The organism is Burkholderia sp. BCC0097 (genome assembly GCF_902832985.1).
GTDB classification, from domain to species: domain Bacteria; phylum Pseudomonadota; class Gammaproteobacteria; order Burkholderiales; family Burkholderiaceae; genus Burkholderia; species Burkholderia orbicola.
The window spans coordinates 841,884-957,226 of sequence record NZ_CADFDM010000001.1; the positions used below are offsets into that span (position 1 = coordinate 841,884).

99 protein-coding genes (1 of these 99 only partly in view) are annotated in these 115,343 nt (G+C 65.8%); 42 read left to right on the top strand and 57 right to left on the bottom strand.

Annotated features, from left to right (window positions below):
- Positions 1–309: 309 nt before the first annotated feature.
- Complete coding sequence (locus HWX07_RS03735; protein ID WP_175875472.1) at positions 310–744, bottom strand: universal stress protein; 435 nt, start codon at positions 742–744, stop codon at positions 310–312.
- A gap of 364 nt (positions 745–1,108) precedes the next feature.
- Here HWX07_RS03735 and HWX07_RS03740 point away from each other — a divergent pair, with 364 nt between their 5' ends.
- The 6 genes from HWX07_RS03740 (at position 1,109) to HWX07_RS03765 (ending at position 6,066) form a co-directional block, all read left to right on the top strand.
- On the top strand, positions 1,109–2,593 hold the full coding sequence (locus HWX07_RS03740; protein ID WP_175875220.1) for an amidase: 1,485 nt from the start codon (positions 1,109–1,111) through the stop codon (positions 2,591–2,593).
- A 332-nt stretch (positions 2,594–2,925) separates the two neighbouring features.
- The gene (locus tag HWX07_RS03745) at positions 2,926–3,612 is read left to right on the top strand and encodes a hypothetical protein (protein ID WP_175875221.1); all 687 of its coding nucleotides are present in this window, start codon (positions 2,926–2,928) and stop codon (positions 3,610–3,612) included.
- 130 nt (positions 3,613–3,742) lie between these two features.
- Positions 3,743–4,573 carry an arylamine N-acetyltransferase gene (locus HWX07_RS03750; protein WP_175875222.1) on the top strand — a complete coding sequence of 277 codons (831 nt, stop codon included), beginning with the start codon at positions 3,743–3,745 and terminating at the stop codon, positions 4,571–4,573.
- A gap of 91 nt (positions 4,574–4,664) precedes the next feature.
- A complete protein-coding gene (locus HWX07_RS03755; protein WP_175875223.1) occupies positions 4,665–4,841 on the top strand; it encodes a CopG family transcriptional regulator in 177 nt (58 codons plus the stop codon).
- 2 nt (positions 4,842–4,843) lie between these two features.
- Entirely contained in the window at positions 4,844–5,194 is a 351-nt protein-coding gene (locus HWX07_RS03760) for a VOC family protein (RefSeq protein WP_175875224.1), read from the top strand.
- 8 nt (positions 5,195–5,202) lie between these two features.
- A complete protein-coding gene (locus HWX07_RS03765) occupies positions 5,203–6,066 on the top strand; it encodes a class I SAM-dependent methyltransferase (RefSeq protein ID WP_175875225.1) in 864 nt (287 codons plus the stop codon).
- A 22-nt stretch (positions 6,067–6,088) separates the two neighbouring features.
- Here the strand turns inward: HWX07_RS03765 and HWX07_RS03770 are convergent, their stop codons facing one another.
- The 6 genes from HWX07_RS03770 to HWX07_RS03795 form a co-directional block, all read right to left on the bottom strand.
- Positions 6,089–10,930 carry an NAD-glutamate dehydrogenase gene (locus HWX07_RS03770; RefSeq protein WP_175875226.1) on the bottom strand — a complete coding sequence of 1,614 codons (4,842 nt, stop codon included), beginning with the start codon at positions 10,928–10,930 and terminating at the stop codon, positions 6,089–6,091.
- A gap of 146 nt (positions 10,931–11,076) precedes the next feature.
- Positions 11,077–11,298, bottom strand: a complete 222-nt coding sequence (locus tag HWX07_RS03775) for a hypothetical protein (RefSeq protein ID WP_175875227.1) — start codon at positions 11,296–11,298, stop codon at positions 11,077–11,079.
- Between the two features lie 13 nt (positions 11,299–11,311).
- Positions 11,312–12,232 (bottom strand): hypothetical protein, encoded by a 921-nt coding sequence (locus HWX07_RS03780; protein ID WP_175875228.1) that lies wholly within the window; start codon positions 12,230–12,232, stop codon positions 11,312–11,314.
- A 266-nt stretch (positions 12,233–12,498) separates the two neighbouring features.
- Entirely contained in the window at positions 12,499–12,687 is a 189-nt protein-coding gene (locus HWX07_RS03785) for a 4-oxalocrotonate tautomerase (protein ID WP_059783078.1), read from the bottom strand.
- 70 nt (positions 12,688–12,757) lie between these two features.
- Positions 12,758–13,531: a class II aldolase/adducin family protein gene (locus tag HWX07_RS03790; RefSeq protein WP_175875229.1), complete on the bottom strand. Its 774-nt coding sequence runs from the start codon at positions 13,529–13,531 to the stop codon at positions 12,758–12,760.
- Positions 13,509–14,399 carry an urea transporter gene (locus HWX07_RS03795; protein ID WP_175875230.1) on the bottom strand — a complete coding sequence of 297 codons (891 nt, stop codon included), beginning with the start codon at positions 14,397–14,399 and terminating at the stop codon, positions 13,509–13,511. The genes HWX07_RS03790 and HWX07_RS03795 overlap by 23 nt, the downstream gene beginning before the upstream one ends.
- 124 nt (positions 14,400–14,523) lie before the next feature.
- On the opposite strand from HWX07_RS03795, the gene HWX07_RS03800 reads away from it, so the two are divergent.
- Positions 14,524–15,078: a putative glycolipid-binding domain-containing protein gene (locus HWX07_RS03800; protein WP_175875231.1), complete on the top strand. Its 555-nt coding sequence runs from the start codon at positions 14,524–14,526 to the stop codon at positions 15,076–15,078.
- On the opposite strand, the gene HWX07_RS03805 is transcribed toward HWX07_RS03800, so the two are convergent.
- The 5 genes from HWX07_RS03805 to HWX07_RS03825 all read right to left on the bottom strand — a co-directional run bounded on the left by HWX07_RS03805 (position 15,039) and on the right by HWX07_RS03825 (position 20,332).
- Positions 15,039–15,977, bottom strand: coding sequence for an alpha/beta fold hydrolase (locus HWX07_RS03805; protein ID WP_175875232.1), 939 nt, complete (start codon positions 15,975–15,977; stop codon positions 15,039–15,041). The two genes, HWX07_RS03800 and HWX07_RS03805, sit on opposite strands and share 40 nt — an antisense overlap.
- 4 nt (positions 15,978–15,981) lie before the next feature.
- The gene (locus tag HWX07_RS03810; protein ID WP_175875233.1) at positions 15,982–16,887 is read right to left on the bottom strand and encodes a metal-dependent hydrolase; all 906 of its coding nucleotides are present in this window, start codon (positions 16,885–16,887) and stop codon (positions 15,982–15,984) included.
- Positions 16,884–17,813: an SDR family oxidoreductase gene (locus HWX07_RS03815; RefSeq protein WP_011694774.1), complete on the bottom strand. Its 930-nt coding sequence runs from the start codon at positions 17,811–17,813 to the stop codon at positions 16,884–16,886. The genes HWX07_RS03810 and HWX07_RS03815 overlap by 4 nt, the downstream gene beginning before the upstream one ends.
- Positions 17,814–17,833: 20 nt before the next feature.
- Positions 17,834–19,414 carry an NAD(P)/FAD-dependent oxidoreductase gene (locus HWX07_RS03820; RefSeq protein ID WP_175875234.1) on the bottom strand — a complete coding sequence of 527 codons (1,581 nt, stop codon included), beginning with the start codon at positions 19,412–19,414 and terminating at the stop codon, positions 17,834–17,836.
- 246 nt (positions 19,415–19,660) lie between these two features.
- On the bottom strand, positions 19,661–20,332 hold the full coding sequence (locus HWX07_RS03825; RefSeq protein ID WP_006478756.1) for a lysoplasmalogenase: 672 nt from the start codon (positions 20,330–20,332) through the stop codon (positions 19,661–19,663).
- A 351-nt stretch (positions 20,333–20,683) separates the two neighbouring features.
- Between HWX07_RS03825 and speB the strand changes: the two genes are divergently transcribed.
- Entirely contained in the window at positions 20,684–21,652 is a 969-nt protein-coding gene (gene speB, locus HWX07_RS03830) for an agmatinase (RefSeq protein ID WP_175875235.1), read from the top strand.
- A 79-nt stretch (positions 21,653–21,731) separates the two neighbouring features.
- On the opposite strand, the gene HWX07_RS03835 is transcribed toward speB, so the two are convergent.
- The 4 genes from HWX07_RS03835 to HWX07_RS03850 form a co-directional block, all read right to left on the bottom strand.
- Positions 21,732–22,712, bottom strand: coding sequence for a sulfonate ABC transporter substrate-binding protein (locus HWX07_RS03835; protein WP_175875236.1), 981 nt, complete (start codon positions 22,710–22,712; stop codon positions 21,732–21,734).
- Between the two features lie 123 nt (positions 22,713–22,835).
- Positions 22,836–23,684: a MerR family transcriptional regulator gene (locus HWX07_RS03840; RefSeq protein WP_175875237.1), complete on the bottom strand. Its 849-nt coding sequence runs from the start codon at positions 23,682–23,684 to the stop codon at positions 22,836–22,838.
- A gap of 9 nt (positions 23,685–23,693) precedes the next feature.
- Entirely contained in the window at positions 23,694–24,254 is a 561-nt protein-coding gene (locus tag HWX07_RS03845; RefSeq protein WP_175875238.1) for a GNAT family N-acetyltransferase, read from the bottom strand.
- Between the two features lie 89 nt (positions 24,255–24,343).
- Complete coding sequence (locus HWX07_RS03850; RefSeq protein WP_175875239.1) at positions 24,344–25,216, bottom strand: LysR family transcriptional regulator; 873 nt, start codon at positions 25,214–25,216, stop codon at positions 24,344–24,346.
- A 131-nt stretch (positions 25,217–25,347) separates the two neighbouring features.
- Between HWX07_RS03850 and HWX07_RS03855 the strand changes: the two genes are divergently transcribed.
- A complete protein-coding gene (locus HWX07_RS03855) occupies positions 25,348–26,346 on the top strand; it encodes a quinone oxidoreductase (protein WP_175875240.1) in 999 nt (332 codons plus the stop codon).
- A gap of 59 nt (positions 26,347–26,405) precedes the next feature.
- Here HWX07_RS03855 and HWX07_RS03860 read toward each other — a convergent pair whose 3' ends face one another.
- Positions 26,406–27,920 carry an MDR family MFS transporter gene (locus tag HWX07_RS03860; protein WP_175875241.1) on the bottom strand — a complete coding sequence of 505 codons (1,515 nt, stop codon included), beginning with the start codon at positions 27,918–27,920 and terminating at the stop codon, positions 26,406–26,408.
- A gap of 230 nt (positions 27,921–28,150) precedes the next feature.
- On the opposite strand from HWX07_RS03860, the gene HWX07_RS03865 reads away from it, so the two are divergent.
- Complete coding sequence (locus HWX07_RS03865; RefSeq protein WP_124460564.1) at positions 28,151–29,710, top strand: methyl-accepting chemotaxis protein; 1,560 nt, start codon at positions 28,151–28,153, stop codon at positions 29,708–29,710.
- 557 nt (positions 29,711–30,267) lie between these two features.
- Here the strand turns inward: HWX07_RS03865 and HWX07_RS03870 are convergent.
- From HWX07_RS03870 to HWX07_RS03880, 3 genes are all read right to left on the bottom strand, one after another.
- Positions 30,268–31,485 carry a DUF6402 family protein gene (locus HWX07_RS03870; protein ID WP_175875242.1) on the bottom strand — a complete coding sequence of 406 codons (1,218 nt, stop codon included), beginning with the start codon at positions 31,483–31,485 and terminating at the stop codon, positions 30,268–30,270.
- Between the two features lie 191 nt (positions 31,486–31,676).
- Positions 31,677–33,344, bottom strand: coding sequence for an ATP-binding domain-containing protein (locus HWX07_RS03875; RefSeq protein ID WP_175875243.1), 1,668 nt, complete (start codon positions 33,342–33,344; stop codon positions 31,677–31,679).
- A 127-nt stretch (positions 33,345–33,471) separates the two neighbouring features.
- On the bottom strand, positions 33,472–34,326 hold the full coding sequence (locus HWX07_RS03880) for a helix-turn-helix domain-containing protein (RefSeq protein WP_175875244.1): 855 nt from the start codon (positions 34,324–34,326) through the stop codon (positions 33,472–33,474).
- A 475-nt stretch (positions 34,327–34,801) separates the two neighbouring features.
- On the opposite strand from HWX07_RS03880, the gene HWX07_RS03885 reads away from it, so the two are divergent.
- The 5 genes from HWX07_RS03885 (at position 34,802) to HWX07_RS03905 (ending at position 38,234) form a co-directional block, all read left to right on the top strand.
- Positions 34,802–35,011: a hypothetical protein gene (locus tag HWX07_RS03885; protein ID WP_175875473.1), complete on the top strand. Its 210-nt coding sequence runs from the start codon at positions 34,802–34,804 to the stop codon at positions 35,009–35,011.
- Between the two features lie 176 nt (positions 35,012–35,187).
- Complete coding sequence (locus tag HWX07_RS03890; RefSeq protein ID WP_175875245.1) at positions 35,188–35,463, top strand: hypothetical protein; 276 nt, start codon at positions 35,188–35,190, stop codon at positions 35,461–35,463.
- A 75-nt stretch (positions 35,464–35,538) separates the two neighbouring features.
- Positions 35,539–35,748: a hypothetical protein gene (locus HWX07_RS03895; RefSeq protein ID WP_175875246.1), complete on the top strand. Its 210-nt coding sequence runs from the start codon at positions 35,539–35,541 to the stop codon at positions 35,746–35,748.
- Positions 35,745–37,079 (top strand): FAD-binding oxidoreductase, encoded by a 1,335-nt coding sequence (locus tag HWX07_RS03900; protein ID WP_175875247.1) that lies wholly within the window; start codon positions 35,745–35,747, stop codon positions 37,077–37,079. Before HWX07_RS03895 ends, HWX07_RS03900 begins: the two co-directional genes overlap by 4 nt.
- A 60-nt stretch (positions 37,080–37,139) precedes the next feature.
- Positions 37,140–38,234 (top strand): potassium channel family protein, encoded by a 1,095-nt coding sequence (locus HWX07_RS03905; RefSeq protein WP_175875248.1) that lies wholly within the window; start codon positions 37,140–37,142, stop codon positions 38,232–38,234.
- Between the two features lie 110 nt (positions 38,235–38,344).
- Here HWX07_RS03905 and HWX07_RS03910 read toward each other — a convergent pair whose 3' ends face one another.
- Positions 38,345–38,728 (bottom strand): AraC family transcriptional regulator, encoded by a 384-nt coding sequence (locus tag HWX07_RS03910; protein ID WP_244129914.1) that lies wholly within the window; start codon positions 38,726–38,728, stop codon positions 38,345–38,347.
- A 49-nt stretch (positions 38,729–38,777) separates the two neighbouring features.
- Here HWX07_RS03910 and HWX07_RS03915 point away from each other — a divergent pair, with 49 nt between their 5' ends.
- Positions 38,778–38,972 carry a hypothetical protein gene (locus HWX07_RS03915; protein ID WP_175875249.1) on the top strand — a complete coding sequence of 65 codons (195 nt, stop codon included), beginning with the start codon at positions 38,778–38,780 and terminating at the stop codon, positions 38,970–38,972.
- Positions 38,973–39,233: 261 nt separating this feature from the next.
- On the opposite strand, the gene asnB is transcribed toward HWX07_RS03915, so the two are convergent.
- From asnB to HWX07_RS03930, 3 genes are all read right to left on the bottom strand, one after another.
- Positions 39,234–41,006 (bottom strand): asparagine synthase (glutamine-hydrolyzing), encoded by a 1,773-nt coding sequence (gene asnB / locus HWX07_RS03920; RefSeq protein WP_175875250.1) that lies wholly within the window; start codon positions 41,004–41,006, stop codon positions 39,234–39,236.
- A 420-nt stretch (positions 41,007–41,426) separates the two neighbouring features.
- Entirely contained in the window at positions 41,427–42,614 is a 1,188-nt protein-coding gene (locus tag HWX07_RS03925) for a GGDEF domain-containing protein (RefSeq protein ID WP_175875251.1), read from the bottom strand.
- Between the two features lie 173 nt (positions 42,615–42,787).
- Positions 42,788–43,696: a LysR family transcriptional regulator gene (locus tag HWX07_RS03930; RefSeq protein WP_023475881.1), complete on the bottom strand. Its 909-nt coding sequence runs from the start codon at positions 43,694–43,696 to the stop codon at positions 42,788–42,790.
- Between the two features lie 128 nt (positions 43,697–43,824).
- Here HWX07_RS03930 and HWX07_RS03935 point away from each other — a divergent pair, with 128 nt between their 5' ends.
- The 4 genes from HWX07_RS03935 to HWX07_RS03950 all read left to right on the top strand — a co-directional run bounded on the left by HWX07_RS03935 (position 43,825) and on the right by HWX07_RS03950 (position 48,947).
- Positions 43,825–44,712, top strand: coding sequence for an NAD(P)-dependent oxidoreductase (locus HWX07_RS03935; RefSeq protein WP_226209843.1), 888 nt, complete (start codon positions 43,825–43,827; stop codon positions 44,710–44,712).
- A gap of 53 nt (positions 44,713–44,765) precedes the next feature.
- Complete coding sequence (locus HWX07_RS03940) at positions 44,766–46,283, top strand: aldehyde dehydrogenase family protein (protein ID WP_175875252.1); 1,518 nt, start codon at positions 44,766–44,768, stop codon at positions 46,281–46,283.
- 48 nt (positions 46,284–46,331) lie between these two features.
- A complete protein-coding gene (locus HWX07_RS03945) occupies positions 46,332–47,666 on the top strand; it encodes a DUF3100 domain-containing protein (RefSeq protein WP_011547471.1) in 1,335 nt (444 codons plus the stop codon).
- Positions 47,667–47,750: 84 nt separating this feature from the next.
- A complete protein-coding gene (locus HWX07_RS03950) occupies positions 47,751–48,947 on the top strand; it encodes a M20 aminoacylase family protein (protein ID WP_175875253.1) in 1,197 nt (398 codons plus the stop codon).
- 54 nt (positions 48,948–49,001) lie between these two features.
- Here the strand turns inward: HWX07_RS03950 and HWX07_RS03955 are convergent, their stop codons facing one another.
- From HWX07_RS03955 to HWX07_RS04000, 10 genes are all read right to left on the bottom strand, one after another.
- A complete protein-coding gene (locus HWX07_RS03955) occupies positions 49,002–50,315 on the bottom strand; it encodes a Xaa-Pro peptidase family protein (RefSeq protein WP_175875254.1) in 1,314 nt (437 codons plus the stop codon).
- Between the two features lie 244 nt (positions 50,316–50,559).
- Complete coding sequence (locus HWX07_RS03960) at positions 50,560–51,471, bottom strand: LysR substrate-binding domain-containing protein (protein WP_175875255.1); 912 nt, start codon at positions 51,469–51,471, stop codon at positions 50,560–50,562.
- Between the two features lie 26 nt (positions 51,472–51,497).
- Entirely contained in the window at positions 51,498–52,595 is a 1,098-nt protein-coding gene (locus HWX07_RS03965) for a GlxA family transcriptional regulator (RefSeq protein WP_175875256.1), read from the bottom strand.
- A gap of 12 nt (positions 52,596–52,607) precedes the next feature.
- The gene (locus tag HWX07_RS03970) at positions 52,608–54,026 is read right to left on the bottom strand and encodes an aldehyde dehydrogenase family protein (RefSeq protein ID WP_175875257.1); all 1,419 of its coding nucleotides are present in this window, start codon (positions 54,024–54,026) and stop codon (positions 52,608–52,610) included.
- A gap of 47 nt (positions 54,027–54,073) precedes the next feature.
- Positions 54,074–55,162, bottom strand: coding sequence for an ATP-binding cassette domain-containing protein (locus HWX07_RS03975; protein ID WP_244129915.1), 1,089 nt, complete (start codon positions 55,160–55,162; stop codon positions 54,074–54,076).
- Complete coding sequence (locus tag HWX07_RS03980; protein ID WP_124699582.1) at positions 55,159–56,202, bottom strand: ABC transporter permease subunit; 1,044 nt, start codon at positions 56,200–56,202, stop codon at positions 55,159–55,161. Before HWX07_RS03980 ends, HWX07_RS03975 begins: the two co-directional genes overlap by 4 nt.
- A 119-nt stretch (positions 56,203–56,321) precedes the next feature.
- Complete coding sequence (locus HWX07_RS03985) at positions 56,322–57,293, bottom strand: glycine betaine ABC transporter substrate-binding protein (RefSeq protein WP_175875258.1); 972 nt, start codon at positions 57,291–57,293, stop codon at positions 56,322–56,324.
- A gap of 63 nt (positions 57,294–57,356) precedes the next feature.
- Positions 57,357–58,979: a GMC family oxidoreductase N-terminal domain-containing protein gene (locus HWX07_RS03990; RefSeq protein WP_175875259.1), complete on the bottom strand. Its 1,623-nt coding sequence runs from the start codon at positions 58,977–58,979 to the stop codon at positions 57,357–57,359.
- Positions 58,980–59,095: 116 nt separating this feature from the next.
- Positions 59,096–60,100, bottom strand: coding sequence for a flavin reductase (locus tag HWX07_RS03995; protein ID WP_244129916.1), 1,005 nt, complete (start codon positions 60,098–60,100; stop codon positions 59,096–59,098).
- Between the two features lie 53 nt (positions 60,101–60,153).
- Complete coding sequence (locus tag HWX07_RS04000) at positions 60,154–61,482, bottom strand: LLM class flavin-dependent oxidoreductase (RefSeq protein WP_175875260.1); 1,329 nt, start codon at positions 61,480–61,482, stop codon at positions 60,154–60,156.
- Between the two features lie 1,048 nt (positions 61,483–62,530).
- Between HWX07_RS04000 and ribB the strand changes: the two genes are divergently transcribed.
- The 3 genes from ribB to HWX07_RS04020 all read left to right on the top strand — a co-directional run bounded on the left by ribB (position 62,531) and on the right by HWX07_RS04020 (position 66,235).
- Positions 62,531–63,199 carry a 3,4-dihydroxy-2-butanone-4-phosphate synthase gene (gene ribB, locus HWX07_RS04005; RefSeq protein WP_175875261.1) on the top strand — a complete coding sequence of 223 codons (669 nt, stop codon included), beginning with the start codon at positions 62,531–62,533 and terminating at the stop codon, positions 63,197–63,199.
- Positions 63,200–63,307: 108 nt separating this feature from the next.
- Positions 63,308–64,450: a porin gene (locus HWX07_RS04010; protein WP_175875262.1), complete on the top strand. Its 1,143-nt coding sequence runs from the start codon at positions 63,308–63,310 to the stop codon at positions 64,448–64,450.
- A 582-nt stretch (positions 64,451–65,032) separates the two neighbouring features.
- The gene (locus HWX07_RS04020; protein WP_175875263.1) at positions 65,033–66,235 is read left to right on the top strand and encodes an MFS transporter; all 1,203 of its coding nucleotides are present in this window, start codon (positions 65,033–65,035) and stop codon (positions 66,233–66,235) included.
- Between the two features lie 42 nt (positions 66,236–66,277).
- Here HWX07_RS04020 and HWX07_RS04025 read toward each other — a convergent pair whose 3' ends face one another.
- The 5 genes from HWX07_RS04025 to HWX07_RS04045 all read right to left on the bottom strand — a co-directional run bounded on the left by HWX07_RS04025 (position 66,278) and on the right by HWX07_RS04045 (position 71,727).
- Positions 66,278–67,009, bottom strand: coding sequence for an ABC transporter substrate-binding protein (locus HWX07_RS04025; protein WP_175875264.1), 732 nt, complete (start codon positions 67,007–67,009; stop codon positions 66,278–66,280).
- A 43-nt stretch (positions 67,010–67,052) separates the two neighbouring features.
- A complete protein-coding gene (locus tag HWX07_RS04030; RefSeq protein WP_175875477.1) occupies positions 67,053–68,333 on the bottom strand; it encodes an MFS transporter in 1,281 nt (426 codons plus the stop codon).
- 140 nt (positions 68,334–68,473) lie between these two features.
- A complete protein-coding gene (locus HWX07_RS04035; protein ID WP_175875265.1) occupies positions 68,474–69,523 on the bottom strand; it encodes an Ldh family oxidoreductase in 1,050 nt (349 codons plus the stop codon).
- 215 nt (positions 69,524–69,738) lie between these two features.
- On the bottom strand, positions 69,739–70,656 hold the full coding sequence (locus HWX07_RS04040) for a LysR family transcriptional regulator (protein WP_175875266.1): 918 nt from the start codon (positions 70,654–70,656) through the stop codon (positions 69,739–69,741).
- A 171-nt stretch (positions 70,657–70,827) separates the two neighbouring features.
- Positions 70,828–71,727: an AraC family transcriptional regulator gene (locus tag HWX07_RS04045; RefSeq protein WP_175875267.1), complete on the bottom strand. Its 900-nt coding sequence runs from the start codon at positions 71,725–71,727 to the stop codon at positions 70,828–70,830.
- 170 nt (positions 71,728–71,897) lie between these two features.
- Here HWX07_RS04045 and HWX07_RS04050 point away from each other — a divergent pair, with 170 nt between their 5' ends.
- Both HWX07_RS04050 and HWX07_RS04055 read left to right on the top strand, forming a co-directional pair.
- On the top strand, positions 71,898–72,857 hold the full coding sequence (locus tag HWX07_RS04050) for an aldo/keto reductase (protein WP_175875268.1): 960 nt from the start codon (positions 71,898–71,900) through the stop codon (positions 72,855–72,857).
- Positions 72,858–73,164: 307 nt separating this feature from the next.
- Positions 73,165–74,313 (top strand): porin, encoded by a 1,149-nt coding sequence (locus HWX07_RS04055; RefSeq protein WP_175875269.1) that lies wholly within the window; start codon positions 73,165–73,167, stop codon positions 74,311–74,313.
- A gap of 204 nt (positions 74,314–74,517) precedes the next feature.
- Here the strand turns inward: HWX07_RS04055 and HWX07_RS04060 are convergent, their stop codons facing one another.
- Positions 74,518–74,976, bottom strand: a complete 459-nt coding sequence (locus tag HWX07_RS04060; protein ID WP_027806114.1) for an Lrp/AsnC family transcriptional regulator — start codon at positions 74,974–74,976, stop codon at positions 74,518–74,520.
- Between the two features lie 182 nt (positions 74,977–75,158).
- Between HWX07_RS04060 and HWX07_RS04065 the strand changes: the two genes are divergently transcribed.
- The gene (locus tag HWX07_RS04065) at positions 75,159–76,256 is read left to right on the top strand and encodes a branched-chain amino acid aminotransferase (RefSeq protein ID WP_175875270.1); all 1,098 of its coding nucleotides are present in this window, start codon (positions 75,159–75,161) and stop codon (positions 76,254–76,256) included.
- A 101-nt stretch (positions 76,257–76,357) separates the two neighbouring features.
- Positions 76,358–78,310 carry an FUSC family protein gene (locus HWX07_RS04070; protein WP_244129918.1) on the top strand — a complete coding sequence of 651 codons (1,953 nt, stop codon included), beginning with the start codon at positions 76,358–76,360 and terminating at the stop codon, positions 78,308–78,310.
- Here the strand turns inward: HWX07_RS04070 and HWX07_RS04075 are convergent.
- The 5 genes from HWX07_RS04075 to HWX07_RS04095 all read right to left on the bottom strand — a co-directional run bounded on the left by HWX07_RS04075 (position 78,299) and on the right by HWX07_RS04095 (position 87,144).
- Positions 78,299–79,828 carry a mannitol dehydrogenase family protein gene (locus HWX07_RS04075; protein ID WP_175875272.1) on the bottom strand — a complete coding sequence of 510 codons (1,530 nt, stop codon included), beginning with the start codon at positions 79,826–79,828 and terminating at the stop codon, positions 78,299–78,301. The two genes, HWX07_RS04070 and HWX07_RS04075, sit on opposite strands and share 12 nt — an antisense overlap.
- A gap of 30 nt (positions 79,829–79,858) precedes the next feature.
- Complete coding sequence (locus HWX07_RS04080; protein WP_175875273.1) at positions 79,859–80,587, bottom strand: HAD-IA family hydrolase; 729 nt, start codon at positions 80,585–80,587, stop codon at positions 79,859–79,861.
- 55 nt (positions 80,588–80,642) lie between these two features.
- On the bottom strand, positions 80,643–82,151 hold the full coding sequence (locus HWX07_RS04085) for a sugar porter family MFS transporter (RefSeq protein ID WP_244129919.1): 1,509 nt from the start codon (positions 82,149–82,151) through the stop codon (positions 80,643–80,645).
- Between the two features lie 564 nt (positions 82,152–82,715).
- Positions 82,716–83,654 (bottom strand): response regulator transcription factor, encoded by a 939-nt coding sequence (locus HWX07_RS04090; protein ID WP_175875479.1) that lies wholly within the window; start codon positions 83,652–83,654, stop codon positions 82,716–82,718.
- A 67-nt stretch (positions 83,655–83,721) separates the two neighbouring features.
- Complete coding sequence (locus HWX07_RS04095; protein WP_175875274.1) at positions 83,722–87,144, bottom strand: ATP-binding protein; 3,423 nt, start codon at positions 87,142–87,144, stop codon at positions 83,722–83,724.
- Positions 87,145–87,368: 224 nt separating this feature from the next.
- On the opposite strand from HWX07_RS04095, the gene urtA reads away from it, so the two are divergent.
- The 8 genes from urtA (at position 87,369) to HWX07_RS04135 (ending at position 95,095) form a co-directional block, all read left to right on the top strand.
- Positions 87,369–88,643, top strand: coding sequence for an urea ABC transporter substrate-binding protein (gene urtA / locus HWX07_RS04100; RefSeq protein WP_011875581.1), 1,275 nt, complete (start codon positions 87,369–87,371; stop codon positions 88,641–88,643).
- Between the two features lie 55 nt (positions 88,644–88,698).
- Entirely contained in the window at positions 88,699–89,616 is a 918-nt protein-coding gene (urtB, locus tag HWX07_RS04105; protein ID WP_011547490.1) for an urea ABC transporter permease subunit UrtB, read from the top strand.
- A 55-nt stretch (positions 89,617–89,671) separates the two neighbouring features.
- Positions 89,672–90,841, top strand: coding sequence for an urea ABC transporter permease subunit UrtC (gene urtC / locus HWX07_RS04110; RefSeq protein ID WP_175875275.1), 1,170 nt, complete (start codon positions 89,672–89,674; stop codon positions 90,839–90,841).
- 3 nt (positions 90,842–90,844) lie between these two features.
- Complete coding sequence (gene urtD, locus HWX07_RS04115; protein WP_027806124.1) at positions 90,845–91,588, top strand: urea ABC transporter ATP-binding protein UrtD; 744 nt, start codon at positions 90,845–90,847, stop codon at positions 91,586–91,588.
- Between the two features lie 34 nt (positions 91,589–91,622).
- Positions 91,623–92,312 carry an urea ABC transporter ATP-binding subunit UrtE gene (gene urtE, locus HWX07_RS04120; RefSeq protein WP_012339826.1) on the top strand — a complete coding sequence of 230 codons (690 nt, stop codon included), beginning with the start codon at positions 91,623–91,625 and terminating at the stop codon, positions 92,310–92,312.
- A gap of 61 nt (positions 92,313–92,373) precedes the next feature.
- Entirely contained in the window at positions 92,374–93,612 is a 1,239-nt protein-coding gene (gene fmdA, locus HWX07_RS04125) for a formamidase (protein ID WP_124460632.1), read from the top strand.
- A gap of 37 nt (positions 93,613–93,649) precedes the next feature.
- The gene (locus HWX07_RS04130; RefSeq protein ID WP_069231277.1) at positions 93,650–93,985 is read left to right on the top strand and encodes a zinc ribbon domain-containing protein; all 336 of its coding nucleotides are present in this window, start codon (positions 93,650–93,652) and stop codon (positions 93,983–93,985) included.
- A gap of 84 nt (positions 93,986–94,069) precedes the next feature.
- Entirely contained in the window at positions 94,070–95,095 is a 1,026-nt protein-coding gene (locus tag HWX07_RS04135) for an aliphatic amidase (protein WP_175875276.1), read from the top strand.
- Between the two features lie 121 nt (positions 95,096–95,216).
- On the opposite strand, the gene HWX07_RS04140 is transcribed toward HWX07_RS04135, so the two are convergent.
- Both HWX07_RS04140 and HWX07_RS04145 read right to left on the bottom strand, forming a co-directional pair.
- A complete protein-coding gene (locus tag HWX07_RS04140) occupies positions 95,217–96,386 on the bottom strand; it encodes a porin (RefSeq protein ID WP_175875277.1) in 1,170 nt (389 codons plus the stop codon).
- Positions 96,387–96,764: 378 nt separating this feature from the next.
- Complete coding sequence (locus tag HWX07_RS04145) at positions 96,765–97,070, bottom strand: DUF4148 domain-containing protein (RefSeq protein ID WP_077178366.1); 306 nt, start codon at positions 97,068–97,070, stop codon at positions 96,765–96,767.
- Positions 97,071–97,347: 277 nt separating this feature from the next.
- Between HWX07_RS04145 and HWX07_RS04150 the strand changes: the two genes are divergently transcribed.
- From HWX07_RS04150 to HWX07_RS04165, 4 genes are all read left to right on the top strand, one after another.
- Positions 97,348–97,557, top strand: coding sequence for a hypothetical protein (locus tag HWX07_RS04150; protein ID WP_175875278.1), 210 nt, complete (start codon positions 97,348–97,350; stop codon positions 97,555–97,557).
- 292 nt (positions 97,558–97,849) lie between these two features.
- A complete protein-coding gene (locus HWX07_RS04155; RefSeq protein ID WP_244129920.1) occupies positions 97,850–98,596 on the top strand; it encodes a response regulator transcription factor in 747 nt (248 codons plus the stop codon).
- Between the two features lie 79 nt (positions 98,597–98,675).
- Complete coding sequence (locus HWX07_RS04160) at positions 98,676–100,007, top strand: HAMP domain-containing sensor histidine kinase (RefSeq protein WP_244129930.1); 1,332 nt, start codon at positions 98,676–98,678, stop codon at positions 100,005–100,007.
- A 58-nt stretch (positions 100,008–100,065) separates the two neighbouring features.
- On the top strand, positions 100,066–100,749 hold the full coding sequence (locus tag HWX07_RS04165) for a response regulator transcription factor (RefSeq protein WP_175875280.1): 684 nt from the start codon (positions 100,066–100,068) through the stop codon (positions 100,747–100,749).
- A gap of 78 nt (positions 100,750–100,827) precedes the next feature.
- Here HWX07_RS04165 and HWX07_RS04170 read toward each other — a convergent pair whose 3' ends face one another.
- Positions 100,828–101,100 carry a DUF4148 domain-containing protein gene (locus tag HWX07_RS04170; protein ID WP_175875281.1) on the bottom strand — a complete coding sequence of 91 codons (273 nt, stop codon included), beginning with the start codon at positions 101,098–101,100 and terminating at the stop codon, positions 100,828–100,830.
- Positions 101,101–101,429: 329 nt separating this feature from the next.
- On the opposite strand from HWX07_RS04170, the gene HWX07_RS04175 reads away from it, so the two are divergent.
- Positions 101,430–102,605 (top strand): porin, encoded by a 1,176-nt coding sequence (locus HWX07_RS04175; protein ID WP_175875282.1) that lies wholly within the window; start codon positions 101,430–101,432, stop codon positions 102,603–102,605.
- 84 nt (positions 102,606–102,689) lie between these two features.
- Here HWX07_RS04175 and HWX07_RS04180 read toward each other — a convergent pair whose 3' ends face one another.
- The 5 genes from HWX07_RS04180 to HWX07_RS04200 form a co-directional block, all read right to left on the bottom strand.
- Positions 102,690–104,156 carry an efflux transporter outer membrane subunit gene (locus tag HWX07_RS04180; protein ID WP_175875283.1) on the bottom strand — a complete coding sequence of 489 codons (1,467 nt, stop codon included), beginning with the start codon at positions 104,154–104,156 and terminating at the stop codon, positions 102,690–102,692.
- The gene (locus HWX07_RS04185) at positions 104,149–105,354 is read right to left on the bottom strand and encodes an efflux RND transporter periplasmic adaptor subunit (protein ID WP_175875284.1); all 1,206 of its coding nucleotides are present in this window, start codon (positions 105,352–105,354) and stop codon (positions 104,149–104,151) included. The genes HWX07_RS04180 and HWX07_RS04185 overlap by 8 nt, the downstream gene beginning before the upstream one ends.
- Entirely contained in the window at positions 105,344–108,598 is a 3,255-nt protein-coding gene (locus HWX07_RS04190) for an efflux RND transporter permease subunit (protein WP_175875285.1), read from the bottom strand. Before HWX07_RS04190 ends, HWX07_RS04185 begins: the two co-directional genes overlap by 11 nt.
- Before the next feature lie 154 nt (positions 108,599–108,752).
- Positions 108,753–109,427 carry a response regulator transcription factor gene (locus HWX07_RS04195; protein ID WP_175875286.1) on the bottom strand — a complete coding sequence of 225 codons (675 nt, stop codon included), beginning with the start codon at positions 109,425–109,427 and terminating at the stop codon, positions 108,753–108,755.
- A gap of 21 nt (positions 109,428–109,448) precedes the next feature.
- The gene (locus HWX07_RS04200) at positions 109,449–110,372 is read right to left on the bottom strand and encodes a LysR family transcriptional regulator (RefSeq protein WP_175875287.1); all 924 of its coding nucleotides are present in this window, start codon (positions 110,370–110,372) and stop codon (positions 109,449–109,451) included.
- A gap of 317 nt (positions 110,373–110,689) precedes the next feature.
- Here HWX07_RS04200 and HWX07_RS04205 point away from each other — a divergent pair, with 317 nt between their 5' ends.
- Positions 110,690–111,064 carry a hypothetical protein gene (locus HWX07_RS04205; RefSeq protein ID WP_027806140.1) on the top strand — a complete coding sequence of 125 codons (375 nt, stop codon included), beginning with the start codon at positions 110,690–110,692 and terminating at the stop codon, positions 111,062–111,064.
- A gap of 109 nt (positions 111,065–111,173) precedes the next feature.
- Here the strand turns inward: HWX07_RS04205 and HWX07_RS04210 are convergent, their stop codons facing one another.
- The 3 genes from HWX07_RS04210 to HWX07_RS04220 form a co-directional block, all read right to left on the bottom strand.
- Positions 111,174–111,932, bottom strand: coding sequence for an SDR family oxidoreductase (locus HWX07_RS04210; RefSeq protein WP_175875288.1), 759 nt, complete (start codon positions 111,930–111,932; stop codon positions 111,174–111,176).
- A gap of 150 nt (positions 111,933–112,082) precedes the next feature.
- Positions 112,083–112,454, bottom strand: a complete 372-nt coding sequence (locus HWX07_RS04215) for a hypothetical protein (protein ID WP_175875289.1) — start codon at positions 112,452–112,454, stop codon at positions 112,083–112,085.
- 34 nt (positions 112,455–112,488) lie between these two features.
- Positions 112,489–113,433: a LysR family transcriptional regulator gene (locus tag HWX07_RS04220; protein WP_175875290.1), complete on the bottom strand. Its 945-nt coding sequence runs from the start codon at positions 113,431–113,433 to the stop codon at positions 112,489–112,491.
- Positions 113,434–113,599: 166 nt separating this feature from the next.
- Here HWX07_RS04220 and HWX07_RS04225 point away from each other — a divergent pair, with 166 nt between their 5' ends.
- The gene (locus HWX07_RS04225; RefSeq protein WP_175875291.1) at positions 113,600–114,814 is read left to right on the top strand and encodes an FAD-dependent monooxygenase; all 1,215 of its coding nucleotides are present in this window, start codon (positions 113,600–113,602) and stop codon (positions 114,812–114,814) included.
- Positions 114,815–114,905: 91 nt separating this feature from the next.
- On the opposite strand, the gene HWX07_RS04230 is transcribed toward HWX07_RS04225, so the two are convergent.
- A protein-coding gene (locus HWX07_RS04230; RefSeq protein ID WP_175875292.1) for an alpha/beta hydrolase-fold protein crosses the window boundary here: on the bottom strand, positions 114,906–115,343 show its 3' end. It continues 510 nt past the right edge of the window; the window shows 438 of its 948 coding nt (coding positions 511–948); its start codon lies beyond the right edge, outside the window; its stop codon occupies positions 114,906–114,908.

Sequence of the window (115,343 nt, forward strand, 5' to 3'; positions counted from 1 at the left end):
GGGTGCGGGCGGGCGGCGGCGGCCGCGCGACCGTTCAAGGCGATAGCATGAATGCATGATTTGACGGAGCGTGATGCGGGATCAACGCATCGGGTCCGGCAAGCACGCAGGTGTTGAATATCGCTGTCTAAATAGTGAGGAATCCAAATGTTGAACGTCTCTTCCGTGCTGATCAGTCTTGCCCCGATGTGGGCCATCCTGCTGCTGGCGTCTTCGGCGGCCGCCTATTTCGTGTTCTGGCGCAAGGTCATCGACTAAGCGCCGCGCGACAGCGTGCGCACGATGCGCACGCGCGACCTGCCGCACCCGTTATTGCACCGCCGTCACCGGCACGTTCGAAATCCGCACCAGCCGGGCCATCACGCTGCGCCGGAACACCGCCATCAACGTGTGCAGCGGATCATGCCGCGGCGCGACCACCACGATTTCGTCGCACCCGGTCTCGGCTGCCACGGCCGCGATCGTGTCGGCCACCGGGCCGACCTTCATCACGACGGTGTATTTGACACCGGCCTCCTTCAGAATCCGTTCCGCCATCGCCAGATCACCGGATGCGAATTTTTCTTCGATCGCACGCAACCGCGACAGCGGGTGCCAGGCCTCGAGCCGCGTCGATTCGAGCGGCGCCTGTACGTTGATCAGTACGACCTCCGATGCGCAGCGCTCGCGATACAGAAACGTCGCATGGCGAACCGCCTGAAGCGAGCGCGGCGAATGACCGACCGGAACCAGCAGCTTGAGCATGGACGATGAACCCCGAAACGAAGTGCTTCCAGCGTAGCGGGCGGCCGCGCGAAACGATCTAAAGAGATCGGCTGGCCGCATAAAAATGTCGTCAACATGCGCGGTCCGGTGGCGCACCGATTAAAAATATAAAAAATTTAAGTTTATGCGCATAAACGATTTCATCCGTCGCTGCTGGCCTGGGCACTTCGGCCTGGGACGCCCGGATTTAGTCGGAACCTCAATGAATCGCGGCGGAAAATATCGGAGGTCGAGGACCCGGCGTCACGTAGAGTAGAGCATCGGCCGCGGCGCGGCGGCCTCCCGGCGGGCAGGGGAGCGAGCGCCAGCAAGCGGCCCGCCATTCCGACTCCAGGAGACCCGCATGCCGCACGGCGCCCCGCAGTTTCTCGCTCCCGCTTCCATTTCCGTCGATCCGATCGTGCGCCTGTCGGCCGGCGAACTCGCGTCGGCGATCCGCACCAAGGCGGTTTCGTGCGTCGAGACGATGCGTTCATATCTCGATCACATCGAGCGCGTGAACGGCGCGATCAACGCGATCGTCGCGCTGCGCGACCGCGATGCGCTGCTGGCGGAAGCCGCGGAAAAGGACGCGGAGCTGGCGCGCGGCGAGTACCGCGGCTGGCTGCACGGGATGCCGCAGGCGCCGAAGGATCTGGCGATGACCAAGGGGCTGCGCACGACCTACGGCTCGCCGATCTTCCGCGAGAACGTGCCGCAGGCCGATTCCGTCGGCGTCGCACGGATGCGCGCCGCCGGCGCGATCTTCATCGGCAAGACCAATACACCCGAGTTCGGGCTCGGTTCGCACACGTTCAACGAGGTCTACGGCGCGACGCGCAACCCGTACGACCTGACGAAGAGCGCGGGCGGCAGCAGCGGCGGCACGGCGGCGGCGCTCGCGTCGCGGATGCTGCCGGTGGCGGACGGCAGCGATTTCGGCGGGTCGCTGCGCAATCCGGCCGCGTTCTGCAACATCGTCGGCTTCCGTCCGTCGCAGGGCCGCGTGCCGCGCTGGCCGGGCGTCGACGTGTTCGTGCAGCAACTCGGCATCGAAGGGCCGATGGGCCGCACCGTCGGCGACGTCGCGCAACTGCTCGCGATCCAGGCCGGCTACGACCGCCACGATCCGCTGTCGCTTGCGGAAGATCCGGCGGTGTTCGCGCAGCCGCTCGACGCGGACCTGCGTGGCAAGCGCATCGCGTGGGTCGGCGACTGGAACGGCTATCTTGCGACCGAGGCCGGCGTGCTCGCGCAGTGCGAGCACGGTCTGGCGACGCTGCGCGAGACCGGCTGCGACGTCGATGCCGCGCTGCCGCCGTTCGCGCCCGACCGGATCTGGCGTTTGTGGCTCACGCACCGGCACCTGCTGTCGGGCGGCGGGCTGCTCGCGCACTATCGCGACCCGGCGCGCCGCGCGCTGCTGAAGCCCGAGGCGATCTACGAGGTCGAAGGGCTGCTCGCGCTGCAGGGCGCGGCCGTGTTCGATGCGAGCGTCGAACGGACTGCATGGCATCAGGCGGTATTGAGCTTCTTCGACCGTTACGACTTCATCGCGGCGCCGACCGCGCAGGTGTTCCCGTTCGACGTCGAGCAGCGCTGGCCGAAGGAGATCGCGGGCCGCGCGATGGACACGTACCACCGCTGGATGGAAACGGTCGTGCCGTGGACGCTGGCCGGCTGCCCGGTGATCAACGTGCCGGTCGGCTTCAACGACGCAGGGTTGCCGATGGGGATCCAACTGATCGGGCGCCCGCGCGCCGATCTCGCCGTGCTGCAGCTCGCGCACGGTTACGAGCAGGCGGCCGACTGGGTGGCGCGGCGCGTGCCGGCATGGATGGCGGCGTGATGCCGCGGCCGGCAGGCGGTTGTAACCGGTAGCCGGGTGACGGGTGACGAAACGGGCGGTGGCGAGCTGCCCGTTTCGCTCTGCATCGTTCGACCCGAGGTTCGCCGGCCAAGCCGGGCCGGCATCCATTGATGCAACCCGGGAAAGAATCGCGATCCGTGCCCGACGTCGAGCGGCAAACGTGCGCGAATCCGCGCGGCGGGGCCTGCCGCTCGACGAATTGCAAGTAGCGGCGCGACCTGATTTCGTTTCGATGTGTTTCAGTCGTTGCGGCGGCGCGCGACGCGCTTCGACAATATCGCGTCAATACAATTCGGGCACGAGGGAAACACATGAAGCACATTCGCGCGACGGGCCGGCATCTGGCCTCGGCAGGCATCGCGTTCGGCATCCTGGTGAGCGGTGCCGCGCATGCGCAGCTCGACTTGCAGTCGATCGGCGCGTCGCTGCTCGGCGGCGGGCAGCAGCAGGCGGCGCCTGCGCAGGGCGGTGTCGCGCAGTTGCTGCAGGCCTATGTCGGTGCGAACCAGCAGGTGCTGAACGGCCAGTCGTCGCTCGCGTCGGCGATGGGGCTGACCGGGGCCGCCGGGCAGGCGCAACAGGCCGCGAGCCAGTTGTCCGGCGGCGATGCGCTGTCGCCGGCCACGCTGTCGCAGATGGGCGGCGCGCAGCAATCGGTGTCGCAGGCGCTCGGTCAGGCGTTCGCGAGCGGCGGCGCCACGCACGGCCCGATCGACAAGCAGGCGTTCAGCAACGGCCTCGCGTCGCTCGGCCAGGGGCTCACGCAGTATTCGCAGCTGCAGTCCGGGCTCGGCAGTCTCGGCTCGACGAGCGCCGCGTCGCTGCTGCAATCGGGCCTGAATCCGCAGAGCATGCAGGCCGCGTCGTATATCGCGCAAAGCGCGCCGGGCCAGTTGCAGTCGCTTGCCGCGACGCTCGGCCAGGCCGTACAGTTCGCGACGAGCCAGGGCATTTCGGTGCCGCCGGTGGCGTCGTCCGCGCTGAAGCTGCTGCCGTAACGTAGTGCGGATGCCGGTGCGAGTGCGATGCGCGGCCGGCATCGCGCACGCCGGCACGAACGATAGGCCCGCACAACATGGGGATTTCGCGCGATGCTATCGTGGCGTGTTCCCTTATCGGTGCCGGTTCATGACTGACTCGTTCGACCTCTCGCGCTATTTCTCCCGCATCGGCTACGACGGCCCGGCCGAGCCGACGCTCGACGTGCTGCGCCGGCTGCATCTGCTGCACCCGCAGGCGATTCCGTTCGAAAACCTCAATCCGCTGACCGGCGCGCGCGTCGCGCTCGACCTGCCCGCGCTCGTCGACAAGGTGATCGAGCGCCGCCGTGGCGGCTACTGCTTCGAACTCAACAAGCTGTTCTACACCGCGCTCACGACGATCGGTTTTCGCGTGACGCCGCTGATCGCGCGCGTGCGCTGGATGCGGCCGCCCGAGATCGTCACCGCGCAGACGCACATGCTGCTGCGCATCGACCTCGATGGCGCGGCGTGGCTCGCGGACATCGGCTTCGGCAGCGCGACGCTGACCGCGCCGCTGCGCTTCGTGCCGGGCGAGCGGCAACTGACGCCGCACGGCGCGTTTCGCGTGATCGACGCGCCGGTGGACGGCGAATTCGACATGCAGTTCGAGATCCCCGACGGCTGGCAGACGACCTACCGCTTCTCGCTGAAGCCGGCCGAATGGATCGATTACGACGCCGCGAACTGGTTCACGTCGACGTATCCCGAATCGATCTTCGTGAACGACCTGATCGCGTGCCGCGTGCTGCCGGACGGCCGCGCGGCGCTGCTCAACACCGTGCTGACGCTGCGCGACGCGGCGGGGGCCGGGCGCACGGTCACGTTCGACAACGCAGCCGACTGGGCCGCGTGCCTGCGCGACACGATCGGCATCGATACGGCGGGATTCGATCTCGACGCGCTGTTCGAGCGGCTCGCGGCGCGCGCCGCGAAGTAACGCGGACGCACGACCTCCGACGGCGGCGCCCGCACCCATGCCGCCATCGTTCTCGATTGACTTTTGCTAGATTGCTAGCATACTAGTACCCATGACCGACGAAGAAGTGAAGCAATTCAACGTGTACCTGCCGCTCGGCCTGATCCGGCAGGTCAAGCATCGCGCCATCGAGACGGAGCAATCGCTGTCCGCGCTGGTGGCCGACGCGTTGCGCGCGTATCTGGCCGCGCCGCCGCCCGGCGCGGGACCGTCCCATCAGGAGGAGTGAGCATGTCATCCGAACGAATCGAAGCCGTGTATCTGACCACCCACAACTGGGGCAAGTCGGCGAAGTTCTTTCAGGCGCTGGGCTTCAAGCTGGAATTCGAAACCGATCACCACTCGGGCCAGTTGCGCAGCGGCGACGGTCCGTTCCTGTTCATCGCGGAAGTGCCGCCGAGCGAAACGCCCGACATGCAGGTCGTACTCAAGGTGGCCGACGAGCAGGCGGTGCAGCCCCAGCCGATCGTCGACGTCGTCACGCCGTTCGAGGGCACGCACTGGGGCACGCGCGACATGACCGTGCGCGATCCGGACGGCCGCGTGTGGCGTTTGCAGGCGCCGGGCAAGCAGGGCGCATGAGGTCGGACATGACGGAGATCCGCGAAGACGACGCGCCCGACGGTACGGCCGCGCGCGTCGCGCTGTGGCGCGCGTTGCACGTCGAGCTCGACGCACCGCCGCATGTGCTCACGGACGAAATCGGGCTGCAATTGCTCGCGCCCGAACCCGGCTGGCAGCAGCGCGGCGACATGGACCCGCAGTTTACGCGGCCGTTTCGCGCGTCGATCGTCGCGCGGGCGCGCTTCATCGAGGATCTCGTGATCGAGCAGGCCGCGCGCGGCGTGCGCCAGTACGTGATCCTGGGCGCGGGGCTCGACAGCTTCGTGCAGCGCCGGCCGGAGATGGCATCGTTCGTGACCGTGTTCGAAGTCGACCAGCCGGCGCCGCAGCGCTGGAAACAACGCCGCCTGGTCGAACTCGGCTACGGCGTGCCCGACTGGCTGCGCTTCGTGCCGGTCGATTTCGAGGCGAAGCAGTCGTGGCGCGACGCGCTCGTCGGTGCGGGCTTCGATGCCGGCCAGCCGGCGGTCGTGGTGTCCACCGGCGTCAGCATGTACCTGACACGCGAAGCGAATGCGGCCGCGCTGCGCGAAGTCGCGTCGCTCGCGCCGGGTTCGACGTTCGCGATGACGTTCCTGCTGCCGCTGGAGAACGCGGATCCGGACGTGCGCCCGGGGCTGGAAATGGCCGCGAAGGGCGCGCGGGCGAGCGGCACGCCGTTCATCAGCTTCTTCATGCCGGACCAGATCCGGGCGCTCGCTCGGGAGGCAGGTTTTGCGAAGGCCGAACACGTGTCGGCCGCCGAGCTGACGCGCCGTTATTTCGCCGATCGCACGGACGGCCTGCGGCCGCCGAACCACGCGGAAGAGCTGCTGGTCGCGACGGTCTGAGCCGTCGCGACAGTCTTGCTCGTCACGCCCGTTCGAGCACGGCCATTTCCCGCACGACCACGAGCAGCACCGCGAGGCTCGCGCCGCCGGAGGCGCGCAGATCCGCGAGCAGGTGCTCGTAGCGCGCGAGCGCGGCCTCGCGGCGCGCGCGCCATGCGCCGACGATCGTGTCCGCCGTGGTCGAATCCGGTGATTCCGCGAGCGCGCTGGTCGCGAGCGTGCGCTTGAGCCGCGCGACTTCCGCGAGTGCGGCGGCGCGCGCGAGCATGTCCCAGTGCGTCGGCGTCGGCAGGTTCGCCGCGCGTTCGCCGATCCATCCGTAATTGAGCAGCGTGCCGAGCGAGAAATACACGCCGGCGACGAGTTCGAGGCTGCGATTGCAGGTCGCCGCCACTTCGGCGATGTCGAGCAGAGCGGCTGAAATGTCGCCGCTTGCGACGCGTACCGCGAGCGCGCTGTCGACGCCGGCGTCGACCAGCACGCGCTGCCGCTCGGACAGCGCTTCCAGATCGTCGGCCGGCAGCAGCGACGGCAGTTGCGGCGCGATTCGCTGCACCGCGTCGCGGCAACGCGCGATCAATCCGGCGACGCCGCCGTCGGCCACCGCCCCCGACTGCAGATGCCGCAGGAACCACAGTGCCGCGCGCTCCAGCAGCCGCGCGACGTCGACGAACATGCGCGCCTGCACGTCGTCTGCGACGCGGTTGTCGAGCGCGTCGATGTCGCGCCACACCGCATCGAGGTCGAACACGTCGCGCGCCATGATGCAGGCGCGCACGATGTCGCCCGGCTTCGCGTCGGTTTCCTCCATCAGCCGGTGCACGAATGCGCAGCCGACGCGGTTCACGAGCGCGTTGGTCAGGTGCGTCGCGAGAATCTCGCGGCGCAGCGGATGGCGGCGCATCGGCTCGCTGAAGCGCTGTTGCAGCGGCTTCGGGAAGTAGTCGACGAGCATCGCGGCCACCAGCGGGTCCTCGGGCACGTCGGATTCGAGCAGCGCGTCGTAGAGCCACATCTTGCTGTACGCGAGCAGCACCGCGCGCTCCGGCGACGTGAGGCCGAGCTTCGCGGCCTGCCGCTCGGCGACTTCGTCGTCGGTCGGCAGGAATTCGATCACGCGGTTCAGGCGGCCCGCGCGTTCGAGCCAGCGCATCAGCCGCGCCTCGGCGTCGAGCAGCTCGACCGCGTAGCGGCCCGCGATCGACAGCGCCTGCGTCTGGTAGTAGTTGTCGCGCAGCACGAGCAGGCCGACTTCGTCGGTCATTTCCGCGAGCAGCGCGTTGCGCTGCTTCTCGGTCATTTCGCCGTCGGACACGACGAGCCCGAGCAGGATCTTGATGTTGACTTCGTGATCCGAACAATCGACGCCGGCCGAATTGTCGATCGCATCGGTGTTGATGCGGCCGCCGCGCTGCGCGAACTCTATGCGGCCGAACTGCGTGCAGCCGAGATTGCCGCCTTCACCGACGACCTTGCAGCGCAGGTCCGCGCCATTCACGCGCACCGCGTCGTTCGCGCGGTCGCCGACCTGCGCGTGGGTTTCGCGCGCCGCCTTCACGTAGGTGCCGATGCCGCCGTTGTACAGCAGGTCGACCGGCGCCTGCAGGATCGCGCGGATCAGCTCGGTCGGCGGCAGCGCGTGCGCGTCGATGCCGAGCGCGGCCTGCACCGCCGGCGACAGCGGGATCGTCTTCGCGGTGCGCGGATACACGCCGCCGCCCGGTGAAATCACCGACGTATCGTAGTCGGCCCAGCTCGAGCGCTCGAGCGCGAACATACGCTGGCGCTCCGCGAAGCTCGTCGCCGGGTCGGGGTTCGGGTCGAGGAACACGTGCCGGTGATCGAACGCGGCGACGAGCCGGATATGCGGCGACAGCAGCATCCCGTTGCCGAACACGTCGCCGGACATGTCGCCGACGCCGACCACGGTGAAGTCGGTGGCCTGCGTGTCGATGCCCATCTCGCGGAAGTGCCGCTTCACCGATTCCCATGCACCGCGCGCGGTGATCGCCATCTTCTTGTGGTCGTAGCCGACCGAGCCGCCGGACGCGAACGCGTCGTCGAGCCAGAAGCCGTATTCGTGCGAGATCGCGTTCGCGTAGTCGGAGAAGGTGGCCGTGCCCTTGTCGGCGGCGACGACAAGATACGGATCGTCGGGGTCGTGGCGCACCACGTCGGGCGGCGGCACGATCGCGTTGCCGGCGAGGTTGTCAGTGAGGTCGAGCAGCCCGCGCAGGAACGTCTGGTAGCACGCGATGCCTTCGCGCATCCACGCTTCGCGATCGCTCTGCGGCGGCGGGTTCTTCACGACGAAGCCGCCTTTCGAGCCGACCGGCACGATCACGACGTTCTTCACCATCTGCGCCTTCATCAGCCCGAGCACCTCGGTGCGGAAATCCTCGCGGCGATCCGACCAGCGCAGGCCGCCGCGCGCGACGCGCCCGCCGCGCAGGTGCACGCCTTCGACGCGCGGCGAATACACCCAGATCTCGAACATCGGCTTCGGCTCGGGCAGGCCGGGCACCTTCGCCGGGTTGAACTTGAACGACAGGTACGGCTTCGATTCGCCGTTCGCGTCGGCGAGGAAGTAGTTCGTGCGCTCGGTCGCGTTGATCACGCCAAGGAACTGGCGCAGGATGCGATCCTCGTCGAGGTTCGGCACCTGGTCGAGCGCGCCTTCGATCGCCTTCAGCAGCCGTTCGGCCCGCACGTCGCGCGTGTCGCCGATGCGCGGATCGAAGCGCAACAGGAACAGCTCGACGAGTTGCCGCGCGATCGCCGGATTGCCGGTCAGCGCGCGTTCGATATATGCGTCGCTGAAGGTCGAGCCGACCTGCCGCAGATATTTCGCATACGCGCGCAGGATCGTCACTTCGCGTGCGCTCAGGTGGGCGCGCAGCACGAGGCGGTTGAAGTCGTCGTTCTCGATCCGGCCGCTCCAGATCCGGTCGAACGCATCCTCGAACAGCCCCTTCACGCGCTCGATGTCGAATTCGGTATCGTCGGCGAGCTCGAGGCCGAAATCGTGTACCCACGCATGCGCGGCATCCTGCGTCTGGATCCGGTACGGCCGCTCCTCGTCGACGCGCACGCCGAGATGTTCCAGCATCGGCAGGCTGCGCGACAGCGCGATCGGGTCGCCCGCGCGATACACCTTGAAGCGGAACGCGCGCGGCTCGGCCTCGATCGGCCGGTACAGGTTCATCGCGAGCTGGTTCGAGTCCTTCACGCGCTCGATCAGCTCGATGTCGCGCACGGCCGTGCGCGCTGGATAGTCGTCGCGATAGCCTGCCGGGAATGAATCGGCATAGCGCTGCAACAACCGGTTGCCTTGCTCTTCGCCGAATGCGTCGAGCAGCGCGTCGGCGAGATCGTCCTGCCAGCGGCGTGTGACCTGCACGAGCCGCGTTTCGAGTTCGCGCGTGTCGACGTCGGGCATCGTGCCCGGCTCCGCATGCACGACGAAGTGAATGCGCGCGAGCGCCGATTCCGACAGCAGCGGCGTGAATTCGACGTTCACGCCGTTGTACGCGTCGACCAGCAGTTTCGCGATGCGGCGTCGCAGGTCGGTGTTGTACTTGTCGCGCGGCACGAACACGAGGCACGACACGAAGCGGTCGAACCGGTCGCGTCGCACGAACAGCCGCGTGCGCTGGTGTTCCTGCAGGCGCAGGATGCCGAGTGCGATGTCGTAGAGCTGGTCTTCGTCGGCCTGGAACAGTTCGTCGCGCGGATAGGTTTCGAGCACCGTCACGAGCGACTTGCCGAGATGCCCTTTCGGCAAAAAGCCCGCGCGCCGCACGATGTTCGCGCACTTGCGGCGCACGATCGGAATCTCGGTGTACGAACCGAAATAGGCAGTCGACGTGTAGAGCCCGATGAAGCGGCGCTCGCCGCTGACCTTGCCGTCAGCGCCGACGAGTTTCACGCCGACGTAGTCGAGGTAGCCGGGCCGGTGCACCGTCGCGCGCGAATTCGCCTTGGTCACGAAGATCGGCCATTGGCCGGTGATGATGTCGGCGGCGGCCGGCGGCAGCGGCGTCACGTCGGGCGCGTCGGACGTGCGCAGCGATTCGCGCAGGATGCCGAAGCCCGAGCCCTCGATGCCGCGCAGGCCGAAGCCCGTGCCGTCCGATACGAGCGCGTAGTCGCGCTGGCCGAGGAACGTGAAGTGATCGGCGGCCATCCATTCGAGGAACGCGCGCGCCTCGATGTCTTCCGCGGTCGCTTCGCGCGCCTTCATCTCCTTGATCGTCGCGCGGGCGATGTCGACGATCCTCGGCCAGTCCTCGACCGACGCGCGTACGTCGCCGAGCACGCGCGCGATGTCCCCGCGCAGCGTGTCGAGCAATGCGGCGTCGCCGCAGCGGTCGACTTCGAAATGGATGAACGACGCGAGTTGCGACGGGCCGTCGCCTGAGGTCGCGCCGCCCGCGTCGACGCGCTCGATGCCGCCGCCGGCGCCGCGCCAGATGCGGAACACCGGATGCAGCGCCGAATGCAGCGCGAGCCCGAGACGGTTGATGGCCATCGTCACCGAGTCGACCAGGAACGGCATGTCGTCGTTGACGATCTCGATCACCGTGTGGTCGGAATGCCAGCCGTGCTGTTCGACGATCGGGTTGTACACGCGCAGGCGTTCGCTGCCGGGCACGAATTTCTGGGCGGTCTGCCAGTGCGCCATCGCGGCGCCGTACAGGTCGGCGATGCCGCGGTTCTGCAGATCGTCCGCATCGACGAAATCGTAGTAGTGACGCAGGAAGGGTTCGACGATCCGGAACGTGGCTTCGGGCAGGCGAGCGCGCGCGAATTCGACGACGTCGGAGAGCAGGTGTGCGACGACTTCCTCGTTCTTCGCTTCCATGGCGGTCTCCGTCGGGTGGCCATTGGCTGCTGCGTCTGTCCGGCATTATGCGCCGATTGCGTGACAAAGCGATGTGCGGGTGCACAAGGGCGGTGGGTGTGAGGCGGACATCTGCAGCGCCCGTAGCCGGACGCTGCAGATGTGGGTCAAGTCAACTCCGGCGGCTTCAGGTCGGGATGTCGCATGTAGAGCGGGTTCATGAAGTCGACTAGCATCGTGTTCAATAGCGAGGAAACGAAGTCGCGATAGGCGACGAATTCTGAATCCGGGCACGACGCCTTGACTGGCAGCAGAGAGCGATCGAGATCGGCCCCCATTTGTAGGATCATATCGTTCAGGGCATGCGCGACTTGCTTGTCCGTGATCATGGGATTCACCTTGTTAGCATCCGGCTAGTGCGTTGCAACTGTTGACGCAGTTCCAGAATTTGAAACCGAAGTTGCCGGTCGGTAGGGTCATTGCAGAACACTTCGCGCGGCACATCTCCCTCCATTGTGCGCAGGAGGTGTTTCTGGGCTGGGGCTTCATGCCCGGAGCGTTGTCGGTAGTCGGAGGCGCGACGAAAATGAAGTTCGTCGATTCTCGCTTCGTCGTATAGATAACGGTGAGATCTTCCGAAAACAACAGCACCGCATCAAATTCATGACCGAACCTCGGGGCACAGGATGACGTTGTTGGCGATAGCGTCAGATTCAATCCATCTTCCGGACCGCCGGATTTGATTTTCCCGGTCAGCCTGCATTGACCGATATCGACGGTTGCATCGACAAGGTTTTTTTCGATACGAAACTTGACAGGGGTGTCAGAGATTGTCGCCAGCCAGCTCCCCGCACGGACCCCGCCGCGAGTTTTGGTTTTGGAGTGGTATGGTTTGGCAACGAAGCTGGTGGTTTCGCCGCTACTGCTCAGCATGACGCCGATTGATCGACTACTCGTCTCTTGAATTCCAACCGTAACGTTGGATGAAGTCGACGTCCCCGGAACGTGGTCGACGCCATTTGATCCATCGCGTCGATCGTATACGATGTATCCAGAAATGTTCTCTTTGTTTCCGTATACAACTAGAAAGCGGTTGTCGGAGGCCTTGATGATTTTGTACGCCGTTCCATTCTCATTGGCTTCCCATGTTTCGAGAGGAGTGGTGGAGCGGTGATCTTGCTTCGTGTCGGACGTCGTGGATACGGATTTGCAGGCGCCGGGATTCGCGAAGGAAATCAACGAAAAAAGCAGGGCGGCAGAGTAACCTTGGAGTGTTCTGATTTTCACGGTGTCTACTTGCAGTAATGAGTTGAGTGTCGGCATGAATTTGCGTGCCGGAGTTCATTGCTGGCGATGACACCGATGAAGGTGAGTGGCTGGCTATTGTGATAAATGCGATTCTTCTTGGTGAACGAATTGAAAATAGTTGTTAAGTAAAATGCAGTGATGAAATTGTCTGCGTGATGATAAAAATAGTAGTTGCCGATGTTGATGTCAATGACAATATATTGGGATAACTAACAAATGTGAGCGCCTGAGAGCGAGGTGCCGCGTCCTCGTGGTGCGGACGCAGGCCTTTTACGCGGTGCTCAGCCCTCGTCGCTCCACAGCTTGCCGGCGGTCGCCCAGTTTTCCTTCTTCACGTCGGTGAGGATGATGTCGACCGAGCCGGGCGTGCAGCCGAGCGTTTCGCACGTAACGCGTGTGATTGCTTCGACGAATGCGCGCTTCTGCTCGACGGTGCGGCCTTCGAACAGCTGGATATTGAAAGTCGGCATGGGATAAGGCTCCGCTTGGAATGGATTGAACGATTGACGGTGAACGATTCGGTCGGGTGCGGAGGCAACGTCAGTCGCGATACGACGGATCGATCCGGTCGAGCCGCCGCAGCAGCGCCGGCCATTCCAGTTTGCCTTCGATCCCGCCGCCGTCGCGCAGTTGTTCCGCGGTGCGCTCGGCGATGGCCGGCTCCGGCAGCACGAGCGGCCCGCCGCCGGCTTGCGCGCGCACCTGGATGTCGCACGCCTTGATCAGCGTATCCATCAGCACGTAGGCTTCGGCGACGGTCCGGCCGACGGTCAGCGTGCCGTGGTTGCGCAGCAGCATCGCGGATTGCGCGCCGAGGTTCGCGGTCAGCCGCGCGCCCTCGGCCGGCGAGAACGCGAGCGCTTCGTAGTCGTGGTACGCGAGGTCGCCATGAAAGCGCAGCGCATGCTGCGACGCCGGCAGCAGCCCATCGCGCTGGATCGACACGGCGATGCCGGCCGTATTGTGCAGGTGCATCACGCAGACGGCGTCGGCGCGCGCGGCGTGCACGGCGGCATGCAGCGCGAAGCCGGTCACGTTGACCGCGTGCTCGCTGGCGCCGATCCGGTTGCCGGCCAGGTCGATCTTCACGAGATTCGACGCGCGAACCTCGTCGAACGTGAGGCCGAACGGGTTGATCAGGAAGTGGCCGGGTTCGCCCGGCACGGTCGCGGACAAATGCGTGTAGATCAGGTCGTCCCAGCCATTCAGCGCGACGAGCCGGTACGCGGCCGCGAGGTCGACCCGCAGCTTGCGTTCGGCGTCCGAAATCGGGCCGCCGGGCTTCACGGAATCAGGACGGTGTGCGAATGACATCGGGTTCTCCGAGGGTGAGGCGGCGCGCGACGGCTACGGTTGCCCACGACGCGAGCGCGAACGGGGCCGTGAACATGGGGATGCCCGCACACATCGCGAGCCACTGGAGCAGCGCGGCGAGGGCGGCGGCCGCGAGCGCCGCACGCGGGCCGCGCGGCATCAGCGCGAGCGCGGCGAGTGCGCCGTTGAAGCCGAGCAGGCCGTCGGCGAATGCGTCGCCGTTCGCACCGAGTGCGACCAGCAGCACGGTCGATACGAGCGCACCGCCAAGCGCGAACACGGCCGCGCGGCGCGACCCGACGGCGAGGCCGGCGACGACCAGCGTGCCGGCCCACGCGCCGTGCGCGAAGGTGGTTTGAGCGACGCCCGACAACAGCGCGGCGGCCGCGGAATCGAACGTCAGCATCGGGCCGGCGCTCGCGCCGTCCGCATGCTGCAATGCGACAAACGGCAGCCACAGCGCGGTGACGGCCAGGCACGGACTCGAATACGGGCACTGACGCCAGCGGGCGAGCGGCTTGCGCATAGCGCGTTGCACGAGCGCCGCGCCGATCGCGACCAGCGGCACCAGCGCGACGGCGGCGAGCGGATGGGGCGCGAACAGCACGGCGATCAGCGCGGCCAGCGCGCCGTTGAAGCCGTGCAGCCCCTGTTCGACGTCGCGGCGTTCGGCGCCCGTCAGCACGGCCGTCATGCTGGCGGCGGCCGAGCCGACCAGCGCCGCGCACGCGAGCCGCAGGTCGGTCAGCGCCAGCGCGACGAGCAGCAGCGCGCCGGTGAGCGCATTCGCCTGCAGCACGACCTGCCCGATGCCGCGCAGCAGGATGCGCAGGTCGATCGACGGCGAGGCGGGGCGGGCGGTAGGCATGATGGCAGCGGAACAGGATGAGCCGCGAGCATAGGACACTCCGCGATGCACCGGAATAGGGAATTCTGGATAGTCAGGATTTGTGCGACGATGCTCCGCAGTGCGAAAACCGGGAGGCGGAAAGATGCGTGAGGTGCGGTGGGCGTCGCTCGAAGGCGACGGGGTCGAACATCTGACGTTCGACCGCAGTAGCGGCGCAATCGTCGTCGAAAGCGCCGTGGTCGGCCAGCGGTATGGCCGCGCGTACGGACTCGCGTACCGGGTCGAGTGCGATCCGCAGTGGCGCGTGACCTACGCGGTGCTGAAGGTGATGGGCGGCGGCACGCTCGAACTGCACGGCGACGGGGCCGGGCACTGGCGCGACGGTTCAGGCCATGCGTTGCCGGAACTGGACGGCTGCATCGACATCGACATCGCCGCGACGCCGTTTACGAATTCGCTGCCGATCGGCCGCCTCGGGCTCGCGCGCGGCGAGCGGCGGCCGATCGACGTCGCGTACATCTCGACGCCGGATCTGACGGTCACGCCGGTCAAGCAGGCGTACGCGTGCATCGAACCGGGCCGCCGTTACCGCTACGAAGGCATCTTCCGGAATTTCACCGCGGAGATGGACATCGACGACGACGGGCTCGTGATCGACTACGAAACGCTGTTCAAGCGCCTGCCGCCGCTGCGCTGAACTGCGGCCCCCGTTTGCGCGGCTGGCGCCGCCGCCGGTACTGCCGCGACCGCGGGCCGTTCATGCGCGGACGCGAAGCGGTCGATCCGCGACGCGATCAGGTCCGGATGGCGCAGCACGATCCAGTGCGTGCCGTCGATTTCCTCGCGCACGTGCTCGCCGAGCCAGCGGTCGAGGTCGACCGACATTTCGGGCGTCACGTAGCGGTCGCGCACCGGAACGAGGATCTGCACCGGCGCCTGCGCGTACCGCTCACGCGGCTTGCGAGCCCGCGCGAGAAAGTTCGCGCGGTACATCTGCATCCCGTTCAACGCATTCTTCAGTTGCACGGGATCGCGCTCGGCGCGCACGCGTTCGGTGAGCTGCAGCCAGTGCGGCCACAGCGCGGCGCCGCCGAGCCGCCACACCAGCGACGGCACGACCGGCAAATGGAAGAACCCGATGTACCACGACTTCAGGCTCTGCTTGAGCCGCAGCTTCGCGCGGAACACGTGATCGAGACACGGGCCCGAGATCGACGTGTACGACGCGATGCGGCCGCGCAACGCCGGGTCGGTCACGGCCTCCCAGCACTGGATCGAGCCCCAGTCGTGGCCGACGAGGTGAAACGGCCGGCCGCCGCAGGTCGCGTCGGCCACCGCCCGCAGGTCGCCGGCGAGCCGCTCGAGCGTGTAGTCGGCGCGGCGGCGCGGCGCATCGGATGCACCGGCGCCGCGCACGTCGTACGCGATCACGCGGTAGCGCTTCGCGAGCCGCGCGCGGATTGGCGCCCACACGGCCGCCGAGTCGGGATAGCCGTGCACGAGGATCAGCGGCGGCGCGCGGCGCGACCCACTGGCGTAGACGGCGAGTTTCACGTCGCCGGACTGGACGGTCAGCATCTCGTGAGCGCGCGCCATGGCGTCATGCCTGCGCAACCGAGTGCAGCGGCACGCGGCGCGGGGCGGCCTGCGCCGCATAGCGCGCGTTGGTCGCGTCGATGTTCTCGAGCAGCGTGTCGAGCTCCTGCAGATATTGATGGTTGTCGTGATCCCACGGGTGGAAGCCCGGGCGGAAGTAGTCGAGCCATTCGCGCGCGATGCTCGGGAACACGCCGGTCCTCGGGCTGTACAGATACTTCACGAGGCGCCACATGCCGCCGAACTTGCCGTGTTCGCGACGGTGCGCGCGCATCAGCCGCACATGGAAGTCGAACACGATCGTCCAGAAGAACACCGTCGTCGTCAGCATCGTGCCGGTACGCAGCAGGTAGCTGCCGAGGCCCGGCTTCATCACGGTGCGCCACACGTCGTACGACACCGCCTTGTGCTCGGTTTCCTCCATCGCATGCCACATCCACATCTGCTGGTAGCCCTCGACCGAGCCGTCGATCCGGTGTTCGTGGCCCGACAGCAACTGGTTCGCGAGGATCGCCGTGTAGTGCTCGAGCGCGATCGTGATCGCCAGCTGCATCGAGTGCGGCAGCACCTTCTTGAACCAGCCGAGGATCGTCCACAGGCGCTTGTCGAGCTTGTGCGCGGGCAGGCCGGACGCCTGCAGCAGGTCGTTGTACTCGATGTGCTCGCGCGTGTGCATCGCTTCCTGTCCGATGAAGCCGATCACCTGCTTCTTCAGTTCGGGGTCCTCGATCCGGTCGCGGTAGTTGCGTACCGAATCCATGAAGAAGCGCTCGCCGGCCGGGAACAGCAGCGACAGCGCATTCATGAAGTGCGTGACCGGCACACCCTGCACGTGCCAGTCCTTCGCGCGTTCGGGTGGCAGCGCGAAACGGATGTCGCGCCGCACGGGCATCATGTTCGGTGTCGTCATGATTGTTCTCCCTGATTGCCTGCATTGTTGTAGGTGGCGTGCACCGGGGCCGGCGCCGGCGTGCCGCGTGCGGCACGGCGGGCCTTCGCGGCCTCGCGGCGGGTCGCGAGCACGACGAGCGCCTGGTAGGCGGCCGGCAGGATGCGCGCCATCCAGTCCGCGCCCTTCGCGTCGCGGCCGATCAGCACGCGGCGCTTGTTCTTGCGCACGCCGGCGAGGATCGTGCGCGCGGCGTCGTCGGCGGTCGTGATGAAGAACTTCTCGAAGCTGTCCTTGCCTTGCTGTTCGCTCTCGACGATGAAGCCGACCATGTTCTTCGCGACGCGGCTCGACTGCGCGATGTTCGTGCGGATGCCGCCCGGATGCACGCAGGTGGCCGACACGCCGCACTTCATCATGTCCAGCTCCTGGCGCAGCGATTCGGTGAAGCCGCGCACCGCGAACTTGGTCGCGTTGTAGCCGCTCATGCCCGGCTGCGCGAAAATGCCGAAGATGCTCGACGTGTTGATCACGTGGCCGTCGCCCGATGCCTTCAGGTGCGGCAGGAACGCCTTCGTGCCGTGCACGACGCCCCAGAAGTTGATGTTCACGATCCACTCGAGATCGCTGTATTCCATGCCTTCGATCGTGCTCGACAGCGCGACGCCCGCATTGTTGAAGATCAGGTTGACCTTGCCGTGCTCTTTCGCGGTGTCGTCGGCCCACGCGAACATCGCGTCGCGATCGCCGACGTCGAGGACCCGCGTCGACACGCGCACGTTCGGCGCGATCGCGCGGACGATCCGTTCGGTTTCGGCGAGGCCGACGCCGTTCTTGTCGGCGAGCGACACATGGCAGCCTGCCTGCGCGAGCTGGATCGCGAGCGCGCGGCCCATGCCCGAGCCGGCACCCGTGATCGCGGCGACCTTGTTGGCGAAATCTCTCATGTCGTGGCTCCTTGTCTGGCTCAGACCGCTTCGGCGGACGTGGAAGCGGAAGCGGCCGGCGCGGCGGCGGGCCGCGCGGTCGTGTCGTGCGGTGCGCGATACGCGTGGTAATCGGCGATCGAGAAGTGCGCGGTGGCCTGGCGGAAGCGCCAGGTGAAGCCCGGCCACAGTGTCGTGTTCTTGCCGGTGCGCGGGTCGAGGTACCAGCTCTTGCAGCCGCCCGTCGACCAGATCGCCTTCTTCAGCTTGCCCTGCAGGTCGCTGTTGAACTGCGCCTCGACGAGCGGGCGCACCTCGATCGCCTCCGCGCGCTCGCGGCGCATCGCCTGCAGCGCGCCGAGGATGTATTCGATCTGCGACTCGATCATGAACACCATCGAGTTGTGGCCGAGACCCGTGTTCGGGCCGACGATCATGAAGAAGTTCGGGTAGCCGGGCAGCGTCGTGCCGAGATACGCGTGCGCGCCGTCGCGCCACGCATCGACGATGTCGAGGCCGCCGCGGCCGATGATCGCGCCGCGCGGATACGGGTCGGCCACCTGGAAGCCGGTGCCGTAGATCAGGCAGTCGACTTCATGGCGCTTGCCGTCGGTCGTCACGACCGCGTCGGCTTCGATATGGTCGATGCCGGTCGTGATCACGTCGACGTTCTTGCGCGACAGCGCCGGGTAGTAGTCGTTCGAGATCAGCACGCGCTTGCAGCCGAGCGTGTAGTTCGGCGTCACCACCTTGCGCAGCTCCGGGTCGGGAATCTGCTTGCGGATGTGGCGCAGCGCGAGCTTCTGCACGTTCTTCATCAGCGACGGATGGATCGCGAAGCCGAGCACGCGCGATTCGAGCATCCAGTAGATGCCGCTGCGCACGACCTTCTGCGTGAACGGCAGCGTGCGGAACAGCCATTTCTCGAAACCGCTCAGGTTACGGTCGGGCTTCGGCATGATCCACGGCGGCGTGCGCTGGAACAGTGTGAGTTCCTTCACGCGCGGCGCGATCTGCGGGACGAACTGGATCGCGCTCGCGCCGGTGCCGATCACCGCGACGCGCTTGCCTTCGAGCGGGTAGTCGTGATCCCACTGCTGCGAATGGAACGCACGGCCCTGGAAGTTTTCGACGCCGGGAATCGCCGGCAGCGCGGCGCGCGACAGGCCGCCCATTCCCGACACCAGCACGCGCGCGGACAGCCGCTTGCCGTTCGCGAACGTGAGGCGCCAGCGTTGCGCGGCTTCGTCGTACTCGGCGCGCTGCAGTTCGTGATTCAGCCGCAGGTGCGGGCCGACGCCGAAGCGCTGCACGCAGTCTTCGAGATACGCGCGGATCTCCGGCTGCGGCGCGAACATGCGCGTCCAGCGCGGGTTCGGCGCGAACGAGAACGAATAGACGTGCGATTGCACGTCGCATGCACACCCGGGGTAATGATTGTCGCGCCACGTGCCGCCGACCGACGCGGCCTTCTCGAGGACGACGAAGTCGGTCACGCCTGTCTGTTTCAGGCGGATCGCCATCCCGAGGCCGGCGAAGCCGGTGCCGATGATGGCGATGTCGATGGTTTCGTCCAGGCCGTCATGGCCGGGTGGACCGAAAGGCAACGTGCGAGCATTCATCCGGGTGTCTCCGATTTGGCTCATTTTTGAATGTTACATTGTTTGATGTAACGATAGTGGGTGAACCCGGAAACCGCAAGAGGGTAGAAGCGGCGCTCTAAGGGCCGGAAGCCAGACGGGAAAAGGCTGAGCGGGGTTTGGAACGGCCCGGTTTCCGCAATGCGGGATGGCCGGAGAAGGCCGTCGGCAGGGCGAGACGGGAAAGAAACGGGACCGCCGGCGTACGACGGTCCGTTTGAAACGGTATCAGGGACGGATCGAGCGGGCGGCCGTCTCATGGAAAACCCCGGCCACGATCGTGACCTGCGCGAGCGCGTAGAGGCCCCAGATCAGATAGTCGATGCCCGGAAAGCCGCCAAGGAAGCGGCCGACGCCGATCAGCGTGTCGGAGCCGACGAAGATCAGGCTGCCGACGGCGACCAGCGGGCCGCGCGTGCGGGCAGCGAGCGCAAAGCTCGCCATCACGCACAGCACGAGCATGTAGACGGCGACCGGCGCCAGCAGCTCGCCGAGGTGCGGGAAGAACGCCGCGTAGAACGCCGGCGCGGCGATCCACAGCCCGACGAGCGCGACGATGCGCCAGCCGTGCGGCCGCGCGCGCCACCGGAAGAAGATCGCGCAATAACACAGATGCGTGAGCAGGAATGCGCCGAGGCCGAGGACGAACGACAGCGGCCAGTCGGGCAGCGCGAGCAGCACGTCGCCGAGCACGGCGGTCGCGAGCGCCGCGCACAGCCACGCGCGTTCGCGCGGCGCGCCGCAGGTGCTGCCCGCCGCGAGCAGCAGGATGCCCATCGCGGCTTTCGCGGCGGCCTGGCCCGGATAGGGCGCGGCGGCGAGCGACAGTCCGTACAGCAACGCCGCGGCGATGGCGAGCGGCCAGAGCCGGCGGTAGGTAGCGGGAAGCGTGGCGATCAAGGCGGGTGTCTCCGGTTTGTTGCCGTCCGCGGTGGACGGCGCGCCGTCGAGGGCGCGGCTGCCGGCCATTATCCGGAAGAACGGATGCGCGAAAACCGGCGAATCCTTCTAGGAAACGACGGCGACGAGCCGCGATGCCGCCGCTGGTTTTTCCGTGCGTTGCCCCGGCTGAACCGGGGCAACGGCTGCGATTCGGCTTGCTATGATCGCCGCGGTATTGCCGTTGTCGATGTCCCGCCTGGCCGCGCGACCGGATGCGCGAGCCGGGGCGTGCCGATGAATCCATGCCGTGCCCGGCCCGCGCGCTGATGCGAAGGGTGGCGCCGGCTCCCCACGAAAACAGGTCCGACCATGACCGAACTTCTCCACGGCGACGGCGCGATCCGTCGCACGACGCCGTACGGTTCCTCGATCGAAAACACCTATGCGGGCGTGCTGTCGTTCATGCGCCGCAATTACTCGCGTGCGCTCGACGGCGTCGACGTCGCGATCTCCGGCGTGCCGCTCGACCTCGCGACGACCTATCGTTCCGGCGCGCGGCTCGGGCCGGCCGCGATCCGCGCGGCGAGCGTGCAGCTCGCGGAGCTCCATCCGTATCCGTGGGGCTTCGATCCGTTCGACGATCTCGCGGCCGTCGACTACGGCGACTGCTGGTTCGACGCGCACAATCCGCTGTCGATCAAGCCGGCGATCATCGAGCATGCGCGCACGATCCTGCGCTCGGGCGCGAAGATGCTGACGCTCGGCGGCGATCACTACATCACGTATCCGCTGCTGGTCGCGCACGCGGAGCGCTACGGCAAGCCGCTGTCGCTGATTCACTTCGACGCGCATTGCGATACGTGGGCCGATGACGATCCGGACAGCCTCAATCACGGGACGATGTTCTACAAGGCCGTGAAGGAAGGGCTGATCGATCCCGCGACGTCGGTGCAGGTCGGCATCCGCACGTGGAACGACGACTTTCTCGGGATCGAGCGGCTCGATGCCGCGTGGGTGCATGACCACGGTGCGCGGGCGGCGGTCGAGCGGATCGTCGAGATCGTCGGCGCGCGGCCTGCGTATCTGACCTTCGACATCGATTGCCTCGATCCGGCGTTCGCGCCGGGAACGGGGACGCCGGTGGCGGGAGGCTTGTCGTCAGCGCAGGCGCTGGCGATCGTGCGCTCGCTCGGGGCGGTGAATCTGGTCGGAGCGGATGTGGTGGAGGTGGCGCCCGCGTACGATCATGCGGACATCACGGCGATCGCGGCCGCGCATGTCGCTTGCGATCTGCTTTGTTTGTGGCGGCAGAAAAAGGTGGCGAACGCGTTGCGTTGAACGCGTGCCGCGCGGGACATGAAAGCGGCCGGCGGGGCATCGCGCCCGGCCGGCCCGCTGATGGATGGGGGCGCGAACGTTACTTCGCCGCCAGCGCGCTCGCAACGTTCTTGTCGACCCAGGCGTTGTCGGCCACGCTCAGCTTCTGCGGAATCAGCTTCGCCGCGTAGAACGCATCGGCCACACCTTGCTGCGCGGCGACGATGCGCTCGTCGAGCGGCACCGCACCGAACGGCACGCGCTTGATCCACGTCTCGACGAGCGCCTGCGGCAACCCGACCTTCGGCGCCAGCAGCGCGGCCGTGTCGGCCGGATGCCCATTCACCCACAGGCCCGTTTCGCGCGCCTGTTTCAGGATCGCGCCGACCACGTCGGGATGCTGTTGCGCGAAACTCCGCGTCGCCTCGTAGAAATTGTTGGTCGCCGCGAGCCCCGTGTAGTCGGACAGCGTGCGCACCTTCAGCGCGCTCTGCGCGGCCGCGTAGTACGGGTCCCAAACAGCCCACGCGTCGACGTTGCCGCTTTCGAACGCGGCGCGCGCGTCGGCCGGCGGGAGATACACCGGCTGGATTTCGTCATAGCGCACGCCGGCCTTCTTCAGCGCCTCGAGCAGCAGGTAGTTCGCGCTCGAGCCCTTCTGCAGCGCGACCTTCTTGCCGCGCAGGCCGGCCACCGTCCGGATCGGCGAATCGGCCTTTACGAACACGGCCTCGTTGTGCGGCGCCGGCGGTTCCGCGCCGACATAGACGAACTGCACGCCGGCCGCCTGCGCGAACACGGGTGGCGGCGCGCCCGTGTAGCCGAAGTCGATGCTGTTCGCGTTCAGTGCTTCGAGCAGTTGCGGGCCGGCCGGGAATTCGAACCATTGGACGCCATAGCCGAGCGGCTTGAGCCGCGCTTCGAGCGCGCCCTGCGCCTTGACGACCGACAGCAGGCCGGCCTTTTGATAACCGATGCGCACGATCTTGTCGGCGCCGCCTTGCGCGAACGCCGACGCGGCGGACAAGGCAACCAGCGAGACGGCGGCGGCGCGGGTGATCCAGCGGGTGAAACGAATCATCGAATGAACTCCATGCGAGGCATCTTCGGAGAGCGGCCGGTGCCGCTCGGTTGGAAGAATCGTCGCATGGGCGATCGTGCCCGCAAACGAAGCATTGCCGATATGGATATGACGGCGTCGGCCCTATGCTTTGTCGTCGTGGCCTGCCGGATCGGACGTATCCGGCGCGCCGGACTGCCGCGCGGCTTCGTCGCTGAGCTTCTTGTCGAGGATCGTCGCGACCCGGCCGCCGAGATACGCGCTGGCCGCGGTTTCGAGCGCGCGGTTCGTCTCGCCTTCGACGAACACGGCCGCGAGCGGGCGCAGCCGCCAGATCGCGTCGACCAGTTCGGGCACGTCGGTGGCCGGCGGCAGCGTACCGGCGTCGTAGCGGTCGAGCCGCTTCACGACGAGATCGACGAGCAGCCGCGCGATCGCGTCGAAATGCGGCCGCGCGAGGCTGATCACGTCGAGAAGCTCGCGCGGCGGAATTCCCTCCTTCGTCATCGCGGCCGCCGCCTCGAGCAGCGCGGGGCTTTTCGCGACGAACGACAGGCCGCGCCGTTCGAGCAGACCGAGCTCGGTCACGCGAGACAGTTGCGTGGTCGCTTGCGCACCGAACATCTGCGCGAGTTGCGCGAGCGAGTAGGTTTTCGGCAGCTCGTGCGACCAGCGGCCGCCGATCGCGTTCTCGAGGCCGAGGATCGAGCGCAGGTCGTGGCCTTCGTCGATCGCCTTGATCAGGTCCTGGATGTTCGACAGCGTGTAGCCGCGCGCGAGCAGATGATTGATCAGCTTCAGGCGCGCGACGTGCGTGTCGTCGTAGATGCCGACGCGCCCGCGTTTCTCCGGCGGCGCCAGCAGCCCGCGATCCTGGTAGGCGCGGACGTTGCGCACGGTGGTGTCGGACACGCGCGCGAGCTCGTCGACCGTGTACTCGTTGCGGGAATCCGGCGTGGCCTCGTCGGGCGTGGAATGAGTCTGTTTTGACATGCGGCCATTCTAGCGCGCGGCGGCAGGCTCGGGCGAGGCGGGGCGCGTATTCGCGCCGTCGCCGAGCGGGCGCTGCAGCAGCGCCGTGTCGATCCAGCGGCCGTGCTTGAAGCCGACCGCTTTCAGCAGGCCGGCCGGTTCGAAGCCGAACGCGCGATGCAGCGACGTCGAGCCGCCGGTGCCGCCGTCGGCGATCACCGCGATCATCTGCCGCCATGGGCCGCCTTCGCAGCGCGCGATCAGCGCCTCGAGCAGCGCGCGGCCGATGCCGCGGCCGCGCTGCGCCTCGTCGATGTAGATCGAATCCTCGATCGCGAAGCGGTACGCGCTGCGCGTGCGGTAGGGCGTCGCGTACGCGTAGCCGGCCACGCGGCCGTCGCATTCGGCGACCAGATACGGCAGCCCGTGGTTGAGCACCGCGTCGCGGCGTGCGCGCAGTTCGGCGACGTCGGGCGGCGTTTCCTCGAACGACGCGACGCTGTGGTGAACGTGGTGTGCATAGATCGCGTGGATCGCATCGAGGTCGGCGTCGGTCGCGTCACGCACGACGCAGGTGGGAGCGGTAGACATGGCGGCAGGGCGGGCGAAGTCAAAACGCTACTATGCCGGCCGCCGACGCGCGTGGCAAAGCCGTTTGCGGTTTCGGCGAGTTCGGCGGCTTACAGCCGGCCGTCCGCCGCATGAACCGCATCGGCGATCACGTCGGCGACGCGCTGCACGCGCGGCGAGCGGCGCACGTCCGGATGAACGACGAGCCAGATTTCGCGCTCGATGTCGCAACGCGGCGCGGCCGTCAGCTCGACGAGCGGTGCGCCGGCATGCGCGGCCGGATCGTCGACGAGAAACCGCGGCAGCAGCGCGACGCCGGCCCCGGCGGCGCACGCGCGATGCTGCGCGGCGAGGTCGTTGGCGACGAATGCAAAGCGGCGCCCGGCCGCGACGCGTTCGAGCCATTGCTGCTGCGGCGTTTGCGCGAGCGCGTCGTCGTAGCCGACGAACGGCCAGGTGTCGGGCGGCGCGTCCGCCCATTCCGGTGCCGCGCACAGCGCGAAGCGCATCGTGCCGAGCCGGCGCGCGGCGAGCCCCGGTTCGCTCGGCCGCGACAGCCGCACCGCGAGATCGGCTTCGCGCGCATACAGGTTGGCCGCATGCATCTCGCCCATCAGGTCGATCCGCAGCGCCGGCCACGCGCGCTGCGCACGGGCCAGGCGCGGCGCGAGGAAATGGCTGGCGAACACTGGCGACGCCGATACGCGCACCACGCCGTCGAGCGCGGCCGCCCCTTGCGCGGCGCGCGCGAACGCATGCGCGTCGGCTTCGAGGCGCGCGGCGTGCTCGGCGAGGTGCAGCCCTTCGTCGGTCGCCGGCCAGCCGCGCGGCAGCCGGTCGAACAGCCGGATTCCCAGTGCCGATTCCAGCGCGTCGATGCGCCGCGCGACCGTCGAATGCTGGACTTGCAGCGCTCGCGCGGCGGCCGACAGGCTGCCGCCGCGCATCACCGCCAGAAAGTAGCGGATGTCGTCCCAGCTCATCGGCGGCGCGGGTATGTTGGCAGAATCGTGATCGGTCGAATTTTGCACAGTAGATGGGCGCTCAGCGTGAATTCCGTTCGATTATGCACGATGAGATCATCGTGTCACTTCATTCGATAGCGAGGAACGTCATGCCCCCAACTGCCAACGCCATCCGGATCGGGATCGACCGTTACGGCGATGCCGGCGTGCTGCGCCGCGTCGATGCGCCCGTCGGGTTACCCGGGACCGGCGAAGTGCGGATTCGCCAGACCGCGATCGGCGTGAATTTCGTCGACATCTATTTCAGGACGGGCGCGCACAAGTTGCCCGCGCTGCCGGACGCGCTCGGCGTCGAGGCGGCCGGCGTGATCGACGCGGTCGGGCCGGGCGTGACGGAGTTCGTGCCCGGTCAGCGTGTCGCTTATGCCGGCATGCCGACCGGCAGCTATGCGAGCCTGCGCACGATGCCGGCCGAGCGCGTGCTGCCGATTCCCGACGGGCTGAGCGACGAAGCCGCCGCCGCCGGGCTGCTGAAGGGGATCACCGTCTACATGTTGCTGCATCGCGTGCGGCTGGTCGGCGCCGGTGATACGGTGCTCGTGCACGCGGCGGCCGGCGGCGTCGGGCTGCTCGCGACGCAGTGGGCGCGTGCGCTCGGCGCGCGGGTGATCGGCACGGTCGGATCGGCCGCGAAAGCCGCGCTCGTGCGCATGCACGGCGCCGAAGCGGTGGTCGATTATCGCGAGGAGGATTTCGTTGCTGCCGCGCGGGCGTTCGGCGGCGGCGCGGGCGTCGACTACGCGATCGACGGAATCGGCGGCGACGTGCTGACCCGTACGCTCGGGGCGATTCGTCCATTCGGCATGGTCGCGAGCATCGGGCAGGTGGCGGCGATCGGCGCACGGCAGACGTTCGATCTCGACGAGTTGGGCCCGGCCCGTTCGATCGCGCTTGCTCGACCGAGCGTGCTCGGTTTCATCGCGCGCGACGTCGGCGCCTATCGGGACGCCGCGCGTGCGACGCTCGACCGGCTGGCGGGCGGCATGCACGTCGAGATCGGCGCGCGGCTGCCGCTCGAACAGGCGGCCGATGCGCACCGGTTGCTGGAGTCGCGCGCGACGACGGGCGGTGTCGTGCTGCTGGCGTGACGACGGGCGCGGGTTGCTCACGACGCGGCTCGACGGTCGCGTCGCGAGCCGCCCGCCGCTCAGTGGTGCTTGCGCAGCGGCGCATCCTCGACGAACCACGCGAGCACGAACGCGATCGCGATGACCGTCGCGGCCGACAGATACACGACGTGCAGCGAGCCGGCGAACGCATGTAGATACGCGTCGCGCACGGCATCCGGCAACTGATGCACGGCGGCCGGGCCGAGCGCGGGCGGCAATTCCGTGCCGGCCGGCAGCGCATGCGTCATCCGCGACTGCAGCCCGTGCGAGAACAGCGCGCCGAACGCGGCGACGCCGAGCGAGCCGCCGATCGAGCGGAACAGCGTCGCGCCCGACGTCGCCACCCCCATGTGCCGGAATTCGACCGTGTTCTGCACGGCGAGCGTCAGCACGGGCATCACCATCCCGAGGCCGATCCCGAGCAGCGCCATGTACGCGTACATCGTGGGCAGCGGCGTGTCGAGCGTCAGCGTCGACAGCAGCGCCATCGCGACGCCGCCGGTCAGCGTCCCCGCGATCGGGAACATTCGGTACGAGCCGAGCCGCGAGATCAGCCGTCCGCTTGCGATCGACGTGACGAGCATCCCGCCCATCATCGGCAGCAACTGCATGCCGGCCTGCGACGGCGTCGAGCCCTTCACGACCTGCAGGTAGAGCGGGATGAACGTGACCGAGCCGAACAGCGCGATGCCGACCACGAAGCCGATCAGGCTGACCAGCACGAAGGTGCGGTGGCGAAACAGGTCGAGCGGCATGATCGGCTCGGCCGCCAAGCGCTCTTCATAAATGAAGCCGCCGATCGCGACGAGGCCGAGCACGAGCGTCATCCACAGCTGCGGCGACGTCCACGGCAGCAGCGAGCCGCCTTCGCTCGTGAACAGGATCACGCAGGTGAGGGCGGTCGCGAGGAACGCGGCGCCCATGTAGTCGATCCGGTGCTTCACGTGCGCGGTGTGCGGCCGGAACGCCATGCCGATCACCGCGAGCGCGAGCAGGCCGAGCGGCAGGTTGATCGTGAAGATCCAGCGCCACGACAGGTGTTCGACCAGGAAGCCGCCGAGCAGCGGCCCGACGATCGTCGCGAGGCCGTAGACGCCGCCGAACATCCCCTGGTAGCGCGCCCGGCGATCGGGCGGGACCAGATCGCCGATCGCGGCCATCGTGACGACCATCAGGCCGCCGCCGCCGAGCCCCTGCAGCGCGCGCAGCACGATCAGCTGCGTCATGTCCTGCGCGACGCCGCACAGCGCGGAGCCGGCGAGGAACAGCACGATCGCCGCCTGCAGCACGATCTTGCGGCCGTACAGGTCGCCGAGCTTGCCGTACAGCGGCAGCACGACGGTGGACGACAGCAGGTACGCGGTGACGACCCACGACAACTGGTCGAGCCCGCCGAGTTCGCCGACGATCGTCGGCAGCGCGGTCGACACAATCGTCTGGTCGAGCGCGGACAGCAGCATGACGAGCAGCAGCGCGGCGACGATCAGCCCGGTCGGCGCGTCGCGGCGGGCCGCGTCGGCGGCCGGCGGAGTGAGGAGGGTGTCAGGGGTCATCGAGATATCTGCCATGGCAGGGAATTGGGTCGAAATATAGCCGTGAATGATTGACTAGTCAATTTCTGCCCAGCCTTGATATGTTGCAGTCGTAACGGGAGATTGCCGCCGGAAAAATTGACCACGATCAGCCGCAAGGCAGGGCCGGACTCAAGTTTTTTGCAGGCAAACCGTAATAGAGAGGGCCGCGGACCGATTGCCGCGGCTCTTTTCACCGCTCACGTGCCGTCATGAACCTGAACGCCCTGTTTTCCCGTTTCTCCATCCGTACGCGGATCTTCTCCACGCTCGGCCTCGTCGCCGTGCTGCTCGTCGTGTCGGGGCTGATCGGCCTCGCCGGCATGCAGAGCTCCAACCGCGCACTCGACGAGGCCTATACGCGGCAACTGGCGGCGAAGACCGCGCTGTCCGCGGCGAGCCTGAACCTGACGATCGTGCGCACCACGCTCGACCGTGCGCTGCTGCATCCGGAAGCGCCGGAGGTGCCCGAGCTCGTGAAGAAGGCCGAGGGCTATCTCGCGAAGGCCGACACGGCATGGCGCAACTACGCGGCGATGCCGCACGACGGCGACGAGGGCCCGCTCGCGAGCCGCCTCGATGCCGCGCGCCAGGCGCTGATCGGGCAGGCGCTGAAGCCGATGATCGATGCGATCCGCGAAGGGCGGCGCGACGAAGCCGACCGCTTGCTGATGACCGTCGCGCCGCCGCTGTCGGTCGCGCTCACGCAGGCGACCGACGCACTCGATGCGTACCAGGCCGCGCGCGGCAAGGACGTGTACGACACCGCGCAGACCTATTACGGCTGGATGCGCATGGGCGCGATCGCGGGCATCGCATTCGGGCTGGCCGCGTGCCTCGGCTGCGCGATCGGGCTGCATTTCGCGATCACGCAACCGGTGAATCGCCTGCTGTCGCATTTCCGCCGGCTGTCGGACGGCGACCTCACGTCGGAAGTGCGCTGGTCGTCGCGTGACGAGATGGCCGAACTCGTCAAGGGCGTGACGGGCATGCAGCGCAGCCTCGCGGATACGGTGCGCCAGGTGAGCCAGGGCTCCGAAGCGATTTCGACGGCGACGCACCAGATCGCGGCCGGCAACACCGACCTGTCGCAGCGCACCGAGGAACAGGCGTCGGCGCTGCAGCAGACGGCCGCGAGCATGGAGCAACTGACGGCGACCGTGAAGCAGAACGCGGACCACGCGCTCGAGGCGCAGGCCTGCGCGGACAGCGCGAGCGAGATCGCGACGCGCGGCGCGACGGTCGTCGGCGAGGTGATCGGCACGATGAACGAGATCGACCAGAGCTCGCAGAAGGTCGCCGACATCATTGGCACGATCGAAGGCATCGCGTTCCAGACCAACATCCTCGCGCTGAATGCGGCGGTGGAAGCCGCGCGCGCGGGCGAGCAGGGCCGCGGCTTCGCGGTGGTCGCGGGCGAGGTGCGCACGCTGGCGCAGCGCTCGGCGTCCGCGGCGAAGGAAATCCGCACGCTGATCGGCGAATCGGTCGAACGTGTCGCGACCGGTTCGCGGCTCGTCGGCATGGCCGGCACGACGATGCAGGACATCCAGCAGGCGATCGGCCGCGTGACGGGCATCATGACGGAGATCGCGGCCGCGTCGAGCGAGCAGCGCGACGGGATCGAGCAGGTGAACCGCGCGGTGTCGCAGATGGATCAGGTGTCGCAGCAGAACGCGGCGCTCGTCGAGCAGGCGGCCGCGGCCGCGGCTTCGCTCGAGGAGCAGGCGGATGGGCTGCGGCGCGCGGTGGGGGCGTTTCGGGTGGCTTGAGCGTGACGAGGTGAATTGCCGCGGATCTGCGGGCTGATGCGACCTGTTTCACGGGTCGGTCGGTACTCTCGTCGTTGATTCGACCGAGCCGTCTGTCGAGAAACAAAGCCCCGCTAGCGGGGCTTTGTTTCTTATAAATCAAAGCTTAGTATGTAAACTTTAAAACAAAGGTAATCTGGCGCGAAGCCAATCCCACTTGGAGGGGGGGATCGTCAGATGTTTTTTGTAATTCGATTCATCGGTCAAGTCGATATAGCGAACCAGATTACCCTCGTAACGCAGGGGCGGGTGAGAGCTATCTCCGTGATACCAGTTGACGGAGAAATATCGCCTCGCAAGAAGCTCGCCATTTTCACTAAACACTCTTAGTTCGATGTTGTCGTCGGTCGAATCCTGATCATTCCCGTCAGTGCCACACAGCTTGAATCGATACCAAACGCCATTCATATTTTTTATGCCGCCATCCAATGTATCAGGGCGGTCATAGAAGTCGCATCGGCCGTAGGTGGGGCGACTGAAATGAATGATCAAACCTGTGCATATATAAATGATAATGGCTAGGCCAATGTATCTGATGATTCTATTCGACATATTTCACCAAGATTAAGATCGATCGGCCTCTTCAGCTTCAAATAGACTGGACTTGAATATATCATGAAGTCTCTGCCTCTGTGATGCCTCTCTCGCCAGCGACTGTAGTCTGCGTTGTAGATCGGAAAGTAAACGTCGTTTTTTTTGAATTTTCCGAACGGACTTCTTCGTGTGTCGACTGGATTTTTGATATTTTTTGACCAAATATCAATGTCGAATTCTCGCTTTGGCGAACTTGATCCGGTGAGAAGCGACCCTGTGGCGATGATCACCCCATGCCTGTTCCAGTGGCCCAAATACTGTTTTCCGTTGAATGAGTAGTTGTCTTTTACGTAAACATAGATATGCGTAATTTTCCCAGTGGCGCTTAGGCAATAAAAGGTGCTTGATTTTTCATATCTGAAGTATTTTTCACTGGAAATTTCAACATTTCCAATGTCTGCATAAATGTTGAAGTTGGCCAATGCTCCTGTGAGGTCCGTTGGGGAAAGATTTTCCAGTGTGTCAAAATTTCCTATTTTAGATAGCTGAAATTGCCAGGTGTTATGAAATTTTTGCAAATTTCCTGTAAACGAGGTGGTGTTGAAATTGAATGTCGAATTTCTGTCAAAAAATAGCTCTTTGACAAAAGACTTCGTGATATCTGATGCTGTGCGTATGGCGCGCTCGCTGTAGATATCGCTCGCAAGAAGTTTCTCGTATTTTTTTCTGACATTTCCGAATTTCAATACCCAGTCAAGGGTAACGTCGTCGTTGTTCATCGGTTGGACCGACGTTGGATCGTCATTGTAGGTATGCGCCGCGCCCGCAAACCAGATTCGCGCAAGCCTGGCTGAAACCTTCCAGCCCAGATTGTCCATCGCAATCGGCACGTCCTGGAGATCGAAAGGCGGCGGGTTTTCACAAACCTCCGATTCCGCCTGCGTCGGCGGTCCCTTGGTTCTTGCCTGATCGGTTTGTGGCGGCGGTTGAGGTGCTGCTGGGGGCTTCGGGGCATTCGAAGGCTTGGAAATCGCCTTCGGAGGCGGTGGCGGCGGCTTTTCCCCCGGTGCAAGCCTGTCGATCGATACGCTCCTTTGCGTATCAAGCGGGACGCACCCTTGGGAACCCTTGTATTCCCTCAACTCCGATCCGAACAACCCCTTTTTCGGTTTGTAGTACGGCAGCTTTTTTACGTCGGCCATGGACTATTCCGTTTGCAACGAATGGCCCGGCATCGTAAAAGCCAGCTGCAAACGAACAAACCATCAGGTATTGCCGAAACGGGTCGAAACGAGCGTGGACAAGGGCCCGGAGCATCGGGAAATGTGCCCGATTGTGTCGACAACCACGATCTCGGGGATTGTCCCGGAGCGGCCAGGCGAGCGCCGCCGCATCACCCCACCGCCAGTTGCGCGGCCGCGCGCGACGACGCGACGATCAGCAGCTTCATCGTCGCGCGCGTCGCACCGACGAACAGCTTGCGCGCGGCACGCGCGTCGAGCATGTCGAAATCGACTTCGGTGAGGATCACGCACGGTGCCGACTGGCCCTTGAAGCGGTAGATCGAATCGAGCAGCACGTCGCCCTCGCGATACTCGGGGTTGCCGAACAGGTCGTACTTGCCGGTGAAGCGCTTGATCCGGTGCGGGCCGAGCTGGTCGAGCGGCGCGAGCACCGAGCCTTCGCGGCCGCGGTACGACAGCACCGCGATGTCCTGCTTGCGGAAGCCGAGCGACAGCGCCTGCGTGATCGCGCGCTTGGTCGCGTCGATGCAGGCTTGCGCCAGTGCGTCGCCCGACGCGCCTTCTTCCCCGTAGGCCGACACCGACGGATCGGAGCCGTCGAACGGGCTGCCCGAGCGCAGTTCGGCCGCGAGCGGCTCGACCCGGCCGACGACGTCGCGCACGAATTCGAGCAGGTCGCGCGGGCTGCGGTAATTCGTGAGCGCCTTCAACGTGACCCAGCCGGGCAGCGCGACGGGTTCGCGCATGTACAGGTTCTGCAGCGGATCTTCCAGCCACCACCATGCGCCGTCCGGCGCGAGCAGACGCTCCAGCGCGGCCGCCCACGGCGCATGGAAATCCTGCCCTTCGTCGACGATCAGCACGTCGAAGCGCCAGCGTTCGGGAATCGGCGCTTGCGCGAAGCGTGCCTCGAGCCGTTCGAACTCGCCGGGCACCTGGAAATCGGGCGTATAGCCGCCGTCACGCGCGACCCAGTCGCACAGCTGGTGATAGTTCGCGATCTTCGCGCCGGGCGGTGCGATGCGCGCGATGTAGTCGGCGAGCGGCCGGTTGAAGCAGACGTAAAGCACGCGCTGGCCGGCCGCGACGGCATCGCGCATCACTTGTACCGCGAGCTGGGTCTTGCCCGACCCCGCGGTGCTGGTGACGCGCAGCCGGAACGGCGTGAAGTCGAGCTGGCGCGCCCATGCGGCGAGCCCGCCCGACAGCCGCGTGACGAGCGTGCCGGCTTGCCCGACGAGCGCGCTCGTGTCGGGCGTGAGCGCGAGTTCGTCCGCGAGGAAATGGTGGAGCTTCGGCGCGTTCGGAAAGTGCTCGTCGTCCTCGGGCAGGATCTGCTGGATCACCTGCGCGAGCTGCGCCTTGCGCGACGCATCGACGATGCGGTCGGGCGCGACGCCGGCGATCGACGCGTCGCGGATCGAGTAGTCGGGGCAGTACAGCAGCGCCTCGACGCCGTAGACGCCCGCGCCGAGCGCAGCCGTCAGGCGCCGGTGCAGCGTCTCCTGCGTGCGCGCGAGCTGGATCGGGACATTGCGCTCCTTCTGCAGGTAGACCTTCACGAGCCCTTTCGGGGTCTCGCGCAGGAAGCCGGCCTTCTGTTCGATCAGCAGCACGCGCCCGGCCGGGCTCACGACGACGAACGCGGCTTCGCCGAACACCGAGAATGCCTGGTCGGCGCGCGTCCAGTGGACGCCGTGATACACGGTGTAGCCGTCGGGCAGCGCGTGTTCGAGCGCGGCGAGCGTTTCGCGCTCGCGTTCGGCCGCGCCGGTCGCGGCGAGGCTTTTCCAGTCGTCGGGGATGAGGCGGGCCATGGCGTCGGACGGCGGATGCCGGCGTGGGCGTGAACGGGTGCGGCTATTGTACTGAGGAACCCGTTCATGCCCGCGGCGCCGCGCGGAGGTTGGCCGTTTGCGATTCGGGCGGCCGGCCCGGCGGACGTCAGCCGCGCGTGAGCCGCTTCGCGAGATCGGCGCTGAGGATCGCCATGCGCGCGGGTTTTTCGTAGCACACCACGTCGAACGCGCGGATCACTTCGCTGATGTCAGCCTCGCTCGCGCGTCCGGTGAGCAGGTCGCCCGTCAGCACGAAAATCGGCGCGCCCGGGTTGTCGGACGTGCGCACGGCCTTGATCGCGGTGGCGGCCGTGCTGTCGTCGAACAGCCATTCGGTCAGGACCGCGTCGAAGGCCTGGCCCTGCAGTGCGTCGACGAACGGGGCGAGACCGTCGAATGCGGCCGTCGCGAAACCCTGCCGTTCGAGATAGCGGCACAGCTCGGTCGCGCTGACCCGATCGGGATCGATCACCGCGACGACGAGCTTGTCGCTCTCCGCGCGGCGCGGGTAGATCTCGATCTTGTGCACGTCGTATGCGTTCTGGTACAGCACGCCGGTATGGCGCAGCACGCGCCAGCGGCCGTTCTGTTCGTACGCGACGAACTCGGGGCGCGCGCCGGCTTCGAGCGGTGCGCCGATCCAGGCGGTGCACGGAATCTCGGCGACGCCCGCATACAGGACGGCTTCCTGGGAATAGGCGCCGACCATGCCGGGGTCGAGCGTTTGCGCGCCGAACAACTGGGCGGCGGGTTCGCCGTACGCTTCGGCGACTTTCTTGATCTGCGCGAGCGTCCACGGGCTGCTGCCGCGCAGTTTGCGGTGGCCTTGCGAGAAACTCAGATCGAGGATGCGGCACAGCTCGGTGGTCTGCTGGCGCTTGCCGATGCCGTTGCGGGTCATCAGTTCGCGCACGCGCTCGGCAACCGCGAGGGAATCCGTGGTGATTGCTTCAGTGGTCATGCTACGGGGACGGATCGTGACGTTCAGAACGACGCCTTGCGGCAGTCTCGGCGGACAGTCTTCATGACGTCCAATGGCGAGCCGACCGGCCACGCACGGAAAAGATAACTTTACCGCAAAATGGTCGTCATTCAGTGTTGTGAAAGGTGGGTTTGTGTGAAAGGTGTGTCATCAAGTTACGTCCGATCTGCCTCGGCGCGAGCGCGCGGCGGGGCGTTCGACGCCTTCAAGTCCGCATTCCGACGCGCCGGGATGGGATTGACGACGAACCGGGATGCGATTCCGCACGAGGCGGCAGGTAATCGCCGCGCGATGCACCAACGCGGGGCGGCGCCCATGCCGGACCGCCGTATCCCACCCATTTTTGCAGGACGATCGATGGACGGTTTCCTCTAGTGAAACCAACGAAGTTACATTTTCGGCGTCGGCAAAGCCGCATGCTACGATTTCGCCGTCTCAAAAAAGTGTTGAACCGATGCAGAAGAAATTCTTGATGCGCGGATACGAAATGAACTGCGAGCCGCGCGTGACGGAGAACGGCAAATACGCCGCGCAAGTCGAGGTCACGAAGGTGGGTTTCAGCCGTGAGGCTGCGTTCCGCAAGCTGGGTGAATTCGACACCGAAGCCGAAGCGGTCGCGTACGCCAGACAATTCTCCGAAGAGTGGTTGAGCCGCTATGCGTAGCGCGGCGGCGTGTGCCGATGCCCGTGCCATGCGGGCATCGGGCCGAGCGGCGGTGTAGTGCGCCGGACCGCTGGCATTGCTGCCTGAATATTGCGAATGCGCCTGGAAATTTGTAGATTGACGACTCCCGTCGTGGGGTATCGATCGTCCGAAGGCAACGCAATTGGAGACCGCGAATGTCCACCTTGTGCATGCAGACCGTCGTTCACGGCAAGACTGTCCAGGTCGTGCTGTCGCCCGAGAGGCGGACAGCCAGGATCGACATCGTCGATGACGAAACCGGCAGCTACCCGCCCCGCACGATGAGCATCGAGCAGTACGTCGTCGCCGGCATGGCCGACGACGAAATCGCGCGGCATGTTCTCGAAGTCGTCACGATGTCGATCGAGCAGCTCGCGAGGCTGCAGCCGTTCGACCGTACGGCAGGCACGCAAACGCGCTATTCGCACTGAGCGCTTGTGCAGCGGCCGCCCCGCGCCGACCGCGAAGTCCTGACTGAATGATTGCGCGGTGATCGGGCGTTCGACGTGGCGTGGTCGAGCGCGACGCGCATCGATTGCGCGTTCGCGCTATGCCGGCAGATACATGAACGGCTCGCCGTCTTCCCGCTCGACGGACAGTTGCTGCTGGCGCTGATCCAGCGCGAACAGCTGCTTGCCGTCCGCCGCCTCGGCGATCGCGGCATCGACGCGCTAAGCTTCGCCGGCCATGCACTGACATCCGACCGAAAACAATGACCACCACCTATCCGCTGCACGACGCATTGAGCCACGCCGATACGGCATTTCCATCCGAAGCCGACGTCGTGATCGCCGGCGCCGGCATCATGGGCTGCGCGGCCGCGTACTACCTCGGCCTGCGCGGCCTGAAAGCCGTCGTGCTCGACAAGTCGCGCATCGCCGGCCAGCAATCGACGCGCGCGTGGGGCTTCGTGCGACAGCAGGGGCGCGAATCCGCCGAAGTGCCGCTGATGATGGCCGGCATGCGGATCTGGGAAGGCCTGGAGCAGGCGCTCGGCTTCGATCTCGAATGGCGGCAGGGCGGCTGCCTCTACCTGGCGGACAACGAAGACGACTGGGCCTCGTTCCAGGCGTGGCTCACCGTGGCGCGCGAGCACGGGCTCGACACGCGCACGCTGACGCGCGCACAGATCGACGAACGCGTGAACGGGCTGTCGACGCATGCGCGTACCCTCGGCGGCTTGTACACGGCGACCGACGGCCAGGCCGAGCCGCGCCGCGTGGCCGCCGCGTTCGCGGCGCGCGCGACCGAGGCCGGCGCGCGTTTCTTCGAAGGCTGCGGCGTGACCGCGATCGAGACGGCGGGCGGTGCGGTCGTCGGCGTCGTGACCGAACGCGGCACGATCCGCACGCGGCGCGTGATCTGCGCGGCCGGCGCGACCAGTTTCCGGCTGCTCGACGGCGTCGGCATCCGGCTGCCGCAGCAGGCCGTGCGCGGCACCTGCATGCGCACCAACGTGCTGCCCGACGTGTCCGCGTCGACGATCTGGGGGCACGGTCTCGGCATCCGGCAACGCAAGAACGGCGCGATCAATCTCGCCGACGACATGCAGGTCGACGTCGATCTGACGCTCGGCCACCTGCGCGGATTGAGCCTCTTCTGGCCGGAATTCTGGTCGCAGCGCGACAAATTCCGGCTGCACCTGAATGCGTCCGCCTGGCGCGACGTGTTCGCACGCATCGGCGGCGCGACCGGGCCGATCGAGCCGCGCGATCCGCAGCCGCAGCCGAATCGGGCGCATGCGCCGCGCGCGCTCGCGAAACTCAAGGCAATCTTTCCCGCGCTGAAGGATGCGCAGATCGTCGAGGCGTGGGCCGGCCTGATCGACGTGCTGCCCGACGGCATCCCGGTGATCGATGCACCGGGTACGCCATCGGGGCTCGCGATTGCGACAGGGTTCTGCGGGCACGGCTTCGCGATGGGGCCGATCGTCGGCCGGCTGCTCGCCGAATGGATCGACACGGGCGCGCCGTCGCTCGACCTGTCGGCGTTTCGCGCGCGGCGGTTCGTCGACGGGACGATGGTGCGGCCGCGCAGCATGCTGTGACGGCCGGGCGCACGCGTTCCCGTCGTAGAATCGAGCCCGCATCCTTCAGGAGATTCCCCGTTGGCCACGCCATCCGATCAGCGCCGCTCGTTGCGCATGCGTCTGCGTCGCGCCCGCAATCCGTGGCAGGCGCCGCGTGCGCGCACGCTGTTCACGCGCCCCGCGACGTCGCCGCTGCGCACGCTGCTGTTCCGTCTCGGCGCGGTCGTGCTGTTGTGCACGCTGGCGTTCCTCGTGCTGTATCTCGATCGCGACGGCCTGCGCGATTCGACCAAGAGCACGCCGATGACCGTGGCCGATCTCGTGTACTTCACGATGGTCACGGTCGCGACGGTCGGCTACGGCGATATCGTGCCCGTCACGGCGCGGGCGCGCCTGCTCGATGCGTTCTTCATCGTGCCGATCCGCATCGGCATCTGGTTCATTTTCCTGGGCACGGCGTATCAGTTCGTGATCCAGCGTGTCATCGAGGAATTCCGCATGAAACGCCTGCAGAAGCAACTGTCCGATCACATCGTCGTGTGCGGTTATGGCCTGTCGGGGTCGATCGCGGTGCGCGAGTTGCTGGAGAGCGGCGTCGATCCGGCGACGATCATCGTGATCGATTCGCAGCAGCAGGCCCTCGAGGCGGCGACGTCGCTCGGCGTGACGGGGTTGCTCGGCGATCCGGCGCACGAGGATCTGCTGCAGCAGGCGCAGGTGCGCGCGGCGAAGGCCGTGATCATTTCGGTGACCGACGATCCGACCGCGATCCTGCTGACGCTGTCGGTGCGCAGCATCGCGCCCGATACGAAGATCGTCGTGCGGATCCAGGAGAACCTGTATCAGCGGCAACTGCGGCAGGCCGGCGCGGACGTGATCGTGTCGTCGACGAAGATCGGCGCGCTGTTGCTGGCGGATGCGGTCCACAGCCGCTACATCGTGCCGTTCGTGAACGACATGCTGTCGACGCGCGGGCGCGCGACGCTGCTGGAGCGCGAGGCGTTGCCGCATGAGATCGGTTGCCTGACGAACGTCGTGCCGGGGGCGATCGTGGTCGGGCTCGATCGCTGCGGGAAGATCTATTCGTTTTACGAAGATCCGCCGTGCAGGATCGAGGCCGGCGATACGCTGGTGGTGATTCAGTCGGCGCGGATTCCGGATCCGGATGCGTGAGACGACCTGTCGCCCGTTGAGTTTGAACGGCGTCATGCGCTAAACGGCTCGTGAGTCTCGATGAAACGCTGGCCGGGATGGATTCGCCGAAGCGGCGCGGCGAGCACCCGTCAGTTTCCGGTCGACAGGTATTGCTGCGGCGCTTGCCCGAACAGCCGCCGGAACATCACGATAAAGGCGCTCGGCGTGCTGTACCCGAGATCGAGCGCGACGGACGCGACGCTCGCGCCTTGCGCGAGCCGCGTCATCGCCTCGGCCGCGCGCATGTGCTGCCGCCAGTGGCCGAAGCTCATGCCCGTTTCGTCGCGGAAATGCCGTGCGAGCGTGCGGCTGCTTGTGCCGATCTCGTCGGCCCAGCAGTCGAGCGTGTAGTCGTTCGCCGGGTCGGTCATCATATGCTCGCAGATCGCGAGCAGGCGCCGGTCGCGCGGCAGCGGCAAACCGCCTTCGCCCAGCGGCGGCGCTTCATCCAGCAGCTTCAGCAGCAGCGGCACCGACAGCGCGGTGCGGCCGTCGGGTGGGTATTCGTAGCCAGGCCTTTGCGTGGTGGTGCTGCATGACGTGAATCTGGCCGCGCGCTACTGCGACCGGCTCGTCGCGTTGCGGCAGGGGCGCATCGTCGTCGATGGCACGCCGGCCGAGTTCATGCGCGACGCCGTGCTGACCGACGTCTACGACATCCGGATGGGGACGGTCGCGCATCCGATGGGCGACGGGCGCATCGGGTTCCCGTATTAGGTGACGTTCGCGTCGTCGCCGACCAGTGCGCCAACCATTCGGTATCGCGCACATGAGCGGCGAAAACGGCGCCACGGCGGATGCCGGCGTGTGTCGGTGCGTCCTTATCCGGGAAAAGTGAAGTCTCCACCGCGCTGCAACTGTCCATTGATATTGGCGGGAGCGTAGAACGCCACCTCGAAGCCTAGCGCTTCGCAAGCGCTCGATCGACTCAAGGATTGAGACGATCCTTGTCGGGCACCACGCAAAACACGGCTCGCCTCACGGCATGCTCACGCCGTGAACCCGCGACCAGTGGGCCAGCGAGCAAGCCCGAAACATCATGGCGCGTTCGTGCTCGTTCAGCGGGGACGAATCGGCGCAGCGGCGCTGTAGCCGGGGTACGTCGAGCAAGCCGGCGATGCGGTCGGCGTCCGTCGCCAGTATTTCGCGGGTGTGCTGGCGCAAGGCCTCGCCGTTGCCTTGATCCTTGGGCAAGGCCGACTTCCTGCGCAAGCGCACGGCTTCCGGCAACGCACCGCGCGACGCTTCACGCAACATGGCTTTTTCCACGCCATCACGTAGCGCCAGCTCGGCCGGAACGGTGGCAGCCAGGTCCAGAACATCGGTATCGCTGAAGGGTACGCGCGCTTCCAGGCCATGTGCCATGCCGTGGATATCGCCGTTATGCAACAGCCTCTGCAACCAACGATGGCGCACCAGCCATTGCGTGGCGCGCAAACGCGAGGCGGGCGTATGCCAGTCGTGTCCGGCGGCGATCGCCAGTTGGCGATAAACCTCGCCGTAGTGTTGCAACGGTTGCGCCAGCAAGCCGGGCCGTAGATAGGGATCGGCGGTCAAGCGTTGCAGGATATGGGTCGGATCGCGCGTGGCGTGCGGGTCGAGCAGGAAGTGATAGCCGTAGTGCGTTTCATCGGCGGCATCGCCCACCAATACCGTCTTGAGACGCGTGCTGGCGGCTCGCGCCAGGGAGTGTTGCGCCAGCTCCTGTTCCCACGCGGGCAGTGCATCGTTTTGCGTGGCCAATTGCAGCAGATCCTGGGCCAGTGCCGAGCGCGTCGGTGCGACGTCTTCGCGTGGCAGGCCCAATTCGTTTGCGGCCTGTTCGGCGAAAGGTTGATCATCGGAAGCCACGATCAGCGAACGCGCGTAGTCGTAGCGATGGTGATCTTCAAAGCGAATGGTGAAGCAGGGCGGCGTCGCGCCTGCCGCTCGCGCCAGGCCGCCTATCAGCGTGGAGTCGAGGCCACCGCTGAAAAACAGGCCGACCGGTGTATCGGCGATCAAGCTACGCTGGACGGCCGCAGCGAGGCGCTCGCGCAGCGCGTGGGCGATATCGTCGGCCTTGGCAGCGGGGTTTTCGGCAATCTCCGGCGCCCAGCGCGATAGCTGCAAGCGATCGTGATCCAGGCGCAGCAGATGCCCGGGCGGCAGGTAGGCCATACCTTCGAACATCGGTTGCGCCACGCCGCTGAAGAACGGCGCCACCAGGTATTCCAGCAAGGCGTCGATATTCGCACGCGGCGCTTGCATCGCAGGCAGCAGTCCTTTGGCCTCCGACGCAAACAGGAATTCCGCCCCCTGTTGCAGGTAGACGAACGGCTTGACGCCCAGCCGGTCGCGCGCGGCAAAGGCTCGTCGACGATGGGCGTCCCACACCAGGAACGCGAACATGCCATTGAAGCGCCGAAGACATGCTTCGCCCCATACCGCATACGCGGCTAGCACCACCTCGGTGTCGGTATTCGTGCGGAACGACCAGTGCGCGCTCAGTTCGCGGCGTAGCTCCGCGTGGTTGTAGATCTCGCCGTTGTAGACCAGCACGTAACGATGGTCGGCACTGCACATCGGCTGCGCGCCGTGCTCGGCGTCAAGCAGAGCCAAGCGGTTGTGAGCAAGCACGGCGTGTTGGTCATGCCATACGTCCTGGTCATCGGGCCCACGATGCCGTTGTCGTTCGCGCATGGCGAGCACCCGCTCGACCTGTGCCGGTGCGTGGCCGTCATAGCGAATCAGCCCTGCCAAGCCGCACATCAGACAGTCACGCCCAACCGATCGGGGGCAAGCAACGGCGTGGTCCACAGTACGCGGTCGACATCGTCGCTCAAGCCGGGTGCCGGCAGTTGTAACGCGGACGCCAGTGTCTCGATACGGGTCTTATACACCCGCGGCACCGACGCCATCGCCGGTGGCAAGCGACTGCGCGTAAGGCCACGTACTCGTTGCGTAGGCAGGTGCATGAGGTCGGACGGAATTCGTGAAGGCCAGCGGGCTAGGCAGCGACATGATCGGGATCATGCGTAGGAAGCGTTGATGATAAACCGGTTCATTCTTCAGCGTTCCCAGAGGGTTCGAGGGGAGCGTTGTCGTAGCAGCTGCTACGGCGGGGTCGGCGACGCCGCCCAATCAAACTGGAAGAAAAATCGAAGCCTGGCGCGAGCACTCGCTATTCTTTCAAAATACCGCTGCATGTTCCGTGGGTTCGTCCGTTGCGTGGACGAGCCGATTGCCGCCGAGCGATTTTGCTCGATACAGTGCCTGGTCGGCAATGGAGAGCAAGTGGGTAAGCGAAGCCGTTTCATGATCCGACTCGGCCAGGCCAATGCTTACGGTAGCGCGAATGCGATTGTCGTCAGCGCCATGCGATATCGCCGCAAACCGGTTGGCGACGGTTTCTGCCACCGTGCTTGCGCGGCGGGTGTCGTAACCCGGCAGCAGCGCAGCGAATTCTTCGCCGCCGATGCGCGCGAGAACCACGCTCGTCTCTGCGTCGACAACGGATCGAACCGTATCCGCGAATGACTTCAATACCTCGTCGCCGGTTTTGTGCCCGAAGCGATCATTGATTCTCTTGAATTGATCGAGATCGAATGCAAGGAGCGTGACAGGTAGCCCACGTATCCCGTGCTCGTGGATAACCCGCTCCCCCTCTTCGAAAAACAGCCGGCGATTACCCAGGCGAGTCAGGTAATCGGTACGGGACTCCTGCAAGAGCTCGCCATGAATTTCTTCCCGTGTCAGGCGGAGCAACGTCATCGGCAAAATAACGGAATAAAGGACCCCTTCGTACATGGTGATTTTGCTGGCAATCGATTGTGCGCCGGCTCCAAAGACCGAGATCAGCCATGGCAGCGCGAATGCTCTGGTGGTATAGAACAGGGCGTGGATTCCCGTCACCGCCACCGCGACGCGTCGGGATTGAACCGCTGGAATGCCATCGCGTCGCGTGAGCTCGAGGGCCGTCATGGCGGAGACGAGCGCGATCGGGACTGCGCTGACATAGAGCCAGATGACCGTCTGAGAGGACGCCGTAGAGGCCGTCCATGTCAGCCCCATCAGGAGAAGCAAACCCATTGAGCTTCTGACATACCGTCGGCCATTGAACATGGCGACGGCGTGCAGAACCAGCAGATAGCCACCCAGAATCACGAGGTTGCTCACGGCGGCGCCGGCGGCGCCCAGCAGTTCGCGCCGAAATGCCGCCAGCGCGCAGCCGCCTCCGAGTGCCGCATATCCAATCGCCAGCATTCGCAGTTCGTTGCCGCGCTTGGGATGTGAAATATGTTCCCAGTACGTCATGGCGGAACTGGCAAGCAAGGTTCCGATCGCCAGGAGGTAGAGGGTAGCTAGATCGACTGTCATTGCCGACGCCAAGGCGCGTCCCCGCCACGACGAGGAAAGGTTGAGGGAATACCGAGATAACGGCAGAAGCGTCGAATTCTTGAAAAAAGTCCGGTCCAGATCGCCAGCGGCGAGAATCCGTGTTTCCGACAGGGGTGGCCAGGCGTCGCGAGGAGGAGCCAGGGCAGGCCGCGCTAACGAAACGCCCGCATCTGCCCCGTCATCATCTGCAGCATCTTGTTGGCGGCCACCGACAGCTTGCGGCCCACGCGCGTGACCATGTGCGCTTCGGCGTTCTCGAGGATCGGATGCGCGATCTCGATCGCGAACAGCTCCCTGGCCTGCAGTTCGGCCGTCACCGCGAAGGCCGGCATCACCGAGATACCGAGCCCGGATTTCACGAACTCCTTCAGGATCGCGAAGGAATTGGTGGTGATGATCGGCGCGAGCCGTACGCGCTCGGCGTATTCCACGGCCTCCATCATCTGTCGCGTGCCGTAGGACGGGTGAGTGGCCGCCAGCGGGTAGGTGGCGAGCTGCTGCACCGTCAGCACCTTGTGGCTGCGGCGCGGGAAGTCGGGGCCGACGATCGCCATCATCGGCTGCCGCTTCGACGCGCGCGACACCAGCTTGGGTTCGGCGGGAGGGTTGTACACCAGGCCGATTTCGCCTTCGTCGTTCGAGATCTTGCGGATCACGTCGTTGGTGCTGCCCACGTCGAGGTTAACGCGGATGCCGGGGAATTGCCGGCAGAACTGCTGCATGGGCCCGGCCAGCAGATCCGAGACGAAGCCTTCGCCCAGCACCAGGCTGACCTGGCCGGTCTTGAGCCCGCGCAGCTCCTGCAGGCGCGAGATCAGGTCGTCGCGGTGCGCGAGCTGCTCGCGGAAATATTCGATCACGCAACGTCCCGCCTCGGTGGGCGTCACGCCGCGCGCGTGGCGCTCCACCAGGGTAGCGTCGAGCTCCTTCTCCAGCAGCCCGATCTGGCGGCTCACGGCCGAGGGCGCCACGTCGAGCCAGTCGGCCGCGGCGCGGATCGTGCCGCAACGCACGGCCTCGTAGAAATAGACGATGCGGCTGTCGGTCAGGGTATCGCTCATGATTCGAGTGTTCTAAAAAAGAGAACAATATCAATATTGGCGTTGATTGATTATACGGATCGCCGGACCGAACATCGTAGCCATGCAAGGCAGGCGCAAGCTGGCGCGCCGGCCTCGAACCAACAGCTATCAGGAGTCGTCGGATGAAAACGGTGGGCGTGATCGGTCTGGGCAACATGGGGCGCGGCATGGCGGGTTCGCTGCGGCGCGGCGACTACACGGTGCTCGGCTACGACGCGGCGCCCGGCGTGGCGCTCGCGCTGGCCGAACAGGCGGTGCTGTCGGCGCGCGATTCGGTGGCCGAAATCGCGCGCGACGCCGACGTGCTGCTGCTGTCGCTGCCGACCTCGGCGGTGGTCGAGGCGGTGGTGCTGGGCGCCGGCGGCGTGCTCGAGAACGCGAAACCGGGCTCCATCGTGATCGACACCACCACGGCCGATCCGGACAGTACGCGGCGCGTGGCGGCGGCCTTGGCCGAGCGCGGCATCGGCTTCGTCGACGGCCCGGTGAGCGGCGGCCCGAAGGGCGCGGCCACCGCCACCATGACCATGGTGCTGGGCGGCTCGGACAGCGATATCGCGGCCATCGAGCCGATCCTCGCGGCGATCAGCGCCAAGCGCGTGCATGTGGGGCCGGTGGGCGCCGGCCACGTCACCAAGCTGCTCAACAACCTGCTGACCGGCGTGCACCTGCTGGTCGCCAGCGAGGCGGTGCGCACCGCGCGCGCGGCCGGCGTCGATCCGGAAAAGCTGGTCGAGGCGCTCAACGGCGGTTCCGGCCGCAACAGCGCGACGCTGACCAACTACCCGACCTGGATCTTCAATGGCAAGTTCGATTCCGGTTTCACGATGAAGCTGATGCGCAAGGACGTGCGGCTCGCGCTGGGCCTGCTCGACCAGTTCGACAGCGTCGCGCCGGTGGCGCGCGAGGCGGCGCGCGTGTGGGCGGCCAGCGAGGGTTCCGTCGCCGACGGCGAGGACTTCAACCGCATCGTCGACTTCCTCGATCCGGCCTGAGGCGGGGCAGCCCGCGCCACGATCCCGCTCGACTCACCTACACGGAAACTGACATGACCCAGCACGCAGACCAGTTGCTCGCCGCCTTCGCGCACTTCTTCCCCGGCGCCGCCACGATCGGCTCGTATATCGACGGCGAGCTCGTCGCCGGCCAGGGCGACACGATCCAGCTTTACGATGCGGCGACGGGCGAGGCCACGCTCGCCTATCGCGACGCCGGCGCAGCCGTGATCGACCATGCCGCCGACAGCGCTCGCCGCGCGCAGCGCGAATGGTGGGCGCTCACGCATGCCGCGCGCGGCCGCGTGATGCAGGAGGTGGCGCGCGCGATCCGCGCCGAGGCCGAGGCGATCGCGCGGCTGGAGGCGCTGGGCTCGGGCAAGCCGATCCGCGACTGCCGGGGTGAGGTGGGCAAGGTCGCCGAGATGTTCGAGTACTACGCGGGCTGGACCGACAAGTTCTACGGCAGCGTGATCCCGGTGCCGACCTCGCACCTCAACTACACGCGCCGCGAGCCGGCCGGCGTGGTGCTGCAGATCACGCCGTGGAACGCGCCGGTGTTCACTTGCGGCTGGCAGGTGGCGCCCGCGGTGGCGATGGGCAACGGCGTGCTGCTCAAGCCCTCGGAGTTGACGCCCTTCACGTCGCTGGCGGTCGCCAGGCTCGGCGAGCGGGCCGGCCTGCCGCGCGGCCTGGTCAACGTGCTGGCCGGCTTCGGTCACACCGCCGGGCAGGCCGCGATCGCGCATCGCGTGGTGAGCAAGGTGGTGTTCGTCGGCTCGCCGGCCACCGGCGCGCGCATCGCCGAGGCCGCCGCGCGCCGCGTGCTGCCGTGCGTGCTGGAGCTGGGCGGCAAGTCGGCCAATATCGTGTTCGCCGATGCCGACCTGAAGCGCGCGGCGCTGACCGCCCAGGCGGCGATTTTCGCCGGCGCGGGCCAGAGTTGTGTGGCCGGCTCGCGTCTGCTGGTGCAGCGCGCCGTCTACGACGAATTCGTCGCGATGGTGGCTGCCGGGGCGAAGAAGATCCGCGTCGGCGCGCCGCTCGACGAGGCAACGGAGGTGGGCCCGATCAACAATCGCAAGCAGTACGACCACGTGATGTCGATGATCGCGCGCGGCGTGGCGGCGGGCGCCACGCTCGCCAGCGGCTCGGCCGAGGGCGTCGAGGAGGGCCGCGGCGGCTACTTCGTGGCGCCCACCGTGCTGGCCGGCGTGTCGAACGCGATGGAGGTGGCGCGCACCGAGATCTTCGGGCCGGTGGTGGCCGCCATCCCGTTCGACACCGAGGAGGAGGCGATCGCGATCGCCAACGACACCGACTTCGGCCTGGCCGGCGCGGCGTGGACCACCGACGTCGCGCGCGCGCATCGCGTGGCCGCGCAGGTGAATGCCGGCACTTTCTGGGTCAACGGCTACAAGACCATCAATGTGGCGTCGCCGTTCGGCGGCTACGGCATGAGCGGCTACGGCCGCTCGAGCGGGGTCGAGGCGCTATACGAATACACGCAGACCAAGAGCGTGTGGGTCGAGACGGCCGAAGCGCCGCCCACCGCGTTCGGTTATCTGTAATCACCGGTCCGCATGCGACGGCAGCCGGGCTTCAAGGGGAGATTCGTCATGGAACACGCACTGGGTATCGAGCGCCGCGAGCTGGGCGGCGCGGCCACCGCCAAGGTCCTGCTTTACGCGGCCGGCATTTTGCTGGTCGCCGAATGGATCGGCTCGTTCACGTTCAAGCTCGGACCGGGCAAGGTCGTGCTGCTGCCGATGATCTGGGCGCTGCTGCTCGGCGCCGCGGTGGGGCTGGCCAGCGCGCGCTGGAACAGCAGCGCGCGCCTGAGCGTGCCCGACCAGTTCTTCGCGGCCGCGATCCTGCAGCCGGCGCTGCTGCTGTTCGTCTCCAAGCTCGGGCTGATGGTGGGCAGCGCGCTGCCCAAGCTGGCGTCGGCGGGCTGGGCGCTGGCCTTCCAGGAATTCGGCCACTTCGTCGGCACCATCCTGCTCGGCCTGCCGCTCGCGTTGCTGCTCGGCATCAAGCGCGAGGCGATCGGCGCGACCTTCTCGGTGGGCCGCGAGCCGAGCCTGGCGATCATCGGCGAGAAGTACGGGATGGATTCGGCCGAGGGGCGCGGCGTGCTGGCCGAGTACCTGACCGGCACCGTGTTCGGCGCGGTGTTCATCGCCGTGTTCGCGGGTTTCGTGAGCAGCCTCGGCATCTTCGATCCGCTCGCGCTGGCGATGGGCTCGGGCGTCGGCTCGGGCAGCATGATGGCGGCCGCTTCGGGCGCGATCGCCGCGCAGCAGGACCCGGAGACGGCGAAATCGGTGCTCGCGTTCGCCGCGGCCAGCAACCTGATCACCACCACCATCGGCACCTACTTCACGCTGTTCATCTCGCTGCCGCTCGCGGTCTGGGGCTATCGCGTGCTGGAGCCGCTGATCGGCCGTACCACCAAGGCTTCGGCACAGCCCGAGGCGGCCAGCCCGTCGTTGGGCGAGGTGCGGACCGAGGCGCCCGCGCTCGGCTACGGCGGCAAGCTGCTGGCCTGGATCGTGACGGCCGCGATGGCGCTGGTGTGCGACTGGATCGCCCACGGCACCACACCGTTGGCGGGACTGCCGGGGATCGCGATCATGGTGGGCGCGACGATCGTGGGCGACGCGCTGGCGCGCGTGACGGGGCGGCGGATTCCGGCGGTCTGCTGGGTATCGGTGGTGGCGATGTTCCTGACCTCGCCGTGGTCCCCGTGGGCTTCGCAGATCGCCGCGCTCAGCTCGCACAACGATTTCCTCGGCGTGACCACGCCGATGCTGGTGTTCGCGGGGCTGTCGATCGCCAAGGACATCCCGGCCTTCCGCCGGCTCGGCTGGCGCATCGTGCTGGTGTCCTTCGTGGCCAATGCCGGCACCTTCATCGGCGCGACCCTGGTGGCGCAGCTGTTCCATATCTGATGCCTCGCGGCGCGGTGGCGGGCGGCATGGATCGGCCCGCCGCCAGGCCACGCCGCGACGACAGACAAAAGTGCTTCCCTCCGCATGAAACTGATCGATTCCATCGTCGCGCACGCCGACGAACTGACGGCGATCCGCCGCGATATCCATGCCCATCCCGAGGTGGGCTACGACGTGTTCCGCACCGCCGAACTCGTCGCCGAGCGGCTCGAGCAATGGGGTTACGCCGTCACGCGCGGCGTCGGCCGCACCGGCGTGGTCGGCACCTTGAAGCGCGGCGGCAGCGCGCGCGCGATCGGCTTGCGCGCCGACATGGATGCGCTGCCCGTGCAGGAGGCCAACACCTTCGCGCATCGCTCGACGGTGCCCGGCGCGATGCATGCGTGCGGCCACGACGGGCACACCACCATGCTGCTGGGGGCCGCGCGCCATCTGGCTCGGCATGGCGAGTTCGACGGCACCGTGCAGTTGTTCTTCCAGCCGGCCGAGGAAGCGGGCGGCGGCGCGCGCGCGATGATCGAGGACGGCCTGTTCGAGCGTTTCCCGGTGGATGCCGTGTTCGGGCTGCACAACTGGCCCGGCATCGCGGCCGGCGATTTCGCGGTGCGGCCCGGGCCGCTGATGGCCTCGACCAGCCTGTTTCGGATCGACTTGCGCGGGGCCGGCTGCCACGCGGCCATGCCACACCTGGGCCGCGATCCGGTGTTCGCGGCGGGGCAGGTGCTGAGCGCCCTGCAGGGAATCGTCACGCGCAACCGCAATCCGATCGACGGCGCGGTGCTGTCGGTCACGCAGGTGCATGCGGGCGAGGCGATGAACGTGGTGCCGACCGATGCGTGGCTCGGCGGCACGGTGCGGACCTTCTCCGATGCGACGCTCGACCTGATCGAGACGCGCATGCGCGCCGTGGTGGCCGCGACAGCCGCGGCCTTCGATTGCGAGAGCGACGTGGATTTCCAGCGCCAGTATCCGGCTACCGTGAACGACGCGGAGCAGACGGCGGTGGCGGTAGCGGTGATGCGCGAGCTGGTGGGCGACGCGCATGTGAACGCGGCCGTCGATCCGACCATGGCAGCGGAGGATTTCTCATTCATGCTGCGCGAGAAACCGGGTTGTTATGCGTTCCTCGGGAATGGGGCGGGCGATCATCGCATGCATGGGCATGGCGGCGGGCCTTGCCTGCTGCATAACGCCAGTTACGACTTCAACGATGCGTTGCTGCCGGTGGGAGCGAGTTATTTCGTGAGGCTGGTGGAGCGGGTTTTGGGGCGAGCGCCATGAAGATTGGCTGCGCATCCGATTCGGCCAAAATTCGCCGCCCACGTGCATCCTCGCTCAAATATCCCGCAGATCACACAGCGGCACAGACGACAGAGGCACCGCGCCATCGGCCGTAATCAGTACCTGCTCCTCGAGCTTGACGCCCTCGATGCCGTTCTTTTCGCCGATGAAGCTCTCGACCGACACCACCATGTTCTCCTCGAATACGCCGTCGTAACCCCATTCTTCGAAATCGACCGCATAGGCCACGCTCGGGAACTCGTCCACCAGGCCGCAACCGTGAACCATCATCATGTAGCGGTTGTGGACGTACTGCGACGGTACCGTCCAGCTTTTCTCGGCGAACTCGCGAAAGGTCACGCCCGGACGCAATAGCGCGCAATTGTGTGCGATCTGATCGCGGGCACGGCCGAACAACGTACGTTGCGCGGCCGAAGGTGCCTTGCCGGGACACACGAAGCTGCGTGAAATATCGGAAAGGTAACCGCCCGGCCCGACCATGTCGGTGTCGAAGCCGACGATGTCGCCGGCGAGGATCTCGCGATTGGTGGCATCACGGAACCATGGGTTGGTGCGTGGCCCGGAGCTGAGCAGGCGGGCCTCGCTCCATTCGCCGCCATGGGCCGTATTGGTGTCCTGCAGCACGCTCCACAGCTGGTTCTCGGTGATGCCGGGGCGCAATGCCTCGCGCATCCTCGAGACGCCGAGGTCACACACGTCCATCGAAATGCGATGTTGCTCGATTTCCTGAGGGCCCTTGATCATGCGTGCCATTTCAGTCAGCGGTTGTGCGTCATGCAAGGACAGGCCCTCGGCGCGCAGCCATTCCGCACCCCACGGGTCGCACTTGTCGAGTGCGAGCCGGCGGTTGCCGCCGCCGTGCTGCCGCACCACGTCCGCAATGCTGCGCGCCCACTCGCGTGCCTTCTCGTCCACACGCGGCCCGGCGAGAAAGAAGTTCCAGGGAATGGTCGGCCGGATTTCGTCGATCGTCTCGATACCTTCGCTGTTGTGTCGGCTAGTGGAGAAGTCGAACAGAATCACGGGGCCGTCCGTGGCGACGAACACGTAACGACTTGGCGAGTGCATCACCCAGACGCCGAGACTGTTGGTGTCGGTTGCGTAACGGATGTTGATCGGGTCGGCCAGCAGCATCCCGGCGTAGTCGTGCCGCTTCAGTTGCGCACGTAATCGCTCGAGTCGATATGCGCGTAGCGCCGGGCGATCGAGCGCCTCGAATGCCTCGATCAGCCCGGCGTCGACCGAACTGGCCCGATGCCCTTGCGAGAGCGGGTCCTGCCGGAACTGGCGGTGCTCGGCCGGGGCGGCCGTCGATGCATCCGTGTCATCAGTGAAGCGGCGGTTCATTCGATTACCTGTCAGTGAGGGGAGGTGGGCCGACGATGTGCAGCCGGGGATCGGTGACGTCACCTCGATCGAGATTGATTAGTGATGCATATAAATGGGAGCATGGTTCAGTGGCGCCCTTCGCCGGGGCGGGCCAGCGTCGTCCCGCCCCGTGGCACCAGTATCGTTCGTGGGCCGTCCCCGCGTAAACGCAAGGAAAAAATCTTCGCCTGTTAATGGAAAGTGAACGTGTCCGGCCGGCGCCTCAGGCGGCCATCTGCTGAACGAAGGAGCCCTTGACCCAGGACGCCACGGCCTCGGTGGCCGGTGTGCCGGCCGAGTTGCGCGCAACCGTCAGATGGAAGCCGTGGCAGCGCACCGGATCGGTTCGAATGGGCTGCACGAGCAGCCGGCTGGCGAGAAAGCGGCTCATCAGCGGCGGTCCGATCAGCGCGAAGCCTTGCCCGTCCAGCGCCGCCTGGACCAGGTTGGTATAAGTGTTGACCGTGATGTTCGGCTTGGTTCCGTCCATGCTGACGCCATGGTTGGTAAACCAGGTCGACCAGCGTGTGAGGCGATCGTAGGGCCCTTCGAGGTGGATCAGCGGATGTCCGAGCAGGTCGGCGGGATCAAGCGGCGTGTCGTGGTCGACCAGGTAGGTGGCCGAGCAGGTGGGCGCGATGGTCTGCGAGATCAGCAGGATCGAATCCTCGGCGGGCGGCGCGGAACTGTAGGTCACCGCGAGATCCACATCCTTCTCGCCCAGGTACGGCAGGTCCGACACGATGAAGCGCAACTCGATGTCGGGGTACTGCGCGCGGAAACTGCCGAAGTTCGGCAGCAGCCAGTAGGTCACGAAGCCGGCGGTCGCGCTGATGGTGACGATGTTGTTAGCCGGCCGCGAACTGATCTCGATGGTGGCCTGCCCGACCTGCCGCAGCGCGGACGAGATGGCCGTGTGATACCGCACTCCGCTGTCGGTCAACCGGATGGTGCGGTCGACGCGGTCGAACAACTGCACGCCGAGGAAATTCTCGAGCGCCTGGATCTGCTGGCTGACGGCCACGCGCGACACGTTCAGTTCGACGGCCGCCCGCGAGAAACTCAGATGACGGCCGGCTGCCTCGAACACGATCAAGGTGTTCGGCGGCGGCAGCGTTGATTTCAATGAACTCATGTATCGGTCTCCTGTCCACGCGGGGCTCAGCGACGCATTGCCACGACTGTATCGTGCCGCTCGGCAGCGTGCTCGCGCGCGTCGCCGCCGAAGGTGCGGCTTTGCGCCTGCCGGCGCTCCTGGCCGGGTGTCAGGCCGAAGGTTTTTCGGTAGGCGGAAGTGAACACCGAGAGCGACTGGAATCCACAGGCTACCGCAATATCGGTCAGCAGCATGGCGCTTTGCTGCAGGAGCTGGCGAGCACGACGCAGGCGCAACAATCGATAGTGCTGCATCACCGGCTGCCCCACCGCCGACCTGAACAGCCGCAGCAGCCTGCGTTCGCGCACGCCGGCACGCTGCGCCAACGCTACCAGCGACAGCGGCGTCTCGATGTGCGCTTCCATCAATTGCAGCACTTCGGCGAGCAGCCGACTGGTGGAGCCGTAGCCGGCGGGCGGTTGCAGCGCGCCGGGATGCCGAACCCGGTCCACCGCCAGATAGGTCGAGATGCGCTGCATGAACGCGTCGCCCATCGACAAGCCGACGAGGTACAGCATCATCTCGAGCGGTGCCACGCCGCCCGCGCAGGTGATGCGATCGCGGTCGATGCGGAAGATACTGCGCTCGAACGTGACGTCGATGAAGCTTTCGGCTTGCGCGTGCAGGTATTCCCAATGGATCACGCAGGTGTGGCCGGCCAGCAGGCCGGCCTTGGCCAGCACATAGGCGCCGGTGCAGATGCTGCCGAGCAGCGCCCCGGCATGGGCGAACTGGCGGACCCGTTGCAGATGTGCCGGCGTGGTCGCGTGCTGCACCTCGTTGCCGGCGCAGACGAACACGATATCGGCCGGGCCCGGCGCTTCCGGCACGTCGACTGACAGCGTCAGGCCGTTGCTGGCCGGTACGGGCCGCCCGTCCACACTGATCACGGACCAGCGGTACAGCGGCTTGCCGCTCAACTGGTTCGCGATCCGTAACACTTCCAGCGCGTTGACGAAGGCGATCATGCTGAAATTCGGCACGAGCAGGAACACGAAATGCGAAGCGCTGGCGACCTTCGCCAGCGTTCTGTCGACCGGCACCGGCGCTTGCGGTGCGAGCGGGAGCAGGGGCGGCATGATCGGACGGTAGCCGGTGAGCAACGGGGCGCGCGGCTACGGCCGGATCACGGCCTTCACTTCAAGATAGGCCTCGAACCCGGCTTCACCGCATTCCCGGCCGTTGCCGGACTGCTTGAAGCCGCCGAACGGGGCACACGAATCCCAGCCCGGGGTGTTGATTTCCACCTGGCCCACGCGCAGCCGCGCGGCAGCCTGCGAGGCGGCCGCCGCGTCACCCTGCACATACGCGGCCAGCCCGTAGGGGGTATCGTTGGCGATCTCGATCGCCTCGTCGACGGTGTCGTAGGCGATCAGCGATACGATCGGCGCGAAGATTTCCTCCCTGGCGATGCGCATGTCCGGCGTGACCTGCGCCACGACCGTCGGCGCGATGAAATAGCCCGTGTCGACGCCGGCCGGCAGGCCGAGGCCGCCTGTCACGACGGTGGCGCCTTCCTGCTCGGCCGACGCGAGTAGCGCGCGTGCCCGTTCGAACTGGATCTGGTTGACCACCGGCCCGAGCGTGGTGCGCTCGTCGAACACGTCGCCGCAACGCAGCGCTTCGGCAGCGGCCTTGGCGCGCGCTACCGCTCGTTCGTATTGCGGCCGGTGTACGAGCATGCGCCCCGGCGCGGTACACGACTGCCCGGCGTTGCGATACGCGGCATGGACGCCGGCGGCCACCGCCGTGTCGATGTCGGCACCGGGCAGGATCAGGTTGGCCGAGTTGCCGCCCAGCTCCTGATGGACGCGCTTCACGGTGTCGGCCGCGGCCCGGGCCACCTGGATGCCGGCGCGGGTCGAGCCGGTGAAGGACACCATGTCCAGATCCGGATGCTCGGCGATCGCGGCACCGACGGTGGCGCCGTCACCGTTGACGAGATTGAACGCGCCGGCCGGCAGGTCGGCGTCGTGCAGCAGTTCGGCGAGGTAGAGCGCGCTCAGCGGCGAGTATTCGCTGGGCTTGAGCACGACGGTGCAGCCTACCGCGAGTGCCGGGATCAGCTTCGTGATGATCTGCAATATCGGGAAATTCCACGGCGTGATCAGGCCGCACACGCCTACGGGTTCCATCACGAGGGTGGTCCTGCCGCGCGTCTTTTCGAACTCGAAACGCTCGAGGATCTCGATGCCGTTCCGGATATGCGCCAGCGAGCCCGCCACCTGCGCCTGCCGTGAGAAGCTGATCGGCGTGCCCATTTCGAGCGTCATGCGCCGCGCGAACTCCTCGCTGCGCTCGATGAACAGCGTTTCGATACGGCGGAGCATGGCGAGTCGCGTATCGGCCGACGAGGTGGAGAACGACGGGAACCTGCGTTTGGCCGCCGCGACGGCGGCGTTCACGTCCTCGCGCGTGCCCATCGCGATCTCGCCGACTGGCGCCAGGCTCGCCGGATTGATCACGGCGCGCCGCGCCGGATGCGTGGCAGGGACGAATTGGCCGTCGATGTAGAAATGGTCGAGGTATCGCACGATGGTCCTTGAATTGAGTGGCTACGGGAAGCGGGGGGCTCGCGGGTTCAGGCCGCCGTGGTCGGAACGCCGGCGGTATCGGGCACGCTCGATTGCTGTTGTCCGCGAACCTGCCGCGGCACGATGGCTCGCACCACGTCGCGCATCGCACACTGACCGACTACCGCACCGCCGCGGGTCACCGCGAAACTCCGGTCGAGATCGCCTTGCGACTTCGCCAGGGCGGCCTCGAGCGTGTCGCCTTCGTCGAGCGTGTCGCCGGCTCCGTACGGCGCGGATGCCGACGGGCTCATCACCGAGCCCACCTTCAGCACGCGTGCGCGGTTGATGTCGTTGACGAATCGCTGGATGTAGTCGTCCTTCGGCTGCAGCACGATGCTTTCCGGGCTGCCTTGCTGCACGACCTTGCCGTCCTTGAGGATCACGATGTGATCGGCGATCTTGAGCGCCTCCTCGAGATCGTGCGTGATGAACACGATGGTCTTGTTCAATTCCCGCTGCAATTCGATCAGCAGGTCCTGCATGTCGGCACGGGTCAGCGGATCGAGCGCCGAGAACGCCTCGTCCATCAGCAGCACGTCGGCGTCCGAGGTCAGCGCCCGCGCGATCCCGACCCGTTGCTGCATGCCGCCCGAAAGCTGGTGCGGATAGCGGCCCTCGAAGCTCGACAGGCCGAGGCGGGCGATCCAGCGCCGTGCCTCCTGCTGCACGGCCGGTCTGGCCTGACCGCACACCTTTTTCGCCAGGCCGACGTTGTCGAGCACGGTCAGGTGCGGCATCAATGCGAAGTTCTGGAACACCATCGACACGTTCGAGCGGCGGAACTCCAGCAACGCGCGCCCCGACAGCCGGGTGATGTCGCGCCCGTCCACGAGGATCTCGCCGGCCGTCGGCACGATCAGGCCGTTGAGATGGCGGATCAGCGTCGATTTGCCCGAGCCCGACAGGCCCATCACCACCGTGATCGCACCGGCACGCATGTCGACATTGATGTCGTGAAGCCCGATCACGTGGCCGTGCTTGTCGAGCAGTTCGGCCTTGCCGATGCCGCTCATCACGAGCGGCATCATCGACTTGGCCTCCGGGCCGAACACCTTGTAGCACTGGCGCACGGCGATCTTGATGTCCTGGCTCACTGCTGGCCTCCTTGTTTGTGGACGGCGAGACGCGACATCGATACCTTCGTGACGCGATCGAACAGGATCGCGAGCAACACGATCGACAGCCCGGCCAGCAGACCCACGCCGAGCTCGAGATTGTTGATGCCGCGCAGCACCAGCACGCCGAGCCCCGGCGCCGATACCAGCGACGCGATCACGACCATCGACAGCGACATCATGATGGTCTGGTTCACGCCAGCCATGATGCTGGGTAGCGCCAGCGGCAGCTCCACGCCCACCAGCTTCTGAAACCAGCTCATGCCGAACGCGGAGGCCGCCTCGCCGACGGTGCCGTCCACCTGGCGGATGCCGAGATCGGTGAGCCGGATCATCGGCACGATCGCGTAGAGAATGATGGCGATCCCGTAAAGCTTCGGGTCGGTCACGCTGAACAGGAAGATCAGCGGGATCAGGTAGACGAACGAAGGCAGCGTCTGCAGCATGTCGAGCACCGGCAGCATGCTGCTCTTGAGGCGGTCGCTCTTCGACATCGCGATGCCCGCGGGGATGCCCAGCACGATGCAGATCAGCGTGCAGGTCAACACGATCGCCGTGGTTTGCAGTGCGTAGTGCAGATAGTCGACCAGCCCGAGGCAGAAGATCAGGGCGGCCGTCATCGCGGTCACCTTCTTCGAACGCGACAGGCCGTAGGTGATGGCCAGCAGCGCCAGCGTCGCCAGCCACCACGGCACGATTTCCACCATCTGCAGCGCGAGCTGCAGCATCCACGACAACGGCTGGGTGATCGGGTCGAGTACCAGTTTCAGGCCGTGGCGGATGTGCAGGAAGCCCTGCTCGATGCCGGTGGTCAGGTCGCGGGTGCGGGGGATGGCCGCGCAGTCCGCGTTCAGTGCGTCGAGCGACGGAAACGGGAAGTTCCATCCGCTGCCCTGATTCGATGACGAAGCAGCGGACTTCGACAGCAACTGAGCGAGGGAGACCGGCCCCGACTGGGCATGGGCATCGCACCATGGCCGCAGGCCGACCGAGTCAAAAAATGCGTTATCGATGTTCATGGATGTCAATCCTCGCGTCCGGGGCCGCTTGAGTCATGGATGCATTGCGTTGTGGCAGGGCGCGAAAGCGATGCATCGGTCTCCGGGTTCGCCTGCCTGCCCGGAGCCGGTGGGGTGCCTTACTTGATGACGGAGCTGACCTTGGCCAGCGCGGCGGGCGACACCCAACTCTTCCACTGATCCTTATAGTGCGTCAAAAAATAGGCGGCGGTTTCATCGGCCGTGGCCTTGTTCGTCTCCTGCCAGGACAGCAGCTGGCTCATCAGCGTGTTCGAGAACGACACGCGGCTCATCAGGGCCGCGATGTCCGGATGCGCATCGCGGAACGGCTTCGACATGGTGGTCAGTACGGGCGCACGCGGCCAGCCCGTCTTGCCCGGCGTGGGGCAGTCCAGACGCGCGTTGCACTTGGCGATGGCCGGTACCACGGGGCCCATGTCCACACTGACCATCGGATACTTGCCGAGCAGCGCGGTCGGTGCCCAGTAGTAGCCGAACCACGGCTTCTTGTCCTTGTAGGCTGCCGCCAGCGAGGCCGCGAGCGTTTCGCCGGAGCCGAAGCTGACCACCTTGATGCCATGTTTCTCCAGCTCGAAGGCCTTGATCAGGTTGTTGTTCGATACCGTCGAGCCCCAGCCGGGCGGGCCGTTGTCGAACTGGCCGCCGACCAGCTCCGGATGCGCGAGGATGCCGTCGAGGGTCTTCAGTTCAGGATGCTGGTCCACCAGATACTTGGGCACCCACCAGCCGTCCTGGCCGCCGTCGGCGATCACGTTGGCGAGCGACACGATCTTTCCCTGCTTTTCCAGCGTGTAGTACACGTCGGCCACCGCTGGCCAGACTTCGGTGAGGATGTCGGGCTTGCCGGTTTCGGACAGCGAGGTCAGCGCCGGCACCGTCGAGGTCGGTACCTTCTGCACCTTGCAGCCGTAGCCCTGTTCCATCAGGAAGCTCGATACCGCCGTAACGATTGCGGCGGATGACCAGTTCATTTCCGTGATGGTCACCGAGCCGCACTCCGCCGCCATGGCGGGGGTGGCGATCGGGCCGATCAGGAGGGCTGCAGCGAGAATTGCGAGTCGTGATTTCATACACTGAATCTCCAACAAAGGCTGGGTGGACAGGAACGGTAAAACGACGAGGCCCGGGCCTCCTTACGTATGCTGCGCGGCCTCGACGGCCGTTGCGGCTCGATGTGCGGCGAGGATCATGTCGGCGCCTTTCTCGCCGATCACGAGGCTGATGGCATTGAGATTGCCGCTCGGAATCTGCGGGATGATCGAGGAGTCGACCACGCGCAGGCGGTCCACACCGATCACTTTCAAGTCCGGCGCGACCACCGCGTCGGCATCGACGCCCATCTTGCAAGTGCCGCACGGATGGAAGCTGCCGCCCGCGTTCTCGCGCAGGTACGCTTGCCATTCGTCGTCCGTCTGTACGTCGTCGCCGGGTTTGCACTCGCCGGTCACGTAGGGCGCGAAGGCGCGCGAACGCAGCGCCGCGCGTGCGATGCGAGCGCCGGCGATCAGCGTCTCGCGATCGTAGGCGTCGGCCAGCATGTTGAACTGGATGCTCGGCGGCGCGAGCGGATCCGAGGATTTCAGTTTCACCTCGCCGCGGCTGCGCGAATTGTTCACGTTGGGCTGCAGGTTGATCGCCGCCTCGGGCTCCATGCGGATGCCCTGGTCGGTGTAGCTCGAGGAAAACGCGCCGAAGTGATACTGGATGTCGGGATAGGCCAGCTCGGGCCGCGTGCGCACCAGGCCGACGCCGCTGTACGAAAAGGTGGCCTGGCCGGAGCGCGACAGCAGGAAGCGCGTGCCGTACTTGAGCATGCCCAGCGCGTTGAATTCCTGGTTGGCGGTGCGAACGTTCACATAGGCCTTGACCTGGCAGGCCGGGTGCTCCTGCAGATTGCGGCCCACTGCGCGGTTCTCGACGATCACCGGAATACCGGCCAGGTTCAGCTGGTCGGCCGGGCCGACGCCCGAATGCATCAGGATCTTCGGCGAATTGATGGCGCTCGCGCTGAGGATGACCTCGCCGTGGCAGCGCTCCACGCGGCGCTGGCCGTCGAGATCGAATTCGACGCCGACCGCCACGCGGTTCTCGATCAGGACACGGCGCACCAGCGCGCCGGTCAGCACGCGCAGGTTGGGGCGGCGCCTGGCCGGATCGAGATAGCCTCGCGCCGCGCTCCAGCGCAGGCCGCGATGCTGGGTCGAGTGCAGGATGGCCACACCCTCGGTCGGCTCGGCATTGAAGTCGGCATTCTTCGGATAGCCGAGTTCTTCCATCGCGTCGAGGAATACACGCGTGAGCGGCGGCACGCCGCGGATCTCGCTGATCACGATCGCGCCGGTCTTTCCGTAGGTTTCGCTGACGCCGTCCCGGTTGCATTCCACCTTGCGGAAGTAAGGCAGCAATTCGTCGTACGACCAGCCGGTATTGCCGAGCGCGGCCCAATGATCGTAGTCGCCACGGTTGCCGCGCACGTACCAGGTGGCGTTGATCGAGCTCGACCCGCCGAGCACCTTGCCGCGCGGCACGACCTCGGTGCGATCGTTGCGCGTGGGGTCCGGCTCGGTCGGAAACATCCAGTCGGTTTCCGGATCGTTCATGGCTTTCATCGCCAGGGCCGGAATCTTGATGGCAAAGCGGTTGTCGCTGCCGCCAGCCTCCAGCAGCAGCACCCGGTGGTGCGGATCGGCGCTGAGGCGATTCGCCAGTACGCATCCCGCCGACCCTGCACCGATGATGATGAAATCCCAGCTCATTGTTTCGTGCCCTTTCGAACCTGTACGGGTGCCTGGCAATCGCGCGGCGGACCGAAAACGAAAACTCGTGCGTGGCTACGTGCGCGGGCGCGGGCGGCCCGTTCTCGCACGGCGCGTCACGCCTGGCGCGCGGTAGCCGGTTGGCCGCGCGTGCGTTCCACCAGCCGCGTCAGCGTGCGCATCAGCACGGCGATATCTGCGGCCGACACGCCGTCGAGCTGCGCATCCTCGAAGGCGATCCAGCGCGCGCGGATCGACTGGCGCAAGGCCAGCCCCGCGTCGGTCAGCCGTACGCCGCCATCGGCCGCGCGGATCAACAGCGCCTTCTGGGCCAGCCAGGTAACGGCGTCCTCGACATCGCGCTGGCCGAGATAGGTCTGGCGGGCAACGTCGCCGACCTTGATGCCGGGGCTGGCGTGAACACTGGCCAGCACGCGTGCCACCGCGATGCTCACGCCTTCGGCGCGGCGATGTTCGTCGAAGGCTTCGGACAGCGCATGGTGCGTATCGAAGATCAGTTGCAGCAGGTTGTTGCCGGACGGCCCGGTGCCCGCGTTGGCGATCTCGGCGGAGTCGCCCGGTACCTCGGGCGGTTCGCTGGCAATGCAGTACTGACCCTGGCTGAAGATGAGCGGCACGCCTTCGAAGCGCGTGAGCCGCGTGACCCGGCCGATCAGCAGCAGGTGGTCGCCGCCGTCGTGACGGGCGTGCACGTCGCATTCGAAATGGGCGAGGCAGCCATCCAGCAGCGGCGAGCCGAACGGGTCCGGGTGCCAGGCCACGTCCGCGAACTTGTCCTCGATCTTGCTGGAGAAATGGCGCGACAGCTCGATCTGTTCGGAAGACAGAATGTTCACCGCGAAATGCTCGCAGTTCGAGAATGCCGGGAAGCTGCGCGATTTCCGGTCGATCGACCACAGCAGCAGCGGCGGATCCAGCGACAGCGACGAAAACGAGTTGACGGTGACCGCCGAACGGCGCTCGCCGTCCACGGTCGTGACGATGGCGATGCCGGTGCCATACTGGCTCAGGCCGCGACGGAACATGCGCGGATCGTCGGCGGGGTTGCCCTGCTCGATCGGCACGAGCGTGCGCTGCGTGGAAGATTCGGAGATGCGCATGATCGGTTTGACAGTCTCAAGAGAGTTTCACGAAAACCGGCGTTCCCTGCACGTCAGGCGTAGAGGCTGCGCGGTTCCGGCAGCCCGAGGTTCTGGCGCAGCGTGGTTCCTTCGTATTCGGTACGGAATCGCCCGCGCCGGCGCAGTTCAGGCAGCACGTGATCGGCGAAGTCGTGCAGTGCGTGCGGCAGGTGGGTCGGCGCGATATTGAAACCGTCGGCGGCCTTGCCGTCGATCCAGGCTTCCATCGCGTCGGCCACGTCGTTCGCGGTGCCGATCACGGTCAGATGTTCCTGCGACATCGCGATCCGCTTGTACAGTTGCCGGATCGTCAGGCCTTCGCGCTGCGCCGTCTCGTAGTACATGCTCGCGCTGCTGCGCAGCCCGACGTCTTCGAGCGGCGGGGGCGGCACCGGGCCATCCAGGTCCATGTGCGAGAGATCCCCGAACGAGCGTTTCAGGATCGACAGCCCGACCAGCGGATCGATCAGTTCCTGGAGCATCGCGTATTTCTCCTGCGCCTCGTCGCGCGTGCGGCCGACGATCGGCGTCAGGCCGACCATCATCAGCAGTTCGTCCTCGCTGCGGTCGAGGGCGGGCAGGCGATCCTTGACCGACGCGTAGTATTTCTGCGCTGCCGCCATGCTCTGCTGCGCAGCGAACACGATGTCGCAATGTTTCGCGGCGATCTGCTGGCCGACCTCGGAGGTTCCCGCCTGCACCAGGATCGGCCGCCCCTGCGGCGAGCGCCGCACGCTGAGCGGGCCGCGCACCGAGAAGTGCTTGCCCGTATGACCGAGCACGTGCAGCTTCGACTCGTCGTAGAACACGCTCGATTCCTTGTCGTGCACGAAGGCATCGGCGTCCCAGCTGTCCCACAGCCCCGTCACCACGTCGACGAATTCGGCCGCTCGCTCGTAGCGGGTGTCGTAGTCGAGATGCTTGGCGCGGTTGAAATTCCACGCTTCCTGCTCGGACCAGGACGTCACCACGTTCCAGCCGGCGCGTCCGCCGCTGATCTGGTCCAGCGAGCCGTACTTGCGTGCGATGTGGTACGGCTCGTTGTAGGTGGTGGACGCCGTCGCGACCAGTCCGATCTGCCGGGTCTGGCTGGCGAGGGCAGACAGCAGCGTGAGCGGCTCGAGTTCGACGTTGTGGCTCGAGCGGCACAGCGAGCCCTTCGGCACGTCGTCGTAGCGCACGCCGATGCCGTCCGCGAGGAACAGCAGATCGAACTTGTTGCGCTCGGCGAGCCGCGCGATGTCCAGATACAAATTGAACTGCGACGCAGCATCGGCCTGCAGCTCCGGGTGGCGCCATGCCCCGAGGTGGTATCCCATATACCTGATCGACAGCCCGAGTTTCATCTGCTTCTTGCTCATCGGATCCTCTGCATTTCCGTATCCATCGCGACAGGCGCGAGGGGGGCCCCGGCTGTCAGGTCGGTTGGCCGGACTGCTCGGCCACCAGCGTGCTCCGCGCCGTTCCTGTCACGCTTCGGCGGTAAGTGAAACTGATCATATCGACGCAGTTATGCCCGGTAAACGCAGGAAAATAATATCGGAATGTAAAGTTATTCTTAACTTGGGGTTTGCGAGATTTGGTCAGCGGAAACCCGCTGTGCGGCCTTCGCTAAAAAGGCGTCGCCTCGCGCGGTGCCTTGAGCGATCGTGGAAGCGCGGCGCTCCGGACATCGCCCGTCGCGTGCAAAAAGTCAGATGTTGCCGGGGTAATTTTTTGTCGTACGTATGGACCGGACGCGGTAACGACTTCAGGTTCTTTGCTACCGAGTACAAACCCGATCTTTCCAGCGTGGTCGTGCGAGGAAGGAGCGGTGGCCACCAGGTGGTCGGCGGCGGCCCGATGCCGCGCAATCCGATTGCGCCGCCGGCGCTCCGCTCGCCTCGCGTCGCGAACCGACGCAGCTTGACGTCGAAGTCTTACGTCAGGTCGATGCCGGTACTTCGGTCGCCCGTTAACCCAGGCTTATCACGCTTCCTTTTTTTTTCCTGCGTTTACGACCGAATGCGAACGAAGCAAGATTCGCCTTGCCACTTCAAGGCCGCGCAGTGCACTCGTTCAAGGATTTCAAAACCTGGAATCTTTGCGAAATCCTCGCGTACGGCGTGCTTGCCTGGCATACGGCTTCGTTCGCTACCGTTCTTGGCTACCGAAACAAACGAGGAGACAGGCGTGGGCCGGAACCGGCGGGATTCGTTGGAATCCAGAAGATTTTCTCAGTACCGCAGTCGATTCACGACATCGATGTGTCCGTCGTCGGAGCAGCCGCTACAAGGGAACGTACACGACACTCTTCACTGAGATGCCAAACCTCGTCGATATGAATGGATGGCCGACGAGTCGACCGATATTTCCAGCGATGGTGCACCAACCCGATCAACCGGGAGCGTTAATTATTAGGAAACCGAAATGAATATGGATCGGATCGAAGGCGCGCTTGAGGCGATGGCGCGAGGCTCGATCGTCGTTGTCGTAGACGATGAGGATCGAGAAAACGAGGGGGACCTCATCTTGGCTGCCGAGCATGCAACGCCCGAGGCAATCGCCTTCATGGTGCGATTTACGAGCGGTATGCTCTGCGTCGGCCTCACGGGCGAGCGCCTTGACGAACTCGAGCTTCCTCTGATGGTAGAGCGCAATACCGACTCGATGAAAACCGCATACACCATAACCGTCGATTACCGCCATGGGACGACGACCGGAATCTCTGCCGCGGACCGAGCGGCGACGATACGCTCGCTGGTCGACGAACGGGCCTCGGCGGGGGACTTCAGTCGGCCTGGCCACGTGTTCCCGCTGCGTGCGGTGCCCGGTGGTGTATTGCATCGTCGGGGACACACGGAGGCTGCGGTGGATCTGGCCCGGCTCGCGGGCCTCAGGCCCGGCGCTGTATTGGCGGAGGTGGTCAATGACGATGGAACCATGGCCCGCAGGCCGGAACTGGAAGCATTTGCGAGGCTGCACGGCTTGCCGATCATCTCCATTGCCGACCTCGTCACATACCGAAGCAGGAAGACGAGCATCTGGCACGAATCGGAAGCCGTGCTTCCGACGATTCCTTGCGCCGTTCCAGCATAAATACAAGCAACCTTAAAGCCTGAGCGTTGCGTTATTTTCTCGATTCACCCGGTGTTCGATGTCCATCATAAATTTAATTGTACTAAGTAAGTATTTGGAGATCATGGAATGAAGAAAATTGTTGCGACATCTATCTTGGCAGCGATTGGTGCTTCCGCGCATGCCCAAAGCACGGTCACGCTCTATGGTCTCATCGACGAGGGTTTCGACTTCACAAATAATGTCCGTGGCGGAAAAGTTTATGAGCTCCAGAGCGGTTTCGTGCAAGGGAGTCGATGGGGAGTGAAGGGCACGGAAGACGTCGGCGGCGGGCTGAAAGCCATCTTCCAGCTCGAGAATGGGTTCAATGTCAACAACGGCCGTCTGGGACAAGGCGGCCTCATGTTCGGCCGCCAGGCATATGTCGGCCTCGCAAGCGATCAATTCGGCACCGTTACGTTCGGTCGACAGTACGATTCTCTCGTCGACTATCTCGCGCAGACGACGGCAAACGGGAACTGGGCAGGCTACATGTTCTCGCACCCCTATGACAACGACAACACCGACAACACGTTTCGTGTGAACAACACGATCAAATATGCGAGTCCGGTCCTTTCTGGCTTCCAGTTCGGTGGCACGTATAGCTTCAGTAATGACACAAATTTTGCGAACAACCGCCAATACAGCGTTGGGGCGCAGTATGCGAGTGGCGGACTGTTGATCGCGGCAGCCTATTTGCAAGCGAACAATCCGTCGGCAACGGCAGGCGGAGCCATCAATAACGGCGGTGACGAAAATTTCGTCGCGCAACGTCTTCGCGTTTTCGGTGCCGGCGTCAATTACAGCTTCGGTCCCGCAACGATGGGCTTCGCGTATACGAATACGTACGTGACGCAACCTCAAAGCTCGGGGTACGTCGGGGCCATCACACCGTCGAGCGGCACGCTTTCGTCCCTGCGGTTCCAGAACTTCGAGGTGAACGGGAAGTACCAGTTCACACCGGCGTTTTACGTGGGTGCGATGTATACCTACACTCGGGCCGATTTCAATGCGACGACCGGTGGACAACATCCGAACTACCAGACTGTCGGGTTGATGGCTGACTACAACCTGTCGAAGCGAACGGATGTTTACCTCCAGGGTGCGTATCAGCATGTTGGTGGCGACAAGACCGGAAGCGTGCTGGACGTCGCCTTCGTGCCTGGAGCGGACGACGTTTCCTCCAATCGCAATCAGCTCGTCGTGCGTGCCGCAATCCGCCATAAATTCTGACTATCCTGCCATGCCCCCATTGTTGCCGGCAGACGTGCACTGGGGGCGACGGATCGGCGTGCCCATGGCATGACCTTCGTGTCCGATCGGACGCATCATGCCGAATTTCTCTACTGTTGAACCGGGCTGTTTCCTGGCTCAGGGTTCGACGGTTGGCAGATGCTTGCCCGATCGGCATACAGTCGTTGCCGGCGAGCATACGGGGAAAGTTTCTGTAGAAAAACTACATTTTCGTCGTGGTTGATTTGAGCGACCTCGATTCTTTGTGCAGGAAAGCTACATGGAGAAAGGGGGGCGGAGGGGAATTTAAAGATAGCCCATTAAAACTGACAGGTTGTTCAGGGCTTGATTGCGTACTTATACTACATCCTCCTCCTTCTCTCGATGGCGGGGTGGATATTATTCATGTACTAAAACTACGGAAGAAGGCGAGGATGTCGTGCTTGTCAGCGTCTTCAACCCACCGCTACATGGCACCGAACGCCATACGCTCGACGGCGCGTTCGATTCGTGTCCTGAGCATTCAGTGAAGCGGCCGTAGTCGGGACGCGCTCCGACCAATCTTGCAGGGGCATACGCGTGATGCGCGTCGATCAGCCGGCCTTTCTGGGTTCTCTCTTTCTGGCGCGTCTTGCAGACCAGATGCTGCTCTTCCTGGTACCGCTCGTCGTCTTTCAGGTCACCCAGAAAGCGACGTGGTCCGGGCTCGCTTTTTTCATCGAAACGCTCCCGCGATTCATTGCCTTCCCGATCTGCGGTGCACTGAGCGACCGCGTGTCGCCGATTCGCGTGCTGCGAATGAGCCAGGCCAGCCGGGCTGTCGCTTGCCTGATCGGCATCGTCGGCTATGTCGCCTGGAGCGGAATCGGCTGGCTGATCGCGCTGTCCGCCGTATGCGGCGTACTTACGAGCCAGGGTCTCGTCGCTCGAGAAGTGCTGCTGCCGCAGATCTTTCCGCTGCAGCGCTTCGAGAAAGTGCTGGCCCATACGCAGCTCGCCGATCAGTCGGGCGTCGTGCTCGGACCGATCGTCGCCGCGGCGCTGCTGGGGTCGCGCACCTGGGAGTGGGGCGTCGCTTGCGCGGCGCTACTGTTCGTCGCGGCGGATCTGTTGGCGTTCGTATGGCAGCGCACCAGCACGGCGCGCATTACGCGTCCCGAGCACGCGGTGGGGCCATGGTATGCGCCGTTCGGCGTGGCGCTGACGCATGTCCTCACGCTGCCGGGGCTCTCGCGGCTGGTCCTGCTCGCGGCGGCGGAAAACCTCGTGATCGGGACAACACTGGCGACGTCGGCTGCCATGGTCACCGGTACGTTTCGGCAGCCGGGCGGTTTCTATGCGGGGCTGCAGGTCGCGGGTGCCGTCGCGACGGTCGCGATCCTGTTGTTCGTCGCGCGTAGCGAAGTATCGCGCGCGCGGCTCGGCATCGTCGCATTCGTCGCGATCGCGGCCGGCGGCCTCGTGATGGGCCTGTCGGGTTCGATCGCGATGTATGTTGCCGGTTTCCTGATGGTCGTCGGTTTCGACAAGATGTTCAACGTGTACATCCGCAGCGCGCGGCAGGCGATCATTCCCCCTCGGGTCTACGGCAAGACGACGGGCGTCATCGTCCTGCTGAACAACGCGACGCAGCCGCTTGCCGGGCTGCTCGTCGGGCTCTTCTCCGGCCGCGGGCGCGTGGCGCTCGTCGTGACGCTGACGTCGATCGGCATGGCGATACTGGGTGGCGCGATCGTTGCCGTCGGCGCGACCCGGACGCGATCGACCGCGCGCGTTTCGGACTGACGCCACTGACGCCCAAGCCGACGACGCATGGGCCGCATCGGCCTACGCAGCGGGCGCGACCGACGCGCCGGTAATCTTGTGCCGCGCGAGTGCCTCGGCCACGAACCCGGATGCCTTCGCTTCCTCGACGAAGGCCCGCAACGTGTCGGCTGCCGCCGCACCGCGGCTTTTCGGCAAACCCATCGCCTGACGGATCACCATGAATCGCTCGTCGAGCAAACGCAGGCCAGGCGCTTGACGTGCGTCTGCCTCGAGCTGTTGCTTGACGCCGGCGGCGACTTCCAGACCCTCGTCGAGGAACGTCCGGACGACGGTCGGAGACGTCGGTGCCCGCACGATCCGCGCATGCTTCAACTCGCGCGTCAGGAACAAATCGTAAGCGCTTCCCTCGCCAACCGCGACGCGGATCGACGGCTGGTCGACATCGTCGTTAGCGAGAATCGATGATCCGTCTCGCACCATGTAATAGCCTTCGATCAAGACGTACGGATCGGTAAACGCGATGGTTTCGCCTCGTCGTGGATCGATCGCGAAGAAGCCGACGTCTGCCCGCTCGTCGCTGACCGCCTGAACGGACTTGCCCGCCGTATCGAACACCACCAGTTCAAGTTCCACGCCGAGCGTGGCGGCAAAGGCGCGCGCCAGATCGACCGAAACACCGGTTGGTGCGCCCGATATGTCCTTGCCCGCGAGAATGGGATTCCCGAGATTGATCGATGCCCGCAGCTTGCCGGCCGGTGTGAATGCGCGAATGACGGATGGATCGGGTTTCATGTTGAGAGCGTGAAGAACAAAAATCGTATGGGGACACGGGCCTTCAGCCGCAGACCCGTGCATCGCTCGACTCCCGTTGCGCGAGCGCTCGGGGCCTCAGCAGTATCGCGACGGCCAGCACGCTGGCGAGTGCAATACCGCCCGCGAGAAAGAACGCGCTGAAGAACGTATGGCTTTCCTGCACGAGAAAGCCGGTGGCAGCCGGGCCGACGATGCCCGCGCAGTTGGCGATCGCGTGTACGCAGCCGCCGACACTGCCGAGTTTCGGGCCGGGGATCGTGTCCTGAATCAGCGCCCAATAGGCGCTGCCGCTCAGATAAAGGGCAAACACCGCAACGGCCATCAACAGCAGCGCACCGAGCGTCGTGGTCACGGCGCCGGCCAGCGTGACGCACACGCCTGCCGTGCCGAGACAGGCGATCAATACCCGCTTGCGCGCAAGCAGTGCGTTGCCCGTGCGGCGAAAGATCAGATCGGACAGCACGCCGCTCAGTCCGTAGCCGATGAACCCCAGCAGCCAGGGCAGCACCGTCGCGAGACTCATGCTTTTCAGGCTCAGGTGACGGTCCATCATCAGAAAGGTCGGGAACCAGGTGAGGAAGAAAAACAGGATGTAGCTGTAACCGAAGTACGAAATCATCGCTGCGAGAATGGCGGGCTGCTTCAGGTAGAAGCCGAGGGGCCGCAGGTCCGCAGGGCTTTCGGGGACGCTTCGGTCGGATTCGATCAGCCGACGTTCCGCATCGGAGACGCGTGGATGCTGGTGCGGCTTGTCGGTCGCCATGAACACCCAGAACACCAGCCAGAGCAAGCCGAAACACGCGATGCCGGCGAATGCGACGCGCCAGCCGTAAGCGGCCGTCAGCAGGCCGACTACCGGCCCCGCGACCGCGCCGCCCAGCGGCAGGCCGCAATTCGCGAAGCCGAATGCGGTCGCCGATTCCTTGTGCGGAAACCAGTTGTTCACGATCTTGTTGATCGTCGTCGCGAGCGGGCCTTCGGCCATGCCGAACAGGGTGCGGACCGCCAGCAGCGAGCCGAAGCCGCCGGCAAGACCGGTCGCGCCGCATAGCAACGACCACGTCAGGACTGCCCCGGAGAAGACGCGCTTGCCGCCCCAGCGATCCGCTGCCCATCCGCCGACGAAATTGAATGCCGCGTAGCCGATGAAGAACGTCGAGAACAACAGCCCGAGGCTGCTCGGCGACATATGCAGTTCCCGCATGACGGCGGGGGCGGCGACGGACAGCGCCGCACGGTCGAGATAATTGATGAAGCCTGCGACGAACAGCAGCAGGACGATGCGCCATCGAATGTTTGTCACCTGTCGCTCCCTGGAGCTTGTTATGTGCTTGACGGCCGTGCGCTCGAACGCGCTGCCCGGTCCGTCGCTTGTCGTTTCGCTGCCGCGCCGTGCATTCGGAACGGCGCGAGCGTGGCGCGCCACGCTCGCGAACGCGGCGTTCAGCGCCGCGGACGGGCGGTCGCTTCCAGCATCGCGAGCTGTGCCGCGCCGATATCGATGCCTTCCGCCATCTGGCGTTCGAGGCGACCGAGCTCGATCTCGCCGGGCACGATCACGGGCGTCTCCGGATCGGCCGGTTTGGAGCCGTGCAGGATCGCCGTGTAATCGGCCATGTGCGTGGCGAGCCACCCGGTGCTGCCGAGCCGGGTCGTATCGATGAGGATGAAGAAGTGGCCGAGATTCTGCGGTTGTTCAGGGTCGTCCTCCCACGACTTGACGTGCGTGAGATACGCCGCTCCGGAAAGCAGTCCCGCGAACAGGTCGACCACCAGTGCGAGACCATAGCCCTTGTGGCCGCCGATCGGCAGCAGAAAGCCGTCGAGCGCGGCTTTCGGATCGGTGGTCGGTTTGCCTTGCGCGTCGGTGGCCCAGTCGCCGGGAATCGGTTCGCCGCGCTTGAGCGCGTTGCGGATCTTCGCCCGTGCCGCGACGCTGATCGCCATGTCGAGCATGAACGGACGGCCATTCGGGTTCGGGACGCCAAAGCCGACGGGACTGTTGCCCAGGCGGGCGTCGGTGCCGCCCCACGGCGCAATCGTCGTCGTCGCGTTACTGCCGATGATGCTGGCGAAGCCCTGCATCGCGGCGAGGTACGAATAGGGTGAGACGGGGCCGAAGTGATTGCTGCCGCGCACGAATACACAGGCAATGCCATGTTCGCGTGCGGCCGTCATCGCCAGATCGAGTGCGCGGTGGCCGACGAGCGGGCCGATGCCGTTGTCGCCGTCGAGGCGGTGAAGGGCCGGTGCCACCTGCTCGGTGGTCATCGAAGGTGCGGGATTGATGCCGCCGATGCGCAGGCGCGAGCCGTACGATTCGATACGGCTCGTGCCGTGCGTACGCAGGCCGAACAGATCGGCAAGCACGAGGATCGTGGCGGTGTCGGTCGCATCGGCGCGCGTCAGGCCGAGCGCGCAGAGTGCCTCGATGGTCAGCTCGGTCAGATGTGCCTTGCTGACGATGCCGTGGGTGGGAGTGGGATGTGTCATGGAACGCGTTGTCTCCTTCGATTTGAAAACCGTGCGGTTCAAGCGGCTGCGAGTAGCACGACGCTTGCGTTTCGCACATGATCGAGCAGGAGCGGTTCACGCAACAAACGCATATTTTCGTTCGATTGGTGCGTCGTGCGCACGAATCGAACCCAGCCGCCGGACGCCCGCGAAGGCTTTGCCGTGCCGCCCGAGGCCGAGGGCCGGCGCTTCGCCTACGCGGCCGCGCTTGCGGGCGGCACACCGGGTGCACGCATCTCCGTCAACAACTGAAGGAAGAAGCGGCCCGCGGAGGACAATCCGCGGCCGCGCCGCTGGATGACACCCAGCGTTCGCCGGATCGGCGGATCGACGAGCGCGACGCTGGCAAGTACCTTGTGCGGGCCGCGGGGCATCGCGAGCCGAGGCACGACACCGACACCCAGGCCCGCTTCGATCAGACTCACGAGCGCGGGCACATGGCGTACCTCGCAGAACCATTTGGGCCGGTCGGCCGCGCCTGCCAGCGCTTCGTCTATGACCGCGCGATTGCCGCTGCCTTGCGCAATGGCCAAATACTCGAGGCTGGCGAGCTCCGCCCACGCGACGGATTTGCGTTTAGCAAGCGGATGACTGCGCGGGCAAGCGAGAACGAAAGGGTCGTCGAGCAGCGGCGTGAATTCGATGTCCGGCTCTTCCGTACCGACGTAAGTCAGGCCAAAATCGGCTTCCCCGCGCGCGACGGCGAGAAAAACCATCGACGACGGCTCGTCGATGAGACGCAGGCGAATGCCCGGGTAGCGCTGATGATAGGTCGCGATGGTTTCCGGCAGGAAGTAGCGCACCGCCGACGGCACGCACGCGACCGTGAGTTCGCCGGTCATCTTGCGGGCAAGATCGTCGAACTCGAGCATCGAGTTGTCGACCTCGTTGAGGATGCGGTGAGCGCGCTCGAGAAACCCGCGACCGACGATCGTCAGGTCCATCTTCCGCGTGGTTCGCTCGAACAGTCTGACGCCCAGCACCTCTTCGAGTTTTTCTATCCGGCGCGACAGCGCCGACGCCGACAGATGCAGTGTGTCGGCCGCCGCGCGAAAGCTGCCGAGGTCGGCCGTCGCCACGAAGGCCCGCAAGTCCGATATCTCGAAATTCATGCCGATGACCACAGCGAGGGAAAGGGATGCTCAGTTTCGGCGTGCCGATGGGGGGCTGTCAATTCGTGCATGCGGCACATGAATTCGCCGGTGCGATCGGCCTGTCTTGCGGCGCGCCATTCCCATTCTGCCCGGTGCCCGGCACGCAGCGAAGTCGGCCGGGTGGCCGGCTCAAGTGATCCTTGCCGAATCCGCCGATGCGCGCAAGCGAGTGATGTCGCGTGCCGGCGATTCTCCAAAGTGGCGGCGATATTCGCGACTGAATTGCGACGGGCTCTCGTAACCCACGCGGATGGCGGCGGTCGTGACGTCGATGTCGTGGACCAGCATCAGGCTGCGCGCTTGCTGCAGCCTGAGTTGCTTCTGAAACTGCAGCGGCGTCATCGCCGTCACCGCGCGAAAATGCTCGTGCAGGCTCGACGGACTCATGCCCGCTTCCGCGGCAAGCTGATCGATGCTGAACCGTTCCCGGAAATGCTTGCCGAGCCATGCGATGGCGCGACCGACCTGAGCCACCCGGCCCTGGCTGGCGGTAATGTGGCGCATCCTGGCGCCGTCGGGACCGGCGAGCAGGTGATAGAGGATTTCCTGTTCGGCAAGCGGCCCGAGCACGGGCAGCGCTGCCGGATTGTCGAGCAGACGCAGCAGGCGCAGCGCCGCATCGAGCAGAGCGGCGCCGGCGTCGGACACTGTCTTGCCGACGGGCGGGGATGGCGCTTCCGGTAATGGCGGCACGCGCAGCGCCAGATCCGCCAGCATGACCGGATCGAAATCGAGGTACAGGCACAGGTAGGGTTTGTCGGGCGTCGCATCGACCACGCGGCCGGTTGCCGGCAGATCGTAGGTCATGACTCCGTAGCGCCCAGGCGCATATTTCAAGACACGGTCGCCCAGCGTGACCTCCTTGTGTCCTTGTGCGACGAGACAGAGTTGCGGCCGGTAAACATTCGGCATCGGCATCGTCACCGTGGAGGATCGAACGAGCGTCATCCGCTCGATCGGGGTGGCCTGGAAGCCGTCCATCGATACGTGCCGGGCAATCACGGAAGCGATTTCAGTCAAGGTTTCCATGCATCCGACTATCGCATGCCGCGCGGAAGGGCGGCAATGCGAACCTGTTTCTGGAGGATCGTGCAGCTATTTCGGGATATCAGGCTAACGGTTCGGCGGCGCCCCGCATCACAGTGTGAGCGGCAGCCGACGCACGGCAAACCCGGTCGCGAAACGAATAGGGAGCGCACATGACAACCGACAATCCGAAAACCCCCACGATTGCACTGGGCACGTGGGCCTGGGGCGACAGCGGCGAGGCGGGCAATGGCTACTTCGGCAGCAGCCTCACGCGGGCTGGCCTGGAAGCGGTCGCCGACAAGGCCCATGCGGCCGGATTCAGCCTGTGGGACACCGCCATGGTGTACGGCATGGGCCGTTCAGAAACCGTACTCGGCGACGTGCTGAAGCGCTTCGCGCGCAGCGACTACCGGCTTTCCACGAAGTTCACCCCGCAGGCCGCGGGAACCGGCGCCGATCCGGTGGCGGACATGCTGGCGCAGAGTCTGGCGCGCCTCGGTACGGATTACGTCGACCTCTACTGGATTCACAATCCAGCCGATGTGGCGCGGTGGACACCGCACCTGATTCCGTTGATCGAGAGCGGGAAGATCAAGCACGTCGGCGTCTCGAATCACAACCTGGGCGAAATCGAACGGGCCGACCGGATTCTCCGCGAAGCCGGGTTTCGGGTCGAAGCGATCCAGAACCACTACAGTCTGCTTTACCGCGATTCCGAGCACGCCGGCATCCTCGACTATTGCCGCGATCGCGGCATCCCGTTCTTCGCCTATATGGTGCTCGAGCAGGGCGCGCTGAGCGGCAAGTACGGTCCGGCGCATCCTTTGCCGGAAGGCAGCAACCGGGCGCAGACCTACAATCGCATGCTGCCTCGGCTGAAAGCGCTGACGGATGCACTCGCCGCGATCGGTCGAAAGCGCGGGGCAGCAGCGCCCGATGTCGCGACGGCCTGGGCCATCGCCAAGGGAACGACGCCGATCGTCGGCGTGACCCGGCCCGAGCATGTCGATGGCCTGGCTCGAGCCAGCCGCATCACGCTTGCCGCCGACGAAATCGCCGAGCTGGAAGCGCTCGCCGATGCTGCGGATGTGAACACGCGCGGTTGGTGGGAGCAGGAGATGCAAGGCTGAAGCGTCGTTGTCCCGGCCCCCCAACGTCCGTTCCGACCACGCCGACGTGGACCGCGCAGTGCCCCACTGAAATTCAATCCCGGCGCATAGCGCGCTGGCCGGTCCCATGTTTCAACCGGCGAATAGCCGTTTTCCGCGCTGATAAATATCCCCCATTTTGAAGAGCACCTTCCCGCCGCGAAGGGCTAACAGCAGAAAATCGGCTCATTACACTGCGCCCGTCGCATCGCCGGGAAGCCTCGATGCGACGTATACGCAGCGCGCAAGCGTTACGACCGGCAAACGAAAGACTTGGGGGTAAATCGTCATGAACAAGCGTTGGGGGATCATCGCGCCTGCCGCCTTGCTTGCTGCAGCCGCACATGCGCAGAGCAGCGTGACCCTGTACGGCAAGATCGAGGACGGGATCAACTACACGAGCAACGCACGCGGCCACGGCACCGTGCAACTGCAAAGCGGCTACGACTATGGCAGCCGCTGGGGCATCAAGGGCACGGAAGACCTTGGCGCGGGCTACCAGGCGATTTTCACGCTCGAGAGCGGGTTCGACGTCAACACCGGCAAAATGAACCAGGGTGGTCGGGAATTCGGCCGCCAGGCCTTCGTCGGCATCGCGTCGGATCGATATGGCACGCTGACGTTCGGTCGCCAGTACGATCCGAGCGTCGACATCTTCTCGCCGCTCACCGCGAACGGTAACTGGACCGGCTACCTGTTCTCGCATCCGTACGACAACGACAACACCGACTACTCGTTCCGCGTGAATAACGCGGTCAAGTACGTGTCGCCGGTATGGCACGGCGTGACCGCGGAGGCGATGTATGGATTCAGCAATCAGGCGGGCGGCTTCGCGAACAACCGCCTGTATGGCGCCGGGCTGCAGTACCAGCAGGGCGGGCTAACGGTCGGCGCGTCGTATCTGAAGATCAATAACGCACGCAATGCCGATTCGACCGGCGCGATCACCGGCGACAACACGTTCGATGCATCGTCGCAGCAGAACATCGGCATTGGCGTGAATTACGCATTCTCGAATGCGCTGGTGGGGCTCACGTATTCGCACGTCGATGTCTACGATCCGACTTCGAATGCGTATTTCACCGGTACGACGCAGCCGACGGGTGGCGCGTGGAAATCGTGGAAGTTCGACAACTTCGAGGTAAACGGCCTCTATCACTTCACGACCGCGTTCTACGTCGGCGCGGCATATACGTACACCCAGACCCGCGTCGCGTCGACGGTCGGCGCGTTCAATCCGAAGTGGCATCAACTGAGCACGAAGTTGAACTACGACTTGTCGAAACGCACGTCGGTATTCGTGGAGGGCGTCTATCAGCATGCAATGAGCGCACACACGGGCACTGACTTCGACTACGCGTACATTCCAGGCGCCGCCGATATCTCGTCGGGCCCGAATCAATATGTCGCGCGCATCGCGCTGCTGCATCATTTCTGACGCGAATGCCGTTCGCGGAAGCGGCATGGCTCCGCGAACGGATACGCGCATTCATCCGGTCGCGCGTGATGATCCGATACATGCCACTTGATCGCCGACACGAGTTCCGGTTCGACAGGAACCGATCGATCTCGCTGCGGCGGGTTACCGACCCGCCGTCGTCGGCGATACCCCGCTATCTGCGTCCCGCAGCGCCGTGCACGCTCAAAGCGGCAGCACGGAAGTCTGCTTGATCTTCTGCATCGGAATCTCGGTCTTCACGCTCTGCACGCCTTCGATCCGGGTCAAGTGGTCGATCTGGAGTTTTCGATAGGCGTCGATATCGGCGGTCACGACACGCAGCAGGCAATCGCAATCGCCCGCCATCAAGTGGCACTCGAGCACCTGTGGCAGCCGTTGAACCGCCTCGGTGAAACGGTCGACGGTTTTCGCGTCCTGGCTCGTCAGCCAGATACGGACGAACACGGTCAACCCCGCGCCGATCTTCGAGGCGTCGAGCAGCGCCGCGTAGCGCTCGATGACCCCGGCCTGTTCCAACTGCCTGACCCGACGCAGGCACGGTGACGGCGACAAGCCCACTTTCTGCGCCAGCTCCACGTTCTGGATGCGCCCATCTTCCTGGAGCGCTCTCAGAATGCGACGGTCCATTTCGTCCAGTTCGATCGCGGTCATTGATCCGACAAGTTTGGTTGAGGCACGCGGTGCCGGAATGTTCGGTTTTTGAAGCATTGAATTGCCAAAACGCTTCCATCTTAGGTCGAACACGCAACCTGAAATTATTTTTTCTACGATAAATTTTGGCCCGTAGCAGCCGGGGCGGTCCCGCTGCCGATCAAGGGGCAACAATGAGCACCGGTTCCGTCCAGCACTTCGAATTCGAACAACATCCCCATCCCGTCCCGGCGGCCGAGCGCGCCGCGCTGCTCGACGATCCCGGTTTCGGCCGTGTCTTCACGGATCACATGGTGACGATCCGGTACTCGGCGGAACAAGGGTGGCATGACGCGAAAATCGGGCCGCGCGAAGCGTTCCGATTCGATCCGGCGACGCTCGTGCTGCACTACGCGCAGGAAATTTTCGAGGGCTTGAAAGCCTACCGGTTGCCGGGCGGCGGTGCGGCGTTGTTCCGTCCCGACGCGAATGCGCGGCGCTTTCGTCATTCCGCCGAGCGGCTGTCGATGGCGCCGTTGCCGGAGACGATGTTCGTCGAATCGGTCCGTGCGCTGGTCCGGGCCGATCGCGACTGGATTCCGGCGTTCGACGGCGCGGCGCTCTATTTGCGTCCGTTCATGATCGCGACGGAGGCGGTGCTCGGCGTGAAGCCGTCGCCGGAGTACCTGTACTGCGTGATCGCGACGCCGGTCGGCGCGTACTTCAAGAGCGGCGCGGCAGGGGTCACGCTGTGGGTGTCGGAGCACTACACGCGGGCGGCGCCGGGCGGCACGGGCGACGCGAAATGCGGCGGCAACTACGCGGCGAGCCTGGCGGCACAGGCGGAGGCGATCCGCGAAGGCTGCGAGCAGGTGGTGTTTCTCGATGCGGTCGAACGCCGCTGGATCGAGGAACTGGGCGGGATGAACGTGTTCTTCGTGTTCGACGACGGGTCGATCCAGACGCCGCCGCTGAACGGGACGATTCTGCCGGGCATCACGCGCGCGTCGTTGATCACGCTGGCCCGGGAGCTGAATTACACGGTGCGGGAAGAGGGCTACACGATCGAGCAATGGCAGGCGGATGCGCGCAGCGGTCGACTGGTCGAGGCGTTCGCGTGCGGCACGGCGGCGGTCGTGACGGCGATCGGCCGGGTCAAGGGCCGGGCGTACGACTTCACGATCGGCGACGGTGGCGCGGGGCCGGTCACGCAGCGCCTGAAGGCGGCGCTGCTCGATATCCAGAACGGGCGCGAAGCCGATCGCCACGGCTGGGTAGACCGCGTGTTTTGAGTTCGGCACGGCGGCCCTCGCGACGCGCGACGGCCGTCATGAAAGCCGTGGCCGGCATGCCGGCCGGAAGCCGCCGCGCTGTCTCCTGGAATTCATCGATCATGTCAGCTGTTTCGTTGTCGCGGACCATTGACCGCCTGTTCATTGTCGACCCTGGTCTTCATCGTCTGCTGGGCGGTGCGCGCGCCGCGCTGGCGAGCGTGCTGGCCGGCGCGCTCGGCATTGCATCGGCGCTCCATCTCGGTTTGGCGATCACCACCGGCGCGGTGGGCATCCTGTTCTCGATGATCGCGCCGCTCTTCCTGCGCGACGCTCACCGGCTGGACTGGTATGAGTCGCTTGCGTGGCAGTACGGCGTCGCATGCGCAAGCTTTGCCGCGGCCGCCTGCGTGAGTGCGTGGCCGGCCATCGGCAAGGCGGGGTTCGTGATCGTCCTGTTCTGTTCGATGCTGTGCCAAACCCGCGGGCCGCGCACGATCGGATGTGCGTTCCTGGCGATCGCCATGTACTACCTCGGTCTTTATCTGCATCCGGCCGCGCTACAGGCCGGCCACATGCTGGCGATGTCGATCGCCGGCCCGGCAGGCGTCGTGCTCGTCTGCCGCGTGCTGTTGCCGGTGCACGCGGCGCCCACGCCACGGCTCATCGCGCGCTCGGTATCGCTGCAAGCGGCGTGCATCGCACGAAGCGACGTGTCGGATGCCGGCGCACTGGATGCGATGGCCCACTTACTGGCGCTGAACGAAGCCGCCATCGCGCTCGAGCATCACACGTCGACACTTGATGAAGGCGACGCGCATGCGTTGCACACCGCGCTCGTCGCATTGGAGATCGCGTCGGCTCGACGCGTGCTGAACCGCGATCGAACCGATGCCGCCGCCGCAGGCTTACGTGCCGCGATTGCCCGCTTCGAGAGCGTCGCCGACGGCCTGGCGGCGCGCATCGCCGCCGCACCGCCGCCCGCGATGCCGCGGGCCGCGCGCGCGGTGCCGTGGACCGCCGGCTGGCGCACGCTTGCATGGTTGCCGGCGATCCGCGCCGCGGCGGCTGCGTGCGCCGCGATGTTGATCGGCGAGACGCTGTCGTCGGAGCGGTGGATGTGGGCGGTGCTCAGCACGTTCGTCGTGTTCTTCGGCACGTACTCGTGCGCGGACACGATCTATCGCGGCGCGCAACGCGTCGCCGGGACGCTCGCCGGCGCGCTCGCGAGCATACTCGTCGTCGGCGCGGCTCATCATGCGAATGCAGTCGTGGTCATCGTCATGGGCGTGTGCGTGTTTGCGTGGGCGTACCACATCCTGCACGCCTATGGGCGCGGCGTGTTCTTTCTCACGGTGCTGATCGGCCTCGTCTATGCGCAACTGGGGTTCGAGATCGGCGCGCTCGCTGAACTGCGGATCGGCGAGGTGTTGATCGGCTGCGCGGTGTCGCTCGCGGCGGCCATGCTGGTGATGCCGCTGGCGGCGTCGCGCCACATTGCGACGCGCTCGCACGGGCTGTTGACGGCGCTGCGCGAACTCGTGCACGACCGCGACGACGGCGCGCGGCCTGGGGCGGCGCAGATGCGCGCGGCCGATCGCCGCTTTCACGACGTGCGCATGGCGATCCGGCCGTTGGCCGCGTGGCGCATGCTCGGTGCGTCGGGCGATGCCCGACGGTTGTCGGACACGCTGCTGCTCTGCTGGCTGTATGGCCGAATCGTGGCGACACGCCTGCCGGTCGAAGCCGGTGGCCCGGATGTCGGATTCGAGCGGCCTGCGCGCGCGGCCGTCGTCACGCGAATCGATGCGTTGATGAGCGATCTGGATCGCAGCCGCGCGATGCGACTCGATGCGGCTGCGAACGTCGGGCACGTAACGCTTGCGGTAGCCGGCGATCCTCCGTTACCGGCCCATCGGGAACTGGCGCGGCTCGACGCGAAGTTGACCGAACTCAACCGCGCATTCGAGGACGCGCTGTTCGGAAAAAATACGGGCGAGGAACGGTCGCATCGCGCCGATGGCAGCGTTCTCGCCTCCGATGTTCGGGAAGCGATACGTTGTTCAGGTATCTGAAGCATCGAGCGCCAGCCGGATGGCGTCGCGCGTCCTGCGTGTCGCCACGGCTGCCTGCATCGTGCGGAATAGCTCGACGAACCACGGGTTGGAAGCGAGCCCGAGCGGGGCGAACGGCTTTGAATCGAGGATCGCGAGCGGCGCGCCGCTTCGCACGCGCTCGAGATCCGCTGCCTCGAATTGCGGCTCACTGACGGCGAATGCATTGCCGAGATCGTCGACACCCTTCAGGTAATGCTGGAAGCAGGCCAGCAGCAGGGCTTCGCGGCGCATGTCGCCGTGACGCGCGATCAACGTCCCGATGGTCTTTTCATGAAACACCGGAATCTTCGACGCGCCGTCGTGCGCGACGCGCAGCAACTGATCGCCCAGTGCGGCGTTGCGAAAGCGCGCCAGCGTATCGCGGGCATAGGCGCGTGCGGACACGCCGTGCGGTAGCGTGAGGATCGAGCCGACGTCCCGGATAAGGAAGGTGTCGAGCAGCGCCGCGAGATCGGGATCGGCCATGGCGTCGTGGACGAAGCGATGTCCGAGCAGAATCGCCGGGTAAGCGAGCAACATGTGGGAAGCGTTCAGCATGCGCCCCTTCATGGCCTCGTACGCATGGACGTCGTCGCGCAATTCGACGCCCGCTGCGTCGAATGCCGGACGTCCGGCGCTGAAGCTGTCCTCGACCACCCATTGCGAGAACGTTTCGGCAACGACGGGCGCCGTGTCGTCGAAGCCTGACAACCGGTTGGCGCGCAGGCGGATTGCGTCCGTCACCTGCGGCGCGATCCGGTCGACCATGCTGTTCGGGAACGCGACGTAACGCTCGATCCAGGCGGCGAGATCGACGTCGGTCGCCCGTGCGAAATCGAGCACCGCGCGTCGCGCGGTATCGCCGTTACCGCGCAGATTGTCGCAGGACATCACGGTGAAGGGCAGTACGTTGTCGGCTCGACGCCGTCTGAGCGCTTCGACGATGAACCCGAACGCGGTACGGGGCGGTCCGCCCAGAAGATCGTGTGCGACGTCGGGCGTATCGAACCGGAATGCGCCGGTCGTCTCGTCGAGGTTGTAACCGCCTTCCGTGATGGTCAGCGATACGATCCGGATCGCCGGATCGGCAAGCCGGGTCAGTACCGCTTCCGGGTCGGACGGTGCGTGCAGATACTCGATCATTGCACCGATGACGCGCACGGCCGTCGTGCCGTCGCTCGAGAACTCCGTCAGCGTATAGAGGCAATCCTGCGCGCGAAGCGCGTCGGCCTTGGCGACCGAGGCCGGGCCGCTACCCAGTCCGATTCCGCATATTGCCCATTTTTCGTGACCGGGCAGATGCAGCACATGATCGATGTAGCGCGCCTGATGGGCGCGATGGAAGTTGCCGACGCCGATATGCGCGATGCCTGCCGTCAGGCGATGGCGGTCGTAGGCAGGAACGGCGACGTGCGGTGCCGCGCGTCCGAGGGTTGCATTGGCGAGCGGATGGCGCGTGTCGTCTTCGCGCGCCGGAGGGGATGCGTTGTCGTTCATGATCGCGAGGTATTTCTCGTTCGGGGAAGGTCAGGCGCGTACGCGCCAAGCGGGCGTCGTGTCCTGCATGTGCCGCAGCCAGCGCTCGACGAGCGACGGCAGCGCGGCCATGTCGTCGAACACGACGGACGCGCCTGCGGCGTGCAGCTTGTCCGTCTGCGTTCGTGCCGCGTGCGCGGCGCCCACGAAGCCGAGTACGGTCATGCCGGCGGCCATCGCGGCGGCCGTACCCGTCGCGCTGTCCTCGACGACGATGCACCGTTCGGGCGCGACATGCATGCGACGGGCGGCGGCCAGATAGACGTCGGGCGCGGGCTTCGGCGAGGGCACCTGGTCGGCCGTGAACAAGCGTTCGCCGAACAGGTCGGCCAGGCCGATCCGGTCGATCACGCTGCGCACGTAGGCAAGATCGCTGTTGCTGGCGCACGCCTTGACGAGCGGGATGGCGGCGAACGCGTCGCGCACGCCGTCGATGGCCGGCGCATTTACCGCGTTTGCGTGGATGTCCATGCGAATCGCCTCGACCATGTCGTCGTCGAGCGGCCGGTCGACGATGGTTGCGACCGTGCGCAGCAATTGCTCGGCTCGCATGCCGAGCAGGGGACGTACGACGTCGCGAAGGCCGGCGAGCCCCCAGAGGTGCTCGAGGCGAGTCACGACGATGCGTTCGGCGATGGCCTCGCTATCGACGAGCACGCCGTCGCAATCGCTGATCAGCGCATGATCCGAAAGTCGACGCGTGGCAGTGAGTTCGTTCATGTCGGTTTCCGTGATGAGAAGGCGGGATGGACGTGACTGGCTTGACCGTGTCCGATCATGAATGGCGCGGCCCGAACGTTCCGCGCTTCAATGCGCGTTCGATGTCCTCGAGGCTGCGACCGCGCGTTTCCGGCACCATCGAATAGATAAACACCCATGCGAGTGCGTTGAGACACGCGTACGCCCACATCGCACCGCCGACACCGAGCCATTTGGTCACGGTCAGCGCAGTGCCGGTCAGCAGGAGGTTCGAGCCCCATAGCATGGCGGCGTGCGCGCCGGTGGCCTGGTTGCGAATCGCGACGGGGTAGATTTCCGCGCCCGTCAGCCAGCCGATGACCTGGATACCGCCGGCGTTGAACACCATGAACGCGATCAGGCAGATGACGATCCACAGTTGCTGCATGGGCAAAACGAAGTCGCCCCGCAGCAGGCAGCCAAGCAGGACGAGGCTGGCTGCCGCGACGGGCAGCGTCGCGAGGCTGAGCGTGCGGCGGCCGACATGGTCGACGATCAGCTTGCCGATGAAGGTCATCACGAGATAGGTGACGGCGACGCCGAGTGCGGCCCAGAGCGATGCCGACGCGCCGAACCCCGCGTCGCGAAGGAACGTCGGCGTGTAATAGATCATCATCTCGATGCCGCTGAGCTGGGTGAACGCGGCGACGCCGAGGCCGGCAATGAGGGCGGGGCGTACCCAGGGCTCGCGCATCGTGCGCCAGCCCGATGTCGCGCCGTCCTGCTGCCGCTCGACCACGTCCCGAATGTCTGCAATCTCGTGTCGGACGGCCACTTGGGATTCCCGCACCTTCGACAACTCGCCATGCGCATCGGCGATGCGATCCTGCTCGACGAGCCAGCGCGGGCTGCGCGGCAGTCGGGTCATGCCCACCATCAGGATGACCGACGGGATGACCGCGATACCGATCATCGCGCGCCAGGAAAACAGGTCGTTACCCGCGACGCCGATCAAGGCCGCGAGCAGGATGCCGATGCCGATCGAGACGTTGAAGTAGGTCACCAGGCGGCCGCGCTTGTCCGGCTCCGCGAGTTCCGCGATGTAGGTCGGCACGATCTGCGTCGAGCCGCCGACCGCGAATCCGAGCACGAGCCGGGAAGCGGCAAGGGACCACGCGTCGGGCGACAGGGCGGCAGCCAGCACGCCGGCCGCATAGATCGCCGAGACGATCGTAATGGTCTTGCGGCGTCCGAATGCGGCCGACATGCGGGTGCCGGCCAGCGCACCGATCACCGCGCCGAGCAGGATCGCCGCGGCGACGAGCTCCTGCGCGCGGTAGTCGAGGCCGAAGTCTCGCGCGATGAGGGGCAGGGCGCCCGAAATGATGCCGGTGTCGTACCCATAGAGCCCGCCGGCGATCGCCGCGATCGATGCGACGGTGCGCATGTAGGCGGACGGGGTGGGCCGGGGGCGGGCCGCGGGTGTGTCGGGAAGGACGGAATCAGAAGCCATGACGGTTTTCCTTGTGGTGCGGCTCGTCGCCCGGGGCGAACGAACGCGTAACGTGACGGCATGTGCCCACTCCGGTAACAGGCGCCGCCGCACGTGCGGCAACGCGTCGCTGAAGTCGCGGAGCGGGAAGTCGCGGACGGGCGCTCAGCCGAGCGCGTGGCTGTGGCCGGGCGGCGTGCCGCCGCGTCGGGCACGTGGACCGCGCCGACAGGAGGGACTTCCGGTTTGTACGTGGGGTGATTGCTTCGTCATGTCGGTCACCGAGTAGGGAAATCGCTCACGGCCCATCCAAACCGGTTTGGGTCGAAGGCGCGACGATTCCTCTGGTTGAGCACGATCTGGAGCCGCACTTTGGAGCAAGGCGCCAGTGTCTCCTCTGGCGCTTCACGGCCTGCGTTGCAGGCGAACGATTCCGCTGTTGCCGGGTGGAATCGTGACGGTATTTCGGCGGACCAACAGGTCAGGCGCCGAAACAGGGGATGCCAGCCGAGAGGGGCTGGCGGGCTATGGCCTCGTGGCGCGCGCTACAGGAAGCATGTCGCTCGAGACATGAACAATTATCCAGAATAAGAGCAAAAGATCAAGTTTACGAAATTATGCCCCGGCGAGCGGCCTGATAAGGGGGCGGGGAGTCGATGATCCGGCGATCCGGTCCTGTCACGTGCGCTCGAGCATCTTGATCGCAGCGGCGGCCGCTCCCGCACGGGTCTCGACATGGAGCTTGCGGAACAGGTGTTCGAGATGCTTGTTCACCGTGCGCGCGGCGATGCCCAGGATGTCGCCGATATCGCGGTTCGTCTTGCCGTGCGACACCCAAAGCAGCACTTCGGCCTCCCGCATGGTCAAGCCGAAGCGTTCGGCGAGTGCATTGCAATGCACGGTGTCGTCTCTTTCCTTGAGGATCACGATCCATTCGCCCGGTTCCGGGCCGCGCGTCGCGCTGGCCGAGCGGCGGATCTGGCCCGAGCTGAATTCGTGCACGGCGTCTCCCGGGGCGCCGCGCGCGAGCCAGTCGACGAACCAGGTGCGCAGTAGCGCGGGCAGCTGCGTCGGCGTATCGGTATCGCGTGCGTTCGTGGTTGGGCGGGCATCGGCGGGGGCGTCATGCGCGCTCGTGTATGCAGCGATATGACGTGCAGCCTGCGGGCTCTGCCACCGAATCGTGCCGTCCGCGCCGACGATCAGCGCGGCGCGCGTGTCGAGCGACAGGGCGGCCTCCGCGTACAACTGCGCGCGTGAACGCCGCACGTGAGCACCGATGCGCGCGCACAATTCCTCGGGCTGCACCGGCTTGGTCACGTAATCGATGCCGCCCACGCGAAAGCCGCGTACGACGTGCTCGCTTTCCGTCAACGCAGTCATGAAGATGACGGGCAGATGCTCGTGGCGTCCATCCTGCTTGATCCGCACGCATGTTTCGAAGCCGTCCATGTCGGGCATCATGGCGTCGAGCAACACCACGTCGGGCGTCACGCGCGCGAGGCGTTTGAGCGCGTCCTCGCCGGACAGCGCGACGATCACCACGTAGCCGTGCGCCTGCAGCGTGTCGGAAAGGAAGGCGAGGTTCTCCGGCGTGTCGTCGACGATCAGGATCATGGGCCCTTCGCGCAGCCATGCGGCCGGGTCGCCGGCGATAGGGGAGGCCGCGATCGTGGTGTGTGCGTCACGCGTTCGCGCCGCGCGCGAGTCGGTCAAGTTCATGCTCGAGTTCCCTTAGCTGAAAACGTTCCGCCAACGAGCGCAACGCGTCGATTTGATCCCGCAACCCGGGCCGGGCCTCGCGGGCGGCGTCGAGTGCTTCGATCACGCCCTGCACGTAGCCGACTTCGAGATGCGCATGCAGATGTTCGATGAGTTCGCGTGGCCATGCGGCGGGCGTGGGCGGCGGTGTCGCCGCCGGTCGCGCGCTGGCGCCGGAGTCCGATGCGATCCAGTCGAGCGTCAGCAGTTGTGCGAGCTTGTCGAGCAGCAGGTTCACCTGCAGCGGTTTCACCAGATAACCCTTGCATCCGGTCGCGCTCGCCCGATCCCGGTCGTCGGCGAACGCGTTGGCGGAGAGCAGCACGATGGGCGCGTTCGACAACTGATTCTCGGAGATCAGGCGGCTGGTTTCGTAACCGTCCATCAGCGGCATCGAAATATCCATGATGATCGCGTCGGCCGTGTGCATCGCCAGCCAGCGCAGCGCATCGGTGCCGCTGGCCGCTTCAGCGACGTCGAAGCCGAGCGGCGTGAGCAATTGCACGACGATGTCGCGCTGATCGTCGAGGTCGTCCACCACGAGAATGGTGCGGCGCGCACCCGTATAGCCGCGAATCGACGCGAGTTCGGCGTGGGTTTCGGCCGCCGCGTCGACGGCCGGGGCGAACAGGCGCACCACGAAGCGCGTGCCGTGCCCGACTTCGCTGTCCACTTCCAGGCTGCCGCCGAGCGCTTGCGTGAGCAAGCGGCAGATCGTGAGCCCGAGACCGGCGCCGTGATCGTATGCATGGGCCGCTTCGCCGCGTTCGAACGGGAGGAACAGGCGCTCCAGTTCGGCGGGCGGGATGCCGGGGCCGGTATCGACCACCTCGAATTTGAGCGTATCGAGCACGTGGCTCACGCGCAGCGTGATCGTGCCGCTCGACGTGAAGCGGATCGCATTGCCGATCAGGTTGGTGAGGATCTGGCTCATGCACTTCTGGTCGGTGCGCACGGTGGCGGGCAGCCGACCGACCGTCTGCACGTCGAAGGCGAGCGCTTTTTCGAGCGCCTGCGGACGCAGCATCGACGTCAGGTGCGCGACGAAATCGGCGAGGGATACCTTGGCGATGTTCAACTGAAGCTTGCCCGCCTCGATGCGCGCGATGTCGAGCAGGCCGTCGACGAGCGCGAGCAGATGCTCGCCGCTGCGATGGATCGTGCGCACGGCGTTGTAGCGCATGGGCGTGAGTTCTTCCTTCGCCTGCAGCAGTAACTGTGCGTAGCCGAGAATGCTGTTCAGCGGCGTGCGCAACTCGTGGCTCAAGCCGGACACGTAACGGCTCTTGGCCTGGTTGGCCGATTCCGCGGCGGCGGTCGCGCGCTTGAGCGCCGCGTCGGTTTTCTGATGCGCGTCGATTTCGAGCATCAGCAATTCGTTTTGCCGCTGCGACTCTTCTTGCGTGACGCGGCGGTTTTCGCGCTCCAGCACGAACCACCAGGCCGCGATGCAGCCCACCAGCGAGAGCGCGAGAAAGATATTCAGAAAACTGCCGGAGAGCGCGTGGGCGATCGATGGCCCGGCGGCGCGCATCGACGTCGCGCTCTGCGCCCAGATCAGATAGAGCACGCTGCCCAGTACCGCGAGCATGGCCAGCACGAGGCTCGCATAGTGAATGAGGCGCAGCGCGGCAGGGCCGAGCCGCGCGCCCGGCAGCACGCGATGCAGCGCGCGGTCGGCCTGCGACGCGAAGCGCGCGTGCGGCTTGCAGCGATCGTGGCAGCGCGAGTCGAGCGAGCAGCACAGCGAGCAGATCGTGCCGCCATAAGCCGGGCAATGCGCCGTATCGTCGGGTTCGAAGGTGTTTTCGCAAATCGCGCAGCGCAGCGAAGTGGCGTCGCCGGTCGGTTGCGCGGCGCGGGCAATGTAATAGCGGCCGCGGGTGAGTACCGCGAGCAGCGGCGCGCATGCGAACGCCGCACCGAACGCGATGAACGACGACATCGCCTGGGCGAGCACGCCGAACAGGCCGCTGTGCGCGAGCATCGCGACGGCGGCCGCGATCAGCATCGCACCGACGCCCACGGGGTTCACGTCGTAGAGATGCGCGCGCTTGAATTCGATATGTCGCGGGCTATAGCCGAGCGGCTTGTTGATGACGAGATCGGCGAACAACGCGCCGATCCACGCGATCGCGATGTTCGCGTAGAGCGACAGCACCTTGGCGATCGCATCGAACACGCCCATTTCGACGAGCAGCAACGCGATCATGACGTTGAACACGAGCCATACCACGCGGCCCGGATGGCTGTGCGTGAGCCGCGCGAAAAAATTGGACCACGCGAGCGAGCCCGCATAGGCATTGGTCACGTTGATCTTCAACTGCGAGACGATCACGAACAGCGTCATCGCGGGCAGCGCCCAGCTCGCGAGGCCCAACGGATCGAGCAGCAGATGATAGGCGACGAGGTACATCTGCGTGGGCTGGGTGGCGTGGACGGCATCGACTTCGTACTGCAGCGCGATGAAGGCGAGCAATGCGCCGCCCAGCATCTTGAGCGCGCCGGGCACGATCCAGCCGGGCCCCGTCGAGAGCAACGCGAACCACCAGCGCGTGCGGTTCTTCGCGGTGAGCGGCGGCAGGAAGCGCAGATAGTCCACCTGTTCACCCACCTGCACGATCAATGCGAACACGACCGTCGACGCTTGGCCGAAGGCGATCAGGCTGAAAGCGCGGCCTTGCGGCGCGAAGCCCGCGAAGGTGGTCCATTGCGCGATCAGGTCGGAATGGCGCCACAGCACGGCTGCGTAGGGCAGCACGAACAGGACGAGCCACAGCGGCTGCGTCCAGCTTTGCAGGCGGTTGATGAGCGTGATCCCGAACATGACGATCGGAATCACCACGAGCGAACTCACGACGTAGGCGATCGCCAGCGAAATATGGAAATACAGCTGGAGCGCGAGCGACATGATGGCCGCTTCGAGCGCGAAAAAAATGAACGTGAACACCGCATACAGCAGTGATGTGACCGTCGAGCCGATATAGCCGAAGCCCGCGCCGCGCGTGAGCAGGTCCATGTCCACGCCGTAGCGCGCCGCGTAATAGCTGATGGGCAGACTGGTGAGCCAGATCAGCACGGAGACGGCCGCAATGGCCCAGACCGCATTCGTGAAGCCGTAGTTGACGACGAGACTGCCGCCGATCGCTTCCAGCACCAGAAACGACACCGCGCCGATCGCCGTATTGGCCACGCGCAGCTCCGACCAGCGCCGGAACGAGCGCGGCGTGAAGCGCAGCGCATAGTCCTCGAGGGTTTCGTCGCCGACCCAGGCGTTGTAGTCGCGGCGCACCTTGACGATGCGTTGCGTGCCGGGCGCGCCCACTGACGGGTGACTCTGGGACATGAGGATGATCCGAAATGGTGCGAAAGCGGCACGAGCGGGGCGCGAACGGCACAACGGCGGACCACGCCGCTCAGGATCGCCCTGCAATGCAAATTACATTCCAGTCCGCGCACCGGGAATACGTCGATTGACGTATTCCGATCCTCAAATTGGCTTCCTACATTGCGTCCAACCTCGACCCAGCCCGCAGCGATCCGCGCCGGGCACCCGATAAGGAGAACGTGATGTCCGCAGACGATCGATTCGATGACGATGCCCGGATGCCCTCGCCGCTGCGCCGGAAAATGCTCGGCGGTCTCGCCGCCGCGCCGCTGATGGCGCTGGGCCTGCCGCGCGGCGCGTTTGCGCAGACGCCGCCCACGGCGAAGGTCAACACCACGCGCCTGGCGGTCACGGACACCACGGTGACGGTCGGCCAGCTGCACTCGGCCACGGGCACGATGGCGATTTCCGAAACCGGCTCGATCCAGGCCGAGCGCCTCGCCATCGAACAGATCAACGCGATGGGCGGCGTGCTGGGCCGCAAGATCCAGATCATTCAGGAAGACGGCGCCTCCGACTGGCCGACCTTCGCCGAAAAGTCGAAGAAGCTGCTGGAGAACGACCACGTCGCGGCCGTGTTCGGCTGCTGGACCTCGGCCTCGCGCAAGGCGGTGCTGCCGGTGTTCGAGAAGGACAACGGCCTGCTGTATTACCCGACCTTCTACGAGGGCCTCGAACAGTCGAAGAACGTGTTCTACACGGGCCAGGAAGCGACCCAGCAGATTGTCTGGGCGCTCGACTGGGCCTCGAACACGAAGAAGGCCAAGACCTTCTTCCTGATCGGCTCCGACTACATCTGGCCGCGCACGTCCAACAAGATCGCGCGCCGCCATATCGAGCAGCATCTGCACGCGAAGGTGGTGGGCGAGGAGTATTACCCGCTCGGCACGACCGAATTCGCGTCGCTGATGAACAAGATCAAGCTGGCGCGCCCGGACTGCATCTTCGCGACCGTGGTGGGCGGCTCGAACGTGGCTTTCTACAAGCAGCTCAAGGCCGCGGGCATCACGCCGCAGAAGCAGTTCCTGCTGACGCTGTCGGTGACCGAGGACGAAGTGCTCGGCATCGGCGGCGACAATTTCGCGGGCTTCTATTCGTCGATGAAGTACTTCCAGTCGCTCGATAACGACAACAACAAGAAGTTCGTCGCGGCGTTCAAGGCGCGCTACGGCCAGAAGTCGGTGATCGGCGACGTGACCCAGGCCGCCTATCTCGGCCCGTGGATCTGGAAGGCCGCGTGCGAGCGCGCGGGCAGCTTCGACGTGGACAAGGTGGTCGCGCATTCGGCCGGCATCGAAGTGGCGAACGCGCCGCAAGGCTACGCGAAGGTCGATGCGAACCACCACCTGTGGAGCCGCTCGCTGATCGGCCAGGGCCAGGCGGACGGCCAGTTCAAGGTCGTCGCGCAGTCGGAGCAGCCGATCCAGCCGAATCCGTTCCCCAAGGGCTACATGTAATCCGTCAACCGCAGCGGCGCGGCGGCCGATGACGCCGCCGCGCGAGGAGCGTTCGATGTCCGCTACCGATATTTTCAACATCACGCTGATGCAGGGCTTCGCCGGTCTGAGCCTCTTCAGCGTCCTGCTCCTGATGGGGCTCGGGCTCGCCGTGATCTTCGGCCAGATGGGCGTGATCAACATGGCGCACGGCGAATTCATGACGATCGGCGCCTATACGGTCTACCTGTTTTCGTGGTTTTCGCAGAACGTCTGGCACGCGCTCACGCCCGTGTATTTCTTCTTCGCGATTGTCGCGGCGTTCGCGCTGGCCTTCGCGGCGGGCTGGCTCGCCGAATGGGCGCTGATCCGCCATCTGTACAAGCGCCCGCTGGACACGCTGCTCGCCACCTGGGGCCTGAGCCTCGGCATGCAGCAAGTGTTCCGCTCGACCTTCGGGCCGAAGGAGGTGAGTCCGGCGCTGCCCGACTGGCTGATGGGTTCGTGGGAACCCACGCCCGGCCTCGACATTCCGGTGAGCGGCATGTTCGTGATGGGCCTCGCGCTGTTGATGACGGGCGGCCTGCTGCTCGCGCTCTATCGCTCGCGCTGGGGCCTGCGCGTGCGCGCCACGGTCGCGAACCGGCCGATGGCGAACGCGGCGGGCATCAACACGCGGCGCACCGACCGCATGACGTTCGCGATCGGCTGCGGCATCGCGGGCGTGGCGGGCGCGGCGTTCACGGCGATCGGCTCGACGGGGCCGACGAGCGGCTCGCTCTATATCGTCGATTCGTTTCTCGTCGTGACGTTCGGCGGCGCGGCGAGCCTGCTCGGTACCGTGGCGTCGGCGTTCGGCATCGCGCAGATGCAGTCGATCAGCGAGTTCTTCCTGTCGGGATCGATAGCGCGCGTGCTCACGCTGCTCACCGTCGTGGTGATTCTCATGCTGCGCCCGCAGGGCCTGTTCGCGTCGAAGGTGCGGCGCGTTTAAGCGCGCGTCGATGCACGCGCGTCATTCACAGCTTCATTCGACTGGAGAGATGGACATGGAACCCATCCAACCCGCGGCGGGCGCCGTATCCCCGCGATCCCGCCCGGGCGCGCCGCCGGCCGGCTGGCGCGCTCGCGTCGCGCGGCTCGACGCGTCGGGCTACGCGGGCATCGTGCTGCTCGCGCTGCTGATCGTGGTCGTGTTTCCGCTCGCGCTCGACACGTTCCGCCTGAACCTGATGGGCAAGTACCTGACCTACGCGTTCGTGGCGATCGGCCTCGTGATCGCGTGGGGCTATGGCGGGGTGCTCAGTCTCGGCCAGGGCGTGTTCTTCGGCCTCGGCGGTTACGCGATGGCGATGTTTCTCAAGCTCGAGGCGTCCGATACGGCCGCCACGCACACGCAAACCACGCCGGGCATTCCCGACTTCATGGACTGGAACCAGCTCACCGCGCTGCCCGCCTGGTGGAAGCCGTTTCACTCGTTGCCGTTCTCGATCCTCGCGGTGCTCGTCGTGCCCACCGCGCTCGCCTTCGTGATCGGCTACGCGATGTTCAAGCGGCGCGTGGGCGGCGTGTACTTCGCGATCATCACGCAGGCGGTCGCGCTGATCCTCTCGGTGCTGATCATCGGCCAGCAAGGCTATACGGGCGGCGTGAACGGCATCACCGATCTGCGCACGCTGCTCGGCTGGGACATCCGCACCGATCACGCGAAGCTCGTGCTGTATTTCGTGAACGCCGCGCTGCTGATCGGTGCGCTGCTCGTCGGCCGCTGGGTTCAGCGCAGCAAGCTCGGCACGCTGCTGCTCGCGATGCGCGACAAGGAAGACCGCGTGCGCTTCTCGGGCTACGACGTCGCGATGTTCAAGGTGTTCGCGTTCTGTCTCGCGGCGATGCTCGCGGCCATCGGCGGCGCGATGTTCACGCTCCAGGTGGGCTTCATGTCGCCGTCGTTCGTCGGCATCGTGCCGTCGATCGAAATGGTGATCTACGCGGCCATCGGCGGGCGCATGTCGCTGGTCGGCGCGGTGTACGGCGCGATCCTCGTCAATCTCGGCAAGAGCTGGTTCTCGGAGAGCTTTCCGAACCTTTGGCTCTATCTGATGGCGGCGATGTTCATCGGCGTGGTGATGGTGTTTCCGAACGGGCTGGCGGGCCTCTACGACGAGCATGTGCGCCCGCGCGTGCGGCGGCTGCTCGGCGTGGCGAACAAGGGGGCGTGAAGCATGAGCAATACCGACTTTCTGCTCGCGATCGAAGACCTGACCGTGTCGTTCGACGGCTTCAAGGCGATCGATTCGCTCAATCTCTATCTCGAACGCGGCGAGCTGCGGGTGGTGATCGGCCCGAACGGCGCGGGCAAGACCACGCTGCTCGACCTCATCTGCGGCAAGACGAAGGAAACGGCGGGCAGCATCAAGTTCCGCAACGAGGAAATCACGCGTCTCGCGGAATTCCGCCGCGTGCGTCAAGGGATTGGCCGCAAGTTCCAGACGCCGTCGATTTACGAAAACCTGAGCGTGGCGCAGAACCTCGAAGTGTCGTTTCCGCGCGGCCGCAGCGTGTTTGGCGCGCTCGCCTATCGCGAGGATGCCGAGGTGGCCGATCGCGTGCGCGACGTGGCCGATGAAATCGGCCTCGCCGCCACGCTCGATATGGAAGCGGGGCTGCTTTCGCACGGCCAGAAACAGTGGCTCGAAATCGGCATGCTGCTCATGCAGGACCCCGAACTGCTGATGCTCGACGAGCCGATCGCAGGCATGAGCGTGCGCGAGCGCGAACTGACGGCCGAGCTGCTCGACCGCATCTGCCGCAATCGCTCGATGATCGTGATCGAACACGACATGGCTTTCGTGGAGCGTATCGCGCACAAGGTCACGGTCATGCATCAGGGGAAGATTCTCGCGGAAGGCCCGATGGCGCAGGTGCAGGCCGACCCGCGCGTGATCGACGTCTACCTGGGCCATTGAGTCCGCCACCGGACGACAACACGGAGAACACATCATGCTGGAAGTCGACGATCTCGTCGTCAGCTACGGCCAGAGCGAAGTGCTGCACGGCATCGACTTTGCCGTCGCGCAAGGCGAAAGCGTGGCCGTGATGGGCCGCAACGGCATGGGCAAGACGACGCTGTTCAAGGCGCTGATCGGCATGCTGCCGGCCAATCGCGGCACGGTGCGCGTGGCCGGCGCCGACGTCTCGAAGGACGAGAGCTACCGCCGCGTGTCGAAGGGCATCGGCTACGTGCCGCAAGGACGGCAGATTTTCGCGTCGCTGACCGTCGAGGAAAACATCCAGACGGGCCTCGAAAACGCGCAGAGCCAGCGCGTGCCCGACGAGCTCTACGCGTTGTTCCCCGTGCTGTTCGACATGAGAAAACGCAAGGGCGGCAATCTGTCGGGCGGCCAGCAACAGCAACTCGCGATCGCGCGTGCGCTCGCGACCGACCCGAAAGTACTGCTGCTCGACGAGCCGACCGAAGGCATCCAGCCGTCCGTCATCAAGGACATCGCCAAGGCGCTCAACCAGATTCGCACGAGCCGCAATATCGCCATCGTCGTGTCGGAGCAGGTGTTGAGCTTCGCGCTCGACGTGGCCGACCGCCTGTTCGTGATCGAGGGTGGGCGCTTCGTGCACCAAAGCACGCGCGATGCGGGCGACACCGACCGCATCCGCGAGTACCTGTCCGTCTGAGCGCGGCGCGGCGCTCGCGCGCCGCGCCGTATGTCAATCCGCGAACCCAGGAGCGAACGTCATGCCCGAGACTCTCATCAAGGTCGACCTGAACCAGTCGGCCTACGAAAACGAACAGGTGCACAACCGCTGGCACCCCGACATTCCGATGGCCTGCTGGGTCAAGCCCGGCGACGATTTCATCCTCGAAACCTACGACTGGACCGGCGGTTTCATCAAGAACGACGACAGCGCCGACGACGTGCGCGACATCGACCTGTCGATCGTGCACTTTCTGTCCGGCCCGGTGGGCGTGCACGGCGCGGAGCCCGGCGACCTGCTGGTGGTCGACCTGCTCGACATCGGCGCGAAGGCCGACAGCCAATGGGGCTTCAACGGCTTCTTTTCGAAGACGAACGGCGGCGGCTTTCTCACCGATCATTTTCCCAGCGCGCAGAAATCGATCTGGGATTTTCACGGTGTCTACACGAGCTCGCGCCATATTCCGGGCGTGAATTTCGCGGGCCTGATTCACCCCGGCCTGATCGGCTGCCTGCCCGATCCGACTCTGCTGGAAACCTGGAACGCGCGCGAAACCGGCCTGATCGCCACCGCGCCGGAGCGCGTGCCGCCGCTCGCGAATCCACCGTTCGCGGCCACCGCGCACATGGGCAAGCTCGCGGGCGACGCGCGCGACCAGGCCGCCGCGCAGGGTGCGCGCACGGTGCCGCCGCGCGAGCATGGCGGCAATTGCGACATCAAGGATCTGTCGCGCGGCTCGAAGGTATTTTTCCCTGTGTACGTGGATGGCGCCGGCCTGTCGGTCGGCGACCTGCACTTCAGCCAGGGCGACGGCGAGATCACGTTCTGCGGCGCGATCGAAATGGCCGGCTGGGTGCATATGCGCGTGAATCTCATCAAGGGCGGCATGGCGAAATACGGTATCCGCAACCCCGTCTTTCAGCCCAGCCCGATCACGCCGACCTATAACGACTACCTGATTTTCGAGGGCATTTCCGTCGACGAGCAGGGCGGCCAGCATTATCTCGACGTCACCACCGCGTATCGCCAGGCGTGTCTGAACGCCATCGAGTATCTGAAGAAATTCGGTTATTCGGGCGCGCAGGCGTATTCGCTGCTTGGCTGCGCGCCGGTGCAGGGGCATATCAGCGGCGTGGTGGACATTCCGAACGCATGCGCGACCTTGTGGCTGCCCACGCAGATCTTCGACTTCGACATTCGCCCGAATGCCGACGGCCCGATCCAGTACATCCAGGGCGGGGTGGATCTGCCGTGTTCGCCGGATCTCGCGAAGGCGTGAGCGACACACTGAAATCACGCCGGAACAGGAGGCTGTCATGCCAATCTACGACTTCGAATGCGCAAGCTGCGGGCCGTTCTCCGTCATGCGCCGCATCGCGGATCGCGAACAACCGTGCTGCTGTCCCGACTGCGGCGCGCAAGGCGACCGTGTCGTCAGCGCACCCTCGCTCGCGCTGATGGGAGGGGCACGCCGTGCGGCACACGCGACCAACGAGCGTGCCGCGCACGCGCCGCGTCAGTCCGGCGACGGGCCGCCACTGCGCCATCGCGCCGGTTGCAGTTGTTGCTCGGGCGGCGCGGCGAAGCTCGCCGGCACGGCGTCGGACGGCCTCAAGCGGCCGGCGGGACGGCCGTGGATGATCAGCCACTAAGGTGTGCCGCGCGCGAGCCGATGCCCGGAAGCAGCGGCCGTCGCGTGCGGCATCAACGTGTACGTGTTAGAGGAGGAAAGCGTCATGCGACAGGGTGATATTTCCAGCAGCCGAGATTGTGTGGGTGTCGCGGTGGTCAACTACAAGATGCCGCGTCTGCACACGAAGGCGGAGGTGCTCGACAACGCGCGCCGTATCGCCGACATGGTGGTCGGCATGAAGCAGGGTTTGCCGGGCATGGATCTCGTGGTGTTCCCCGAGTATTCGACCCACGGCATCATGTACGACCGCCAGGAGATGTTCGATACGGCGTCGACGATCCCCGGCGACGAGACGGATATCTTCGCGGCGGCATGCCGCAAGGCCAACGTGTGGGGTGTGTTCTCGATCACGGGCGAGCGCCACGAGGAGCATCCGCGCAAGGTGCCGTACAACACGCTCGTGTTGATCGACAATCGCGGCGAGATCGTGCAGAAGTATCGCAAGATCATGCCGTGGACACCGATCGAAGGCTGGTATCCGGGCGACCGCACCTATGTGACGGACGGGCCGAAGGGCCTCAAGATCAGCCTGATCATCTGCGATGACGGCAATTATCCGGAGATCTGGCGCGACTGCGCGATGAATGGCGCCGAGCTGATCGTGCGCTGCCAGGGCTATATGTATCCGGCGAAAGAGCAGCAGGTGATGGTCGCGAAGGCGATGGCGTGGATGAACAACACCTACGTGGCAGTGGCCAACGCCACCGGCTGGGACGGCGTGTATTCGTACTTCGGCCATTCGGCGATCGTCGGATTCGACGGGCGCACGCTCGGCGAATGCGGCGAGGAGGAAATGGGCATTCAGTATGCGGAGCTGTCGCTCGGCATGATTCGCGACGCGCGGCGCAACATGCAGTCGCAGAATCATCTATACAAGCTGCTGCATCGCGGGTACACCGGCACGATCCATTCCGGCGACGGCGCGAACGGCGTCGCGGACTGTCCGTTCGGGTTCTATCGCGACTGGATTGCGGATCCGGACGCCACGCGTCGCCGTGTCGAAGCGCTCACGCGTGCGACGCCTGGTACGCCGGAGTGCCCGATCGAAGGCATTCCATACGAAGACTGAGTGCGTACGCGCGGGTGTAATCGGGCGAATTCATGAACGCGATTCGCATCGGTTTCGATCGACTCGCCGGCGCCCGCACCGAAGCCGCGCCGAGCGGGTTCCGGTGCGGGACTCCGACGGGTTAGAAGCGATGCACCATGCCCATGCGATAGACCATCTGGTTCGGCCCTGACGACGCGCCAGCCGATGCGTCCACGATCTGGGCTTCGTCAAAGCTGGTCCCGGTACGGGCGCTGACGACATGCTGCCACGCGCCTTGGAGATACAGCGAAGTGCGCTTGCTCAGGTCATAGTCGAGCATCATGCCGATCTGGTGCCACTTGGGGACATATTTCGTGTCGGACGTGTACAGATGCGCCATGGTGAACGTGTAGGACGCTCCCAGCCAGAGGGCATGAGTGAAGTAGTACTGAGCATTGAGTTCGAAGTTATCGAATTTCCACGCATTCCACGTCGCGCCGTCTTGCAGGGCGGTATTGTCGATCCACGCATTGCCGGCGGGGTTGTAGACATCGACATGGGACCACGCGGCGCCGACGAGTACGTGGGTAAACTGGTAGGAAGCCGCTACGCCGATGTCCTGCTGCGACGAGCCGTTGAAGAGATCGCCACTGTTGACCGCGCCACCCGCCGCGAGCCCGGGATTGTTGAGCTTCAGGTAGGACGCCGCCGCAGTCAGGTTGCCGCTCTGGTAGTTCAGCGTGGCGCCCCAGACGCGATTGTTCGAGAATCCGCCGGGCTGGTTGCTGAAGCCGTACATCGCTTCCGCGGTGAGTCCGCGGTATGTCGGGGTCACGTACTTGACGGCATTGTTGACGCGGAAATCCCAGTCCGTATTGTCGTTGTCGAACGGGTGGGTCGCGATGTCGCCCGCCCAGTTGCCGGCCGCCGTGATGCCGCCGAAGCCGAGCGCGTCGACGCTGGTATCGTACTGGCGTCCGAGCGTGAGCGTGCCATACCGTGAAGACGACAGGCCCACGAACGCTTGACGGCCGAACATGCTCGAATCCTGACCGAGCTTGCCGCTGTTCACGTTGAAGCCGTTTTCGAGCTGGAAGATGGCCTTGTCGCCGCCGCCCAGGTCTTCACTGCCTTTCAAGCCCCAGCGGCTGCCGAATGTGTCTCCGCTCGACATCTGCCAGGCGCGGTGACCGCCTGCATTGCTCGTGAAGTTGAGGCCTTCGTCTATCAGCCCGTATAGCGTGATGCTCTGCTGGGCGTGCGCCGTGCCTGCGAGCAAGAGTGCCGGCGCGAATACGAACCAGGGCAATTTCTTCGATCGACGTTTCATTGAGTTCCTCTGACGGTGTGGTGGGGCAGTCGGCGCTGGATGGCGCTGACTTCGATGTCGTCCCGGAATGCGATCTCGGCGGACGAGGCAGTGTAGGCAGAGGAAAAGCGGTCGCCGCAACGTGCACGGAAAGACTATTTTTCAGTATTCGAAAGTGTCATGCGCCGATGGATGCCCCACGGAAAAATGCGGTGCCTTGGAGCCGCATGGCGATCGAACGCCTTGCGATGTGTTGTTTTATATCTCTCGACGATTGACATGAAGATTTATTCGCGTGAAGCGTCGACATATCGGAACGGAATGTGGGGCTACCCAAAAAAAACGCGCGCGGCCACGAGGGTTCGCGCGCAAACTCGGAGAACGGGTGCAGCAGGCGATTCAGTTGCCGCTCGACGCGACGGTATTGGCCGCCCCGGCACAATCGTGCTGGTACTTCTGCATCAGGCGCGCCTGTGCCGAATCGATATCGTCGGGATAGCTGCTCTCGTCCCCGGACGACGGGTTGTAGCCGACGGACTCCAGCTCGTTCAGTTCGTTGACGAGCTGCCGGTGAGAGACCGGGCCTTTCGCATGCACGAACGGATAGTCATGACATTGCGCGGACGTGAGCTTCGTCCCGGCATGCGCGGAGACGCTCAATGCGAGCATGGCGGCGCACACGAGATAACGGACGGGATGATTCATCTTCGGCTCCTGGATAGCGTTGGGTCGAGGCCGTACGGCAGGATGCCTGCGTCGGCCGCGAGACGAAGATTAGGCGCGGCGGACTAGCTAAACGACAGCGCGATGATGAAACATGTTTTAGGCAAGCTCGGCTCGGGCCATGCACCGGTCGCCGCATGCATTGAAGGTTAAAGAATCGTTCATGCGCGTGCTTCCGGATGGTTAGGCGCGGCGGCGTATCGTCGAGCGATGGATCGATCGATGCCGCGCGCCGCGCGGTGGACACTGGGGTAAGGCAATGAAATCAAAGATCATCATGGCTGGGCTGGTCGCGTTGATGGGGGCGTCGCTGCCGGCGTTCGCGAAGGTGCAGGGAACCGGGCTCGCGATCGCCGATGTGACGCTCGCGAACGCGAAAGCCGAACAGCGGGATCGCGCCATCGATGCCGCACGTGATCTCGCGTCGCATCGTGCGGACGCGGCCGGCACACCATCGCACCCACGCTGATCGCGCGGCGGCGCGCACCGTTCTCAGCCGGTCGCGGCGGCTCGCGTGCGTCGCGAGCCGTGGTACGAAATCGTGTCGCAAAGGCAAGCATGCCGGGTCGTTTTCAGCCTCCGTTGCAATGGCAAATAAGTCAGGATCGAAGCCGACCTTGACGTTATGTTGCCGGATATGAAACTTTCTTCACGAAGCCGACGCGCATCTTTTACGCGTGCACGCATAAGCTCTGCACGAGCGCGTTCGGCCGTCGGGCATCGAAGCGCATACGTCCCTTCGACGAAGACGAGAATCGTACATGGCATCATCCGCTTCCCCGGTCAACGAGCCGGCCCCGCCTGACAAGCCGGCCGTGGACGGCACGGCCGTCGCGCACGTCCTCACGATCGAAGACGACGAAATCACCGCGAACGAAATAGTCACGGAGCTGGAGGGGCGCGGCTTTACGGTCGAATGGGTGGCGAACGGGCGTGATGGCATGGCCCGCGCGCTCGGCAACGAGTTCGACGTGATCACGCTCGACCGGATGCTGCCGGTGGTCGACGGCCTCACGATCCTGACCACGATGCGCAGCGTCGGCGTGCGCACCCCCGTGCTGATGCTGAGCGCGCTCGGTGATGTCGACGAACGGGTCCGCGGGCTGCGTGCGGGGGGCGACGACTACCTGACCAAGCCGTTCGATCCCGAGGAAATGGCCGCGCGCCTGGAGGTGTTGCTGCGCCGGAGCCAGGCCGCGCCGGCCACGTTCGACACGACGCTGGTCGTCGGCCCGCTCAGGCTCGACCTGATCTCGCGCAAGGCGTTTCGCGACGGCGAGGAAATCGTGTTGTTGCCGACCGAGTATCGCGTGCTCGAATACATGATGCGCAATGCCGGGCAAACCATTACGCGGACGATGTTGTTCGAGGCCGTATGGGGCTATCACTTCGATCCCGGCACCAACCTGATCGAAGTGCACATGGGCCGGCTGCGCAGGAAGATCGATCCATCCGATGCGAAGCAGATGATCCAGACCGTACGCGGCGCAGGGTATCGCCTTGGCTGAGCCGGCTACCGTGGCGTCCGCCGCGCATCACGTCCAGCCGGCACCCGCGCGACGCTGGTACTCGAGTACGTTCCGGCTGGTGTCGGTCTATACCGTGACGTTCTCCGTGTCGGTCATGCTGCTGCTCGGCTTCATCGCATCGGTGATCACACACGACATGGAGCGGGAAACCGACACGGTGATCGATTGGCAGATGATCTACTTTGATTCGATCCAGGACGACCAGCTTGCCGCCGCGATCCTGCACCGGATCGAGCACGAGCGGATGCATACCAACTACTACGGGCTCTTTAGCGCGGACGGCAGGCATATCGCCGGCGATGTGCTGGCGTTGCCGGCCGGCCTGTGGCCGAACCGCAGCGGCGTGACGCTCGACCACACGATGCCGATCGCGGGAGACCAGGTGCCGCCGGTCGTCCGCACGATGGCGGAGCGGCGTGCGAACGGCGACGTGCTGGTGCTGGGGCGCGACCTCACGCACATCCTGCGCATCCGCGCGGCGATCATCCAGGCGCTGGTGGGCGGCGGGCTGCTCTGTCTTGGCACGGGCGTCGTGGGCGGCCTGATGCTCAGCGTGCGGCAAATGCGGCGTCTGAAGGAAGTCCGGCGCATCACGCAGTGTATTGCGCAGGGCGACCTCGGCCAGCGGCTGCCGGTCGGCGGACACGACGAGATCGATCTGCTGTCCCATCTCGTCAACCATATGCTCGAGGAGATCGAGCGGCTGATGAACGAGGTAAAGGGTGTCTGCGACGGCATCGCGCATGACTTGCGGACACCGCTCGCCCATGTGCACACGCTGCTCGCGCAGGCGGCACAGCGGGCGGAGCGCCTCGACGATGCCGTGCTGGAGCGTCTCGTCTCGCGGGCACGCCACGAGACCGACGTATTGCTCGATCGTTTCCGGGCGATGCTGCGTATCGCCGAAATCGGTTCCTTGCAGCGGCGCGGCGGATTTGCGGAACTGTCGCTGGAGGATCTGGTCATCGACGTCGGGCAGTTGTTCGAACCGCTCGCGGACAGCCGTGCGATCCGCTTCGTGCAGTCCGTCGAGCCGGTGGCGCGGATTCACGGCGATCGCGCACTCTTGTTCGAGGCGCTGAGCAACCTGCTCGACAATGCGCTCAAGTACACGACGTCGGGCGATACGGTGCGCCTGGAACTGCATGACACGCCGTCCGGGCCGCGCATCGACGTGATCGACAACGGCCCGGGCATCGCAGCCGACGAGCGCGAGGCGGTGCTGCGGTATCGGTACCGCAGCCGCCGTACCGGGCATCTCGCTGGCGCCGGGCTCGGCCTGAGCATCGTGTCGACGGTCGTCAACGTGCACGATTTCACGCTGCGGATCGGCCATGCCGAGCCCGGCACGCGCGTGACGATCGAATGCTGGCCGAGGTCGCTGGGATGATGGCCGTCCGGACGACGCGGCGTGTGTCGGCGTATGTCAGCCGCGAGGCCGGTTGACGATGCGCATCCTGCTCGTGACTTCGCCGCATCCGGAAGCGTCGTGGCTGCACAAGGCGCTGCAGGAAAGCGGGCACAGCGTGCCGCGCGCCGACGATCTGCGCGACGGCTTGTTCCTTGCGTCGCAGGAGGCTTTCGACGCGATCGTCGCGACAGCCTTCGAGCCCGGCAGCGATGCCGCGCTGATCGCGATGTTGCCGCGTTTCGTGGCCGACGGCGGCGGCGCCGCGCTCGTGGTGCTGATCGGCGACGCGTCGGCGCGCGAACGCATCCATATGCTGCGCGCGGGCGCCGATGCGTGTTTCTGCGCACCGTATTCGTTCATCGAGCTGCACGAACGCCTGCAGGCGTTGCAGCGGTTGGCCGGGCCGCGCGATGCGGGCCGTTCGATCGCGGGGGTGTCCGCGTTCGAGACACTGGCGCGCGAACTCGCGGACGGCAAGCTGCGCCTCGCCGTGACGCGCCGCGAATTCCTGTTGCTCGAATGCCTGATGCGCCATCCGAACGCGCCGGTGCCGCGCGACCAATTGATTCGGTATGTCTGGCAGGACAAGGAGGATGTCGATCCGTCGAGCGTCAATCTCGTGGTGTCGCGGCTACGCCGCAAGCTCGCGCGGCATCTGCCCGACGTGCGGATCGATACGGTGAGCCGCTATGGCTACCAGGTGACGCTGCCGGACGCATGAACGCGCGGTTTCGGCCGCGCAACGAACATGACGGGCGCACTGCCGATGGCAGCGCGCCCGGCCGCACGGTCGCCCCCATCAATGCGAATAGAGCGTGGAGTTCAGGTACTTGAGCTGCCCGTCCTGTTCGGCTTGCACGAGCTCGGCGTGGACCTCGGCGCGCGTCTTTTCGTGGATCGGCTGGCCGTAGGGCGGCACCCACTGGCCGGCGGCCTGGGTGCCGGGCGTGCCGTCCTTGGTGGCGGCCGGCGACATCCGCATCGGCTGGCTGCCGGTCAGTGCAAACGCGGGAACGGACAGCGTGCCGATTGCGGCGAGCATGGCGGCGGCGACGATGTGGGCGGTTTTCATGTCTGGAGTCCTCATGATGATCGAATGGGCATCTCCCCGGCGCGGCGTGTCGATATCGGCGTCGTGCACGAGTTGAGGACAAGCATAGAGGAGGGGCGTTAGCGGATCGGCATACGCAACGTGAAAAGAAATTCATGCATGGGCGTGCATTCGCGGGGGACGTGAAACCGGTATGTCGCCAGGATGAAGCAGGTTTCATGTTTCGGGCCGTTTCGATAACGGCGCTGTCATGCCCGCTGCCTAAATTGTGCGCCATCGCATCACGCACGAGCGGCCATGTCGCCCGGGCCGGCGATGCGAGCAGACCGATCCACTCCAACGAAACCATCATGAAGAAATATCTGGCAATTCCGGCGGCGGTCGCATGCCTGCTGGCGAGCGCGGCACATGCGCAGAGCAGCGTGACGCTGTACGGCACGATCGACGCGGGCCTGGACTACATCAGCAACCAGAAATCGGCCGCGGGCGCGGGGCCCGTCTACGGTGTCCAGAGCGGCAACGTCAGCACGTCGCGCTGGGGGCTGCGCGGCAACGAGGATCTCGGCGGCGGCCTGGCCGCCGTGTTCACCCTCGAGAACGGCTTCAACGTCGCGAACGGCAAGCTCGGCAATGGTGGCGACGAATTCGGCCGCCAGGCGTGGGTCGGCCTCGCGAGCCGCCAGTGGGGTACGGTGACGCTCGGCCGCCAGTACGATTTCCTGGTCGACTTCGTCGCGCCGCTGTCGGCGACGGGGTCGGGATTCGGCGGCAACCTCGCCGATCATCCGTACGACAACGACAACCTCGCCAACGACACGCGGATGAACAACGCGGTGAAGTTCCGCAGTGCCGACTACGGCGGCTTCACGTTCGGCGGTGCGTACGGCTTCAGCAATCAAGGCGGCGGATTCAGCAACGACAACACGTACAGCGTCGGCGCGCAGTACGTGAACGGCCCGGTCGACCTCGCCGTCGCGTACCTGCAGTCGAACCAGCCGGGCGGTGTCGACGCGCCGCAGAACACCGGCGGGTCGCTGAGCAGTTCGGATGGCGATGCGATGCTGGCCGGCGGCCGCTGGCGCACGTTCGGCGCCGGCGCGCACTATGCGTTCGACCATGCCGCGATCGGCTTCGTCTACACCAGAACGATCCTGAACGATCCGCGCGAGCTGTCGCAGGGCGGCGCGTACGGCCGCGTGAACGGCCAGTTGCTGACCTTCAGCAACTACGAACTGAATGCGCGTTATTTCCTGACGCCGGCCCTCTCGCTGGGCGGCGCCTATACGTTCACGCAGGGCCGCTTCGACGATGCGGGCCGTGGCATCGCGCCGAAGTGGAACCAGTTCATGCTGCAGGCCGACTATGCGCTGTCACGCCGCACCGACCTCTATCTGGAAGGCGTGTATCAGCGCGTGACGGGCGCGGACGGCGTCGCGGTGCTTGGCCACGCGGGGATCTTCAACCTGGCCGCATCAGGCAACGATCGTCAGGCCGTCGTCGCGGCCGGTATCCGTCACAAGTTCTGAGTGGCCGGGCTGATTTAAAAAACGGCACCCGTCATCGCGACGGGTGCCTTGAAATGCGACACGCCTCGTCATGTCGCAAGGGATTCAGTTCGCTAAACTAGCCATCGTCGCGGCCGGTGCCTGCGTACCGGGTGGGGTTTCATCGATCGACCACCCGCCGCCCAGCGCGGCGATCAAGCCCACCGCCGCGAGTTGTCGACGCGTGTCCAGCTCCAGCATCGCGATCTTCGTATCGAGCTCGGTGGTCTGCGCCGTCACGACGTCGAGATAGCTGACGACGCCGTCCCGATAGCGCGACATCGACAACTGCAACGTGCGTTCGGCCGCGTCGAGCGCTTCCTGTTCGCGATCGGCTTCGTCGCCGAGGTGATGCGTGAGCGCGAGGTTGTCTTCCACCTGCTGGCACGCTTCGAGCACCACCGCGCGGTATTTCGCGCCGTTCTCGGCCAGTTGCGCGCGCGCCTGGTCGGTGAGCGCCTGGCGCCGGCCGCCGTCGAACAGCGTCAGCGCGAGACTGGGCCCGATCGACCAGATCTCGTTCGGCGCGCGGAGCCAGTGGCCGAGGCCCGAGCTCTGGTACCCGCCGACCAGCCCAAGCGTGACGTCGGGGAAGAACGCCGCGCGCACCACGCCGATCTTCGCGTTGGCGGCGGCCATGCGCCGCTCGGCGGCCGCGACGTCGGGCCGCCGCTGCAGCAGCGTCGCGGGAATGCCGGTCGGGATCGTCGGCAGATACGCCGCGTTCAGGTCCGGCGTCAGCGAGAACGCCGCCGCCGGTACGCCCGTGAGCGTCGCGATCGAGTGCTCGTAGAGCGCGCGTCGCGCCCGTACGTCCTCGGCCGACGCACGGGCCGAATCGAGCTGCGTCCGCGCGCGCGACACGTCGAGATCGGACGCGATACCGCCCGCGTGCCGGCTCATCGTCAGGCGCAGCGCGCGCTGATACGTGTCGATCGTATCGGCTAGCAGCTGTTGCTGCTGGTCGAGCCCGCGCAGGCTGAAGTACGCGCTGGCGAGGCTGGCCTGCAGGCTCAGCCGCACCGACGCGAGATCGTCGGCGCTGGCCTGCGCGTCGGCGCGCCCGGCCGCGACTTCGTTCCGCACTTTCCCCCACAGGTCGAGGTCGTAGTCGAAGCCCGCGTCGAGCGTGTTGTCGCCATAGACGTTCGGCTGGTTCGAGCCGCGCAGCGGCCGCGTGGCCGATTGGCGGTTGCTCGAGATCTGCGCGCCGAGGCCGATGGTCGGGAAGAGGCCCGAGCGTGCCTGATCGAACAGCGCGGCCGCTTCGTCATGGCGGGCCACGGCCGCGGCCACGTCGGGGTTCGCCGCGGCTACCCGTGCTTCGAGCCGGTCGAGCACGGGATCGCGGAACGCTTTCCACCAGCCGTCGCGCGCGATGCGGTCGGCCGGCTTCGCGGCCTGCCAGCCGCCGGCTTCCTTGAAGCTGGCGGGCAGCGCCGTTTGCGGCGCGTGATAGGCGGGCGCGAACGAGCACGCGGACAGGAACGCGACGCCGGCGAGCATCGCGCAGAGCCGAAGCCGGTTAGCCATGCGCACGCTCCGTATCGCGCGCGGCCGACGCAACGGTGCGGACCGGCGCCGCGAGCCTGACCGGGTCGCCGGCGGCGAGCGAGTCGGGCGGATTGTCGATCACGCGGTCGTCCGGCGCGAGGCCGGTCGCGATCTGCACGTGCGTGCCGAGATCGGTCGCGATCGTCACGGGCTTGAAGATCGCGCGATCGTTCTTGCCGACCACGGCGACCTGCAGGCCGGCCTGCCGGAAGATCAACGAGCTGGCCGGAATCGTCAGCACGTGGGTGCTGCCGGCCGGCAGCGCGAAATGCACCTCGGTGTATTCGCCGGGAATCAGCTTGCCTGCGGCGTTGTCGACCATCAACTGCACGAGCAGCGTGCCGGTCGAATCGGCGATCGAGTCGTCGGTGTCGGCGAGCGTCGCACGGAAGGTCTCGCCCGGATGCTCCGGCACGGTCAGCGTGGCCGTCATGCCGGGCCGGATCGCGGCGGCCTCGTTCTGCGGCACGCTCACGTAGACGCGCATCCGGTGGACGTCGGACACCGCGAACAGCTCCGGGCCGGCGCCGCCGCCGGCCGAGATCAACTGGCCGATGTCGGTCTTGCGCGCGGTGACGACGCCGTCGAACGGCGCGACGATGCGCTTGAACGCCTCCAGCGCGTCGAGGCGGCGCACGTTGGCCTCGTTGGCCGCGACGATCGCCTGCTTGGCCGCGAGGTCGCTGGTCTTCTCGTCGGTTTCCTGCTGCGACACCGAATCCTGCGCGAGCATCCGGGTCCAGCGCGCGGCCGTGGACGCGGCAAGCTTCTCGTTGGCGAGCGAGCTCTGCAGGTCGGCCCGAGCCTGCTGCAGTTGCTGGTCGAGTTCGGGCGTATCGATCAACCCGAGCAGTTGCCCCGACTTCACGTGCGCGCCGATGTCGGTGTACCACGCATGCAGGTAGCCCGATACCTGCGCGTGGATCGGTGCACTCTCGAACGCGGACAGGTGGCCGGGCAGCACGAGCGTCGCGCCGTCGCCGCCGGTCGACGGCGTGTACGCGACCACGGTCGGCACCGCTTGTTCGGCGGACCAGGTCGTCATTTCCTGTTTCGCGTGCGCGCGGCCGACGATGCCGGTCGCCACGATGCCGGCCGCGATCAGCGCGGTGAGCGTGGCGACGAGCTTGAGGTTGGGCAGCCGTTTCGGCGACTTGATATCGATCTCAGTGGACATGGGAAGCTCCGGACGCGGAAGGGGAGGAAGCGCGGGACGCGTCGTGCTTGAGCGCGTCGCGCCGATGCACGAGGCTGAATACGACAGGCACGAAGAACAGCGTGGCGATCGTCGCGCACGCGAGGCCGCCGATCACGGCGCGGCCGAGCGGCGCGTTCTGCTCGCCGCCGTCGCCGAGGCCGAGCGCCATCGGGGCCATGCCGATGATCATCGCGAGCGCGGTCATCAGCACCGGGCGAAAACGCGTGAAACCGGCTTCGAGCGCGGAGGCCAGCGCGTTGCCGGTTTCGGCCAGGCGCTCGCGCGCGAAACTGACGACGAGGATCGAGTTGGCGGTGGCCACGCCCATGCACAGGATCGCGCCGGTTAGCGCCGGCACCGACAACGGCGTATGCGTGGTGAACAGCATCCAGACGATGCCGGCCAGCGCCGCCGGCAGTGCCGAGACGATCACGAATGCGTCGGCCCACGAGTGGAAGTTCACGACGATCAGCAGGTAGATCAGCACGATCGCGCCGACGAGGCCGAGCAGCAGGCCGGCGAACGCGCCGTTCATGGTCTGCACCTGGCCGCGCAGCGTGACGGTCGAGCCCTTGGGCAGATCCTTCGCGGTGGCCTTGACGACATCGTCGATGTCGGCCGCGACCGCGCCGAGGTCGCGCCCCTGGGTGGTCGCGTAGATGTCGAACAGCGGCTCGATGTTGTAGTGCGACACCACCGCGTTGCCGACCCCGCGCGTGATCGTGGCCAGGCCGCCCAGCAACTGGGACTGGCCGTTCGCGCCGGTGACCGGCAGATTCTGCAGCGCCGACAGCGTGGTCATCCGGTACTGCGGCGTTTGCGCGACGATCGGATAGGACACGCCGTTGCGCGGGTTGAGCCAGTAGGTCGGGTCGACCTGGCTGGTGCCGGCGAGCGTCGCGACCACCGAGTTCGTCACGTCCTGCTCGGTGATGCCGAGCTGGTCGGCGCGCGTGCGGTCGACCGTCACCGTGAACTGCGGATAGGTGCTGGCCTGCTGGATGCGCGGGTCGGCGACGCCCGCGATCAGGCGCAGCTTGCGGTACAGCTCGTGCGCATAAGCGAGATTGGCCTGCTGGTTGGGGCCGGCCACTTGCAGGTCGACCGGGGCCGGCGCGCCGAAGTTGAGGATCTGGCTGACGATGTCGGCGGGCAGGAACGAGAACGTGGTGCCCGGATAGGCGCGCGGCAGGCGTTCGCGCAGCGTGTGCACGTAGTCGGCGGTCGGCGCGTGATCGCGCGACAGCGAGATCAGGATGTCGCCGTCCTGCGGGCCGAGCGTGCCGCTGTTGTTGTAGGTCAGGTTGATCCCGCTGTTCGGCAAGCCGATGTTGTCGATCACTTCGCGCAACTGCGCGGGCGGAATCACGCCGCGAATCGTGTTCTCGATGCGGTCGAGCTCGGCGGCGGTTTCCTCGACCCGCGTGCCGACCGGCGCACGCACGTGCAGCGCGATCTCGCCGGAATCGATGGTCGGGAAGAAGTTGCGACCGAGCGACGGTGCGAGCAGGAAGGACGCGGCCACGATGCAGAGGAAGGCGACGACGAACGGCTTGCGGCGCGTGAGCGCGAGGCCCAGCAGGATTCGGTACGACGCGCGCACGGACTCGAAGCGGCGCTCGAATGCACGCTGGAAGCGCACCAGCGGATTGCGCGACGGCGGGACGTCGTGCGCGCCGGCATGGCCCGCGTGCGGATCCATCACCGCGGCCAGTTCGCCCGATGCGTGACCGGCCGACGCATGCGGCTTGAGCAGGTATTGCGCGAGCATCGGCACGAAGGTGCGCGACAGCACGAACGACGACACCATCGAGAAGATCACCGCCTTGGCCATCGGCACGAACAGAAAGCGCGAGATGCCGTCGAGCATCAGCATCGGCACGAATACGATGCAGATGCACATCAGCGAGACGAGCGCCGGCATCACGATCTGTTTCGCGCCGTCGACGATCGCGGTGCGCGTGTCCTTGCCCTGTTCGAGGTGCCAGTTCACGTTCTCGATCGTCACCGTCGCATCGTCGACCAGGATCCCGACCGCGAGCGCGAGGCCGCCCAGCGTCATCACGTTGAGCGTTTCGCCGGTGGCCGCGAGCAGCGCGATCGCCGAGAGCACGGCCAGCGGGATCGACGCGGCGATGATCAGCGTCGAGCGCCACGAGCCGAGAAACAGCAGGATCATCAGCGAGGTCAGCGCGGCGGCGATGATGCCTTCGCGCGCCACGCCGCTGACGGCGCCGTTCACGAAGGTCGACTGGTCGCCCATCGTGACGAGCTTCAGGCCCGGCGGCAGCGTCTGTTCGACCAGCGGCAGCTTCGCCTTCACGCCGGCGATGATGTCGAGCGTCGATGCCGAGCCGTTCTTCAGGATGCTCATCAGCACCGCGCGGTGGCCGTCCACGCGCACGATGTTGCCCTGCGGCGGGTAGCCGTCGCGCACGTGGGCGACGTCACGGATATAAATCGTCGTGCCGCCGACCGACTTGATCGGCAGGTCGTTCAACGCGTCGAGCGAGAGCGGGCTGTTGTTGAGCTTGATGTTGTATTCGAAGCGGCCGATCTTCTGCGTGCCGGCCGGGATGATCTGATTCTGCTGCGCGAGCGCGTGCGCGACGTCCTGCGCCGACAGCCCTTTCGACTGCAGCGCCTGCGGGTCGAGATCGATCTGCACTTCACGTGTCTTGCCGCCGTACGGCGTCGGAATCGCGACGCCGGGCACCGACAGCAACTGCGGCCGAATGAAGTTGACCGCGTAATCCCCCAGCTTCTGTTCGTCGAGCGTGTTGCTGGTGAGTGCGATCTGCAGCACGGGCACGGTCGACGCGTTGTAGTTGAGGATCTGCGGCGGCGTGGTGCCGGGCGGCATCTGCTTGAGCACGGTCTGCGAGATCGACGTGACCTGCGCGGTCGCCGTGCGGATATCGACGGTCGGCTGGAAGAAGATCTTCACGATGCCGTAGCCGCGAAACGACTGCGACTCGATGTGCTGGACGTCGTTGACCGTCGTGCCGAGCGTGCGCTCGTAGTAGGTGATCACGCGTCCGGACATGTCGTCCGGCTGCAGGCCGGCGTAGTTCCACACGACGCTGATCACCGGAATGCGGATGTCCGGGAAGATGTCGATGGGCGTTCGGACCGCCGCAAGCGGGCCCGCGATCAGGATCAGCAGCGCCAGTACGACGAACGTATAGGGCCGCGTGAGCGCGAGCCGGACAATTTTCAGCATGAGGTGCTGCTCCGTTCAAAAGCGTCGTGAAGAAGAGCCGGATGTGCGCGTCTTCGGGAAAACACCGATGCGCAACCGCTGACCGCATTCTGCGGAGCAGCCCCTAACAACGGGTCGCAAAAAAGATGAAACAAGTTTTAAGGTGCGGGCGCACTCAACCGAGCATGTAGCCCGAGCCGCGGATCGTGCGGATCAGCGGCGCCGCGCCGGGCCGGTTCACCTTCTTGCGCAGGCGACCGACGTGCACGTCGATCAGGTTCGTGCCGGGATCGAAGCGGCAGCCCCACACGGCCTCGAAGATCATCGTGCGCGTGAGCACGCGGCCGGCGTTGCGCATCATGAATTCGAGCACGCGGGACTCGGTCGGCAGCAGCGCGAGCTCGCGCGCGCCCAGCGTCGCGCGTCGCCGCACCAGATCGAGCGCCAGTTCGCCGGCATGCAGCACCGTCTCGACGCGCGTGCCGCGCGGCCGCCGGCGAATCAGCACGTCGATGCGCGCGCACATCTCTTCGAGCGAGAACGGCTTGACGAGGTAGTCGTCGCCGCCGGCGCGCAGCCCCTCGATACGCTGGTCGACCCCGGACATCGCACTCATCACGAGTACCGGCGTATCGAGGCCGACGCCGCGCATCGTGGCGAGGATCGTGAGCCCGTCGAGGTCGGGCAACATGCGATCGAGCGTGACGACGTCGTAGTTCGCGCTCATCGCCCGGGCCATGCCGTCGCGTCCGGTGCGCGCGACGTCGATCCGGTGGCCCGCGGCACGCAGCGCATGCGTGATGTGATCCGCGATCAGCGGATCGTCTTCGATCGTCAGGATGTGGGCCATGGCGTACGCGATCCGGCGGAATCAGGCCGCGGCAAGTTGCATCGCGGTGCGCTCGGGCGCGCGATAGTGATCGACCACGTAGTCGATGAAGCTGCGCACTTTCGTGGACAGATAATTGCGGCTCGGGTAGAGGATCGATACGCGGCGCGGGCCGCCGTTCACGTCGTAGCGTTCGAGAATCGGCACCAGGGCGCCGCTCGCGAGATCGTCGGCGACGAGCGGATGCGGCAATTGCGCGATGCCCATGTGATTGAGCGCCGCGATCCGCACCATCGTGTTGCTGGTCGATGCCAGCGCATTGCCGGTATAGATGCGCGACGAACCGTCGACATCCGAGAACTCCCAGTTGCGCGCGGCGCCGTTCGACACCGTCAGCAGGCAGTGGGTATTCAGTTCGACCGGCTCGACAGGCGTGCCGTGGCGCGCGAGGTAGTCGGGAGAGGCGACGATCACGTCGCGCACGCTCGTCAAGGTGCGCGACACGAAGGTCGAGTTGACCAGGCGGTGATCGTCACAGAAGCACACGTCGTAGCCGCCTTCCACCATGTCGACCTGGATATCGAAGGTCGTCACGTCGAATCGCACGCGCGGATGCTCGATGCGATACGTGGACAGCAGCGCGCCAAGCCCCGCCGCCACCGAGGTGGCCGAAGCGGCGATGCGCAGCGTACCGTGCGGGTCGCGATTGACCTGCGCGAGATTCGATTCGATCTCGTCGAGCTTCTCGATGATCGTGCGGCAGCCGTCGAGATATTCGCGGCCTGTCTCGGTGAGCGACAGGCTGCGCGTGGTCCGGTTCAACAGGCGCATGTTCAGATGGGCCTCGAGCATGCCGACGCTGCGCGTGACCGCGGCGGCCGACATGCCGAGCTGACGTGCGGCGAGGCTGAAGCTCGATAACTCGACCACGCGCGTGAAGACACGCATCGCTTGCAGTTGGTTCATGATCGGCGAGGAATGGAGTTGCCGGAAATGGGGGCGGCGCGTCCGTCTTCAGCGGGCTACGTCGACGCATCGCGCTGCGCCTGCCGGGGCGGGCAGCGAATTCATTATGGAAGGCACGCGTGTGTGAACGCTAAAAAAACAGCGCTGGCCGGATGAAATTTCGTTTAGAAAGCAGTGGTACCCGACGGCCGATGACGCGGCGCGTATTTCTGAAAAATTTCTAAAAAAAGATTCATGCGCGGATCACAAATCTTCAGGCGGCAGACGGATACCGAGATCGATAATGGGATCACGTAACCGCGGCAAGGACGACAGAAATGGCACAACCGTTGAGCATCAAGATGATCGAGGAGCGCGGCAAGCTCGTCGTGCTGATGTCGATCGAACGGGGCGCGGCAGTGCTCGATCCGGAAGATGTGGATGCCGTCATCCAGTACTTGAGTTTGCTGCGCGCGTCGATGCGGCCCGCGGTGCCGGAACGTCCGCCGCACGCGCAGCAATTCGTGACGGAAATGGATCCCTGCTGGTATGCCGAGCGCCATCCGCTGGAGGGCGGCGTGGTGCTGTTGATGCGTCATAGCGGGCTCGGCTGGGCAAGCTTCGCACTCCCGCCGCGCAGCCTTGAGCGGTTGCACGGTTCGCTGACGCAACTGCTCGAGGACGAGCGGCAGGCGATCAGCCTGCCTCACTGAAGCTGCCTGCACGCGCCGGCATTCAGCGTCGTCGTCACGGAGCGGTTCGATAGCGGCCCGGGCGTGAACGCTGCCGTCGGGCGTGGGCCGGCCCGGGCCGCGGCGCGCGCTATCCGCGCCCGACGAACGGCATCGCGGTTGCCATGATCGTCATGGTGAGGATGTTGGTGTCGAGCGGCAGATTCGCCATCTGGACGATCGCGTTCGCGACATGCGCGACGTCCATCCGCGCTTCGGGCGCCAGGCTGCCGTCCGCTTGCGGGACGCCTTGGGTCATCCGTTCCGTGAGCGCGGTGGCCGCGTTGCCGATGTCGATCTGGCCGCACGCGATGTTGTACCGGCGGCCGTCGAGCGCCAGCGACTTCGTGATCCCGGTCACCGCGTGCTTGGTGGCCGTGTACGCGATCGTATCGGGGCGCGGCGCGTGCGCCGAGATCGAGCCGTTGTTGATGATTCGGCCGCCCTGCGGCGTCTGCGTTTTCATCAGCCGCCATGCGGCCCGCGCGCACAGAAAGACGCCGGTCAGGTTCGTCGCGACGACGCTGTTCCACACGTCGAGTTCGTATTCGTCGAGGGAAACGACCGGCGCGTTGCGGCCGGCGTTGTTGAACAGGACGTCGAGCCGACCGAACCGTTGCGCGATCTGTGCGAACGCGTGGTCGACCGACGCTTCGTCGGTGACGTCGACGGGAAACACCTGCGCGTCGCCGCCGGCGGCGCGGACGATGTCCTGCGTTTCGCTCAACGACGCCTCCGTGCGCCCGAGCAGCGCGACGGTGAAGCCGGCCTGGGCGAGCGCGATGGCCGCGGCGCGACCGATGCCGGAGCCGGCGCCCGTGACGGCGGCGAATTTCTTCGAGACAGACATGGCTGGATTTCCTGCGGGTTGGGTGAGGGGAGGCAGGCGACGACCGATGGCATCGCCGCTTCGGCAATGTAGTCGAAATGCGCGACGTGCCTGTTGATGCGGAGCCGCGAAGCGCGATTGACCGCGCGACACGCTCTCGCGATCGGTCGACTATACCGCCGTGGCGTTTGGCGCGCCCGGCAGTAAATCGATCCGGCTTCGCGTCAGGCATTGCGGCCAGGTCGCCGCCACGCCGTTGCGCGCGACGATGACGAAGTTCGTGAATGCGCGATCGGAGACGAGCATCTGCCCTTTGCCGATGTGTTCGCCGATAAAAGCGATCGCGGGCTCGATCGGCAGAAAATCGCCGATCTTACGACGAACGTGGATCACGACGTCCGCGGAACCGATCGTCGACAGCATCTTCCTGAGAAGGTCGCGATCGACGCTGCCAGTCGACAGCAGATGGATCCATTCGCATTTGACCAGATCCACGTCGGGACGATGTTTGAGATAGAGCGCATGCACGCGTCTGGGATTCATCGACTCGGTTCTCCGTGACAGGTGATCGCCATGATCATTTCCGCCGGGCGGCTGCGGCCTTTCGCGTTCGCGCACCGGTTTCCGCAAACAACTCGACCACGACATCGCGCAGCCAGCGGTTTCCTTCGTCCTGATTGACCCGCGTGTGCCACAGCATATGGATCGGCGCACCGGGCAGCGTGACGGGCAGCGCACGCCAGCCGAGCGAGAACGGCGCGGCGAGCTGCAGCGCGAGATGCTCGGGCACCGTCGCGATCAGGTCGGTGCGCTGCAGGATGTAGCCCACGCTCATGAAATGCGGCACCGTCAACCGCACCTGGCGCTTCACGCGGCGCCGCGTCAGCCATTCGTCCACTTGCCCGTGCCCGGTGCCGGCCGACACCACGACCAGATGTTCGGCGTCGCGCCACGCGTCGACCGTCAGCGGCACCCCCTCGAGCGGGTGCCCGCGCCGGAACAGGCACACGTAGCGCTGATCGAACAGCCGGCGCTGATAGAACCCGCCCTTCAGTTGCGGCAGCAGGCCGATCGCGAGATCGACGCGGCCGTCGGCCATTTCGTCGCCGAGGTTGACGCTCGTATTGCGTACGGTGTTGAGCGCGATGCCCGGCGCCGACCGCGACAGGTGTTCGAGCAGCGCGGGCAGGAATACGACCTCGCCGATATCCGTCATGCCGATGGTCAGCGTGCGCGTGGCGTGCAGCGGATCGAAGCCGGTCTCGGGGTTCAGCGCGGCGTGCAGCGTCGCGAGTGCATGCGACACGGGTTCGGCGAGACGCAGCGCGAACGGCGTCGGCACGACGCCGCCCGGGCCGCGCACGAACAGCGGATCGCCGAGCCGGCGGCGCAGCTTCGCGAGCGCGTTGCTGACGCCCGGCTGGCTCATGTTCATCTGCTCGGCGACGCTCGACACGCGCCGTTCGTGCATCAGCCGCTGGAAAAGCACCAGCAGGTTGAGGTCGATATCGCTCAGTTCCATGGGTTTTGCGCGGCCCGGTTCATTGCATTCAGTGATGAAGCAGATTCATTTCATTTTATTGCTGGATGAAAGTCCACTCATGAAAATACCGATACGACGCATGCCTTCGACATGACCGCCGCGTACGCCGAATCCCCCACCTATCCCTATCGGAGACACCTTCATCATGCAGACGGACCTGAAGATCGCGATCGTCGGCGCCGGCATCGGCGGCCTGACCCTCGCGCTTGCATTGCGCGAGCACGGCATCGACGCCCAACTCTACGAGCAGACCCATGAATTGCGCGAAGTCGGCGCGGCCGTCGCGCTGTCGGCCAACGCGACGCGCTTCTACGAACGCATGGGCTTGCGTGCGGCCTTCGATGCGGTATGCGCGGACATTCCGGGGCTCGTCTATCGCGACGGGCGCAGCGGCGCGGTGATCGGCCATCATCGCGGCGAACCCGACTACCGCCGGCAATTCGGTGGCGCGTACTGGGGCGTGCATCGGGCGGATCTGCAGGCCGTGCTGTCGACGGCGGTCGGTCCCGGCTGCCTCCATCTCGGCCATCGCCTGGTCGACCTCGCGCAGTACGCCGATCACGTGACGCTGTCGTTCGACAACGGCACGCAGGTCGAGGCCGATCTCGTGATCGGTGCGGACGGCGCGCGTTCGATCACGCGACGCTGGATGCTCGGCTACGACGATGCGCTGTATTCGGGATGCTCGGGCTTTCGCGGCGTGGTGCCGGCCGCGCGTCTGGATCTGCTGCCCGATCCCGACACGATCCAGTTCTGGGTCGGTCCGCACGGGCATCTGCTGCACTATCCGATCGGCGACGACGGTGACCAGAATTTCCTGCTGGTCGAGCGGCATCCGTCACCTTGGCCGTCACGCGACTGGGTCGTGCCGGCCGAGGAAGGCGAGCAACTGCGCGCGTTCCGGACCTGGCATCCGGCGGTGGTGCAGATGATCACGGCCGTGCCGATCAGCCAGCGCTGGGCGCTGTTCCATCGTCCACCGCTCGGCCGCTGGAGCCGCGGGCGCGTGACGCTGCTCGGCGACGCCGCGCACGCGCTGGTGCCGCACCACGGGCAGGGCGCGAATCAGTCGATCGAGGATGCGGTGGTATTGGCCGCGCAATTGGCCAAGGCCGGCCCCGGGAATTGGCGCGAAGCGCAGGAAGCCTACGAGCGGCTGCGTCGCGGCCGGACGCGCAAGGTGCAATACGCGTCGATCTCGGCGGCCGACATGCTGCATCTTCCCGACGGGCCGGCCGCGCAGGCACGCGACGCGCGTCTGGCCGACCGCGATCGCGTGCTGCATCACCTTGACTGGATTCACGATTTCGATGCGCTCGATGCGGAACCGAGCGAGCGGCAGGGCGGGACGTGGCTGTGAGCGGCGTGCGGCGGGCCGGGCGGCCATCGACGGCGGTCAGCCGGTTACCGGCCTGCCAGCCGGAAGCGGCCGGCGCCACGCCCGCCGGCAGTCACTTCACGCACTCCAACGCATACTTCAACCCCTGCCCGAGCAACCCGCGCCACACGTCCCACGTATGCCCGCCGTCGACGATCCGCAGTTCGGCCGGGTTCTGCGCGCGGCGCAGGTGCGTGTACAGCAGGCTCGATTCCGCCTGGATCGTCAGGTCGTCGTCGCCGGCCGCGATGAACATCGGCACGCGCCAGCTGCGCGCGAAATAGCCGCGCAGCAGCGCCGGGTAATTGAGTTCGTGCCACACGCGTGAATCGAACTGCCGGTCGCCGAACACGCCGACGTAGCGCGCGGCGGAATTGAGCGGCGGTTCGTTCGCATAGATCGCGGGGCTCAGCAGCATCGCGCCGCAGAACAGCCCCGGTTCGAGCAGCGAGAAGCGCAGCGCGCCGAAGCCGCCCATCGACACGCCGCCGATCGCGCGGCCGGCGCGCTG

Coding starts and splice junctions, on each gene's coding strand:
- HWX07_RS03835 (WP_175875236.1), bottom strand. CDS start 22,712: ATGATTCGTTTCACCCGCTGGATCACCCGCGCCGCCGCCGTCTCGCTG.
- HWX07_RS03980 (WP_124699582.1), bottom strand. CDS start 56,202: ATGAACATCGATAACGCATTTTTTGACTCGGTCGGCCTGCGGCCATGG.
- HWX07_RS04135 (WP_175875276.1), top strand. CDS start 94,070: ATGCGACAGGGTGATATTTCCAGCAGCCGAGATTGTGTGGGTGTCGCG.
- HWX07_RS04055 (WP_175875269.1), top strand. CDS start 73,165: ATGAACAAGCGTTGGGGGATCATCGCGCCTGCCGCCTTGCTTGCTGCA.
- HWX07_RS04140 (WP_175875277.1), bottom strand. CDS start 96,386: ATGAAACGTCGATCGAAGAAATTGCCCTGGTTCGTATTCGCGCCGGCA.
- urtB (WP_011547490.1), top strand. CDS start 88,699: ATGTCCGCTACCGATATTTTCAACATCACGCTGATGCAGGGCTTCGCC.
- HWX07_RS03855 (WP_175875240.1), top strand. CDS start 25,348: ATGCCCCCAACTGCCAACGCCATCCGGATCGGGATCGACCGTTACGGC.
- HWX07_RS03960 (WP_175875255.1), bottom strand. CDS start 51,471: ATGAGTTCATTGAAATCAACGCTGCCGCCGCCGAACACCTTGATCGTG.
- HWX07_RS03770 (WP_175875226.1), bottom strand. CDS start 10,930: ATGGAAGCGAAGAACGAGGAAGTCGTCGCACACCTGCTCTCCGACGTC.
- HWX07_RS03860 (WP_175875241.1), bottom strand. CDS start 27,920: ATGACCCCTGACACCCTCCTCACTCCGCCGGCCGCCGACGCGGCCCGC.
- HWX07_RS04050 (WP_175875268.1), top strand. CDS start 71,898: ATGACAACCGACAATCCGAAAACCCCCACGATTGCACTGGGCACGTGG.
- HWX07_RS03735 (WP_175875472.1), bottom strand. CDS start 744: ATGCTCAAGCTGCTGGTTCCGGTCGGTCATTCGCCGCGCTCGCTTCAG.
- HWX07_RS03955 (WP_175875254.1), bottom strand. CDS start 50,315: ATGAACCGCCGCTTCACTGATGACACGGATGCATCGACGGCCGCCCCG.
- HWX07_RS04000 (WP_175875260.1), bottom strand. CDS start 61,482: ATGAGCAAGAAGCAGATGAAACTCGGGCTGTCGATCAGGTATATGGGA.
- HWX07_RS04185 (WP_175875284.1), bottom strand. CDS start 105,354: ATGTCCACTGAGATCGATATCAAGTCGCCGAAACGGCTGCCCAACCTC.
- HWX07_RS03865 (WP_124460564.1), top strand. CDS start 28,151: ATGAACCTGAACGCCCTGTTTTCCCGTTTCTCCATCCGTACGCGGATC.
- ribB (WP_175875261.1), top strand. CDS start 62,531: ATGAATATGGATCGGATCGAAGGCGCGCTTGAGGCGATGGCGCGAGGC.
- HWX07_RS03845 (WP_175875238.1), bottom strand. CDS start 24,254: ATGTCTACCGCTCCCACCTGCGTCGTGCGTGACGCGACCGACGCCGAC.
- HWX07_RS03745 (WP_175875221.1), top strand. CDS start 2,926: ATGAAGCACATTCGCGCGACGGGCCGGCATCTGGCCTCGGCAGGCATC.
- HWX07_RS04190 (WP_175875285.1), bottom strand. CDS start 108,598: ATGCTGAAAATTGTCCGGCTCGCGCTCACGCGGCCCTATACGTTCGTC.
- urtA (WP_011875581.1), top strand. CDS start 87,369: ATGTCCGCAGACGATCGATTCGATGACGATGCCCGGATGCCCTCGCCG.
- HWX07_RS03880 (WP_175875244.1), bottom strand. CDS start 34,326: ATGACCACTGAAGCAATCACCACGGATTCCCTCGCGGTTGCCGAGCGC.
- HWX07_RS04045 (WP_175875267.1), bottom strand. CDS start 71,727: ATGGAAACCTTGACTGAAATCGCTTCCGTGATTGCCCGGCACGTATCG.
- HWX07_RS03925 (WP_175875251.1), bottom strand. CDS start 42,614: ATGACAGTCGATCTAGCTACCCTCTACCTCCTGGCGATCGGAACCTTG.
- fmdA (WP_124460632.1), top strand. CDS start 92,374: ATGCCCGAGACTCTCATCAAGGTCGACCTGAACCAGTCGGCCTACGAA.
- HWX07_RS04020 (WP_175875263.1), top strand. CDS start 65,033: ATGCGCGTCGATCAGCCGGCCTTTCTGGGTTCTCTCTTTCTGGCGCGT.
- speB (WP_175875235.1), top strand. CDS start 20,684: ATGACCGAACTTCTCCACGGCGACGGCGCGATCCGTCGCACGACGCCG.
- HWX07_RS03995 (WP_244129916.1), bottom strand. CDS start 60,100: ATGCGCATCTCCGAATCTTCCACGCAGCGCACGCTCGTGCCGATCGAG.
- HWX07_RS04025 (WP_175875264.1), bottom strand. CDS start 67,009: ATGAAACCCGATCCATCCGTCATTCGCGCATTCACACCGGCCGGCAAG.
- HWX07_RS03940 (WP_175875252.1), top strand. CDS start 44,766: ATGACCCAGCACGCAGACCAGTTGCTCGCCGCCTTCGCGCACTTCTTC.
- HWX07_RS03785 (WP_059783078.1), bottom strand. CDS start 12,687: ATGCCGACTTTCAATATCCAGCTGTTCGAAGGCCGCACCGTCGAGCAG.
- HWX07_RS03945 (WP_011547471.1), top strand. CDS start 46,332: ATGGAACACGCACTGGGTATCGAGCGCCGCGAGCTGGGCGGCGCGGCC.
- HWX07_RS03930 (WP_023475881.1), bottom strand. CDS start 43,696: ATGAGCGATACCCTGACCGACAGCCGCATCGTCTATTTCTACGAGGCC.
- HWX07_RS03820 (WP_175875234.1), bottom strand. CDS start 19,414: ATGAATGCTCGCACGTTGCCTTTCGGTCCACCCGGCCATGACGGCCTG.
- HWX07_RS04220 (WP_175875290.1), bottom strand. CDS start 113,433: ATGGAACTGAGCGATATCGACCTCAACCTGCTGGTGCTTTTCCAGCGG.
- HWX07_RS04155 (WP_244129920.1), top strand. CDS start 97,850: ATGGCATCATCCGCTTCCCCGGTCAACGAGCCGGCCCCGCCTGACAAG.
- HWX07_RS04145 (WP_077178366.1), bottom strand. CDS start 97,070: ATGAATCATCCCGTCCGTTATCTCGTGTGCGCCGCCATGCTCGCATTG.
- HWX07_RS03890 (WP_175875245.1), top strand. CDS start 35,188: ATGTCCACCTTGTGCATGCAGACCGTCGTTCACGGCAAGACTGTCCAG.
- HWX07_RS04175 (WP_175875282.1), top strand. CDS start 101,430: ATGAAGAAATATCTGGCAATTCCGGCGGCGGTCGCATGCCTGCTGGCG.
- HWX07_RS04040 (WP_175875266.1), bottom strand. CDS start 70,656: ATGAATTTCGAGATATCGGACTTGCGGGCCTTCGTGGCGACGGCCGAC.
- HWX07_RS04130 (WP_069231277.1), top strand. CDS start 93,650: ATGCCAATCTACGACTTCGAATGCGCAAGCTGCGGGCCGTTCTCCGTC.
- HWX07_RS03850 (WP_175875239.1), bottom strand. CDS start 25,216: ATGAGCTGGGACGACATCCGCTACTTTCTGGCGGTGATGCGCGGCGGC.
- HWX07_RS03800 (WP_175875231.1), top strand. CDS start 14,524: ATGCGTGAGGTGCGGTGGGCGTCGCTCGAAGGCGACGGGGTCGAACAT.
- urtD (WP_027806124.1), top strand. CDS start 90,845: ATGAGCAATACCGACTTTCTGCTCGCGATCGAAGACCTGACCGTGTCG.
- HWX07_RS03990 (WP_175875259.1), bottom strand. CDS start 58,979: ATGAGCTGGGATTTCATCATCATCGGTGCAGGGTCGGCGGGATGCGTA.
- HWX07_RS03900 (WP_175875247.1), top strand. CDS start 35,745: ATGACCACCACCTATCCGCTGCACGACGCATTGAGCCACGCCGATACG.
- urtC (WP_175875275.1), top strand. CDS start 89,672: ATGGAACCCATCCAACCCGCGGCGGGCGCCGTATCCCCGCGATCCCGC.
- urtE (WP_012339826.1), top strand. CDS start 91,623: ATGCTGGAAGTCGACGATCTCGTCGTCAGCTACGGCCAGAGCGAAGTG.
- HWX07_RS03950 (WP_175875253.1), top strand. CDS start 47,751: ATGAAACTGATCGATTCCATCGTCGCGCACGCCGACGAACTGACGGCG.
- HWX07_RS04150 (WP_175875278.1), top strand. CDS start 97,348: ATGAAATCAAAGATCATCATGGCTGGGCTGGTCGCGTTGATGGGGGCG.
- HWX07_RS03780 (WP_175875228.1), bottom strand. CDS start 12,232: ATGCCGACACTCAACTCATTACTGCAAGTAGACACCGTGAAAATCAGA.
- HWX07_RS03775 (WP_175875227.1), bottom strand. CDS start 11,298: ATGATCACGGACAAGCAAGTCGCGCATGCCCTGAACGATATGATCCTA.
- HWX07_RS04090 (WP_175875479.1), bottom strand. CDS start 83,654: ATGATCCTGATCGTCGACGACACGCCGGAGAACCTCGCCTTCCTTTCC.
- HWX07_RS04095 (WP_175875274.1), bottom strand. CDS start 87,144: ATGTCCCAGAGTCACCCGTCAGTGGGCGCGCCCGGCACGCAACGCATC.
- HWX07_RS04165 (WP_175875280.1), top strand. CDS start 100,066: ATGCGCATCCTGCTCGTGACTTCGCCGCATCCGGAAGCGTCGTGGCTG.
- HWX07_RS04065 (WP_175875270.1), top strand. CDS start 75,159: ATGAGCACCGGTTCCGTCCAGCACTTCGAATTCGAACAACATCCCCAT.
- HWX07_RS03870 (WP_175875242.1), bottom strand. CDS start 31,485: ATGGCCGACGTAAAAAAGCTGCCGTACTACAAACCGAAAAAGGGGTTG.
- HWX07_RS03885 (WP_175875473.1), top strand. CDS start 34,802: ATGCAGAAGAAATTCTTGATGCGCGGATACGAAATGAACTGCGAGCCG.
- asnB (WP_175875250.1), bottom strand. CDS start 41,006: ATGTGCGGCTTGGCAGGGCTGATTCGCTATGACGGCCACGCACCGGCA.
- HWX07_RS03810 (WP_175875233.1), bottom strand. CDS start 16,887: ATGACGACACCGAACATGATGCCCGTGCGGCGCGACATCCGTTTCGCG.
- HWX07_RS03755 (WP_175875223.1), top strand. CDS start 4,665: ATGACCGACGAAGAAGTGAAGCAATTCAACGTGTACCTGCCGCTCGGC.
- HWX07_RS04035 (WP_175875265.1), bottom strand. CDS start 69,523: ATGACACATCCCACTCCCACCCACGGCATCGTCAGCAAGGCACATCTG.
- HWX07_RS04080 (WP_175875273.1), bottom strand. CDS start 80,587: ATGAACGAACTCACTGCCACGCGTCGACTTTCGGATCATGCGCTGATC.
- HWX07_RS03750 (WP_175875222.1), top strand. CDS start 3,743: ATGACTGACTCGTTCGACCTCTCGCGCTATTTCTCCCGCATCGGCTAC.
- HWX07_RS04195 (WP_175875286.1), bottom strand. CDS start 109,427: ATGGCCCACATCCTGACGATCGAAGACGATCCGCTGATCGCGGATCAC.
- HWX07_RS04070 (WP_244129918.1), top strand. CDS start 76,358: ATGTCAGCTGTTTCGTTGTCGCGGACCATTGACCGCCTGTTCATTGTC.
- HWX07_RS03985 (WP_175875258.1), bottom strand. CDS start 57,293: ATGAAATCACGACTCGCAATTCTCGCTGCAGCCCTCCTGATCGGCCCG.
- HWX07_RS03765 (WP_175875225.1), top strand. CDS start 5,203: ATGACGGAGATCCGCGAAGACGACGCGCCCGACGGTACGGCCGCGCGC.
- HWX07_RS04075 (WP_175875272.1), bottom strand. CDS start 79,828: ATGAACGACAACGCATCCCCTCCGGCGCGCGAAGACGACACGCGCCAT.
- HWX07_RS03805 (WP_175875232.1), bottom strand. CDS start 15,977: ATGGCGCGCGCTCACGAGATGCTGACCGTCCAGTCCGGCGACGTGAAA.
- HWX07_RS04170 (WP_175875281.1), bottom strand. CDS start 101,100: ATGAAAACCGCCCACATCGTCGCCGCCGCCATGCTCGCCGCAATCGGC.
- HWX07_RS04205 (WP_027806140.1), top strand. CDS start 110,690: ATGGCACAACCGTTGAGCATCAAGATGATCGAGGAGCGCGGCAAGCTC.
- HWX07_RS03815 (WP_011694774.1), bottom strand. CDS start 17,813: ATGAGAGATTTCGCCAACAAGGTCGCCGCGATCACGGGTGCCGGCTCG.
- HWX07_RS03760 (WP_175875224.1), top strand. CDS start 4,844: ATGTCATCCGAACGAATCGAAGCCGTGTATCTGACCACCCACAACTGG.
- HWX07_RS03790 (WP_175875229.1), bottom strand. CDS start 13,531: ATGTCATTCGCACACCGTCCTGATTCCGTGAAGCCCGGCGGCCCGATT.
- HWX07_RS03875 (WP_175875243.1), bottom strand. CDS start 33,344: ATGGCCCGCCTCATCCCCGACGACTGGAAAAGCCTCGCCGCGACCGGC.
- HWX07_RS04180 (WP_175875283.1), bottom strand. CDS start 104,156: ATGGCTAACCGGCTTCGGCTCTGCGCGATGCTCGCCGGCGTCGCGTTC.
- HWX07_RS03740 (WP_175875220.1), top strand. CDS start 1,109: ATGCCGCACGGCGCCCCGCAGTTTCTCGCTCCCGCTTCCATTTCCGTC.
- HWX07_RS04200 (WP_175875287.1), bottom strand. CDS start 110,372: ATGAACCAACTGCAAGCGATGCGTGTCTTCACGCGCGTGGTCGAGTTA.
- HWX07_RS04010 (WP_175875262.1), top strand. CDS start 63,308: ATGAAGAAAATTGTTGCGACATCTATCTTGGCAGCGATTGGTGCTTCC.
- HWX07_RS04215 (WP_175875289.1), bottom strand. CDS start 112,454: ATGAATCCCAGACGCGTGCATGCGCTCTATCTCAAACATCGTCCCGAC.
- HWX07_RS04225 (WP_175875291.1), top strand. CDS start 113,600: ATGCAGACGGACCTGAAGATCGCGATCGTCGGCGCCGGCATCGGCGGC.
- HWX07_RS03840 (WP_175875237.1), bottom strand. CDS start 23,684: ATGTCAAAACAGACTCATTCCACGCCCGACGAGGCCACGCCGGATTCC.
- HWX07_RS03795 (WP_175875230.1), bottom strand. CDS start 14,399: ATGCCTACCGCCCGCCCCGCCTCGCCGTCGATCGACCTGCGCATCCTG.
- HWX07_RS04210 (WP_175875288.1), bottom strand. CDS start 111,932: ATGTCTGTCTCGAAGAAATTCGCCGCCGTCACGGGCGCCGGCTCCGGC.